Source organism: Rhodobacteraceae bacterium LMO-JJ12 (genome assembly GCA_021555075.1).
GTDB lineage: Bacteria > Pseudomonadota > Alphaproteobacteria > Rhodobacterales > Rhodobacteraceae > JAKGBX01.
Window position 1 is genome coordinate 1,717,853 of record JAKGBX010000001.1, and the last position, 115,343, is coordinate 1,833,195.

The 115,343-nt window shown below is 58.5% G+C and carries 97 protein-coding genes, 2 tRNA genes and 1 riboswitch (2 of these 100 running past the window's edge); of the genes, 66 read left to right on the forward strand and 33 right to left on the reverse strand.

What is annotated here, in order from left to right:
• A protein-coding gene (locus tag LZG00_08235; GenBank protein ID MCF3593986.1) for an AAA family ATPase crosses the window boundary here: on the forward strand, positions 1-1,493 show its final stretch. It extends 1,900 nt beyond the left edge of the window; 1,493 of the gene's 3,393 nt are visible here — the last part of the coding sequence; the start codon falls outside the window, past its left edge; its stop codon occupies positions 1,491-1,493.
• Between the two features lie 353 nt (positions 1,494-1,846).
• On the opposite strand, the gene LZG00_08240 is transcribed toward LZG00_08235, so the two are convergent.
• From LZG00_08240 to LZG00_08250, 3 genes are read right to left on the reverse strand one after another with little or no spacing between them, the layout of a single operon-like run.
• A complete protein-coding gene (locus tag LZG00_08240) occupies positions 1,847-2,914 on the reverse strand; it encodes a TRAP transporter substrate-binding protein (protein MCF3593987.1) in 1,068 nt (355 codons plus the stop codon).
• Between the two features lie 18 nt (positions 2,915-2,932).
• Positions 2,933-4,465, reverse strand: a complete 1,533-nt coding sequence (locus LZG00_08245; protein MCF3593988.1) for a TRAP transporter large permease subunit — start codon at positions 4,463-4,465, stop codon at positions 2,933-2,935.
• Positions 4,452-4,949, reverse strand: a complete 498-nt coding sequence (locus LZG00_08250) for a TRAP transporter small permease subunit (protein ID MCF3593989.1) — start codon at positions 4,947-4,949, stop codon at positions 4,452-4,454. Before LZG00_08250 ends, LZG00_08245 begins: the two co-directional genes overlap by 14 nt.
• Positions 4,950-5,534: 585 nt before the next feature.
• Between LZG00_08250 and LZG00_08255 the strand changes: the two genes are divergently transcribed.
• The 11 genes from LZG00_08255 (at position 5,535) to LZG00_08305 (ending at position 15,973) form a co-directional block, all read left to right on the forward strand.
• Positions 5,535-6,674 carry an ABC transporter substrate-binding protein gene (locus LZG00_08255; protein MCF3593990.1) on the forward strand — a complete coding sequence of 380 codons (1,140 nt, stop codon included), beginning with the start codon at positions 5,535-5,537 and terminating at the stop codon, positions 6,672-6,674.
• A gap of 18 nt (positions 6,675-6,692) precedes the next feature.
• Positions 6,693-7,565 (forward strand): branched-chain amino acid ABC transporter permease, encoded by an 873-nt coding sequence (locus tag LZG00_08260; protein ID MCF3593991.1) that lies wholly within the window; start codon positions 6,693-6,695, stop codon positions 7,563-7,565.
• On the forward strand, positions 7,565-8,518 hold the full coding sequence (locus tag LZG00_08265; protein MCF3593992.1) for a branched-chain amino acid ABC transporter permease: 954 nt from the start codon (positions 7,565-7,567) through the stop codon (positions 8,516-8,518). Before LZG00_08260 ends, LZG00_08265 begins: the two co-directional genes overlap by 1 nt.
• Positions 8,515-9,303, forward strand: coding sequence for an ABC transporter ATP-binding protein (locus tag LZG00_08270; GenBank protein MCF3593993.1), 789 nt, complete (start codon positions 8,515-8,517; stop codon positions 9,301-9,303). Before LZG00_08265 ends, LZG00_08270 begins: the two co-directional genes overlap by 4 nt.
• Positions 9,304-9,313: 10 nt before the next feature.
• Positions 9,314-10,009, forward strand: a complete 696-nt coding sequence (locus LZG00_08275; protein ID MCF3593994.1) for an ABC transporter ATP-binding protein — start codon at positions 9,314-9,316, stop codon at positions 10,007-10,009.
• Between the two features lie 600 nt (positions 10,010-10,609).
• Positions 10,610-11,266: a hypothetical protein gene (locus LZG00_08280; GenBank protein MCF3593995.1), complete on the forward strand. Its 657-nt coding sequence runs from the start codon at positions 10,610-10,612 to the stop codon at positions 11,264-11,266.
• 58 nt (positions 11,267-11,324) lie between these two features.
• Positions 11,325-12,074, forward strand: coding sequence for an ABC transporter ATP-binding protein (locus tag LZG00_08285; protein MCF3593996.1), 750 nt, complete (start codon positions 11,325-11,327; stop codon positions 12,072-12,074).
• Complete coding sequence (locus LZG00_08290; protein MCF3593997.1) at positions 12,067-12,792, forward strand: ABC transporter ATP-binding protein; 726 nt, start codon at positions 12,067-12,069, stop codon at positions 12,790-12,792. The genes LZG00_08285 and LZG00_08290 overlap by 8 nt, the downstream gene beginning before the upstream one ends.
• A gap of 45 nt (positions 12,793-12,837) precedes the next feature.
• Positions 12,838-14,034: an ABC transporter substrate-binding protein gene (locus tag LZG00_08295; protein ID MCF3593998.1), complete on the forward strand. Its 1,197-nt coding sequence runs from the start codon at positions 12,838-12,840 to the stop codon at positions 14,032-14,034.
• A gap of 71 nt (positions 14,035-14,105) precedes the next feature.
• Entirely contained in the window at positions 14,106-14,993 is an 888-nt protein-coding gene (locus tag LZG00_08300) for a branched-chain amino acid ABC transporter permease (GenBank protein MCF3593999.1), read from the forward strand.
• Positions 14,994-15,049: 56 nt separating this feature from the next.
• On the forward strand, positions 15,050-15,973 hold the full coding sequence (locus tag LZG00_08305; protein MCF3594000.1) for a branched-chain amino acid ABC transporter permease: 924 nt from the start codon (positions 15,050-15,052) through the stop codon (positions 15,971-15,973).
• Positions 15,974-16,058: 85 nt separating this feature from the next.
• Here the strand turns inward: LZG00_08305 and hisN are convergent, their stop codons facing one another.
• Positions 16,059-16,850, reverse strand: a complete 792-nt coding sequence (gene hisN / locus LZG00_08310) for a histidinol-phosphatase (protein ID MCF3594001.1) — start codon at positions 16,848-16,850, stop codon at positions 16,059-16,061.
• A 190-nt stretch (positions 16,851-17,040) separates the two neighbouring features.
• On the opposite strand from hisN, the gene LZG00_08315 reads away from it, so the two are divergent.
• The 12 genes from LZG00_08315 to LZG00_08370 all read left to right on the forward strand — a co-directional run bounded on the left by LZG00_08315 (position 17,041) and on the right by LZG00_08370 (position 34,513).
• Complete coding sequence (locus tag LZG00_08315) at positions 17,041-18,048, forward strand: ABC transporter substrate-binding protein (GenBank protein MCF3594002.1); 1,008 nt, start codon at positions 17,041-17,043, stop codon at positions 18,046-18,048.
• 103 nt (positions 18,049-18,151) lie between these two features.
• Entirely contained in the window at positions 18,152-19,168 is a 1,017-nt protein-coding gene (locus LZG00_08320) for an ABC transporter ATP-binding protein (GenBank protein MCF3594003.1), read from the forward strand.
• Positions 19,168-20,853, forward strand: coding sequence for an ABC transporter permease subunit (locus LZG00_08325; GenBank protein MCF3594004.1), 1,686 nt, complete (start codon positions 19,168-19,170; stop codon positions 20,851-20,853). Before LZG00_08320 ends, LZG00_08325 begins: the two co-directional genes overlap by 1 nt.
• A 1-nt stretch (position 20,854) precedes the next feature.
• Complete coding sequence (locus LZG00_08330) at positions 20,855-21,610, forward strand: DeoR/GlpR family DNA-binding transcription regulator (protein ID MCF3594005.1); 756 nt, start codon at positions 20,855-20,857, stop codon at positions 21,608-21,610.
• Between the two features lie 233 nt (positions 21,611-21,843).
• Complete coding sequence (locus tag LZG00_08335; protein ID MCF3594006.1) at positions 21,844-23,349, forward strand: AMP-binding protein; 1,506 nt, start codon at positions 21,844-21,846, stop codon at positions 23,347-23,349.
• A 139-nt stretch (positions 23,350-23,488) separates the two neighbouring features.
• Positions 23,489-24,592, forward strand: a complete 1,104-nt coding sequence (locus LZG00_08340) for a class I SAM-dependent RNA methyltransferase (protein ID MCF3594007.1) — start codon at positions 23,489-23,491, stop codon at positions 24,590-24,592.
• A gap of 273 nt (positions 24,593-24,865) precedes the next feature.
• Positions 24,866-26,674 carry a BamA/TamA family outer membrane protein gene (locus tag LZG00_08345; protein ID MCF3594008.1) on the forward strand — a complete coding sequence of 603 codons (1,809 nt, stop codon included), beginning with the start codon at positions 24,866-24,868 and terminating at the stop codon, positions 26,672-26,674.
• Positions 26,671-30,453: a translocation/assembly module TamB domain-containing protein gene (locus LZG00_08350; GenBank protein ID MCF3594009.1), complete on the forward strand. Its 3,783-nt coding sequence runs from the start codon at positions 26,671-26,673 to the stop codon at positions 30,451-30,453. Before LZG00_08345 ends, LZG00_08350 begins: the two co-directional genes overlap by 4 nt.
• Positions 30,454-30,578: 125 nt before the next feature.
• Positions 30,579-32,003, forward strand: coding sequence for a circularly permuted type 2 ATP-grasp protein (locus LZG00_08355; protein MCF3594010.1), 1,425 nt, complete (start codon positions 30,579-30,581; stop codon positions 32,001-32,003).
• Position 32,004: 1 nt separating this feature from the next.
• Complete coding sequence (locus LZG00_08360; protein ID MCF3594011.1) at positions 32,005-32,946, forward strand: alpha-E domain-containing protein; 942 nt, start codon at positions 32,005-32,007, stop codon at positions 32,944-32,946.
• The gene (locus tag LZG00_08365; GenBank protein ID MCF3594012.1) at positions 32,947-33,744 is read left to right on the forward strand and encodes a transglutaminase family protein; all 798 of its coding nucleotides are present in this window, start codon (positions 32,947-32,949) and stop codon (positions 33,742-33,744) included.
• 37 nt (positions 33,745-33,781) lie between these two features.
• Positions 33,782-34,513: a peptidase gene (locus tag LZG00_08370; GenBank protein ID MCF3594013.1), complete on the forward strand. Its 732-nt coding sequence runs from the start codon at positions 33,782-33,784 to the stop codon at positions 34,511-34,513.
• Positions 34,514-34,534: 21 nt separating this feature from the next.
• On the opposite strand, the gene LZG00_08375 is transcribed toward LZG00_08370, so the two are convergent.
• Positions 34,535-34,984: an Lrp/AsnC family transcriptional regulator gene (locus LZG00_08375; protein ID MCF3594014.1), complete on the reverse strand. Its 450-nt coding sequence runs from the start codon at positions 34,982-34,984 to the stop codon at positions 34,535-34,537.
• 127 nt (positions 34,985-35,111) lie between these two features.
• Here LZG00_08375 and LZG00_08380 point away from each other — a divergent pair, with 127 nt between their 5' ends.
• Entirely contained in the window at positions 35,112-38,534 is a 3,423-nt protein-coding gene (locus LZG00_08380; protein ID MCF3594015.1) for an indolepyruvate ferredoxin oxidoreductase family protein, read from the forward strand.
• Between the two features lie 19 nt (positions 38,535-38,553).
• Here LZG00_08380 and LZG00_08385 read toward each other — a convergent pair whose 3' ends face one another.
• From LZG00_08385 to LZG00_08440, 12 genes are all read right to left on the reverse strand, one after another.
• Positions 38,554-39,966: a 3'-5' exonuclease gene (locus tag LZG00_08385; protein ID MCF3594016.1), complete on the reverse strand. Its 1,413-nt coding sequence runs from the start codon at positions 39,964-39,966 to the stop codon at positions 38,554-38,556.
• Entirely contained in the window at positions 39,966-40,487 is a 522-nt protein-coding gene (locus LZG00_08390; protein MCF3594017.1) for a hypothetical protein, read from the reverse strand. Before LZG00_08390 ends, LZG00_08385 begins: the two co-directional genes overlap by 1 nt.
• Before the next feature lie 63 nt (positions 40,488-40,550).
• On the reverse strand, positions 40,551-42,380 hold the full coding sequence (locus LZG00_08395) for a DUF294 nucleotidyltransferase-like domain-containing protein (protein ID MCF3594018.1): 1,830 nt from the start codon (positions 42,378-42,380) through the stop codon (positions 40,551-40,553).
• A gap of 110 nt (positions 42,381-42,490) precedes the next feature.
• Complete coding sequence (locus LZG00_08400; GenBank protein MCF3594019.1) at positions 42,491-44,278, reverse strand: cation acetate symporter; 1,788 nt, start codon at positions 44,276-44,278, stop codon at positions 42,491-42,493.
• An 18-nt stretch (positions 44,279-44,296) separates the two neighbouring features.
• A complete protein-coding gene (locus LZG00_08405; protein ID MCF3594020.1) occupies positions 44,297-44,557 on the reverse strand; it encodes a DUF4212 domain-containing protein in 261 nt (86 codons plus the stop codon).
• Positions 44,558-44,624: 67 nt separating this feature from the next.
• The gene (locus LZG00_08410; protein MCF3594021.1) at positions 44,625-45,308 is read right to left on the reverse strand and encodes an adenylate kinase; all 684 of its coding nucleotides are present in this window, start codon (positions 45,306-45,308) and stop codon (positions 44,625-44,627) included.
• A 5-nt stretch (positions 45,309-45,313) separates the two neighbouring features.
• The gene (gene acs / locus LZG00_08415) at positions 45,314-47,278 is read right to left on the reverse strand and encodes an acetate--CoA ligase (GenBank protein ID MCF3594022.1); all 1,965 of its coding nucleotides are present in this window, start codon (positions 47,276-47,278) and stop codon (positions 45,314-45,316) included.
• Between the two features lie 519 nt (positions 47,279-47,797).
• Complete coding sequence (locus LZG00_08420) at positions 47,798-48,739, reverse strand: Gfo/Idh/MocA family oxidoreductase (GenBank protein MCF3594023.1); 942 nt, start codon at positions 48,737-48,739, stop codon at positions 47,798-47,800.
• 30 nt (positions 48,740-48,769) lie between these two features.
• Complete coding sequence (locus tag LZG00_08425; protein ID MCF3594024.1) at positions 48,770-49,627, reverse strand: protocatechuate 3,4-dioxygenase; 858 nt, start codon at positions 49,625-49,627, stop codon at positions 48,770-48,772.
• The gene (ligA, locus tag LZG00_08430; protein MCF3594025.1) at positions 49,624-50,016 is read right to left on the reverse strand and encodes a protocatechuate 4,5-dioxygenase subunit alpha; all 393 of its coding nucleotides are present in this window, start codon (positions 50,014-50,016) and stop codon (positions 49,624-49,626) included. Before ligA ends, LZG00_08425 begins: the two co-directional genes overlap by 4 nt.
• The gene (locus LZG00_08435; protein ID MCF3594026.1) at positions 50,013-50,921 is read right to left on the reverse strand and encodes a DUF1932 domain-containing protein; all 909 of its coding nucleotides are present in this window, start codon (positions 50,919-50,921) and stop codon (positions 50,013-50,015) included. The genes ligA and LZG00_08435 overlap by 4 nt, the downstream gene beginning before the upstream one ends.
• A 116-nt stretch (positions 50,922-51,037) precedes the next feature.
• Complete coding sequence (locus LZG00_08440; protein ID MCF3594027.1) at positions 51,038-52,246, reverse strand: LysR family transcriptional regulator; 1,209 nt, start codon at positions 52,244-52,246, stop codon at positions 51,038-51,040.
• Between the two features lie 111 nt (positions 52,247-52,357).
• On the opposite strand from LZG00_08440, the gene LZG00_08445 reads away from it, so the two are divergent.
• From LZG00_08445 to preA, 14 genes are all read left to right on the forward strand, one after another.
• A complete protein-coding gene (locus LZG00_08445; GenBank protein MCF3594028.1) occupies positions 52,358-53,095 on the forward strand; it encodes a PIG-L family deacetylase in 738 nt (245 codons plus the stop codon).
• Complete coding sequence (locus LZG00_08450) at positions 53,092-53,784, forward strand: 4-carboxy-4-hydroxy-2-oxoadipate aldolase/oxaloacetate decarboxylase (GenBank protein MCF3594029.1); 693 nt, start codon at positions 53,092-53,094, stop codon at positions 53,782-53,784. The genes LZG00_08445 and LZG00_08450 overlap by 4 nt, the downstream gene beginning before the upstream one ends.
• A 111-nt stretch (positions 53,785-53,895) precedes the next feature.
• Positions 53,896-54,939 (forward strand): 4-oxalomesaconate tautomerase, encoded by a 1,044-nt coding sequence (locus LZG00_08455; GenBank protein MCF3594030.1) that lies wholly within the window; start codon positions 53,896-53,898, stop codon positions 54,937-54,939.
• A gap of 14 nt (positions 54,940-54,953) precedes the next feature.
• Complete coding sequence (locus LZG00_08460) at positions 54,954-55,829, forward strand: amidohydrolase family protein (protein MCF3594031.1); 876 nt, start codon at positions 54,954-54,956, stop codon at positions 55,827-55,829.
• A 14-nt stretch (positions 55,830-55,843) separates the two neighbouring features.
• On the forward strand, positions 55,844-56,200 hold the full coding sequence (locus LZG00_08465) for a protocatechuate 4,5-dioxygenase subunit alpha (GenBank protein MCF3594032.1): 357 nt from the start codon (positions 55,844-55,846) through the stop codon (positions 56,198-56,200).
• Positions 56,201-56,212: 12 nt separating this feature from the next.
• The gene (locus tag LZG00_08470) at positions 56,213-57,061 is read left to right on the forward strand and encodes a protocatechuate 3,4-dioxygenase (protein MCF3594033.1); all 849 of its coding nucleotides are present in this window, start codon (positions 56,213-56,215) and stop codon (positions 57,059-57,061) included.
• A 58-nt stretch (positions 57,062-57,119) separates the two neighbouring features.
• Positions 57,120-58,292 carry a 4-hydroxybenzoate 3-monooxygenase gene (pobA, locus tag LZG00_08475; protein ID MCF3594034.1) on the forward strand — a complete coding sequence of 391 codons (1,173 nt, stop codon included), beginning with the start codon at positions 57,120-57,122 and terminating at the stop codon, positions 58,290-58,292.
• 300 nt (positions 58,293-58,592) lie between these two features.
• A complete protein-coding gene (locus LZG00_08480) occupies positions 58,593-59,732 on the forward strand; it encodes an ABC transporter substrate-binding protein (GenBank protein ID MCF3594035.1) in 1,140 nt (379 codons plus the stop codon).
• Between the two features lie 185 nt (positions 59,733-59,917).
• A complete protein-coding gene (locus tag LZG00_08485) occupies positions 59,918-60,835 on the forward strand; it encodes a branched-chain amino acid ABC transporter permease (protein MCF3594036.1) in 918 nt (305 codons plus the stop codon).
• Position 60,836: 1 nt separating this feature from the next.
• Positions 60,837-61,823 carry a branched-chain amino acid ABC transporter permease gene (locus LZG00_08490; protein ID MCF3594037.1) on the forward strand — a complete coding sequence of 329 codons (987 nt, stop codon included), beginning with the start codon at positions 60,837-60,839 and terminating at the stop codon, positions 61,821-61,823.
• Positions 61,816-62,586, forward strand: a complete 771-nt coding sequence (locus LZG00_08495) for an ABC transporter ATP-binding protein (GenBank protein ID MCF3594038.1) — start codon at positions 61,816-61,818, stop codon at positions 62,584-62,586. The genes LZG00_08490 and LZG00_08495 overlap by 8 nt, the downstream gene beginning before the upstream one ends.
• A complete protein-coding gene (locus LZG00_08500; GenBank protein ID MCF3594039.1) occupies positions 62,583-63,272 on the forward strand; it encodes an ABC transporter ATP-binding protein in 690 nt (229 codons plus the stop codon). Before LZG00_08495 ends, LZG00_08500 begins: the two co-directional genes overlap by 4 nt.
• A gap of 136 nt (positions 63,273-63,408) precedes the next feature.
• Positions 63,409-64,737 carry an NAD(P)-dependent oxidoreductase gene (locus LZG00_08505; protein MCF3594040.1) on the forward strand — a complete coding sequence of 443 codons (1,329 nt, stop codon included), beginning with the start codon at positions 63,409-63,411 and terminating at the stop codon, positions 64,735-64,737.
• Between the two features lie 14 nt (positions 64,738-64,751).
• The gene (gene preA, locus LZG00_08510) at positions 64,752-66,059 is read left to right on the forward strand and encodes an NAD-dependent dihydropyrimidine dehydrogenase subunit PreA (protein MCF3594041.1); all 1,308 of its coding nucleotides are present in this window, start codon (positions 64,752-64,754) and stop codon (positions 66,057-66,059) included.
• A gap of 85 nt (positions 66,060-66,144) precedes the next feature.
• On the opposite strand, the gene LZG00_08515 is transcribed toward preA, so the two are convergent.
• Positions 66,145-66,777 carry a TetR family transcriptional regulator C-terminal domain-containing protein gene (locus tag LZG00_08515; GenBank protein MCF3594042.1) on the reverse strand — a complete coding sequence of 211 codons (633 nt, stop codon included), beginning with the start codon at positions 66,775-66,777 and terminating at the stop codon, positions 66,145-66,147.
• A 270-nt stretch (positions 66,778-67,047) separates the two neighbouring features.
• Between LZG00_08515 and LZG00_08520 the strand changes: the two genes are divergently transcribed.
• From LZG00_08520 to LZG00_08565, 10 genes are all read left to right on the forward strand, one after another.
• The gene (locus tag LZG00_08520) at positions 67,048-68,298 is read left to right on the forward strand and encodes a Zn-dependent hydrolase (protein MCF3594043.1); all 1,251 of its coding nucleotides are present in this window, start codon (positions 67,048-67,050) and stop codon (positions 68,296-68,298) included.
• Entirely contained in the window at positions 68,295-68,510 is a 216-nt protein-coding gene (locus LZG00_08525; GenBank protein ID MCF3594044.1) for a hypothetical protein, read from the forward strand. Before LZG00_08520 ends, LZG00_08525 begins: the two co-directional genes overlap by 4 nt.
• On the forward strand, positions 68,507-68,857 hold the full coding sequence (locus tag LZG00_08530) for a hypothetical protein (protein MCF3594045.1): 351 nt from the start codon (positions 68,507-68,509) through the stop codon (positions 68,855-68,857). Before LZG00_08525 ends, LZG00_08530 begins: the two co-directional genes overlap by 4 nt.
• 19 nt (positions 68,858-68,876) lie before the next feature.
• A complete protein-coding gene (hydA, locus tag LZG00_08535) occupies positions 68,877-70,334 on the forward strand; it encodes a dihydropyrimidinase (protein MCF3594046.1) in 1,458 nt (485 codons plus the stop codon).
• Positions 70,331-70,759: a VOC family protein gene (locus LZG00_08540; GenBank protein MCF3594047.1), complete on the forward strand. Its 429-nt coding sequence runs from the start codon at positions 70,331-70,333 to the stop codon at positions 70,757-70,759. The genes hydA and LZG00_08540 overlap by 4 nt, the downstream gene beginning before the upstream one ends.
• On the forward strand, positions 70,756-71,544 hold the full coding sequence (locus LZG00_08545) for an ABC transporter ATP-binding protein (GenBank protein MCF3594048.1): 789 nt from the start codon (positions 70,756-70,758) through the stop codon (positions 71,542-71,544). The genes LZG00_08540 and LZG00_08545 overlap by 4 nt, the downstream gene beginning before the upstream one ends.
• A 9-nt stretch (positions 71,545-71,553) precedes the next feature.
• The gene (locus tag LZG00_08550) at positions 71,554-72,483 is read left to right on the forward strand and encodes an ABC transporter permease (protein MCF3594049.1); all 930 of its coding nucleotides are present in this window, start codon (positions 71,554-71,556) and stop codon (positions 72,481-72,483) included.
• On the forward strand, positions 72,480-73,316 hold the full coding sequence (locus tag LZG00_08555) for an ABC transporter permease (protein MCF3594050.1): 837 nt from the start codon (positions 72,480-72,482) through the stop codon (positions 73,314-73,316). The genes LZG00_08550 and LZG00_08555 overlap by 4 nt, the downstream gene beginning before the upstream one ends.
• Before the next feature lie 51 nt (positions 73,317-73,367).
• On the forward strand, positions 73,368-74,357 hold the full coding sequence (locus LZG00_08560; protein ID MCF3594051.1) for an ABC transporter substrate-binding protein: 990 nt from the start codon (positions 73,368-73,370) through the stop codon (positions 74,355-74,357).
• Positions 74,358-74,472: 115 nt separating this feature from the next.
• Positions 74,473-74,549: transfer RNA gene (locus LZG00_08565), tRNA-Pro, on the forward strand.
• A gap of 92 nt (positions 74,550-74,641) precedes the next feature.
• Here LZG00_08565 and LZG00_08570 read toward each other — a convergent pair.
• Positions 74,642-75,154, reverse strand: a complete 513-nt coding sequence (locus LZG00_08570; GenBank protein MCF3594052.1) for a hypothetical protein — start codon at positions 75,152-75,154, stop codon at positions 74,642-74,644.
• Between the two features lie 560 nt (positions 75,155-75,714).
• Between LZG00_08570 and LZG00_08575 the strand changes: the two genes are divergently transcribed.
• Positions 75,715-79,425: a vitamin B12-dependent ribonucleotide reductase gene (locus LZG00_08575; protein ID MCF3594053.1), complete on the forward strand. Its 3,711-nt coding sequence runs from the start codon at positions 75,715-75,717 to the stop codon at positions 79,423-79,425.
• Between the two features lie 501 nt (positions 79,426-79,926).
• Positions 79,927-80,178: a hypothetical protein gene (locus LZG00_08580; protein MCF3594054.1), complete on the forward strand. Its 252-nt coding sequence runs from the start codon at positions 79,927-79,929 to the stop codon at positions 80,176-80,178.
• A 188-nt stretch (positions 80,179-80,366) separates the two neighbouring features.
• On the opposite strand, the gene LZG00_08585 is transcribed toward LZG00_08580, so the two are convergent.
• The gene (locus tag LZG00_08585; GenBank protein MCF3594055.1) at positions 80,367-80,840 is read right to left on the reverse strand and encodes a disulfide bond formation protein B; all 474 of its coding nucleotides are present in this window, start codon (positions 80,838-80,840) and stop codon (positions 80,367-80,369) included.
• Positions 80,837-81,415 (reverse strand): DedA family protein, encoded by a 579-nt coding sequence (locus tag LZG00_08590; GenBank protein ID MCF3594056.1) that lies wholly within the window; start codon positions 81,413-81,415, stop codon positions 80,837-80,839. The genes LZG00_08585 and LZG00_08590 overlap by 4 nt, the downstream gene beginning before the upstream one ends.
• Positions 81,416-81,634: 219 nt before the next feature.
• Between LZG00_08590 and LZG00_08595 the strand changes: the two genes are divergently transcribed.
• Together LZG00_08595 and LZG00_08600 are read left to right on the forward strand one after the other, a co-directional pair.
• Positions 81,635-82,888, forward strand: a complete 1,254-nt coding sequence (locus LZG00_08595; protein MCF3594057.1) for a flavin-dependent oxidoreductase — start codon at positions 81,635-81,637, stop codon at positions 82,886-82,888.
• 546 nt (positions 82,889-83,434) lie between these two features.
• Positions 83,435-83,521 (forward strand) — tRNA-Leu (locus LZG00_08600).
• Between the two features lie 228 nt (positions 83,522-83,749).
• Here LZG00_08600 and LZG00_08605 read toward each other — a convergent pair.
• Together LZG00_08605 and LZG00_08610 are read right to left on the reverse strand one after the other, a co-directional pair.
• On the reverse strand, positions 83,750-83,926 hold the full coding sequence (locus LZG00_08605; protein MCF3594058.1) for a hypothetical protein: 177 nt from the start codon (positions 83,924-83,926) through the stop codon (positions 83,750-83,752).
• 118 nt (positions 83,927-84,044) lie between these two features.
• Positions 84,045-85,154 carry a polyheme membrane-associated cytochrome C gene (locus LZG00_08610; GenBank protein MCF3594059.1) on the reverse strand — a complete coding sequence of 370 codons (1,110 nt, stop codon included), beginning with the start codon at positions 85,152-85,154 and terminating at the stop codon, positions 84,045-84,047.
• A 415-nt stretch (positions 85,155-85,569) separates the two neighbouring features.
• On the opposite strand from LZG00_08610, the gene LZG00_08615 reads away from it, so the two are divergent.
• The 3 genes from LZG00_08615 to LZG00_08625 all read left to right on the forward strand — a co-directional run bounded on the left by LZG00_08615 (position 85,570) and on the right by LZG00_08625 (position 92,272).
• Positions 85,570-87,369, forward strand: a complete 1,800-nt coding sequence (locus LZG00_08615) for an acetate/propionate family kinase (protein ID MCF3594060.1) — start codon at positions 85,570-85,572, stop codon at positions 87,367-87,369.
• A 1,088-nt stretch (positions 87,370-88,457) separates the two neighbouring features.
• Positions 88,458-91,646, forward strand: a complete 3,189-nt coding sequence (locus LZG00_08620) for a Hint domain-containing protein (protein MCF3594061.1) — start codon at positions 88,458-88,460, stop codon at positions 91,644-91,646.
• A gap of 302 nt (positions 91,647-91,948) precedes the next feature.
• Positions 91,949-92,272 carry a hypothetical protein gene (locus tag LZG00_08625; GenBank protein MCF3594062.1) on the forward strand — a complete coding sequence of 108 codons (324 nt, stop codon included), beginning with the start codon at positions 91,949-91,951 and terminating at the stop codon, positions 92,270-92,272.
• Between the two features lie 108 nt (positions 92,273-92,380).
• Here LZG00_08625 and LZG00_08630 read toward each other — a convergent pair whose 3' ends face one another.
• From LZG00_08630 to LZG00_08655, 6 genes are all read right to left on the reverse strand, one after another.
• Complete coding sequence (locus LZG00_08630) at positions 92,381-92,998, reverse strand: nucleotidyltransferase family protein (GenBank protein ID MCF3594063.1); 618 nt, start codon at positions 92,996-92,998, stop codon at positions 92,381-92,383.
• A gap of 148 nt (positions 92,999-93,146) precedes the next feature.
• Positions 93,147-94,124, reverse strand: a complete 978-nt coding sequence (locus tag LZG00_08635; protein ID MCF3594064.1) for an ABC transporter substrate-binding protein — start codon at positions 94,122-94,124, stop codon at positions 93,147-93,149.
• Complete coding sequence (locus LZG00_08640) at positions 94,121-94,864, reverse strand: ABC transporter ATP-binding protein (protein MCF3594065.1); 744 nt, start codon at positions 94,862-94,864, stop codon at positions 94,121-94,123. Before LZG00_08640 ends, LZG00_08635 begins: the two co-directional genes overlap by 4 nt.
• Positions 94,857-95,612 (reverse strand): ABC transporter permease, encoded by a 756-nt coding sequence (locus LZG00_08645; GenBank protein MCF3594066.1) that lies wholly within the window; start codon positions 95,610-95,612, stop codon positions 94,857-94,859. Before LZG00_08645 ends, LZG00_08640 begins: the two co-directional genes overlap by 8 nt.
• Positions 95,613-95,642: 30 nt before the next feature.
• Positions 95,643-96,254 carry a Ykof family thiamine-binding protein gene (locus LZG00_08650; protein MCF3594067.1) on the reverse strand — a complete coding sequence of 204 codons (612 nt, stop codon included), beginning with the start codon at positions 96,252-96,254 and terminating at the stop codon, positions 95,643-95,645.
• Positions 96,245-96,352, reverse strand: a riboswitch (TPP riboswitch). (Overlaps the previous gene by 10 nt.)
• 65 nt (positions 96,353-96,417) lie before the next feature.
• Entirely contained in the window at positions 96,418-98,835 is a 2,418-nt protein-coding gene (locus LZG00_08655) for an FAD-dependent oxidoreductase (protein MCF3594068.1), read from the reverse strand.
• 130 nt (positions 98,836-98,965) lie between these two features.
• Between LZG00_08655 and LZG00_08660 the strand changes: the two genes are divergently transcribed.
• Positions 98,966-100,282, forward strand: coding sequence for a DUF2254 domain-containing protein (locus tag LZG00_08660; protein MCF3594069.1), 1,317 nt, complete (start codon positions 98,966-98,968; stop codon positions 100,280-100,282).
• 108 nt (positions 100,283-100,390) lie between these two features.
• The gene (locus LZG00_08665) at positions 100,391-102,811 is read left to right on the forward strand and encodes an FAD-dependent oxidoreductase (protein MCF3594070.1); all 2,421 of its coding nucleotides are present in this window, start codon (positions 100,391-100,393) and stop codon (positions 102,809-102,811) included.
• Positions 102,812-103,043: 232 nt separating this feature from the next.
• Here LZG00_08665 and aroB read toward each other — a convergent pair whose 3' ends face one another.
• On the reverse strand, positions 103,044-104,159 hold the full coding sequence (aroB, locus tag LZG00_08670) for a 3-dehydroquinate synthase (protein ID MCF3594071.1): 1,116 nt from the start codon (positions 104,157-104,159) through the stop codon (positions 103,044-103,046).
• Positions 104,156-104,707 carry a shikimate kinase gene (locus LZG00_08675; GenBank protein MCF3594072.1) on the reverse strand — a complete coding sequence of 184 codons (552 nt, stop codon included), beginning with the start codon at positions 104,705-104,707 and terminating at the stop codon, positions 104,156-104,158. The genes aroB and LZG00_08675 overlap by 4 nt, the downstream gene beginning before the upstream one ends.
• A 134-nt stretch (positions 104,708-104,841) precedes the next feature.
• Between LZG00_08675 and LZG00_08680 the strand changes: the two genes are divergently transcribed.
• The 4 genes from LZG00_08680 to LZG00_08695 all read left to right on the forward strand — a co-directional run bounded on the left by LZG00_08680 (position 104,842) and on the right by LZG00_08695 (position 108,956).
• Positions 104,842-104,991 (forward strand): hypothetical protein, encoded by a 150-nt coding sequence (locus LZG00_08680; protein ID MCF3594073.1) that lies wholly within the window; start codon positions 104,842-104,844, stop codon positions 104,989-104,991.
• 112 nt (positions 104,992-105,103) lie between these two features.
• Positions 105,104-106,630 carry a hypothetical protein gene (locus LZG00_08685; GenBank protein ID MCF3594074.1) on the forward strand — a complete coding sequence of 509 codons (1,527 nt, stop codon included), beginning with the start codon at positions 105,104-105,106 and terminating at the stop codon, positions 106,628-106,630.
• 2 nt (positions 106,631-106,632) lie between these two features.
• Positions 106,633-107,574, forward strand: a complete 942-nt coding sequence (locus LZG00_08690; GenBank protein MCF3594075.1) for a site-specific tyrosine recombinase XerD — start codon at positions 106,633-106,635, stop codon at positions 107,572-107,574.
• Between the two features lie 74 nt (positions 107,575-107,648).
• Positions 107,649-108,956, forward strand: coding sequence for an HlyC/CorC family transporter (locus tag LZG00_08695; GenBank protein ID MCF3594076.1), 1,308 nt, complete (start codon positions 107,649-107,651; stop codon positions 108,954-108,956).
• Between the two features lie 45 nt (positions 108,957-109,001).
• Here the strand turns inward: LZG00_08695 and tyrS are convergent, their stop codons facing one another.
• Positions 109,002-110,264 carry a tyrosine--tRNA ligase gene (tyrS, locus tag LZG00_08700; GenBank protein MCF3594077.1) on the reverse strand — a complete coding sequence of 421 codons (1,263 nt, stop codon included), beginning with the start codon at positions 110,262-110,264 and terminating at the stop codon, positions 109,002-109,004.
• A gap of 61 nt (positions 110,265-110,325) precedes the next feature.
• On the opposite strand from tyrS, the gene LZG00_08705 reads away from it, so the two are divergent.
• Complete coding sequence (locus tag LZG00_08705; protein MCF3594078.1) at positions 110,326-111,435, forward strand: anhydro-N-acetylmuramic acid kinase; 1,110 nt, start codon at positions 110,326-110,328, stop codon at positions 111,433-111,435.
• Between the two features lie 72 nt (positions 111,436-111,507).
• On the opposite strand, the gene LZG00_08710 is transcribed toward LZG00_08705, so the two are convergent.
• Positions 111,508-112,458 (reverse strand): radical SAM protein, encoded by a 951-nt coding sequence (locus LZG00_08710; GenBank protein ID MCF3594079.1) that lies wholly within the window; start codon positions 112,456-112,458, stop codon positions 111,508-111,510.
• 155 nt (positions 112,459-112,613) lie between these two features.
• On the opposite strand from LZG00_08710, the gene zwf reads away from it, so the two are divergent.
• The 3 genes in view from zwf to pgi are tightly spaced (at most 5 nt apart) and all read left to right on the forward strand, a layout consistent with a single transcriptional unit that may run on beyond the window.
• Positions 112,614-114,074, forward strand: a complete 1,461-nt coding sequence (zwf, locus tag LZG00_08715; GenBank protein MCF3594080.1) for a glucose-6-phosphate dehydrogenase — start codon at positions 112,614-112,616, stop codon at positions 114,072-114,074.
• Entirely contained in the window at positions 114,071-114,742 is a 672-nt protein-coding gene (gene pgl / locus LZG00_08720) for a 6-phosphogluconolactonase (protein ID MCF3594081.1), read from the forward strand. The genes zwf and pgl overlap by 4 nt, the downstream gene beginning before the upstream one ends.
• 5 nt (positions 114,743-114,747) lie before the next feature.
• A protein-coding gene (pgi, locus tag LZG00_08725) for a glucose-6-phosphate isomerase (protein ID MCF3594082.1) crosses the window boundary here: on the forward strand, positions 114,748-115,343 show its beginning. Its footprint extends 1,009 nt past the window's final position; the window shows 596 of its 1,605 coding nt (coding positions 1-596); its start codon is at positions 114,748-114,750; its stop codon lies beyond the right edge, outside the window.

Sequence of the window (115,343 nt, forward strand, 5' to 3'; positions counted from 1 at the left end):
AAAGGCGGGATGCATTGCAGGACGCGCTTGAGGCGGCGCTGGCGGCGGAGACAGCGAAGGAGGAGCTTGCCGCGGCACAGGCGGCAGAGGCTGCGGCGTTGGAAGAGGTGGAGCAAGCTTACACAGACATCACGGGCGAGGAGGTTGGAGCAAGTGGCGTGCTTCCTGCGGCGCAGCGATTGCGCGCCGGGCTTGCCGAACGCCAGTCTCGTATCGCCAGCCGCGCAGAAGTGGAAAAGCTGGTGCGTCGGTTGGAGGCCGAAGTTGCTGTTGGGGAAGCGACGCGGGAGACGGTTCAGGCAACATATGCAGAGCGCGTTGCCGGTCTCTGGTGCGCCGAGCTGAAGGTGGAGGAGATGTTGCGGGTTACCGAGGGACTTGTGGAACTCGCAGAGGAACAACGGGCCGCTGAAAGTCTCGATCACCGCGTTGCGCAATTGAGTGCGGCTCTGAGCGCATTCGGTACTCGTGCGGCACCTCTGCGAAAGGCGTTGGGCCTGGCAGAAGAGTCGCAGGTAGATCACATCATGCGAACCGCCCGTACCCGCGCCGATGCTGCCCGTGAAACGGCACAGCTTGTTGCGCAGGCCGAGAAGGATTTGGCCGAGGCGGAGCGGGAACGCAGCAGGCAGATGAGGGCTATTCAAAACGGCGAGGAAGTCATTGCAGGGCTGTTCAGGGATCAGGACCAAACGCCGGGCGATGCGCCGGTGGCGGCAGTAGAGCGCCTTGTCGCCCGGGACGAACTGCGTGCGGAACTTTCTCGCCTGACAGAGGAATACAGGGTCTTGGGAGAGGGGCTTGAATCCTCTGCGCTTGCCGCTGAAGAGCAGGACGCCGACCCGCTGCGGACTGGCAAGTTGCGCGAGGCGGTGGCGGAGGCAGATGTCGAGCGCGACGCGGCCATCGGGCGGCGAGGAGAGGTCCGAAATGCATTTGACGGTGCGCTGCAAATGACCGGGGGTGCAGAGCAGACGCAAGCGCGCGCTGCGCAACTGGAAACACTGCGTGAAGCGGCGCGTCGCGCAGCCGTGACAAAGATCGGTTTGATGGCAGCTTCGGGCGCGCTTCGCCGCTTGCGGGAGGATCGCCGCGGCCCAATGCTTGACGCGACCGAACGCGCTTTCACCCGCATGACCGGTGGGGAATGGCAACGGCTGGAAGCCCGGGCGACAGGCACAGGCGAGCGACTGGTCGGCATCCGCGACGGTGCCGCCGTCGGAGCCGATGCCATGTCCACGGGAACCCGGGGTCAACTCTATCTTGCGTTGCGCGTCGCGGGGCACGCGGATTTCGTGAACCGATACGGTCCTTTGCCTTTTGTTACGGACGATATTCTTGAAACCTTCGATGATGCGCGGGCCACTGCGGCGCTGGCCCTTACCGGGGAAATGGGCCGAAGTGGGCAGGCGATCATGTTCACACACCATCGCCATCTGGTGACTCTGGCAGCACAGGTTATTCCCGGCGTAAGAGTCGTTGAGCTTGGGTGAGCCAGAGGAGCGTGGCCGCGACCTGTAAAAACTGCCGCGGGGTTCGTGAATGAGATTTGCCAAAAGGTCGGCTTCGGTCACAGCAAATCTGGCGGGGCATTGAGGCAGCAATAACGCGCCCGCATTCAATCGTGTCAACATCGACCAGGTCTATGCTCTGATCTTAATCGAAAGGCTCGCCAATGGCGATTTTGATGGTCCCGGCTACGTGGTTTGAAAAGGCTGCGCAAGCACCTGCATTTTCGCCTACATACGGCGCCGGTAGGCCATGGGCCGCTCTTCTTGTTGCGCGATCGAGATGTCTAGTGGAGGGTCACCCGCACCCATCTATTCGGAGGGTGCGGGCAGGGCCGTCAGCCGCGACCGGCCAGCATCGGCAGGGTCATCGCCGCAGCATAGTCGCGGGCATCGGCCAGATAGGCGTCATAGCTTTCGCGCACGCGGGCTACGTCGGCATTCGCCGCCGTCAGTTCGTCCTGAATCTCGCCCCAGGCGCTGCGCATGGCTGCGACCACCTCATCGGGGAAGTTCAGGAATTCGACGCCTTCGGCCTTGAGCGCGGTCATGGCGCGGGCGTTGAAATAGTCAAACTGCGCGTGACTTTCTAGTGCAGCGGCATGGGCAGCGTTCATGCAGATCGCCTGTAGGTCACTGGGCAACTCGCCGAATGCATCCTTGTTGAACACGATCGCGAGGCCTGCGCCGGGTTCGTTATAGGCGGGGACATAGCAAAGCTTGGAAATCTTTTGTAGGCCGAACGCCTGATCCAGCATTGGCCCGACCCATTCGGCGGCATCAATTGCGCCCGACTGGAAGGCGGTAAAAATTTCCGGCGGTGGCATCAGCACGGCATTGGTGCCGAGCTTGCGGTAGATCTCGCCGCCCAGACCGGCGATGCGCATGTTCAGCCCTTTGAGGCTGTCGACGTTTTCGATCCGGTTCTTGAACCAACCGCCCGACTGCGTGTTGGAATTACCGGAATAGAACGGAACCAGCCCGCGTTGGGCATAAATATCGTCCCACAACTCTTGCCCACCGCCGTATTTCAGCCAGGCGAAATGCTCGTTCGATGTCATGCCAAAGGGCACGGCGGTGAACCAGTGAAGTGCCGCGTTCTTGCCCGCAGCATAATAGGTAGGCCCGTGACCGACCGGTATGTTACCTTGCTGCACAGCATCTTCAACTGCGAAGGGAGGAACCAGTTCACCTCCGCCATAGACGGTCATGTTCAGTCGGCCATCGGACATGGCGGCGACCTTTTCGGCGAAGTTGGTGACATTTGTGCCGACGCCAGGCGCGTTCTTCGGAAAGGCCGTGGCCAAGTTCCATTCGATTTTGCCTTGGGCCACTGCAGGCGTGGCTAGTGCCGCCATGCCTGCGGTTGCGCCTAGACCGGCGCTCAGGAATTTTCTGCGTTTCATTTTTTAAGGTCTCCCCCTCTATCGGAACATTAAGTCGGGCAGCCATGTGGCAAGCTCCGGCACGGCTATCAGAATGCCTAACGCGACAACCTGCAAGCAGACGAATGGTATCACCCCGAAATAAATGTCTGAGGTAGTGATTGACCGTGGCGCCACCGAGCGGAAATAGAACAGGGCAAAACCGAATGGCGGAGTCAGGAACGAGGTTTGCAGGTTCATTGCCAGCAACACTCCGAACCAGACCGGCGATATGTCGGTTCCCAGAATTGGCGGGCCCAGTAGTGGCACGACGATATAGATGATTTCGACCGCCTCCAGCATGAAACCCAGGAAAAACACCAACACCATGACCAGCGCCAGCGCGCCGGTGGTGCCGCCGGGCATGTCAGCCAGCAAGCCTTCAACAGTGTGATCGCCGCCAAAACCGCGAAAAACCAGACTGAGCATAGAGGCGGCGATGACGATACCAAAGACCATGCCCGAGATGCGAACCGTCTCGGTCAGGGCGCTGACCAGAACCCCAGCCCGCCAAACCCGCCAGCTCGCCGAAAGAGTGCCAAGCGCGATCAGAATTGCGGCCAAAGCCCCGATCAAGGTGGCCGCCTGACCGTGACCGGCACCGACAATGCGTAGGGCGACAAATATCAGCGCAGCACCGGCGGCTGCCAGGATCAGCAATCGTCCCGTCCCGGGGCGCCCGGTCATGTAGCCAGCCAGCAACAATGCACCGATCGCACCGAGCCCGGCGGCTTCTGTCGTTGTGGCGACCCCGGCGAGGATCGAACCCAGCACTGCTAGGATAAGGCCGATCGGGGGCAGGAAAGTGGAGAGGATTTCGGACATGGGCACGATTTCACGTGCCCGCACGGGGCGACCGCGCATCGGGCGCAGCGTCAGGGCGATATATCCGGCGTAGAGTAGCACCAAAATCAGGCCGGGCACCATTGCGCCTGCGAACAGATCGCCTACCGAGACCGGTTGAATGGCGAAATTACCGGCCTTCTGCTGCGCCTCCAGATAGGCGTTGCCGATTTGATCCCCTAGCAGGACCAGGAGAATCGATGGCGGGATGATCTGACCCAAAGTGCCGCTGGCGCAGATCACGCCCGAAGCCAGTCTGGGCCTGACTCCGGCTTCGAGCATTGCTGGCAGGCTGATCAGCACCAGCATCACAACGGTCGCACCGATGATACCGGTCGAGGCTGCAATCAGAGTCGAAAATAGCAGCACCGACAGGGTAATTCCGCGCGGGCTGCCTCCAACGATCCGTGACAGCACGCCAAGCATCCGTTCTGCCAGACCCGAGCGTTCGAGCAATACCCCCATCAACACGAATAATGGCACGGCCATCAAAAGAGTGTTGGTCATCACCCCCCAGACTCGCGCGGGGTAGAAGTTGAGGAAAGACAGGTCAAACTGGCCAAACAGGCTGGCGATGACGGCAGTTATCAGCGGCACGCCGGCAATTGCCAGCATCGCCGGAATGCCACTGAGGATGCCAGCGAACAGGCCAAAAATCAGAATCAGCAGAAAGATGTCATGCGGCGTCATCCGGCGCTCCCCTTAATACCGCCGCCAGCCCCTGGGCGATGGTCAACGCCGCTGCCACAGGTAGCGCAGTCTTGATGATGTAAAGCCCTGGCAAGCCACCGGTTTCCAAAGACGCTTCGCGGATCGACCAAGCATAGGCCATCTGTGGCCACCAGGCCCACAATATGACGCCGAACACCGGGATCAGGCAAAAAATCAGGGCGGCGACGTCGGCGGCGCGGCGATAAGTCGGCGAGAGCTTTTCTGAAATCACCTCGACCCGAACATGTCCACCCCGGGCAAGGCAGACCGGAACGCTGAAGATAGCGAGCACCGCGAAGGCATAGGTGGCGCTGTCCTGAAGCTCGATAAACCCCACGCCGAACCCGTAGCGCAGCACCACAACTGTCAGGACGACCAGCGTCAGAATCATCGCCGTGGTCAGACACAAGAACCAGGCCAACAGGTCAAGTGCGCCTGCAAGTGCCAGATAAGACTGTCGCATCTCTGAGTCCTCCTGCCGCCAGTCATGCCATGGCTTTGTGCAGGAGCCAATGGCGGTTTGGGTTTGTGCTAGACATGCGATGGTGTTGGGCGGTCAGCGTTGGGTTTAGTTTTGCAGCAAGCCGCTTTGCGCATTGTGGTGCAGACAGTGGCGCAGACAATTGAGAAATTGCGGCCGACGTTCGACTCCATTGACCAAAATAGCCGAAGAATTCGCGCTCATATGCTTAAGGTACTTGAAAAAAGACGCGACATCAAAGCTGTCCCGTCTGTCGCGAACCGTTGAATAGGTGTTGGAGCATCGCAGTCAGCACGGTGCGACTAAATAACACAGTTTCTAAGGGGCAGCGCGCAGGTCTCCACCGCCCAACATCCTTCTGGACTATATTATCACGAGACAAGTCAACGCGATACATGGCTGCATTGAGCTACTAAAATTGCTGAAAAAGACGCTTTTTGGGTCATAATATTTGCCTGTGCTCGAAGAAAGATGTTGCAAGATGCGTACTTAAAAGCACTAATGTGGTACTGAATTACTGATTTACCACGCATATGGGAGATATGTGTCATGCAGGGAGGAACCACCATGAGATCCACATTGTCCATTATTGCTCTAAGCGCAGCATTGGGAACCGCCACCGCCGCAGTGGCAGAGGTGCGCATTGGCGCCTCGTTGGCAGTAACCGGTCCGGCGTCGTTTCTTGGAGACCCCGAGGCAAAAACGCTTGAGATGCTTGTAGAGCAGATCAACGCAGCCGGAGGCATTCAGGGCGAAGAAATTGCGCTGACGATCTATGACGATGGCGGCGACCCGAGCAAAGCCCGCACCTTCGCCACCCGCCTTGTCGAAGAGGACAATGTTGTGGCAATCATCGGCAGCAGCACCACGGGGGCCACGATGGCCATGGCGCCGATCGTGGGCGATGCCGAAGTGCCGATGATCTCGCTCGCTGGCGGGTTGGTGATCATCGATCCGGTTCAAGACTATGTTTTCAAGACGCCCCATACTGACCGCATGGCATGCCAGAAGGTGTTTGAAGACATCAAGAACCGGGGTATGTCGAAGGTTGGTATCGTTTCCGAGACAGGCGGATTTGGCGCGTCGATGCGCGAACAATGCCTTGATGTGGCAGGGGACTACGGAATCGAGATCGTCGCCGACGAAACCTATGGTGCCGCAGATCCGGATATGACGCCCCAGATGACCAACGTCGCCAATACCGACGGGATCGAAGCGATCCTGGTGGCTGGTGCAGGTCAAGGGCCGGCAGTTGTAACCCGCAACGCCGCTCAACTCGACATCAAGCTGCCGCTCTATCAGTCGCATGGCGTCGCATCCAACAAGTTCATCGAGCTTGCAGGAGACTCCGCAAACGGTATCCGTCTTCCGGCAACTGCGCTTCTGATCCCCAATCAACTGGCGCAGGATGATCCGCAACGCGAAGTCGTGAACAGCTATATCACCGACTATTCGGCCAAATACGGCACACCGCCGTCGACTTTTGGGGGCTATGCTTTTGACGCTCTCAATCTTCTGGTCGAGGCGATGAATGCCGCCGGGACGACGACAGATAGCATCGCCATCAAGGGGGCACTCGAGAATATCCAGAACCATGCCGGGGTCACGGCTGTCTACAACTTCACCCCGGAGAACCACATGGGTCTTGATCCGAGCGCATTCCGAATGCTCGTGATCAAAGACGGTGGTTGGGCTCCGGCCGAATAATACCGGGGTATTTGAAACGTGTCCGAATTGCTTCAATTCGTGCTTTCGGGTCTGACGGTTGGCGCTATCTATGCCGCCGTCGCACTCGGTTTCACGCTGATTTACAACGCTTCTGGTGTCGTCAACTTCGCCCAAGGCGAGTTTGTCGTCATCGGCGGCATGACCGCAGCTGCACTAATCGGTATCGGAGTGCCGCTGCCACTTGCCATTCTCGGTGCGGTGCTGGCCGGCACGGCGAGCGGAGTCCTGCTCTATCAGTTTGCCATCCGACCGGCGCGCAATGCGCCGCTGGTTTCGCTTGTCATCATTACGATCGGTGCCAGCATCTTTATCCGCGGTGCGATGCAGACGATCTTTGACAAGCAAATCCATCGCTACGATGGATTCTCGGGCGATTTGCCGATCCGGTTTGGCGGTGCGGCCATCCTGCCGCAAGCGCTGTGGATCATTGGCGGTGCGATTGCGATTTTCGCTTTTCTCGCCTGGTTCATGCGCCGGACAAGAAGCGGGAGGGCGATCGAAGCGACATCCTCGAACCGGCTTGCCGCGACGCTGATCGGTATCAATACGCGCCATGCGGTCAACCTCAGCTTTGCGCTTTCTGCTTTCATTGGCGCGCTGGCGGGCGTTCTGGCAACGCCGATCACTTTCACTTCCTATGATGCCGGAGTGTTGCTCGCTCTCAAGGGCTTTTCGGCCACCATGCTCGGTGGTGTGGGTTCTCCTCTGGGCGCGTTGATCGGTGGTCTTGCGATCGGTTTGATCGAAGCGTTGACAGCCGGTTACATCAGTTCATCTTACAAAGACGCTGCCGCCTTCGTCATCATCCTGGCCGTTCTGTTCCTGCGTCCACAAGGGCTGCTCGGGCGCCGCATTCAGGAGCGCGTATGATGTCAGCTGGATTTCGCATTTTTGCGGTCATTGCCGTATTGGTGATTGTTGGTGCTCTGATCTCGCCATCGAATTACTACTTCCGCGTCGGAACGCTGGTTTGGATCAACGCGGTGTCGGTCATCGGCATGGTGGTCTTGCTTGGCTATGTCGGACTGGTCAGTCTCGGCCATGCCGGGTTTTTTGCCATTGGCGCATATTCGGTGGTTGTACTGCCCAATTACGGTCTGCCGCCGCTGGCTGCCGCGCCGGTCGGTGTGGCTCTGGCAGGGCTCGTGGCCTATGTCATTGGGCGACCGATCCTCAAGCTTTCGGGATACTATCTGGCGATTGCGACACTGGGCTTTGGCATACTCGTCTGGATGGTGCTGACCAAAGAGGCGTGGTTGACAGGTGGACCGGATGGCGGACCGGTGGCCGGGCCAAACCCGAAATACCTGTTCCGTGCTATTGGCATTGATATGACCACGGCAGAAGCGTGGTACTGGATCTGTGGCCTCGTCGCGGCAATCGGTGGCGGGCTTATCGCCAATCTTGGTCAAAGCCCGACGGGCCGGGCCATGCGCGCTTTGCACGACAGTGATGTCGCCGCACAGTCGCTGGGTGTCGACTCGGCACGCGCCAAGTCGGTCGCATTCATCATCTCTGCCCTTTACGCCGCAACCGCTGGTGTGTTGCTGTCCTTTGCCAACGGCTACATCACACCTGAGGTCGGCGGGTTCATGCATTCCGTCGAGATGGTTACGATGGCGGTGCTGGGTGGTGCCTCCAGTGTGATTGGCGCGCTGGTCGGGGTCTTCCTGCTGACGGTGTTGCCGCAGGTGCTTACCATTTTTGCGGAATACGAACATATGATCCTCGGAGCTATCATGGTTTTGACAATGGTGTTGATGCGCGATGGGTTGATGCCCGCCTTCCTCAACCTCTTCAAACGTCTGGGGCGCAAGTCATGAGTGCGCTGACGGTAAAGGGGCTGAGCATCGCTTTTGGCGGCGTGAAATCCATTGACGATGTCAGCCTGGATGCGCCGGCCGGGGTCGTTACTTCAATCATCGGGCCAAATGGCGCGGGCAAGACTACGTTGTTCAACCTTATCAGCGGCATCTACCGGCCCTTGTCGGGGAGCGTTCATATCGGGGACAACGACGTGACCGGGTTGGCTACCCACGAGCGTGCTCGCCTCGGGATGGCGCGGACGTTCCAGAACCTCAAACTGTTCCCGCATATGACGGTTCTCGATAATGTGATGACCGGCTGTCACATCCGCGAGAAATCGTCTCTGGTTGCTGATCTTCTGGCTCTGCCGCAAAGTCGGAGAGCATCGCGCGAGAGCCGCGAAATCGCCATGACCGAGCTGGTGCGCGTCGGTCTTGATAGCGAAGCAGATCGGCAGGCGTCGGACCTGTCCTACGGTCAACTCAAACGGCTCGAGATCGCCCGGGCGTTGGCGTCGGGTTGCTCGATCCTGTTGCTGGATGAACCGGCGGCGGGATGCAACGCGATCGAGACGCGCGAAATTGACGTGTTGATCGTCCGGTTGGCCGAGGAAGGCCGTGCGGTTGTGTTGATCGAACATGACATGCGTATGGTCATGCGGATTTCCAAACACATCATCGTCCTCGATAGTGGGCGCAAGCTGGTTGAGGGGGATGCCGACACCGTGCGCCATCACCCTGATGTCATCGCGGCCTATCTGGGCGCACATGGCGCACGTGAAGCAGGGGCAGCACATGACTGAAACCGGACCCATTCTGCAAATCGAAGGCCTGGTGTCGAGCTATGGGCCGACGCAGGTTTTGCACGACATAGATCTGCATGTGTCGCGCGGTGAGATTGTGACCGTTCTGGGCGCTAACGGCGCGGGCAAGACAACACTTCTGCGGTGCATTTCGGGCGTTCAGCCGGTGCGCGGCGGAACAATTCGGTTCCTCGGACGAGATTTGAAAGCTGTTGCGGATCACGAGCGCGCCGGGATCGGAATTGCCCACGCTCCAGAAGGTCGCCACATCTTCGAGGAACTGTCTGTCGAGGAAAACCTGCATCTGGGCGCCTTCAGTCGACGAGATGACTCTGCGGGCGATTTGGCCCATGTGTATGAGCTTTTCCCGATCCTGAAGACCAAACGCAGTCAGTTGGCGGGTGGCCTTTCGGGGGGCCAGCAGCAGATGCTGGCGATCGGGCGGGCGATCATGGCCAAGCCGCAACTTATGATTTTTGACGAACCGTCTATGGGGCTCGCGCCGGTGTTGGTCGATCAGGTTCTCGACGTCATCACGACGCTTAGAGATGACGGCGCAACGCTTCTGATCGTTGAGCAAAATGCTTTTGCGGCGCTGTCCATCGCTGATCGGGGGTATGTCATCGAACAGGGCCGCATTGTGCTGTCGGATGACGCACAAAGCCTGCTGGCAAACCCCGAGATGCGTGCCGCCTATCTGGGCTGATACAAGGCGTTTGATTTCTGCCTAACGGCGGTGCGGAATCGGTCGCGCCGAAGGCCGTTTGAGGCAGGCTTATGCTTTTGCGGCTGTCGAGGCATCATTGTGCCTCTTCACCAACCACTCGAACGTCAAACAAACTTTCTTTCTCTAGTAGTGGGAAGTCGACCTTTGTCGAGGCCCAACGCAGTTAGTCGTTCCGGGTGGGCAGATTGAAGCGCCAATATCGCTTCAGGTCTATATCTAACCCAAACCTCGTAGCTTCAGGCGTGAAAGGGTCAGCTTCTGACATCTGATTAGCGGCTTCCGGCGACTGCTGAAGTCGGCACGACATGACATGTTTAAGCGTTCGCCGGTGGCATCCTAGGGATCTGCGGCTCTGATTCTAGAGTTTGGCTTGGTAAAGTGTCTTTTTCCAACGATCTTTTAGCTCGCCAATCCTGTTGGGCCTCTTTGAAAGCATACGTACGAATACGTAAGCGAACACTGTATAACGTTTTGTTTTCATATCTTAAAGAGACCGGCATTTGCGCTCAGCAAAATCGATCTGGACAACGCAAAATCGGTTTACTAGCGTTTGGCGTGAACGTTTAGGGAGGACGGGGCATGGTGGCCGGGTTGATGATGGATCAGCCACTGACTGTTATGGCGATTCTGCGCCATGCGATCCGATGCCATTCGAATGCGCAGATCGTTTCGCGCCAACTTGACGGCTCTATCCATCGCTACAGCTACGACAATTTCGGGCGGCGGGTGCATCGGCTCGCAAATGCCTTGGTGGGTGTGCGCAAGGGCGACCAGATCACCCTGTCCGCCAAAGAGCGCCATGAAATCCAATGCTATCAGGGGCGGCCTCTTATCGGGGGGGATCTGCGCATCACTAACCGGACCAAGGATGTCATAAAGTCGGGCGGCGAATGGATCAGCTCGGTTGAGCTGGAACATATTGCCATGAGTCATCCAGATGTTGCCGAGGCTGCCTGCATCGCAATTGCGCATAGTAAATGGGGCGAACGCCCGATGCTTTGCGTCGTCCCAAGAGAAAAGAAAACGCTGGATGTTACCGGGTTGAAGGCGTTTTACGAAGGACGGGTAGCCAACTGGTGGATACCCGATTATGTCGAAGTGATCGAAGACATGCCGCACACCGCTACCGGAAAGGTTTCGAAACTGACATTGCGCCAGCGCTTTGAGGGGTTTCGTCTGCCGGAGACGAATGAGCAACCGGATCAAAACCGGGTAGGCGGCATTAGAAAGGGATGAAAAGGGGGGTGCTTTTGACACGACTATCAGCGAGCGCGTCGCAGCGCGGAGAGCGTCCATGAGTGTCGTTCTGGAGGCGAAGAATCTCAGCAAGGAATTCAAGGGGTTCTTTGCAGTCAAGGATGTCGACCTGAAGGTCCAGAAGGGCACGATTCATGCCCTGATCGGGCCCAATGGCGCGGGCAAGACGACCTGTTTCAATCTGCTGACCAAGTTTCTTCAACCGACCAGCGGAACGATATCCTATGAGGGGCGCGATATCACCAAGATGAACCCCGCAAGAATTGCCCGGCTTGGTATGGTGCGGTCGTTTCAGATATCGGCGGTTTTCCCGGATCTTACCGTGTTGCAAAACGTGCGCGTCGCAGTGCAACGCAGACGTGGTGAGAGCTTTGATTTCTGGCGCTCGGACAAGCTGTTGAGCCGGTTTGACGACGAAGCGCGTGGCTATGTCAACGAGGTGGGGTTGTCCGAATTCGAACAAACCCGCGCGGGGGAGCTTTCTTACGGGCGCAAGCGTGCGTTGGAGATCGCGGCCACACTGGCTCTGCGCCCGGAAATGTTGTTGCTCGACGAGCCGATGGCCGGAATGGGCCGGGAAGACGTTGTGCGTATTGCGGCCCTAATCCGGCGCGTGGCCGAAAACCGGACCGTTTTGATGGTGGAACACAATCTCTCTGTGGTGGCGGACCTGTCCGACATGATTACCGTTTTGGCGCGGGGCGAGATCTTGGCCGAAGGCGATTATGCCACCGTTTCCAAATCTCCCGAAGTGATCGACGCCTATATCGGAGCTGGCCATGAGTGAATTGAATTCCCTCTCCGCTGACACATTGCTGAAGGTATCAGGTCTACAGGGCTGGTATGGCGAAAGCCACGTGTTGCACGGAATTGACTTTGAGGTAACAAAAGGCGAGGTGGTCACGCTTCTTGGGCGCAACGGTGCGGGCAAGACAACGACGCTCTTGGCGATCATGGGCATTCTTTCCAAGCGCACCGGATCGGTGATCTATGACGGTGCCGAAATCATTGACATGCAACCCCGCCATATCGCCCGGCGCGGAATTGCCATTTGCCCGGAAGAACGCGGCATCTTCTCTTCACTCACGGTTGAGGAAAACCTGATGTTGCCGCCCGTCATAGGCCAAGGAGGTTTAAGCCGCGAGCGTATTTTCGAGTTGTTTCCTAACTTGCAGGAACGGCGGCGCAGCCAAGGCACCAAACTGTCGGGTGGCGAACAACAGATGCTGGCCATCGCCCGGATTCTGCGCACGGGCGCGCGGCTCTTGCTTCTGGACGAGCCGACCGAAGGTCTGGCTCCGGTGATCGTCCAGCAGATCGGCAAAACCATCGCCACGCTCAAAGACGAAGGGTTCACCATCGTGCTGGTCGAGCAGAATTTCCGTTTCGCCGCTTCGGTGGCTGACCGGCACTACGTCGTCGATCAGGGAAAAGTCATCGACATGATCCCCAACACCGAACTCGACGCGAATATCGACAAGCTGCACAGCTATCTCGGGGTGTGACAGTTTCCGGCAAAATGTTTGCCACAACAGAGGAGGAGAACGAAAATGCTGAAAAAACTTACTTTGGGAACCGCATTCGCCGCGCTGGCCGCCGGCGGTGCCTTTGCCGCAGACATCGATGTGAAGCTGGGCGTTCTGAACGACCGCTCGGGGATCTATTCCGACATCGCGGGTGAAGGCTCGGTGATTGCGGCTCGTTTGGCAGTCGAAGATTTCAAAGCCGCGGAAAAAGGCATCAACGTCGAAATCGTTTCGGCTGACCACCAGAACAAGCCTGATGTCGGATCGAACATCGCACGCCAGTGGTATGATCAGGACGGTGTGACTGCCATCGTCGACGTCCCGACCTCATCGGTGGCGCTGGCCGTTGCCGGGATCACCGCCGAAGCGAATGGCGTTTTTCTGGCTTCCGGACCCGGCTCGACGGGCGTGACCCGCGAACAGTGCCGACCAACGACGATCCACTGGACCTATGATACCGCGGCGCTGGCCAACGGCACCGGCAAGGCCGTGACCTTGGCGGGTGGTAAGAAATGGTTCTTCCTGACTGCGGATTATGCCTTTGGCCATTCGCTGCAAAACAACACCGCATCGGTGGTCGAAGCCAATGGCGGCGAAGTGGTGGGCAGCGTCAATGTGCCTTTCCCGGCCAATGATTTCTCGTCCTTCCTGCTTCAGGCACAGGGCAGCGGCGCCGATGTGATCGGGCTGGCCAATGCGGGCGGCGATACCATCAACGCCATCAAACAAGCCGCTGAATTCGGCATCACCCAAGCAGGACAGAAACTCGCCGGTCTGTTGATCTTCATCAACGACGTGCATGCACTCGGAACCCAGACCGCACAGGGCCTGCAGATGACCAGCGCCTTTTACTGGGATCGCGACGACACCACGCGTGCTTTCTCAGAGCGCTTTGAAGCAGAACGCGGCAGCAAGCCCAACATGATCACGGCGGGCGTCTATGGTGCGGTAACGCATTATCTTGCTGCGGTTGAAGCCACCGGCACCACCGAGGGCGAAACCGTCACCGCATGGATGAAAGCCAACCCAGCCGACGATAAGCTGTTTGGCAAGGTGACAATCCGCGGCGATGGTCGGGCAATCCACGACATGTACCTGTTCGAGGTGAAAACCCCGGCGGAATCGACAGGGGAATGGGATCTGCTCAAGACGATTTCTACGATCTCCGGCGAGGAAGCCTTCTTGCCGATGTTGCCGGAATGCGATTTCTCCGCAAAGTAATCCAATGAAACTACAGATGCGCGCCGGGATCTGGCGCGCATCTCTTCAACGATAGCGACGGAAAAACCGGCATGTTCGAACTACTAGGAATCCCGCCGCAGGTTCTCATGGGGCAATTGTTGCTGGGGCTGATCAACGGATCGTTCTATGCTGTCCTGTCGCTGGGACTTGCAGTGATCTTCGGCCTTCTCAATATCATCAACTTCTCCCATGGCGCACTTTACATGATGGGCGCCTTTGCGTCCTGGATGTTGTTGAATTATATCGGTATCGGCTATTGGCCGGCGCTCATCCTCGCGCCGCTGATCGTGGGTGCTTTTGGTGTTGTGCTTGAGAGGCTTCTGCTCAACAAACTCTACCATCTGGATCACCTTTACGGGCTGCTGCTGACCTTTGGTCTGGCGCTTATCCTTCAGGGGGTGTTCCGCAATTATTATGGTATTTCCGGTATGCCCTATCAGATCCCGGAGTCGCTTTCGGGTGGCCAGAATCTGGGCTTCATGTTTCTGCCGAACTACCGCGCATGGGTCATCGTGGCTTCGGTCGTGGTCTGTTTCGGCACTTGGTTCGTGATAGAAAAGACCCGGCTGGGCGCCTATCTGCGCGCCGGCACGGAAAACCCGGTGCTGGTGGGAGCATTCGGCATCAATGTGCCGCTGATGATCACGCTGACCTATGGGTTCGGTGTGGCGCTTGCGGGTTTTGCTGGCGTGCTCGCCGCGCCGATCTATTCGGTCAATCCGAACATGGGGGCGGATCTGATCATTGTGGTTTTCGCCGTTGTCGTAATCGGGGGCATGGGGTCAATCCTGGGCGCGATCATCACCGGGTTCGGCCTTGGCATCGTCGAGGGCCTGACACGGGTGTTCTATCCCGAAGGCTCCGCCGTCGTGATCTTTGTGATCATGGCAATCGTTTTGTTGATAAAGCCCGAAGGGCTGTTCGGGAGGGCCGCGTGATGGCGATGAGTGAAACACAAACCACATCGGCGGGCCCCTCCGAGCAGATCACAGGCATGGCGCCGTTGCACAAGGTAATATTCCTGGTGCTGTTCGCTTTCCTACTGGTGCTGCCTTTCATGGTTTATCCGGTCTTCGCGATGAAACTGATGTGCTTTGCGCTCTTTGCTGCGGCCTTCAACCTGTTGCTGGGGTTTGGTGGGCTGTTGTCCTTCGGACATGCCGCCTATTTTGGCGGGGCGAGTTATGTCGCCGCCCATGCCGCCAAGGTCTGGGGGCTGACGCCGGAGCTTTCGGTCCTTGTGGGGACGGCAGCAGCGGCTTTCCTGGGGTTGATTATCGGCAGCTTGGCGATCAAGCGGCAGGGCATCTATTTCGCCATGGTCACGCTGGCCTTCGCGCAGATGGTGTATTTCATCGCATTGCAAGCCGAGTTCACTGGCGGCGAGGATGGTATCCAGTCTGTACCGCGCGGCGACCTGTTCGGCCTGATTTCGCTGCATGACAACACGGCGCTGTATTTCTTCGTGTTGGCGATCACCTTTGGCGGGGTCTTGGCGCTCTATCGCATCACCCATTCGCCCTTTGGTCAGGTGATCAAGGCAATCCGCGACAACGAAACCCGGGCGGTATCGCTGGGTTATGATGTCAATCGCTACAAGCTGATGGTGTTTGTTCTGTCTGCCACCTTCGCCGGACTTGCCGGCGCAACCAAGAGCCAGGTGTTCCAACTCGCGTCGCTGACCGACGTGCATTGGTCTATGTCGGGCGAGGTCGTGTTGATGACGCTGCTGGGGGGCATGGGCACGGTCTTTGGGCCTCTAGCGGGCGCTGCGGTGATCGTCACAATGCAGAACTATCTGGCCAGTTTCGGGGCTTGGGTGACGATTATCCAGGGTGTGATCTTTGTGCTGGGCGTCATGCTGTTTCGCGAAGGGATTGTGGGGGTTCTGTCGCGCTGGTTGAAACGACCGCTCTGATCCGACCACGTTCTGACGCATCAGCCCAGAATTAAGGGAGGTCCGCGGCGAGCGGTCCTCCTTATTCGTACCGGGGGCCTTATTGCTATCGCGCGATAAGTGTCAGAATTTCGTGGTGCAGTTCGGGTGTCGCAGCGGCTACGACTTCGCCGGTTGAAGAAAGGCTGAGTGCCTTACCCTGCCAATCGGTAATCACGCCTCCTGCGGCCTCAACTACCGGGACGAGTGCCATGAAATCATAGGGATGCAGTTCCATTTCGATCACCGCGTCCACATGCCCTGAGGCGAGCAGCCCATAACTGTAGCAGTCCCCGCCGTACCGGCGCATCGCTGCCCGTGCCGAAATCGTCTCATAGAGCGCCAACCCGTCCTTGTCGAACGCATCCGGCGAGGTGGTATAGAGTCGCGCTTCACCCAGAGCCCTGCATTGGCTGGTGGCACAACTTGCACCTTCGAACATCGTCGATGCTCCGGCCCGCGCACTCCAGCGCTCTTTGGTGGAAGGGATTGATATCACCCCGACTACAGGGCGTGCATTTTCAAGACAGGCAATCAGAGTGCCGAATGTCGGCATTCCCGAAACGAAGCTCTTGGTGCCATCAATCGGGTCAATAACCCAGACGTATTGGCTGGATAGGTTTTCTGCGCCGTGCTCTTCGCCAAAAATTCCATGATCGGGAAACCGCGCGCCGATGGCATCGCGCAGAATGGTTTCGATTTGCCGGTCGGCAATCGTCACCGGCGATGCATCGGCTTTGCGTTCAATATCAAGGGAATGGCGAAAGTATTTCAGACTGGGCGAAATAGCCATATCCGCCAGTTCGTTAGCGAAGGTTTCCAACACCGTACTGTCAATAGCGGCGGTTCCGGTCTGCATGCAGGTATCCCCGATCGATGAAAAAAATGCCTTTGTACGGATTAGGCGCACAAGACTTTCAGAAATATGTAGACAAATTACATAAAAATGCAACTCTACACAAATAACCACATGAAGCACGGCCTAACCGTGCCGTTTTGACGAAGTAGCTCGATCAAAATTGAGACCTGAGACAACTGAGGAGAAGACTATGAAGAACTGGACAAAACTCACTGCGGCATCGCTGATTGCAATGGCGTGCGCAATCCCGGCGCAGGCTGGTGAGATTACCGTCTACACTGCATTGGAAGAAGAAGAGATTGCCGAATACATCGCCGCTGCAAACGCGGCAATGCCCGATCTCGAGATCAACGTGTTGCGTCAGTCAACCGGCAAGTTGGGCGCACGGCTGCTGGCCGAAGCGGGCAATCCGCAGGCTGATGTGATCTGGGGTTGGGCTGTCACCGCGATGATGGACCCGGCAATCCTTGAGATGCTGGAACCCTATGAGGTCAAAGGCGGAGAGGTTCTGGGCGATGCGTTCCATGATGCCGACAATCGCTGGTTCGCACCGATCGGCTATATGGGCGCGTTCTGTGTCAACACGGCACGACTCGAGCAAAAGGGCCTGCCGATGCCCAAAAGCTGGAAGGATCTGGAAAACCCTGGCTTTAAGGGCGAGGTGCTGATGCCAGACCCGAATTCCTCGGGCACCGGATATCTGCATGTCATTTCGCTGCTGCAATCCATGGGTGACGAGGCTGGCTGGGCGCAGCTTGAAGCGGTCGATCCGAACATGGCGCAGTATACCTCGTCAGGCTCCAAACCGTGCAAATCGGCGCGGACGGGCGAATACACTGTCGGTATCTCGCTCGCCTTCACGGCCCTGCAATCCATCGAGGAAGGCTTCCCCCTGGCGATGGTGTTCCCCTCGGAGGGCGCTGGTTATGAACTTGAAGCCTCAGGTCTCATGCAAAGCTCGGACAACAAGGATGATGCCAAGCGGTTCCTTGACTGGACAATGTCTGCCGAGGCGATCTCGCTTTATGGATCGTTCAAGGCGTTGATCACCGTGCCGGGTGTGGATGCAACCGAGGCGGCCGTCAAAGCGGGTCTTCCGGCCGATGTAAGTACCGTGCTGGCCGATATCGACTTCAACGATTCAGCGGCGCGCCAGAACGAGGTCAAAGCCACTTGGAAGGAAAAGTTCGGGCGCTAAGCTACGTCTGGCTGAGAAAACGGCCGGGCAGATAGCCCGCCAAGTCCCATCCGCGCTTTGGCGCGGGTGGGGCGTGTTCCACAATTGATAGCACTGGAATTTCATGTATCTCGAAGTTCGCGACGCCACCAAAACCTTTGGCACCTTTACCGCACTCGACCGGGTTTCCATGTCCGTCGAACAAGATCAATTCGTTTGCCTTCTGGGGCCAAGCGGTTGTGGCAAGACCACGCTTTTGCGGCTGATCGCCGGGCTGACCCAGCTTGATTCCGGGTCGATAACGCTGAAAGGCGCTGATCTGTCGTCGTTGCCGGCGCGCAAGCGCGGCTTTGGTATTGTCTTTCAGTCCTATTCATTGTTTCCCGATATGACCGTGGCGCAAAATGTTGGTTACGGGTTGAAGATCCGCGGCGAAAGCAGTGACCGCATTCGCGCCCGTGTTGGCGACCTTCTTGATCTGATCAAGTTGCCGCAACTGGCCGACAGCTATCCGGGCCAGCTTTCGGGGGGTCAGCAACAGCGCGTGGCGCTCGCGCGTGCGATTGCCGTCGATCCACAGGTTTTACTGCTGGATGAGCCGTTGTCGGCGCTGGACGCAAAGGTACGTGTCGAATTGCGAAGCGAAATCCACAATCTGCAAAAGGCGCTTGGTATCCCGACGCTGATGGTGACCCACGATCAGGAAGAGGCACTGGCGCTTGCCGATACGATCATTTGCATGAATCAGGGCAGGGTGGTCCAATCGGGCACGCCGGAAGACCTTTATTTGCGGCCCAAGACCCGGTTTGTCGCTGAATTCATGGGCATCAGCAATCTCATCGCACCAGACAAGCTGCGAGATCTGATGCCTGAACTTCTTGAAAGCTGCCCGAAAGGTGCATATCGCGCCTGTATCCGCCCTGAACAAATCACTCTTGAGCCTGATCCGAATGGTACAGCACTCATCACTTCGGTTGAGTTTTTGGGCAATCTGCGCCGGATCAAGCTTGACAGCCCCGCTGGGGAGGTGACCGCCGAGGCGTCGGGCCGGGTCGGCCTGCGCACCGGCCAACAGGTGCGGCTGTCGATCCGGCCCGAGGATTGTTCCTGGATTGAAGACGACGGCGAAGGTGCCGCATGATGAGCGACGCCAGCGCTCCTTCCGACACCGCCCATCGCCGCCGGATCGACGGCGATTCACTCTTCATTGCTGCCTGTATCGGGCTGCCATTTCTCGGCTTGTTGTTGTTTTTTGTCTACCCGATGGTAATCGTGTTTCTGCGCTCGATCACACAGAGCGACGGCTCCTTGGGATTGGGCAACTACGTCGAAGTGCTGAAAACTTCCGGGTTTTGGCGCGCAACGCGACATTCTCTGCTGATGAGCGGGCTGACCACGGCAATCTCGGTGCTGGGTGGGTTTATCATCGCCATGGGCCTCTATCGCTGTCGATTTCCCGGTAAGTGGCTGATCCGCGCGGCCATCGTTCTGCCGTTGCTTGCACCATCGCTGGTGCAGGGGCTCGGGCTGATCTTCCTCTTGGGGCGCAATGGTCTGGTCAACCGGTTGTTCGGCATCGAAATGGACATCTACGGCTTTTGGGGGCTGCTGATAGCCAACACGTTTTATGCCTTGCCGCAGGCGGTGATGATCATCGGCGCGGCGCTGGTTCTGCTTGACGCGCGGGTCTATGAGGCTGCCGAAGTTCTGGGCACACGCCCGCTGCGACAATTTCGCGACCTGACCCTGCCAGCCGCCAAGTTCGGAGTTCTTAGTGCCGGGTTCGTGGTCTTTACCATTACTATTACGGATTTTGGCAATGCCGCCGTGATCGGTGGAGACTATTCGGTTCTGGCGACCGAGATTTACAGCCAGGTTGTCGGGCAGCGCAATTTCAACATGGGGGCCGTGGTCGGGATCATGCTGCTGCTGCCGACGGTGCTGTCGTATTACATTGAGCGGCAGGCCTCGCGGCGCATGGGGGGGCAGAAAGCAACCAACGTTCAACCCTTCATACCGGTATTTTCGCCACTGCGCGATATCCCGATTGCGGCAATCTGCTTTCTCATTTCTGCCGGGATAGCGGCGGTGATCGCCATCGTTGTCTATGCCAGTTTCGTCACCCTCTGGCCCTATAATTTCGCGCTTTCAGTCAAGCACTACAATATCACTCTGGCGGGGGGCTATTCGTCACTTTGGATGACGATTGTGATCTCGGTCCTTGCAGCCATCGGCGGAACACTGGCGGTGTTCGCTCTGGGGATCGGTCTGCGCCGCGCGCCGGGCGTTGTTGCGCGTCCGATTCAGGTTCTGGCGGCGATGCCCGCAGCGGTGCCGGGCATGGTACTCGGGCTGGCCTATATCCTGACATTCAACTCCACTTCGACGCCACTCTACCTGCTTTATGGCACGGCGGCGCTGATCGCGATTGTGAACTTCTACCATTACCATACCCAAGCGTTTCTGACGACACAGACCGGCTTTCGCCAGTTCCCCGAGGCATTGGAAGAAGCAGCGGGTAGTCTTGGCGCCGGCATGGGCCGAATCTCGCGTGATGTGATCGCACCCTTCATGGCGCCGATGCTGGTGTCGGTGCTGTTCTTCCTGTTCATGCGCTCGATGGTAACGCTGTCGGCGGTGGTGTTCCTGACCACGCCGGATCTCAGCGTTGCCGCTGTTACCATCATGCGGCTGGATGATGCCGGGCTGACCTCCCAGGCGGCGGCGTTTTCGACCTGTGTAATGCTGGTCGTCGCGGCGGCACTACTGATGATGAAGGCGCTGCTTTACGGGTTTGCGCGCTATGGTGCGCAGGAGCGTCGCTGAGATGTGGTCGCGCGAGCGCCATCGCCGCATCCTCTCGATGCTTGAAAGCAACGGGCAGGTCAGCGCACTTGCCCTGGCCGGAATGCTGGATGTGTCGCGCGAAACCATTCGCCGCGACCTATGCGCGTTGGAACAGGATGGTAAGGTGCTGCGCATTCATGGCGGCGCGGTTATGCCCGGCGAGATGCCCGAGGCGCCGTTCAGCCAGCGTATCACGACCCGGCAACGTGCCAAGCGCGAGATCGCGCGCAAGGCCGCGAGGTTGATTGCGCCCGGCCAATGTATCATGGTGGATGCCGGATCGACCACCGCGAGTTTTGCCCAAGATCTGATCCGCCTGTCGGGCATCACGGTGATCACCAACTCGTTGACCATCGCGGGTGCGGTGCAGGGGGCCGGTTGTGACATTGAATTGCTGTTGCTTGGCGGCCGTTTGCTTACTGACGTTCCCGCCACTTATGGCGAACTGACCCTATCGGAAATACGTCGTTTCAAAGCCGATTTCGCCTTCGTCGCACCAGTCGCGATCAACGGCGAAGGTGCCTATGATTTCGCCTTGCATGAGGCAGAAGTCGGCAGGGCCATGGTTGAGCGCGCAGAACAAACCGTCGTTTTGGCAGATGCAAGCAAGCTGAACATGACAAGCCGGGTGCGCTATTGCGGGCCAGAAAAAATCTCGACGTTGGTCACTGATTCAGCGGCTGATCCCGACACACTGGAATTGCTCGCCAAATCAGGTATCGGCTCCATTATCTGAAATACCTGACGGTTGCGCTTGGCGACAGCCACCCTAGCGGTATCTCAGCATGTGTTCCCCAAACCATGCAGCAGGATGAAATGAAAAAAGTTTCAAGTCGTGCGATTGTGAGCAATCGGAACGGCGTGCCGGGCGAAGTGAGGCGCAATTGCGAAAAGACGTAACGACATTACGTTCGCACCGGGGTGACAGGCACGCAGGGTCGCGTCAGGGTGGAGATAGGGAGGATGCTCATGCGGATACATGATCTCATGGAGGCGGCAGCCGAGGCGCGTGCCGACAAGCTGGCCTTGGTGGATTTCGACGACAAACGCGTGAGTTGGCGTGCGCTGAATAAAGCCGCCAACGCGGCCTGTGAAGTGCTGAAAACGCACGGTGTTCGACCGGGGGACCGGGTGGTGATCGTGTTGGAAAACTCGGCGGTCATGGTGGCGTATCTCTTTGCCGCGTCGATGATTGATGCAATCGCAGTGCCGATCAACGCCCGCCTGACCGAGGCCGAGATAGACCGGATAGTAGGCCACTGTGATGCCGCCGCCGTAGTGTTTACCGTGGAGACCGGCAACGCACCGGCGGCACAGGCCGAGGTCATGAAGGCAGAGCGCATTCCCGGTGCACTGGGCGAGGTTGCGATCAAGGCGCGGGCAGGCGCTACGCCCGAGCCTGTTTGTGCGGATGCTGAGCGGCAAGTGGCGGTAATGCTCTACACCTCGGGCACGACAGGGGCACCGAAGGGCGCCATGCTAAGCCATGCCACGATGCTGGCTGCTGCTGCTGCCTCGGAGGAAATGCGCGGGATCATATCCAGCGACGTCGCCTATCTGGGACTTCCGATGAGCCATATCTTCGGCCTGGTGACAATCCTGGCCGTCACCCGCGCACAGGCCGCTGCACGTCTGGAAGCGCGGTTCGATGTGGCGCGGCTCTATGACGCTTTGGTGCAGGATGTAACGCTTCTACCCGCTGTACCGCAGATGCATGCGCATCTCTTTCACCATGCACGCGCGCGCGGCGAGAGGCACTATCGCGCAGGACTTCTGCGGTTTGCCTCGTCGGGCGGGGCGCCGCTGGATCCGGCGTGGAAGCGGGAGGCCGAAGCGTTTTACGGTATCGCCCTGCAAAACGGCTATGGGCTGACCGAAACCGCTGCCGGAGTATGCGCCACGCGCAACGCCAAGGGCGATCCTGACATTTCGGTGGGGGTGCCGATGCTGGGCAGCAAATTGCGTGTTAACCTCGACGCACCCGGCGCAAACCGCGAAGAGGGGATAGGCGAGGTCGAGATCGGCGGGCCGCAACTGATGCTGGGCTATTTTCGCGATCCCAAGCAGACGGCGGCGGTGTTCACCGAGGATGGCTGGTTCAAATCCGGCGATCTGGGGCGATTTGACGAGGCCGGGCGGTTGCATATCGTTGGCCGCACCAAGGAGCTGATCATCCATTCGGGGTTCAACGTCTATCCTGCCGAGGTCGAGGCTGTGCTGACCGAACATCGGGATGTGATTGTTGCAGCGGTGGTTGGACGCAAGGTGGAAGGCAACGAGGAGGTGGTGGCGTTCGTTACCTGTCGAGAAGGGGCTGGCTTAAGCGAAGCGGCTTTGCAGGCGTTCCTGCGCGACCGGCTGGCGGCCTACAAGGTGCCTGCGCAGATCGTAATTGCACAGGAATTACCCGCGGCGCCGACTGGAAAGATTCTCAAGTCCGGATTGTTGGAGCATTTTGCCGACGCCTTGGGCTGAGCGTGGTTTCGAATTGCTGCGCAATCCGACCGACGGGGGCCAGCCCCCCCCGATCCCCCCAGGATATTTATAGTCAGAGGAAGCGGGATGGGCGAATTTCGGATCGCCACGACAGCGCTTTGCAGGTATCAGCGGCGTTATGAGCGAAGAATTCGGGATATTCATGGCGGTCGCGCCGGGGCTGGAAGATACACTGGCCGAAGAAACGCGCGCGCTAGGCTTTGCGGGGGTAAGGGCCGTTACCGGCGGGGTTGAGACGCGGGGTGGCTGGTCAGAGGTTTGGCGCGCCAATCTCGAGATGCGCGGCGCAGCGAGGGTTCTGGTGCGGCTTGGGGAATTCAGGGCCTTTCACCTTGCACAACTCGACAAGCGAGCGCGCAAGTTCGACTGGGGCAAAGTGCTGCGCACGGACGTGCCGGTGCGCGTGGAGGTCACGTGCCGCAAGTCAAAGATTTATCATGCCGGGGCAGCGCAGGAGCGAATTGAGCGAGCGATTTCCGAAGAACTCGGCACGCCGTTGCACAAAGAGGCGGATTTGGTCATAAAAGTGCGGATCGAGGACGATCTGGTTACCTTGAGTCTCGACAGCTCGGGTGAGGCTTTGCACAAGCGCGGCCACAAACCGGCGGTTGGCAAGGCGCCGATGCGTGAGAATCTTGCGGCGTTGTTTCTGCGGCAAGCGGGGTTTCGCGGCGACGAGACGGTGGTGGATCCGATGTGCGGTTCCGGTACTTTTCCGATCGAGGCGGCAGAAATTGCAGCCGGATTACAACCTGGCCGCAGCCGGGCGTTTGCTTTCGAACGGTTGGCAGGGTTCGATGCGGCCGAATTCGCGGCATTGAAACGACAGAGCAGTGAAACGCCAAAGGCGCGTTTCTATGGGTTCGATCGCGATCAGGGGGCGGTGCGCAATGCTGCCGCCAATGCCGAGCGGGCCGGGGTGGCGAATCTTGTCGAGTTCACCTGTCAGCCGGTCAGTGAGTTACAACCACCAGATGGGCCGCCCGGTCTTGTCATTGCCAATCCGCCTTATGGGGGGCGGATCGGCAACCGCAAGTTGCTTTTTGCGCTCTACGGCAGTTTCGGGCAGGTGCTGAGAACGCGATTTTCCGGCTGGCGCGTGGCGGTTGTCACCTCGGATGCAGGGCTGGCCAAGGCGATGGACCTGCCGTTTGAGGTTGGATCACCGGTATTGCATGGCGGCACGCGCGTGCACCTTTATCAAACCAGCAAGCTGGGCTAACGCACCGAAGACGCTTCTTCCTGCCCGCCAGTCTTTTTCGCGCAAGTTGGAGAATCAAGCAAACGGGAACCATACTGCGCGCCGGACGTTGCTCTTGTGAAATGACCAACCAGACCGGCAGTCGTGACAGACACATCAAAGGGATCATTGCACCACCTCTTGCAAGAACGTGTGCTGTGCAGCACCCAATAACTGTGAATCCGGATGGTGGTTTGCTCGGTGTTTCGCTATGATCAGGGCAAATAGAAAACACCAAACAATGGTGACGCGGTGTTGAAACAGGCAAAGAACAAGGCATTCGCCGGAGCTGCCGCAGCCATTTTTGGCTGGGGGGTGTTGGTTTGGCCGACGACGGCGGCAGAACTGCGCCAGTTTGATGTTGTGGGTAATGATGCCGATCTGCGTAAGGAACTACTCGCAGCCTCGCTTGTGGCAGAAACCGGGGGTGACGCGGCGGCGACATCGCGCGCCGTCGTGGCTGCTGCCCAGGCCGACTATGGGCGTCTCTTGCGGGTGCTCTATGCCAACGGATTTTACGGTGGCACCGTTCATATCCGGCTTGATGGGCGCGAAGCCTCGGAGATGCCGACGTTTGCATTGCCGACAAAGATCAAAGATGTGGCCATTCGGATCGATCCGGGGGCGCCCTTCCGATTTGGTGCCGCCGAGATCGCACCGCTGCCGCCGCAAAGTCGCCCGCCGGAAGGTTTTCGCTCTGGCGCCATCGCGCGCAGTACGGTGCTTCAGGAGACAGTGGACAGCGCCGTCGAAGATTGGCGCGACGCGGGACATGCCAAGGTAACCTTGCGCGACCAACAGCTCAATGCAAACCATGCCTCGCGCACGCTTGCGGCTCGGTTCCGCCTTTCTCCTGGTCCGCTGGTGCGCTTTGGCAACCTGCGTCAGATGACCCCGAGCGCGGTGCGTGCCGAACGCATTCAGCGTATTGCCGGATTGCCTACCGGCCAAGTGTTTTCGCCTGAAGAAAAGACGGCCGCCGCCAAACGTCTGCGCCGCACTGGCGCGTTTTCATCGGTGGCGCTCTCCGAAGCTGATACGCTAGGCCCCGGCGATCGCATGGATATCGAACTCGAATTGGTCGATGAAAAGCCGCGCCGCTTTGGCTTCGGCGCTGAGATTTCTTCGTTCGAGGGACTCGCACTGTCGGGTTTCTGGTTGCACCGTAACCTTCTTGGCGGGGCAGAACGTTTTCGTATCGACGGCGAAGTTGCGGGGATCGGCGGGCAGACCAGTGGAATCGACTACGGTATTGATGCGCGTCTCGATATTCCGGCGGCTTTTCGCAGCGATATCGACGCCTTTGTTTTCGCCAGCACATCCTTTGAGGACGAGCCGACCTATCGTTCGTGGCAATCGAGCGTTGGTGCCGGCGTATTGCGAACCTTTTCCGACACGCTCACCGTCGAGCTCGGGCTTGGTCTGCGCTATTCCGAGACCCGCGACGCCTTCGGCAATCGCCAGTTCTTCCTGGTGACAATGCCGAGCGAGGTGATTTGGGACAAGCGCGATGACAAGTTGAACGCGACTTCGGGCTTCTATCTCAAGGCCCGCACGACTCCATTCGCCGATGTTGACAGGGGCGGGGGGGGGCTGCGTTTTCACGCCGATGGTCGGGCTTACCGCAGTCTCGATGACAATCAGAATTTCGTGCTGGCCGGGCGGTTGCAGGTCGGTTCGGTGTTCGGCGCGGGGCTGGCCGATCTGCCGCCTGATTTCCTGTTTTATTCCGGTGGCGGCGGCACCGTGCGTGGGCAGCCCTATCAGTCTCTGGGTGTTGATCTCGGCGGTGGAAATCGAACCGGCGGCAAGGCGTTCCTTGGCGCCTCGACCGAATTGCGCGCGAAAATCACCGAATCCATCGGTATCGTCGGCTTTGTTGATGCCGGTTTTATCGGCGCCAACGGTTTTTCCGACGGTTCAGGTGATTGGCATGCCGGTGCTGGGCTCGGTTTGCGCTACAACACTGGGATCGGACCGCTCAGGCTCGATGTAGCCGCCCCGATCAGCGGCGCGACCGGCGACGGCATCCAGATCTACATCGGTATAGGACAAGCGTTTTGAAGCGCCTTGCATTCTATATCGTGGCGATTTTCGCATTGGTTTTGCCATTTGTCGACGCCAACGCTCAGAGCGCAGAGGATGATCGCGGCTATCTTCAGGCGTTTCTGGAAGACAACCTGTCGGATGCCGGGCGTCAGGTGCGCATCACCGGTTTTGCCGGTGCACTCAGTAGTCGCGCCACTATTGACGAGTTGACCATCGCGGATGACAAGGGCGTCTGGATCACCCTGCGCAAGCTAACGCTCGATTGGAACCGCGCATCGCTTTTGCGCGGTGATCTCGACATCACCGAATTGTCCGCCGAGGAAATTCTGCTACCACGCGCTCCTGAGATCGGCACTGAAAGCGTCCCGTCACCCGAAGCATCAGGCTTTGCATTGCCCGATCTGCCCGTGTCGGTAAAGATTGGCACACTCAAGGTTGACAAGGTCTCGCTCGGCGAAGCGCTTTTTGGCGCCGCTGCAGTGGTTTCGCTACAAGGGTCGGCGCAACTTGTGGATGGGGCAGGGCAGGCCGCACTTGCCATCAATCGGATCGACGGCACCAAAGGCGATCTTACGCTCAAGGCTAACTACACCAATGCCACGCGCTTTCTCGATCTGGCGTTGTCCCTTTCGGAAACTGAGAACGGCATTGCCTCAAATCTGATCGGACTTCCGGGCAGACCTTCGATCGATCTTGCGATCAAGGGCGCGGGGCCGCTCGATGATTTTGCTGCTGACATAAAGTTGGCGACTGACGAAACGCCACGTCTCAAGGGCAAGGTGACATTGACGGGTGGATCATCCCCGATTGATGACGACACGCTTGACTACCGTGCCTTCACCGCAGATTTGGGCGGTGACATCGCGCCGCTGTTCCTGCCTGATTATCGAGCATTTTTCGGCCCCGATATCCGCCTCAAGCTTTCTGGCACACGCCAGGAAGATGGTCGTCTCGAGCTTGATAACCTGGAACTGAACACCCGCGCGCTTCAGTTGGCTGGCCAACTTGCCCTTGGGGCCGACAGCTGGCCCGAAGCGTTTTCCTTGACCGGGCAGATCGCTGATGACAGCGGCGCGCCCGTTCTTCTGCCTCTGCCGGGGGGGCAAACCCGTGTGACGGGCGCGCAATTGAAGCTCGATTATGATCGTGCCGTGGGCGATTCCTGGCGTGCTGAAATCGCCGTGGACGCGCTTGAACGCTCCGAAATCGATATTGGCGAACTGCGCTTGACCGGCTCTGGAAGCTTGGTTCAAGGCGAAGGTAGCGCCATTGGCCAGCTGCGCGGCAATGCCACATATGCCGCGCTTGAAATCGCGCCGCGCGACCCGGCTCTGGCCGAAGCAATCGGGCCTCGCCTCACGGGGGGATTGCATTTCGTTTGGTCCGAAGACGCTCCGCTTGAGCTCAACGATCTGGTGGTCAGCGGCACAGATTACGGGCTAAACGGTCGCGCCACGCTGAAAGGTCTGAGCGATCAGCTGAACCTCTCGGCAGAAGGCAAGGTGTCGCTCAAGGCCGAGGACCTGTCGCGCTTTGCAAGCCTTAGTGGCATGGATGTCAAAGGTGGCGCGGTGCTCGAGGTTTCGGGTGCGGTCTTCCCGCTTTCCGGGATTTTTGATGTCACGGCCCGTGGCACTGGCACTGAACTGCGCATTGGCCAGCCGCGCATTGATCCGCTTCTGGTCGGGGAAAGCCGACTCGATCTGGCGGTCCGACGTGATGAAGCCGGCACCAGCATCGACCGCTTTAAGATCACGAACGACCAACTCAGTGCCGATGTCTCCGGAACGCTTGCCACCGGGCTAAGCGCACTCACGCTCGACAGCAAAATCACCGACACGGCGCCCATATCGGCTGGGCTTTCCGGCCCTGCAACCCTGTCGGGCAATCTGCGCCAGACGGGAACGGATTGGGCGGTTGACCTGCAAGCCACCGGCCCGGGCGGCGCGCGCGCCACGACCAAGGCAGTTGTCATGCTTGCCAGGGGTGAAGTCACCCGGATTACCGGGCAAGTTGACGGCGCAGTCCAGACGCTGACGCCCTTCTCTGAGCTTGCAGGACGGCGTTTGTCAGGCGGTGCTGAGGCTGTAATCGACGGCTGGTTTGATCCGCGCGACGGCGCGTTCGAAGCGACGTTGGACGCCACGACACAGAGTTTGGGCTTTGGTGTGCAAATGGCTGAACCGCTCTTGCGCGGCAAGGCGACCCTCACCGGCAAAGTGTTGCGTGGGCCCGGCGGCGTCATCACCGCCGACCGTATCGAGATGATCACACCACAAGGCCGCGCTCTGGTCACTGGCACGGTGACAGACAACACCACGGCGCTGCGTTTTGACGCTTCATTGCGCGATCTGGCCCTCATCGCTCCGGGCGTAAGCGGTCCGGCCAGTGCCGAAGGCACAGCCGAGCTGGTCGGGCAGAGCTGGCAGGTTGATATCAACGCCACAGGACCGGGGGGGACAGGCGCGCGCGTATCCGGTCAGGTGGCTGCCAATGCAAGTCGCGCGGATTTGTCGATCACCGGCACGGTTCCGCTTGAACTGGCCAATACCTACATCACCCCCAATCAGGTGGCAGGGCAGGCCAGTTTCAATTTATCGCTCGCTGGCCCGCTGGCCCTGAATTCGCTTTCGGGCCAGGTCACAACCGATGGTGGGCGATTGATCCTGCCAGAGCAAAAGCTGAGTGTTACGCCGATCGTGGCCACGATCAGCCTGTCGGGTGGGCGCGCCAATATTGACGGTCGCGGGACCTTTTCCAGCGGCGGACAGGCCAGCGTCAATGGTTCGGTTATCCTGACGTCGCCGTTCAATGGTGATATCGGCATCGAATTGTCCAGTGTCGGAATCAGCGACGGAGCGGTCTACGACACCAGCGTTAGCGGCCGGATCACCCTGCGTGGTCCGCTGCGTTCAGGCGCGCAGATCACCGCTGATCTGACGCTGGGTGCAACCGAGATCAAGATTACCGAAGCCGGCCCCGCGATACCCGAAGTACTCTCTGGCCTGCAACACATTAACGAACCTGCCGATGTGCGACAGACTCGCGCGCGCGCCGGGTTGCTCGATCAAGGGGGTGGAAATGGTGGTGGCGCCCGCGCGAGTTATCCCATCGATATCCTCTTGCGTGCGCCCTCGCGCATATTCGTGCGCGGGCGTGGGCTTGATGCCGAACTGGGCGGAGAATTGCGGCTGGGTGGAACGACGCGCAATGTGGTGCCGCGCGGCCAATTCGATTTGATCCGCGGACGGCTGGAAATCCTTGGCAAGCGGCTCACGCTCAGCGAAGGCTACGCACGTTTGCAAGGTGGCTTTGACCCCTATCTCTACCTTGTTGCGGGCACCAGCACAGAAGACGCAGAGATCCGTATCATACTTGAGGGGTTGGCGTCGGCCCCTGAGATCACATTTTCGTCCAACCCGGGCCTGCCGGAAGATGAAATTGTGGCTCAGTTGTTGTTTGGCCGCGACCTGACGCAGATTTCGGCCCTACAAGCGGTGCAATTGGCAGCTGCCGTGCAAACGTTGGCGGGCGGTGGCAGCGGATTGCTCGATAAACTGCGCCAGAATTTCGGGCTCGACGATCTTGATATCAGCACCGGCGAGGATGGTCAGACGGAAGCAACGGTCGGAAAATACATCTCCGACAAAATCTACACCGATGTCACGGTCGGCAGCGACGGCAAAAGCGAGATTAATCTCAACATCCAGATATCGCCATCTGTCACCGGACGCGGCAGCGCTAACTCTGACGGCACGACCAGCCTGGGGATTTTCTTTGAACGTGACTATTGAACCGCCCCGTAGGCCCCGCGGCCAAAGCGCCGGTTTTTTGCCCAAAACTGGTGAATAATCCACAGGCGAGGCGGATAGTCGCGCTTACAGGTTGCAAAGTGCTTGCAGTACCCTAGGCTTTGGCCATGAGCGCAAAACAAAAGCATTTCAGCGAAATGACTTCCGAAACCGGGGTTCGCCATCCCTATGGCGAATACGAAACGTGGTTTTCCGCACAAAATACCGATCGGCTGGCACGTAAGTCTCAGGAGGCCGAAGCCTTCTTTCGACGCACCGGGATTACCTTTAACGTTTACGGTCAGGCCGATGCCGAAGAACGATTGATCCCGTTCGATCTGGTGCCGCGCATAATGTCGGACAAGGAATGGACGAAACTGTCCATTGGCATCGACCAGCGGGTGCGCGCGATCAACGCCTTCCTGCACGATATCTACAACCGTCAGGAAATCCTGCGTGCCGGGGTTATTCCGTACGACCTCATTGCGCAAAACGATGCGTTCTTGCCAGAAATGATCGACTTCAGCCCGCCGGGCGATGTCTATACTCATATCGTCGGCACCGATATCGTGCGTACCGGCGAAGATGATTTTTTTGTACTCGAAGACAACGCGCGCACGCCCTCGGGTGTCAGCTACATGCTGGAAAACCGTGAAACCATGCTGCAGATGTTCCCCGAGCTCTTCAGCCGGATCAGGGTGCAGGGCGTCAGCGATTACCCCAAATCCTTGCGTGCCTCGCTTGAGGCCTCTGCGCCCGCAAACTGCGACGGGCGCCCATGTGTCGTGGTTCTGACGCCGGGGATCCACAACTCTGCCTACTATGAGCATAGCTTTCTCGCCGACCAGATGGGCGTCGAGTTGGTTGAAGGCCATGATCTCAGGGTTGTCGATGGTCGAATCGCGATGCGCACGACATGCGGTTACAAGGTGATCGACGTGATCTATCGCCGGGTCGACGATGAGTTTCTTGATCCTCTTACGTTCAATCCGGAATCGATGCTGGGTGTTCCAGGGATCATGGATATCTATCGTGCGGGCCACATCACCATCGCCAATGCACCTGGTACCGGCGTCGCCGATGACAAGGCGGTCTACAGTTACATGCCCGCGATCGTCGAGTTTTACACTGGCGAGAAGGCGATCTTGAAGAACGTTGAAACGCATCGCTGTGCCGAGCCCGAGGCACTCAAATACGTGCTCGACAACCTCGCTGATCTGGTGGTCAAGGAGGTGCATGGCTCGGGCGGCTATGGCATGCTCGTCGGTCCCGCAGCAAGCAAGAGCGAAATCGCCGCTTTCGCCACCAAGCTCAAGGAACGTCCGGGAAACTATATCGCCCAGCCGACCTTGTCGCTCTCGACAGTGCCGATCTTTACCGAAGCCGGCCTTGCACCGCGCCATGTCGATCTGCGCCCCTTCGCGCTGGTTTCGCCCAATGGGGTCGAAATCACACCGGGCGGGCTTACCCGCGTGGCGCTGACCGAAGGCAGCCTCGTGGTCAATTCAAGCCAGGGCGGCGGAACCAAGGACACATGGGTGTTGAAAGGCTGACATGCTGGGAAAAACCGCAGGTGGACTTTACTGGATGTTTCGCTTTCTTGAGCGGGCAGAGAATACCGCGCGCCTTATAGAAGCTGGGTTTCGCATGGCGCTTACCCGTTCGACCGACCCGGAAAGCGAATGGAAATCGGTCATCGTCACCTCGGCGGCGCAATCGGCCTATGAGGCCAAACATTCAAGCTATGACAGTAGCCATGTCACAGATTTCCTGCTGCGCGACGCTAATAATCCAAGTTCGGTCCTGTCGGTCATCAAGGCGGCGCGCGATGATGCACGCCTGGTGCGCACCGCGCTCACGTCAGAAGTCTGGTCGGCGGTGAACGAAACATGGATGCTCCTGAAGGACGTGCTGAGCGCGCCGATCCCGGAAACCGATCTGCCCGAGGTTCTTGCCACCATCCGCCACCAATCCGCGCTGGTGCGCGGTGCGATGCACGGAACGATGCTGCGCACAGACTCGTATGATTTCTGCCGTCTGGGGACATTGATCGAGCGCGCCGATAGTAGCGCCCGGATCATCGACGTAAAATACTATGCGTTGTTGCCGTCGCCCGCACTGGTAGGTAGCCGGATGGACAATATTCAGTGGGAAACGATCCTGCGTTCGGTCTCTGCCTATCGCTCTTATCGCGGGGCGGTTGATGGCGGATATACCCCGACAGGTATCGCCAGTTTCCTGATTCTGGATCGACGCATGCCGCGCTCACTGGCGTTCTGCGCGTCGGGCCTTGTTGAATATCTGACCTACCTTGCGGAAGAATACGACGACAAACGGCCCTGCCTCGCGCAGGCAGAGGCGCTCAATGCGCGGCTTAAGGGGCGCGATATCGGGTCGATCTTCGAAGAAGGTCTGCACGAATTTATCGGCTCGTTACTGCGCGATATAGCGAGCCTCGGTCAACAGATCGAACAGGATTACAGGTTCAACAGATAGATGCAGCTTCGGATCAAACATACGACGCAATATGACTATGACGTGCCCGTCGATTACGCGCTGCAAAAGGTAAGACTGCGCCCTCTGCCGTCCGAGTTGCAAGAGATCGAGGATTGGCAGATCGAAATCGAAGGCGGCAAGATCGAAACCAGCTATCGCGATCATTACGGCAACCACGTTGATCTTGTCAGCGCCGATATCGGCACGAGAAAGCTGATCATCAGGGCGCACGGCACGGTCAACACGCGTGATTCAGCCGGTGTTCTCGGGATGGTCTATGGCCGCGCACCGCTCTGGTATTTCGCACAGCCGACGGCTCTGACCAGACCGGGAAAGCGTATCGAAAAACTGGCCAACACTGTGGCGCGCGCCGACAGCTTACTCAACGGATTGCATGAACTCTCGGCGGCGGTGATCGAGGCGGTACCCTACGGCACAGGCCATACCGACACCAGCATCACAGCCGAGGGCGCGGTCGAGATCGGGCGCGGCGTCTGTCAGGATCACGCCAACATCTTTATTTCTGCGTCCCGTCTCGCAGGGTTGCCCGCGCGCTATGTCAGTGGCTACCTGATGATGAACGACAGGGTTGATCAGGATGCCAGCCATGCCTGGGCCGAGGTGCATGTCGATGGGCTGGGCTGGGTCGGTTTTGATGTATCCAACGGTGTCGCACCTGACGAACGCTATGCGCGCATCGCGATCGGGCGCGATGCCCATGATGCCGCGCCGATCTCGGGACTGCGTCATGGTGTGGCGGTTGAGTCGATGATTGTATCTTTGCAGGTCCAGCAGTAAATCAGTGATAGGGAATACCTCCCTGGGAACGACTCGGATGACCTATTGTGTCGGGATGCGGCTCAACACCGGCCTCGTGTTCATGGCAGACACCCGGACCAATGCCGGTGTCGACAATTTTTCGACAAGCCGCAAGATGTTCAGCTGGTCAGTGCCCGGTGAACGCGCCATCACGATCATGACGGCGGGCAATCTGGCCACGACGCAAGCGATGATCAGCCTGCTTGAGGAACGCTCGCAGGCGGTCGAGGATCGCGACCCCGGCATCCTCAATCAACCGTCGATGTTTCAGGTAGCGCGCCTGGTGGGGGCGACTCTGAAGGAAGTGATCGCCTATTCCAGCCCCACGGGCCAGACCTCGGACGATCAATTCAGCGCGTCTGTCATTGTCGGCGGTCAGATCAAGGGCGGAAAGCCAACCATCTTTCTTGTCTATCCGCAGGGCAACTTCATCGAGATCACAGACGACACGCCGTTTTTTCAGATCGGCGAGACGAAATACGGCAAACCGATCCTCGTGCGCGCCTATGATCCCGATCTGAGCTTTCCCGAAGCCCTGCGGTTGCTGTTGGTCTCGTTTGACTCAACGGTTAAGTCGAACCTTTCGGTCGGCTTGCCATTCGATGTGCATGTGTATGAAAATGATTGCTTTTCTACTGATCGGCAGGGGCGAATCGAAGCTCAAGACGCAGTTTACCATTCTATCGCATCGGGCTGGGGCGATGCGTTGAAAGCGGCCTTGGACAAGCTGCCCACCTATGACATCTAGTCAGGTCGGATAGGGGCGGCGTCAGGCTTCGGACTTGATCGTGCGCAGCACCACGTTGGTCTGAGCGCTGGCCACGGCGGGCATGTCATAGAGAAATCCGTCGAGAAATCTGTTATACGCCGCCAGATCGGCGCATTGCACGAAAAGATGGCAATCTGACTGCCCGGTGGTGGCGTAACATTCGCGCACCTCTGGTTTGGCGCGTACCGCCTTGTAGAAGGCTTCGATTTCGGGGCGCCTGTGCCGGGCCAGGTGGACATGAACGATGGCCTTGAACGCAAGCCCAAGTGCCGCGTCATCGGTCACGATGCTGAACTTGCGGATCACGCCTCGTTTTTCGAGCGCGCTGATCCGCCGCCAACACGTCGAGGTCGAAAGCCCAACCTTTTCGGCAAGAACAGCGACTGACACGCGGCTGTCTTCCTTGAGAAGCGTAATGATCTGAGAATCGACCGCGTCGAGTGCAGGCATGAAATGGTTTCCCGGAATGGCAGCCGTTTTGAAAATATTTGCCAGATTTGCAGATATTCATCCGACATCTGACCGTATTTTTCAAGGCTCTTGATCTATACTGAGCGCTGAATTCAAGGAGCCCGCGATGTCGACCCCAAAACCTGCATTTGAGACCTACAAGCTGACTGATCGGTATGCGCGCACAGATGGGCGAGTGTTTTTGACCGGTACACAGGCCCTTGTCCGCATCATCTTTGATCAGGCGCGCCGTGACCGTGCGGCGGGGCTGAACACTGCCGGTTTTGTTTCAGGTTATCGCGGGTCGCCTCTGGGCGGGGTAGATCTCGAACTCTGGCGCAGCCGCGATCAACTTGAAAAGAACAAGATTGAATTCCTCCCTGCAGTCAATGAAGACCTTGGTGCCACGGTCGTATTGGGGGCGCAACAGGCCGCTCTCGATCCTGCTTGCGAGGTCGAGGGTGTCTTCTCGATGTGGTATGGCAAGGGGCCGGGAGTGGATCGCTCGGGCGATGCCCTGAAACACGGTAATGCCTATGGCTCGTCGCCCAATGGCGGCGTGTTGGTGGTTGCGGGAGATGATCACGGCTGTGTGTCGTCGTCGATGCCGCACCAGAGCGACGTCGCTTTCATGGCGTGGTTCATGCCGACGCTCAACCCGGCGAGCATCGCCGAATATCTCATGTTCGGCGAATACGGGCTGGCGTTGTCGCGCTTCAGCGGCGCTTGGGTAGGGTTCAAGGCAATTTCCGAAACGGTCGAGGCCGGGCAATCGGTCGAATTGCTGCCTTCGCGTGTGTTTGCCACGCCTGACTATACCTATCCCAAGGGTGGTCTGCATGTGCGCCGCGCCGATCTGCCCAGTGTCGAGATCGAAACCCGTATCGGTCACAAGCTCGACGCGGTAGAAGCCTTTGTCGAGGCAAATCCGATTGATCGGCGCATCTATGACATTTCCGACGCCACCTTCGGTATCGTCACCACCGGCAAGGGCCATCTTGATCTGATGGAGGCGCTGCGCCTGCTGGGTCTGAACGAAGCGAAATGCCGGACACTTGGCATCGACATTTACAAGGTCGGCATGGTCTGGCCGCTGGCGCGCCGCGATGCGTTGGCTTTTGTGAGCGGCAAGAAGGAAGTGCTGGTCGTCGAAGAGAAACGCGGCATCATCGAGAGCCAGTTCAAAGAGTATTTCTATGACTGGCCCGGTGCCAAGCCCGAACGGATGGTGGGCAAGCATCGCGCCATTGGCGAGCCGCTGATCCCTTGGACAGGCGAACTCTCTCCCTTGATCTTGGCGCCGATTGTCGCTGATCGGCTCGATGCGTTCTTTCCGGGCGAGAACTTGCCCGAGAAGGCCCGCGCGCTCACCGAAACACCACCCCCAGTTCTCAGCCTGCCCGGCGCTACCCGCACGCCTTATTTCTGCTCGGGGTGCCCGCACAACAGCTCGACCAAACTGCCCGATGGCAGTACGGCGGGTTCGGGCATCGGGTGTCACGTCATGGCAAGCTGGATGGATCGCAACACCGACGGCTATGCCCAGATGGGTGGAGAAGGGGTGCCTTGGGTTGGCGCATCGCGCTTTTGTGGGGGTCATCACAAGTTCCAGAACCTCGGCGAAGGCACTTGGTATCATTCCGGTTCACTCGCCATCCGTCAGGCCGTCGCCGCAAACACCAACATCACCTACAAGATCCTCTACAACGATGCCGTTGCGATGACCGGCGGTCAGCCCGTAGATGGCCCCGTCAGCGTGGCCGGTATCGCCCAGACCTGCCGGGGTGAGGGGGTGCAGCGCATTGCTCTGGTTTCGGATGATCCGGGCAAATTCAACCGCTCCGACTTCCCGGCCGGGACAACCTTCACTCACCGCGATGCGCTCGATACCGTGCAGCGCGAATTGCGCGAAATTCCTGGCGTCACAGTGCTGATCTACGAGCAAACCTGCGCCACCGAAAAGCGACGCCGCCGCAAGCGTGGCACGCTGGAAGACCCGAAGAAATTCGCGGTGATAAATGATCTTGTCTGCGAAGGTTGCGGCGATTGTTCGGTCGAGAGCAATTGCCTGAGCGTCGAGCCGAAAGAGACCGAATTCGGACGCAAACGCAAGATCAACCTCAATACCTGCAACAAGGATTTCACCTGTGTGAATGGTTTCTGTCCCAGCTTTGTGACTATCGAAGGCGCCACCCGGCGCAAGCGTGATATGGCGGATATCGACGTGGCCGGGTTGATCGAAGCGCTGCCATTGCCCGACCTGCCCACACTCGATACGCCCTACGATCTGCTGGTCGCGGGGGTTGGCGGCACCGGCGTGGTGACGTTGGGCGCGCTCGTCACCATGGCGGCGCATCTCGAAGGCAAAGGGTCGAGTGTGCTCGACTTCACCGGGTTCGCGCAGAAATTCGGCACCGTGCTGGGCTATGTCCGGCTCGCCGATACACCCGATGCGATCAACCAGGTGCGGATCGAAGCGCGCGGTGCCGAGGCGGTGATTGCTTGTGATGCGGTGGTGGCTTCGGCCCCCAAGGCCTCACTGCATTACCGCAAGGGAACCCAAGTGGTGCTCAACCGCGCCGAAATGCCCACCGGTGATCTGGTCTTGCATCGCGATGCCGATCTCAGGGTCGACGAACGCGAAGCCCTGATCCGCAAGACCGTTGGCACGAACCATGTCACGGCCTTCGATGCCAACCGGATTTCCGAAACCTTGATGGGCGACAGCGTTTTCGCCAATATCATCCTTTTGGGCGCGGCGTGGCAACGCGGCATGGTCCCGGTAAGCGTATTGGCGATGAAACAGGCGATCTTGCTGAATGGCGTTGCCGTCGAAAAGAACGCCCGTGCGTTTGATCTGGGCCGCGTGCTGGCAGGCAACCCCGAGGCATTGATGACCTACATGCGTGATGAGGCCCCCAAGGCGCAGACGCTTGAGGAATTGATTGATCGGCGCGCCGAATTCCTCACCGGCTATCAGGATTCTGCCTATGCCACGCGCTATCGCGACTCATTGTCGGCTTTCCAAGGAGAATTGCCCGAACCGTTGCAAGAAACTGCCCTGATGCTTGCCGCAAAATCGCTCTTCAAATTGATGGCCATCAAGGATGAATACGAGGTTGCACGCCTCCACAGCGAGATGGGTTTTGGCGAACAGCTGGCACGAGAATTCGAAGGTGACTTCAAGGTGAGGTATCACCTCTCGCCGCCGTTGCTTCCGCTTGGAAAAGACACTCGTGGCCGTCCAAAGAAGCGTGAGTTTGGTCCATGGATGTCCCCTGTTTTGCGCTTCCTTGCACGCAGGAAAGGGCTGCGCGGCACAGCTCTTGACCCGTTTCGCTTCTCCGCTGATCGCAAGCTGGATCGGGAACTGCTGACATGGTTCGAAGGGGTTTTGAGCCGCGTGGTCGAGTGTGCGACGTCACTGTCACCTGAAACCATTCAAGCAATCCTTGCAGCCCCGATGGACATCCGGGGCTATGGTCCGGTGCGCGAAAAGGCGGCGGAGGAGGTGTGCGCCCGCGTTGAAACACTGTTGCAATCCGTCTGAGCCGGGCAAGGGCCTCGGCTCAGTTCAGATCCTGCAACAACCGTCCGTGCTTGCGGGTCTGGCACACCACCTCGCCAAAACTCCCAAATCCGCGCGAACTTAGCATGGGAAGCATTTTGCACAGCACCTCGGCCGTGGCTTGTGCGTCGCCAAGAGCCGTGTGGCGCAGCGCGGGCGGAATACTCACCCCCAGCCTTTCGCAAAGCGCATCAAGCGTATGCGTTTCACTCGCTCCAAACAGCACGGCAGAGAGTAGCACCGTGTCGAGGATAGGATGATCCCAGGTAAGCCCCGATGCTGCCCCGTGTCGGCGCAAGAACGCCATGTCAAAGGGCGCATTATGCGCAACAATAACGGACTCTCGTGCAAAGGCATGAAAACGCCGCCCGGCTGTGTGAATATCTGGCGCATCCGCAACCATCGCGTCGCTCACCCCATGCACCTTGGTCGAAGCGGGGGGGATTTTCATGCCCGGATTGACCAACTGGTCGATCACTTCGCCCCGCACGATCTTGCCATTGACCACGCGCACCGCGCCAATCTGCACGATCTCGTCTCGGTTGGGTTGCAACCCGGTCGTTTCGGTATCAAACACCACAAAGGTCAGCGCCGCGATAGGCCGGTTTTCAAGTTCAGGCTGCACCTCCTGAGCCATCAGATCAAAATCATAGATCAACGGGCGCGCGGCGTCGGGCGGGATCAGCGCGTGCGTATCGTCAATCACGATCATGTAACCCGGCGCATGCCCCAAGGGTTTCAGCCGCGCCTCAAAGCTCAGGTTGCCCTCGGTTCCGCGGGCCTCAAACCGCACTTCGGCGCGGGTTTGCATCAGTTCTGCGTGGGCGCTCAGAAGCTCTTCCTCGCGCAGATAATCAAAAATCGAAGCGTTGAGCCGTGGCACATGCACCTGACCCAGAACAGCCGCTGCCTGACCATCATAGAGCACGATTTGATGGTTCGGGCTGATCACCACCATGGCCACGGGAATCTCGGTGAGAAGCGCCGTCAGACGATCTTTATCCGCTGCCAACTTTGCGGTCTGGCTTGCGACCACTTCTGCGGCCTCCATCGTTGATTGCGACAGCTGCCCACTGACCGCCTCTGCCGCCGGAGCAAGATCGCCGAGGTATCGCGCCTGATGCGCATTCAGCGAAATATTGACCCCAGCATGAGCACGACTGCGCATGCTCGCGGCCAGACGTTCGATTGGCTTGGCGACATTTTCATCAAACAAAAGCCAGACCCCCGCGGACACCGCGATCAGCCCGAAACCCGATAAAATTGCTGCAAAGAGAAACGCCGAAGCTTCCGCGCCGGTCTCCATCCGACGATAACCGACCAACAGCGCAAGGCCGACAATCACAATTCCCGACACGGCGATGAAGAGAAAGAACAGGAAAACACGAAGCCGCAGGCTGAGTCGGGCAAACATCAACCCGCTCCGCAGATTGCGACAAGGATAGGATCGTCCCCGGCGACCGGCACCCATTCGATTCCGGCGATTTGACCATCCGTGCCAAACGCGACGCCATCGGTCAGTGCCGCGCGCCGCGTGCCCTGGCAATCGGCCAATACGGGAAACCTGTGCACCGGCGCCCACCGTCCGAACAGATACACATCGGCGAGTTTCCAACCGGGCTGCGCGGCGTGGGTCTTAAGCGACCCGGCATTGATCGCGGCAAAGCGTTCGACATAGGGGCGCACGTAAGTCCAGGGACGATAGAGCGCCTTGTTCTCCACCGTCTCGGCGATGATGAACCCCTCGGGCAGATTGACCTTGGTGCGTGGAAACCAGCCATATTCGTTGACGATCGTAACAGTGAGCATGGCCCCAGCGGCCGCCACCGGCAAAAACCATTTCGCGATGCGCCCGCCCACAAGCTTGTTGATCAACATCACCACGCCCGCAGCAGCAATCCCGGCCACAATCGTGGCGACCAATTCGAAAAACATGGCATTCCTCCCATTATCGCCCCATCGCCACCCGATCCTCCCGGGGTGCCGGTGGGAACTGGTCTAACTCAACATCCCGCGCCCGTGGCCGATGGCTGATTGCATGGTCTTTACCACCACAAAGGCGTCACGCAGATGGCTGCGCTCAAAATCCGACAGATCGCTGGGATTGAGAAAATTGTCCGGCGCCGCTCCGGCTTTGATCCGTCGCGCCTGGTGCAATAGCCGAGTCTCCGCGATCAGATCATACGCGTCAAGCAGATCGCTTGCTCCCGACTTCGAGAGTTGTCCTTTCTCACGCGCTTCTTCCAGCCGCGCACGCGTGTTGACCGGCACAAGCTGCCCCTGCAAGGCGTAAATCCGGGCCAGATCGACAATCGGGACCACGCCGTTGTGTTTCATGTCTATCGCGCGCCGGTGCTCGCCCGAGCGGATCGTCGCCAGCCCGCGCAACAACCCCAGCGGTGGCGCATGTTTCAAGGAATTGCTCACCATATGGGCGACAAAGATCGAGTTCTCGCTGGCCGCTTTCAGCGTTTCGCTCTGCAGATCCGCAAAAAGCGCCGCATCCCCGCCGATCGGGCGCAAATCAAACATTACCGAAGAGAGCATTTGCGCTTCCGGGTCCGGCTTGCGGATCCAACCTGCGAAATAGCTTTTCCAGACGCGCATTGGCTGACACCAGCGTGGATTGGTCGCCATCATGTCACCCGGGCAATAGACGTAACCGCAGGTATCAAGCCCATCGCTGACGAACTTTGCCAAATCGGCAAAATAGCCCGTCCTTTGGGCGTCGCTCACGCCATCGTCGAGAAACAGGCAATTGTCCTGATCCGACACACCGGTTTGTTCTTGCCGTCCTTGGCTGCCACAAGCGAGCCACAGATAGGGAACTGGTGGTGGTCCCAGCTTGGCCTCGGCCAGTGTCAGAAGGCGCCGCGTGGCGGTATCGGCGATGTCGGTGATCAGACGTGTAACAACTTCGTGGCGGTTGCCGCCTGCCACCAATTGCACCAGAAGCTGCGGAATACGCGCGGTGACCGTTGCCATGGCCTCTGCGGTTTCGGCATGGGCGATCTCGCTGACCAATTCGGCCGAACTGACGGCCTGAAACCGGGTCAGATCTGTCTGCGTGACGATCCCCACCAACCGTCCCGCCTCGACAATCGGTACATGCCCGATGCGACGCTCCATCATCAGATGCAGCACATCCGAGCCGATAGCAGAAGGAGCCAGCGTGATCGGGTCGGCGGTCATCACCTCTGAAACGGGCGTATCCATCGCCATCGCTTCGGCCAAAACCTTACCCGAAAGATCGCGGGTCGTAACGATGCCGATCAGCGTTTTTTTCGGCGCGATCACGCAGAGCGAAGAAACCCGCTTGTCACGCATCTTGCGTGCGGCCTGCTGCACCGTGGTCTCGGGTTTGCAGGTGATCGGATCACCTGCCATCAGGGTCTCAACGCGGCTGGTGGCCAGATCATTGCCGCGCGGACGGGGGCTTCGGGCGCGATCGAAGAAACGTGCAGCCGGTGCCTGAGCGGCGAGCATCGCATGAAACGCATCAGGAGGCAGCACCAGCAGGATCGAGTTCTCATCGGCGCGCGCCGATGTCATCGCAATGCCATCGCGCATCAAGCCACGTTCACCAAATGAATTTCGCAGACCAAGATGACTGACCACTTCATCGTTTTCATCACGGATCTCGACCGCACCTTCATAGATGAGAAACAGCCCCGGTAGTTTTTCCCCGAAATCGTACACCGCAAAGTCCCGCGCGACCTTCCAGACGTCAAACTGCGGCACCAACTCTAACAGCGCGTCAAGCGGCAGCGCGTCATAGGGATGCACGGATTTCAGAAAATTCAGGATCTGCTCGTGGGTCAGCGGCATTTTTTTGGTTCAGCCTTGCATCAAAATGAAAAGTCCTGCCCGATCTCTACCGGACAGGACCAGATTACCAAAGGGCGGGCGGCCACGAAGGGGTCACCCGCCGCATTCCGTCAGTGATCCTGGGCCGCTGCTGCGCCACGTGGAACGCGTACGCTTTGCACCAGATCCTTGATCTCCTGCGGAGTTTCCTTGGTCATTCCCGATACAACATAAGCCACGATAAAGTTTATCGCGGCACCAACCGCACCGAACGATGTCGATTTGATCGTCCCGAGCAGAGGATCGGCATCGGTGAAGCTGTTGGTGTCCGGAATGAACAACCATCCCTTGTGCAGGAAGATATAGACCAGCGTCACGGTAAGACCCGACAGCATACCCGCCACGGCACCGACATTGTTGATCTTGGTCGAGAAGATCCCCATCATCAGGGCTGGGAAGATAGACGCTGCCGCAAGCCCAAAGGCCAAGGCCACTGTCTGTGCTGCAAAGCCCGGTGGGTTCAGACCCAGATAGGTCGCAACAACGATCGCCACGGCCATGGCAATACGCGCTGACAAAAGCTCGCCCTTTTCCGAAATGCGCGGATTGATCGAACCCTTGATAAGATCGTGCGAGACCGCCGAAGAGATTGCCAGCAGCAGGCCCGCCGCAGTCGAGAGCGCGGCCGCAAGACCACCCGCCGCCACCAGACCGATCACCCAGGAGGGCAGGTTGGCAATTTCCGGGTTGGCAAGCACCAGGATATCCGGGTTGAAGTTGGTCAATTCGTTGCCGGACCAGCCTTTCTCTGTCGCCAGCGCCTGCAAATCGGCGTTGTTGTCGTTGTAATACTGGATCGCGCCGTCGCCGTTCTTGTCTTCCCAGTTGAGAAGACCGGTTGTCTGCCACGTTGCCATCCAGTCATACTGCTCATCTTCGTCGATCTGCTGAAGCGTTACGGCGCCGCCTTCGATACCGCCATTTGGCCACATCATCTCGGTGATGTTGAGGCGCGCCATCGCCCCAACCGCAGGTGCGGTCAGATAAAGCAGCGCAATGAAGACCAGCGCCCAACCGGCCGACCAGCGGGCATCCGCCACGCGCGGCACGGTGAAGAAGCGCATGATGACATGCGGCAAACCGGCGGTGCCGATCATCAGCGACAGGGTGAAGAGCACCATGTTGAGCGTGTCGCCATGCTGCGTTGTGTATTCGTTAAAGCCCAACTCCTTGACGATGGCGTCAAGCTTGGCCAGCAACGGCTCGCCGCTGGCGACGTGATCGCCAAACAGGCCCAATGCGGGAACCGGATTGCCGGTCAGTTGCAGCGAGATGAACACCGCCGGAATGGTATAGGCTAGGATCAGCACGACATACTGCGCCACCTGGGTATAGGTCACACCCTTCATGCCGCCGAAAACGGCATAGGCAAACACCACACAAGCGCCGATCAGCAGACCGGTTGTGTTGGAAACTTCAAGAAAACGGCCAAAGGCCACGCCCACGCCGGTCATCTGGCCGATCACATAGGTGGTCGAAGCGATGATCAGACAGAGCACTGCGACAAGCCGCGCGGTCGAGCTGTAAAAACGATCACCAATGAATTCCGACACGGTGTATTTGCCGAACTTGCGCAGGTAAGGCGCCAGCAAGAGCGCCAGTAGCACATAGCCACCGGTCCAACCCATCAGGTAGGTTGAGTTGTCATAGCCGGTAAAGGCGATAAGCCCAGCCATTGAAATGAATGAGGCCGCCGACATCCAGTCCGCCGCCGTGGCCATGCCATTGGTGACAGGATGGACGCCGCGGCCTGCGGCATAGAATTCTGATGTGGAGCCCGCACGGGCCCAGATCGCGATGCCGATGTAGATCGCGAATGACGCGCCCACAAACAGCAGGTTGATTGTAAACTGATCCATTGTCTCTCGTGATCCCTCTTATTCTTCTTCGACGCCGTGTTCCCGGTCGAGCTTGTTCATACGCCATGCGTAGAAAAAGATGATCGCCAGGAAGACAAGGATCGAACCCTGTTGGGCAAACCAGAAGCCCAGGTCGGTTCCGCCGACGGCAATACCGCTCAGCATTGGGCGCAGCAGGATGCCGAACCCGAAAGAGACCAGCGCCCAGATGACGAGGCTGATCAGAATGATGCGCAAATTGGTCGACCAATATGCGTTATTGGATGAGTTGTCGGACATGAAGCGTCCTCCCCTTCGTTCCAGATTTCCTTACAAGAGCGCGGCTCATCCGCGCTCCCGCCGTCCCTTACGCGACTGCCTTGGTGACAATCGCGCTCAACCCTTGGCCAATTGCGGCGATATCGCCCATGGCATCAATCCGTTGCAGCACGCCACGCCCTTCGTAATAGGCAATCAACGGCGCGGTCTGGGCGTGATAGGCCTCAAGCCGCTGCGCCACGGTTTCGGCGTTGTCATCGGCGCGCCGTTTCATGTCGGTGCTGGCGCATTTGTCACATACGCCGTCCTTAACAGTGGGCTTGAACGTATCGTGATAGCCCTCACCACAGTTGCCGCAGGTAAAGCGCCCCGAAATGCGCGTCACCATTTCGGAATCTTCCACCTCAAGGCTGATCGCTGCGTTGATCCGCCCACCGGTTTCGGAGAGCAGCGCATCCAGCGCCTCAGCCTGCGCGCCGGTGCGCGGGAACCCGTCAAGGATCACACCGCGCACACAGTCAGACTCAATCAGACGGTCGCGCAGGATGGCGATGACGATCTCGTCGCTGACCAGATCACCGGCCTCCATTACCGCTTTGGCGGCCTTGCCTGCGTCGGTGCCCGCCGCCACGGCGGCGCGTAGAAGATCACCGGTCGAAAGCTGCACAAGCCCGAATTTTTCTTCCAGTTTACGCGCCTGCGTGCCTTTCCCGGCCCCCGGAGGGCCGAGAAGGATCAAAACGGGCGCAACTGTCGTGGTTGAAGAGGTCATGGCATTTACCCCTTGTTCATACGGTTTTCGATCAGTTCATCCACAACGCCGGGTTCCGCCAGTGTCGAGGTGTCGCCCAACGCGCCGAAATCGTCCTCGGCGATCTTGCGCAGGATGCGGCGCATGATCTTGCCCGAGCGGGTCTTCGGCAGGCCCGGCGCCCATTGGATCAGATCAGGGCTGGCAATCGGGCCGATTTCTTGACGCACCCAAGTGCGCAGTTCCTTGCGCAACTCCTCGCTCGGTTCGACCCCGTTCATCAGGGTGACATAGCAATAGATGCCTTGCCCCTTGATGTCGTGCGGATAGCCGACCACCGCCGCCTCGGCCACCGACGCATGCGCCACCAACGCGCTTTCCACTTCGGCGGTACCCATTCTGTGGCCTGAAACGTTGATCACGTCATCGACACGACCGGTAATCCAGAAATCGCCGTCCTCATCGCGTTTGCAGCCATCACCGGCAAAGTAATAGCCTTTGTAATCGCCGAAATAGGTTTTCTCGAACCGCTCATGATCACCCCATATGGTGCGCATCTGACCCGGCCAGCTGTCTGCGATGCACAGCACCCCATCGGTGGGGTAGTCCAGTATTTCCTCGCCCGATGTCGGCTCCAATACCGCCGGCTTCACGCCAAAGAACGGCTTCATCGCGGCGCCGGGCTTGGTCGCATGCGCGCCGGGCAGGGGAGTCATCATGTGGCCGCCGGTTTCGGTCTGCCACCATGTATCGACAATCGGGCAACGCCCGCCACCAACCACGTCATTATACCAATTCCAAGCTTCGGGGTTGATCGGCTCGCCCACGGTGCCCAGCACCCGCAGGCTGCTTAGATCACAGCTTTCCACGAACGAATTGCCCTGGCCCATCAATGCGCGTAGTGCGGTTGGCGCAGTATAAAACTGCGTAACTTTGTGCTTTTCGCAGACCTGCCAAAAGCGGCTGGCATCCGGGTATGTCGGCACGCCCTCAAACATCACCGTGGTCGCACCATTGGCCAGAGGCCCGTAGACGATATAGCTGTGGCCCGTGACCCAGCCCACATCCGCCGTGCACCAGAAGACATCGCCCTTGTGATAGTCAAAGGTGATTTCCTGCGTCATTGACGCAAACACCAGATAGCCGCCCGAGGTATGCACCACGCCCTTGGGCTGCCCGGTCGAGCCCGAGGTATAGAGGATGAACAACGGGTCTTCGGCGTTCATTTCTTCGGGTGGGCAATCGTCGCCCACGGTTTCCATCTCTTCATGCAGCCAGAAATCCAGCCCCTTGCGCCATGCCACCTGATCTCCGGTGCGCTTGACCACAAGGCATTTCACCTCATCAACATCATGCAGCAGCGCTTGGTTGACGTTGTCTTTCAGCTTGGTCTTGCGTCCGCCGCGCGGTGCGGCGTCGGCGGTGATCACCAACTTGGCATCACAACCGTTCACACGTGCGCCCAGAGCATCAGGTGAGAATCCTGCAAAAACGATGGAGTGAATCGCGCCGACGCGCGCACAGGCCAACATCGCATAGGCCGCTTCGGGGATCATCGGCAGATAGATCACGACCCGGTCGCCCTTGGTCACGCCCAGCTTTTTCAGAACATTGGCCATCCGGCTGACCGAGCGATGCAGATCGCGATAGGTGATATGTTGCGCGTCCTCATTCGGATTGTCGGGTTCAAAAATGATTGCCGTCTGATCGCCGCGGGTCTCCAGATGCCGGTCGATGCAATTGGCCGCCACGTTCAGGGTGCCATCCTCGAACCATTTGATGTCAACCTTGCCGGGTTGAAACGACGTATTCTTCACCTTGGTATAGGGCTTGATCCAGTTAAGGCGCAGGCCATGCTCTCCCCAGAATGCATCAGGATCATTCATCGAGGCCGCATACATTTCATCGTATTTGGCTGCATCAACATGTGCGCGTGCGACCATCTCCGCGGATGGCGCATAGCTTTTGCGTTCTGCTGTATCGCTGGGCATTCTGGTTCCTCCTTGAGCATTAATGAAAGACGCGGCATGTCGCCTGATCAGGCAGCGCGAGCAGCTTTCAATGTCAAAGACACTATAGGGAATTTTGAAAAAATTGTAATAAGAGCGCTAAACCGAACGATTTTTTTGTAAATTTGTTTTCAGCCAAAGGTGTCAATGCAGCAAAATTTTTTGCCACATGGAATTTTTTCCATGAAAAGCAAGTGATTGCGCTGTGTTGTAGATCCACCTTTGTCCACCTCGCAAAGCAGCTTGGGTGACGCCGGGTCAGCCTTACGTGTTTTTCACATGCGACAAATTGAAACGGTATGCGATTGCATGCGGAAAAGGGGGCCGACTCACCCTTGCCGTGTGCTGGCGGTGAAAGTCGCATAGATGTGTATAGGTGCGACAGGGCGAAACGCGCTCATTGGCGCCGCCCTGCCACAGCGTTTCGAATTTCAGAGAACAGTCGATACGCAACCGAAGACTTGCCAAACGGCTGCGCATCGTGGCGGTCGTTTCATCGGCTCAGAAGCATTTCTCGATCCGATCGAGCGTGCGCATCGCATCCAATACATCGACAACCGCTCCGTTGGGCGCGCGCCCTTCCTTGATCGCTGAAATGAATTCGCGGTCGATCAACTCGATCCCGTTGTTCGATACCGCCACGCCCGAAAGGTCGATTTGCTTCTCGTTGCCGTCATAGAGGTCATCATAGCGCGCGATATAGGTGCCATTATCACAGATATAGCGAAAGAACGTGCCCAACGGCCCATCGTTGTTGAAACTCAAGGACAGCGTGCAGAGCGCCCCCGAAGGCGTCTTCATCCCGATGCTCATGTCCATCGCAATGCCCAGATCCGGGTGATGTGGTCCTTCCAGGCCATAAGCCTGTGAAACCGTCTCGCCGGTCTGATACTGAAACAGATCAACGGTGTGGCAGGCATGGTGCCACAACAGATGGTCAGTCCAGCTTCTTGGCTCGCCCTTGGCGTTCATGTTGGAGCGGCGGAAGAAATAGGTCTGCACGTCCATCTGCTGGATTTTCAGCTCCCCAGCCATCACCTTGTTATGAATCCATTGGTGTGACGGATTAAAGCGGCGCACTTGTCCCGCCATCGCCAGCACGCCGGTTTCCTTTTGCACCCGCACGATCTCTTCACTGTCGGCCAGATTGTCAGCCATCGGAATTTCCACCAACACCGGCTTTCCCGCCTTCATGCAGGCAATCGTCTGCTCGGCGTGAAGCCCCGTCGGGGTTGACAAGATCACCGCGTCGACATCATCGCGTGCCAGACATGCCTCCAGCGTCGTCGCCGCATGCCCGATGCCGCGTTCTGCCGCCAAAGCGTTGATCTTGGCCTCGGTCGGCCCCATTACCGATGTCACCTCGACGCCCTCGATGGCCGCCAGTGCATCCAGATGTTTGATCCCGAACGCGCCATAGGCGCCTGCTACACAAATCCTCATGGTGTCTCTCCGTCTTTGCTTAGGTGCGGTTCAATCCGCCTTGTTTTCCAGAATGATGTGACCCACGGCCGTGTTCGAGGCGGGCACATGATAATGCCGGTGCACTTCCGTCACCTCATCATCCAACGCCCCGCGCATCACATGCCACATCACCATTTCCACCCCCTCGCTGCCGGCTTCGCGCATATACTCGACATGCGGCATCTGGCTCAGCCCGACGGGATCACTTGTCAGCCGGTCAAGAAAGCTCTTGTCCCATTCCGGATTGATCAGCCCGGCGCGTTTGTATTGCAGCTGGTGGCTCATCCCGCCGGTTCCAAAGATCACCACGTTGAGATCCTCGTCAAAACTCTCGATCGCGCGGCGCACCGCTTTGCCCAATTGATAGCACCGATTGCCGGTCGGCGCTGGATATTGCACCACATTCACCGCCAAAGGGATCACCAAAGCGGGCCATTCCTCCTCCGGTCCCAGCTCGCCGTACATCACCGAAAGTGGCACGGTCAGCCCATGATCGACTTCCATCTCGTTCATGATGGTCAAATCGAATTCATCCAGGATCAGCGATTGCGCGATGTGACTTGCCAGCTTCTGATGGTTCTTCACCACCGGCACAGGCCGCGGCCCCCAGCCTTCATCGGCAGGTTGAAACTCGGCTGCGCAGCCGAGCGCGAATGTCGGAATGCATGAGGCATCGAACGCTGTGCAATGATCGTTATAGACCAGAAAAATCACATCCGGTTTTTTCTCGGAAATCCATTTGCGCGACTTCTCAAAGCCTTTGAAAACCGGTTGCCAGTAGGGCTGTTCGGTAATCCCCGTGTCCATCGCCACGCCGATCGCGGGCACATGCGAACACCCCACACCTGCGGTAATCCGGGCCATCATTCGCCCTCCCAGTCTGATTTGAAACGGTTGCCTTCAATGGGGCGACCACCATTCAGCATCATGTCGCGGTAGGCCTCGCGTCCCATCCCGGTCATGATCCCGGCCAGTTCCTGAAAATTGATGCCGTCATTGGCCGCCAGCTTCGAGGTGTAATAAATGTTACCACCAAGCTCCAACATACGGTTCCAATCGCGCTTTATAACCGCCTCGCGCTGCTCGGCGCTCATCGGATAGGCATCAAGATACGCCGCTTCATCGGCATTAAACGCATCGCGGTTCTTTTGCAGGCGCATTGATATGCAGAACTGGTTGAGATGATACCCCTCGCGGCTCCGGTCGGCATCGAACACGAAGGTGCCCGGAATATCCTCATAAGGCTTGTCTGTCATTCACCCGTCCTCCCATTTCCGCTCAGGCCCAAGGCTGCCAAAATGGCATCGGCCCTGTGCCCAAGCGTAGGTGTGCCGGGGTCCAACTCCAACGCACCAACTCGTTCCTGCCAACGCACAATGGCGTGCGACATGTCGGCGGGCAGGCCCAGCCCTTCAACGGTTTTCGCCACTTCGCGCATCTCGGCGGCGCGTCGCAACCCATGCGTCGTCACCCGTTCGATATTATACGCCGCACGCGCCTCCCAGCCAAAGCCCGCAAAGTTCGCCTCCAACGAGGTCAGCGTTTCGTGCTCCACCCCCGCCTTGCGCGCCGCCACCAGGCATTCCAGCACCAGCGCCTCCATCCCCTTGATCATGACCGAGCGCAACATCTTGCGCGTCGATGCGGTGCCTACCGGCCCCTCGGCAAGCTCCGCCACCATTCCCATGCCGCTCATCCGCGCCAAGGCCTTTGCGCCATGCGGCCCTGACAAGAGGCACGGTGTCTGATGCAGTTTCGGATAAACCGGAGCCATCACGGCGCAATCGACATAGTGCCCGCCCGCCGCTTCAATCATATCGCTGTTTGAGCGCTTGGTTTCGGGCGCGCATGAATTGCAATCAAGGAAAAGCGTACCTTGCACCATCCCCGGTGCAGCCGCCTGCGCCGCCGCAGCACGCGCCTGATCCGCCGTCACCAGCGAAAAGATCATGCTCGCACGGCCTACATCGCCAGCATTTTGCGCCTCCTCAACGCCTGTCGTGCCGTACTCGGCCCGTTTTGCTGCCGCATGAAGTGGATCATCCGTCTTGATGTCATAGGCCAGCGCCCGCAACCCCGGGTTCGTTTGCCGCAGCCCGCTCAGAAACGCCTGCGCCGCCTCGCCAAATCCGAGAAAGCCGATATCGGGTGTGGAAGTCATCGCGCGCGCTGTCCTCATCGTCACGGAGGTGTCTATCATCCGGGCCTTGGCCCCGCCCAATAGAATCCTCCACTTTGGTATTGGAAAAAGCTATGATGGTCTGCGTGAAACGCGCTTCACCCGACTTCCCGAAGCACAGCGTCGCGCAGAAACTGGATAAACTGTGCCTGGCTTTCCGTCGGTCGCCAACCCGCCCGCGTGGTCAGCCCGATGGCGCGACGATTGCCTTTCAGGGCAACATCCAGAACCGCGATATGCCCGTCACGTTCTTCGACAGAGATTTGATGGCGCGATATGATCGACACGTACGGCCCTTCGGCCAGAATCCCGCGCACCATCACCAACGAAGAAGACACCACACGCACCGGCGTTTGCCTGCGCTGCTCAATGCGCAAACTCTCATAAAGATATTGCCCGGCAGGCGTCGTCTTCGGGGGCGCAACCCAAGGATAGCGCAATGTATCCTCCAGCGTCACACCCTTGCGCGCGGCCAATGGATGTGAAGGATGCGCGACAATCGCCAGCGCGTCGTCAAACAACGGTTCCTGCAGGATATCTTCGGCGGGTGCCGGATCACGCATCGCCCCGATCATGCAATCCAGATCGCCTTCGCGTAGCGACCGCAACAATTCATCATAGCGCCCATCCACTATCCGCACCTGCATGCCGGGCCGCGCGTTGACCATCGCATGTGTGGCTGTCGGCACAATCGCTGTGCGCGCCAATGGCAGGCTTCCCAGAACAAAACGACTGCGTTCCTCTCCCTGCGCCCGACCGATCTCGGCCAATCCCTGCCGGATCTCGGCAAGCGCCAGCTTGGCACCCAAGACAAATGCCTGCGCCGCTGGGGTCAACTCAACTCCCACCGGCGTGGCCTTGAAAAACGTCGTGCCGGCAGCGTCTTCCAAACTCCTTGCGGCCCGATGAACTGTCGGTTGTGACACCCCGAGCTGCTTGGCCGCGACGGTAAAGCTGCCCGTCGCTGCCACAGCGATCAGCGTGCGCAATTGCGCCGCCGTGACCAACCTGTCGAGCGGTGCATGCGCACTGGCATTGCCGCGCTCTGCGGCCTTAGCACCACTGCGCAAATGACCGAGAGCGACCCGCGCGCGTGCTAAGAAAAGCGCGCCGCATTCGGTTGTCACAAATTTGCGGTCCCGGCGCACCAGCAGCGGCGCGTCTAGATCGCCCTCCAGACGTTTGATCGCCTGCGTGGCTGCAGGTTGCGACAGTGCACAGGCATCCGCCGCAACCGATACAGAGCCCGATTTTGCGGTTTCCAGAAATACGCGCATATGTCGGATGTTGGGGAAGTCCGTGATCATGTCAGGCGGGCCCTATAGCAAAAACTTATTTTATTTCCACAATTCGAAATAGGCAAATCATCCGCCTCTGGGGCAGATTGCACAAGGAGACCACAATAGGAAAGCCGCGCCATGTCCAACAATAAGACTGCCCTGGTGATCAGCGCCCATTCCGCCGATTTTGTCTGGCGCGGGGGCGGCGCCATCGCGCTGCATGCTCAGATGGGCTATGACGTGACCGTGGTGTGTCTCAGCTACGGCGAGCGCGGCGAGAGCGCCAAGCTGTGGAAACAGGAAGGCATGACGCTCGAGAAGGTCAAGACCGAGCGCCGCCACGAAGCCGAAAATGCCGCCGCTGCACTCGGTGTCAGCGATATCCGGTTTTTCGATGTCGGGGATTACCCGCTCGACCTTGGTCGCGAGACGCAAGAGCGCATGGTTGACGTGATCCGCGAGGTTCAGCCCAAATGGATGATGAGCCATTCGCGCTGGGATCCCTACAACACTGATCATATGAACACGACGCAATTCGCGCTGGAAACCCGGATGATCGCCCAGGCCTGGGGCCACAATCCCGGTCAGAAGGTGCTGGGCGCGCCGCAACTCTACCTGTTTGAGCCACACCAGACCGAGCAGATGGGCTGGAAGCCTTCGGTGTTTCTCGACATCACGCCCGTCTGGGTCAAGAAATGGGCCGCGATTCAGTGCATGCAGGGCCAAGAGCATCTCTGGGAATACTACAAGAACGTCGCGCAAAACCGCGCCAATCATTTCCGCCGCAATTCCGGCGGCATGGCAGGTGGGCGCAAGGCCGAATATGCCGAGGGTTTCGAGACCATATTCCCGCGCACCGTGGATGAGTTGGAGTGAGCGCGCAGGTGGGACAGACCGGTGTTGTGGTTCGCCAGATCGCGCACGCCGAAGCATCGGTGATTGACGGGCTGGCCGAATGCGGCGTCGCCACGGTGCATGAAGCACAGGGGCGCAAGGGCCTGCTGGCCTCCTATATGCGCCCGATCTATTCTGGCGCACGGGTGGCCGGGTCGGCGGTGACGATCCTTGCGCCACCGGCTGACAACTGGATGCTGCATGTCGCCATCGAACAGTTGCAGGCAGGTGATATCATGGTGCTGGGCACCACATCGCCCTCGGATGCGGGCTATTTTGGCGATCTTCTGGCCAGTTCGGCGATGGCGCGTGGATGTCGCGGGTTGGTGATCGACGCCGGGGTGCGCGATATCCGCGACCTGAGCGAGATGGGCTTTCCGGTCTGGTCAAAGGCAATTTGCGCGCAGGGCACGGTGAAGGAGACGCTGGGCTCGGTCAACGTGCCCGTGGTGTGTGCGACCGAACTGGTCAAACCCGGCGATGTGATCGTGGCCGATGACGATGGAGTTGTCGTGGTGCGCCGAGGCGAAGCGGTGGACGTGCTTGCGAAGGCGCGGGAGCGCGAGGCCAATGAGGCCGACAAGCGCGCACGCTTCGAGGCCGGTGAGTTGGGGCTCGATATCTATGACATGCGCGGGCGGTTGGCCGACAAGGGGTTGAAATATGTCTGAGCGCGGACATGTGTTTCGAAGGACGCCTGCGGCGCCCTCCGACCGGCCGGGGGGCGCTGCCCCCCGAACCCCCCGGGATATTTCCGGTCAGAGGAAGGAGCGGGGCGCGAAATGAGCGGCGTGCGGGTCATGTGGATGCGCGGCGGGACGTCGAAGGGCGGGTATTTCCTGGCCGAAGATCTGCCTAGCGGGCGCGATGCGTTTCTCTTGCGGGTGATGGGGTCGCCCGATCCGCGCCAGATCGACGGGATGGGGGGCGGTGATCCGCTGACCTCGAAGGTGGCGGTGATAAAGCGGTCCCAGAAGCCTGGTGTGGATGTGGACTATCTCTTCTTGCAGGTGGCGGTGGATCGGGCACAGGTTTCGGATGCCCAGAACTGCGGAAACATCCTTGCCGGTGTTGGCCCCTTCGCGATCGAGCGCGGGCTGGTGAGTGCGCAGGACGGCGAAACCATCGTGACGATACATATGGAAAATACCGGCCAGGTGGCCGTGGCGCGGGTGCAGACCCCGGGCGGGCAGGTTTCTTATGATGGCGACGCGCGCATTGATGGCGTACCGGGGAGTGCGGCGCCCGTACCGATCGAGTTTAGCGATACCGCAGGCAGTACCTGTGGCGCACTCTTGCCGACCGGTAAGGTGCTGGATGAAGTTGAAGGCGTCGAGGTCACCATGATCGACAATGGCATGCCTGTGGTGGTTCTGCGCGCCCGAGACATGGGGATTTCCGGGCAGGAAAGCCCAGAGGAGCTGGAAGGTAACGCCGATCTGCGTGCCCGGCTCGAAACTATCCGCCTTGCCTGTGGTCACTTGATGAACCTCGGTGATGTGGTCGACAAGACGGTGCCGAAAATGACAATGATCAGCCCGCCGCGACAGGGCGGGGCGATTTCGACACGCACGTTCATTCCGCATCGCTGTCACAAGGCGATTGGCGTTTTGGGCGCCGTTTCCGTGGCGAGTGCTTGCCTGATCCCGGGCTCGGTCGCCTTTGATATGGCGGCGCGTGGCGCGGGTGATGAGCGCGCCTTGTCGGTACAACATCCCACCGGCGAGATGACGGTGATGGTACGATTGGGGGCTGATGGCAGCCTACAAGGGGCCGCCATCCTGCGCACTGCGCGCAAGCTGATGGATGGGGAGATATTTGCATGACTGAAACGCAAGTAATGGATGCCGATTGGCTGAGCTTTCATCCGAACCCGAAAAAACCCGATTTCAAGCTGCCAGAAGGGGCGGTGGACGCGCATTGCCACGTTTTTGGGCCGAGTCCGGAGTTTCCCTTTGCGCCCGAGCGCAAATACACCCCATGCAACGCGGGCAAGGCGCAACTTTTCGCGCTGCGCGATCACTTGGGCTTTGCCCGTAACGTGATTGTGCAGGCGACATGCCATGGCCGCGACAACCGGGCGATGATGGATGCCTGCCGTGCGTCCAACGGGATGGCGCGCGGGGTGGCGAGCGTTGGGCCGGAGATCACCGGGGCCGAGCTCGACCAGATGCATGCGGCGGGGGTGCGCGGCGTGCGGTTCAACTTTGTGCGCCGTCTGGTTGATGCCACGCCCAAGAGCGTTTTCCTGTCGATCGCCAATAAGATAGCGCCGCTGGGCTGGCATGTCGTGGTCTATTTCGAGGCCGCCGATCTGGAGGATCTGGTGCCGTTCCTTGAAACCCTCCCAACCGAGATCGTGGTTGATCACATGGGGCGACCGGATATCAACAAAGGCGCGCAGCACGCAGATTTCAAACGATTTCTGGATCTGATGGATCGGAATAGTAACATCTGGTCCAAGGTCACATGCCCCGAACGCCTCTCGGTGTCCGGCCCACCTGATTACGCCGATGTCGTGCCTTTCGCGAGAAGTGTGACCGAAGCGTTCCCGAACCGGGTGCTCTGGGGCACCGACTGGCCACATCCCAACATGAAATCGCATATGCCAGACGATGGCAATCTGGTCGACTTCGTCCCGAAAATCGCACCAACACAGGCCTTGCAACAGGGCCTGCTCGTGGACAATCCGATGCGCCTTTACTGGGCGACGTGAGAAGGAATGTAACAATGGATAAGCCCGGTTTCGATGTGCATGCCGACATTCCCGGCACGACCGTTTTCGATGGTCGGATGGCCATGAAAGGCTATGCGCTCAACAAGATGTGTTATTCTTTCAACGATCAGAGCGCGCGTGATGCCTTTGCCGCCGACGAGGAGGGCTACATGACGCATTTTGCCCTCACCGACGAGCAAAAAGCGGCAGTCCGCGCCCGCGATATCCTCGCCATGATCGAAGCGGGGGGCAATATCTACTACCTCGCCAAACTCGCTGGCATCTTCAAGCTTTCGGTTCAGGATGTCGGGGGCATGCAAACGGGCATGACGACAGAAGAATTCAAGTTACACCTGAAGTCACAGGCATAAAGGTTTGATATAATGGCGAATATCATTGGCGGCATTACCACATCCCATATCCCTGCCGTTGGCAATGCCATCGCAAACAATCTGCAGGATGATCCCTATTGGAAGCCGTTTTTCGACGGCTATCCAAGGGTGCACAAGTGGATCGCCGCGCATAAGCCGGATGTCGTGATCAATATCTATAACGATCACGGCCTCGGTTTCTTCCTTGATCAAATGCCCACCTTCGCCATTGGGGCCGCGCATGAATATCGCAACGAAGATGAAGGCTGGGGCATTCCCAAGCTTGATCCGTTCCCCGGCGCGCCCGAGCTGAGTTGGCACATTATTGAATCGATGGTCGCCGATGAATTTGACATCACCTCCTGCCAGGAACTCGCGGTCGATCATGGCTTTACGGTTCCGATGCAGCTTTTCTGGCCCGGCGCGCCGCATCACCCCGATATGCCACGCGCCATTCCGATCAGCGCAAACACGGTGCAGCATCCGATCCCGACACTGAAACGTGCGCTGGCCTTCGGGCGCGCCCTCAGAAAAGCAGTGCTGAGTTATCCGGGAGACTCCAAGGTTCTGGTGCTGGGCACAGGCGGGTTAAGCCATCAGCTTGACGGCGCACGCGCGGGCTTCATCAACAAGGACTTCGATCAGTATTGCATTGAAAACATTGTGCATAACCCTGACGTGCTGACCAAGATCAGCCGCATGGAACTGGTCGAGAAGGCCGGTGCGCAGGGTACTGAGTTTCTGATGTGGATGATGATGCGCGGCGCACTTGGCGATGATGTGAAAGAGATCACGCGCAACTATCATATCCCGATTTCCAACACTGCCGCTGGCACGCTTTTGCTGGAATGCCCGGCCTGAAACACGAAGGACGACCACTGAATTTCTCAGAAAACCGGTGGGCAAGGAGGAGAGACCTATGAAAACCCAAGTCTGCATCATTGGCGGCGGCCCATCGGGGCTGATGCTGAGCCAGCTTTTGCACCTCAAGGGCATCGACACCATTGTGCTTGAAAAACACTCTCGCGAATACGTGTTGGGCCGGATCAGGGCAGGGGTTCTGGAGCATGGCTTTGCCGATCTGATGCGCGAGGCGCAATCTGGCGACCGGATGGACGCTGAAGGCGAGATCCATGAGGGGTTTTATATCGCACATGACGGCGTGCTCGACCGGGTTGATCTACACAAGCACTCAGGCGGCAATTCGGTGATGGTCTATGGCCAAACTGAACTGACCCGCGATCTTTATGAGGCGCGCGACAAGATGGATGGCAAGGTGATCCATAATGTCGACGATGTGAAACTGCACGACATCAATGGCGATAATCCTCATGTGACCTATCGCCACGGCGATGACATCATTCGCATTGATTGCGACTACATCATTGGCGCCGACGGATTTCACGGCCCATCGCGTAAATCCATCCCCAAAGACGTGCTCAGGGAATACGAAAAAGTCTATCCTTTCGGCTGGCTTGGCGTGCTAAGCCGCACCAAACCGGTCAGTCCCGAGTTGATCTATGCCAAGAACGCGCGTGGCTTTGCGCTCTGCTCTCTACGCAGTCAGGTGCTCAGCCGCTATTATATCCAGGTGCCGCTGAGCGACACGGTTGATGACTGGTCGGACGACGCGTTCTGGGCTGAGTTGAAAGCCCGTCTCCCTGAGGAGGTCGCAGACAAGCTCGAAACCGGCCCGTCGATTGAGAAATCCATCGCGCCTTTGCGGAGTTTCGTTGCAGAACCCATGCGTTACGGCAATCTATTCTTGGCTGGGGACGCCGCCCATATCGTACCGCCAACAGGCGCGCGCGGGCTAAATTCGGCGGCGTCTGACATCTATTATCTTTATCACGCGATGGTTGATCACTATGAGAAAGGTGATGATAGCGGGCTCGATAGCTATAGTGAAAAGGCGTTGGCGCGGATCTGGAAAGCCCAGCGGTTTAGCTGGTGGATGACCACGCTCTTGCATACTTTTCCCGATTCCATCGCCTATGACAACAAGTTGCAACAGACCGATTTGGACTACCTCTTTTCATCGGACGCAGCACTTGCCTCGCTGGCCGAGAACTATACCGGGTTGCCGTTCTGATGCCTGCAACCTCTGGTGGCATCCGTCTCGGCGCGGGGCGAAAACTCTGCAGATTAGGGCAAGCTTTAAGCTTGTATAGATTTTTTCGCCTCGTTAAGTTTGAAAATGAAGCGGGGAAGAGACGCAATTTCAAGGTCGGTTGCGTCACGTTTCATGGGGGGATCAAGCAAGCCTGAACGTGCGTTGTAGGAGCGACGTATCGAAATGGCGATGGCCTGTGTGCTGGAATGATCTGGCATTTTTGACAAAAATAGCAGTCCGCGCGGCACGTCGTGTTCCGGACATGACAGGGAGAGAGAAATGACATTTAGAAAAATGGCAGGGGCATTGTGTCTGGCCGCGCTGACAGCGACGGCGGCACAGGCAGACGGAGTAAAAGTCGGCATGATTACCACGCTGTCGGGCGGGGGCGCAGGCCTCGGTATCGACGTGCGCGATGGCTTCATGCTGGCAATTGCCCAATCGGGTCGCGACGACATCGAACTGGTGGTCGAGGACGATCAGCGCAAACCTGATATCGCTGTACAGCTTGCTGACAAGCTGATTCAGCAGGAGAAGGTCGATATCGTAACCGGTCTCATCTGGTCGAACATCGCCATGGCCGTTGTGCCGTCGGTGACCGCACAGGGCAAATTCTACATCTCGCCCAACGCTGGCCCCTCTGCTCTGGCGGGCAAGGGCTGCCACAAGAACTACTTCAATGTCAGCTGGCAGAACGATGTTCTCAACGAAGCCGCGGGCAATTGGGCCAACAACAACGATGTAAAGAAAGTCTTCTTACTGGCACCGAACTATCCGGCTGGCAAAGACATGATCGCCGGCTTCAAACGCTTTTACAAAGGTGAAATTGCAAACGAGGTCTATACCAAGCTCGGTCAGACCGACTACGCAGCCGAGATCGCGCAGATCAAAGCAGCTGATGCTGACACGGTCTATTACTTCCTGCCCGGCGGCATGGGGATCTCCTTCATGAAACAATACGCCGGTTCCGGTGCAGAAAAGCCCGTGATGGGTCCGGCGTTCAGCTTTGATCAGGGCATTCTCGGCGCCATTGGTGATGCGGCACTTGGCGTGAAGAACACCTCGCATTGGTCCAAGGATATCGACAATCCCGTCAACAAAGCCTTCGTTGCAGATTTCCAGGCCGAATATGGTCGTCTGCCGTCGATCTATTCCAGCCAGGGGTTTGACACGGGTCTGCTGTTGGTTGACGCAATGGAAAAAGCCGATGTGAAAGACACGGATGCCTTCCGCACCGCACTGGAAGAAACCCAGTTCGCCTCCACACGTGGCGTTTTCAAATTCGCGCCCAACCATCACCCGATTCAGACGATCTACATGCGCGAAGTGATCAAGGAAGGTGATGTCGTCACCAACAAGATCATCGGCGTTGCATCGGAAGATCATGTCGACGCTTACGGCGTTGATTGCAAAATGTGAGCATAGGCTGATCCTCGGTGGCTCCCGGAGCGTCAAAACTCCGGGCGCTACCAAAGGAAGAGCCTTTGCACTGAATATTCCACTTCCCTAAGCCTTGCGGCCCGTGTTTTCGTTGAAAGAAAACAGAGCGAAATCTACCAAAGGTTTCGCTACCGACCGCGCAGCTTGATTGAGATTGGGGCCGAATGTCTCTCATACTTCTGTTCGAACAGATCCTGAACGGGCTGCAGTCCGGTGTGATGCTGTTCCTGATGTCGGCCGGGCTGACGCTTATTTTTGGTGTCATGGGGTTGATCAACCTCGCACATGGCTCCCTCTACATGGTGGGCGCTTTCGCTGCGGCATCGGTTGCCGCCGCCACCGGTAGCTTCACACTGGCGCTGATTGCTGCGCTGGCGGCGTCGGCCATAGCGGGCGTTCTGGTAGAAGTCATCGTGATCCGTCGCCTCTATGCGCGTGACCACCTTGATCAGGTGTTGGCCACCTTCGCACTGATCCTGATTTTTTCGGAAGGCACGCGTTGGGCCTTCGGCTCATTCCCGCTCTATCTCGACGTGCCTGCCGCGTTGTCCGGCCCGGTGCATCTGCCCGGCGGCATCGCGTATCCGGCCTATCGCCTCGCCATCATCGGCATCGGCTTCGCTGTGGCCGCCGCACTTTTCCTTCTGATCGCCAAAACCCGCATCGGCATGCGCATCCGTGCTGGTGAATCCGATCGCGAGATGATCGGCGCACTTGGCGTCAATATTTCGGTGCTCTACACCGCCGTCTTCGCCCTCGGCGCGGCGCTGGCGGGCTTTGCCGGTGCGTTGGTTGGCGCAATCCAATCGGTACAGGTCGGTATGGGCGAGCCTGTCTTGATCCTGGCATTCGTCACCATCGTGATCGGCGGCATCGGCTCGATCCGCGGCGCCCTGGTTGGTGCGCTATTGGTGGGCCTTACCGACACACTCGGCCGCGTGTTGTTGCCGCTGGCCTTTGGTGTTTTCATGGACCCGTCCTCGGCCACATCCATCGGCGGCGCGCTCAGCTCGATGTCGATCTATATTTTGATGGCGGGGGTGCTTTTGTTCAAACCCACCGGCCTCTATGGGAGCGCATGATATGGGTCGGCGCGAAATCATCCTCAACACGGCACTGGCCCTTGGCCTGCTGGCTGTCCCGCTCTGGGCGCACTTTGCCGATCAACCTTACATCATCACATTAACCACCCGCGTTGCCATTCTGGCGCTCGCCGGGGTGGGGCTGAACCTCGCACTCGGCCTCGGCGGTCTGGTCAGCCTCGGTCACGCGATGTTCTTTGGCATCGGCGGCTACGCGGTTGGTATCCTCGCCAGCCACGCCCAAAGTTATATGCCGCTGATGGAATGGCCCCTCACCATCGAGGGGACCCAGTTCATGCCGCTGACCTGGATCGTCGCCGTGATCGCTTCGGGCATTGTGGCGCTGGTCGCAGGTGCGCTTTCGCTGCGCACCTCAGGCGTTTATTTTATCATGATTACACTCGCCTTTGGTCAGATGTTTTATTATTTCACCATCTCCTGGCCCGCCTATGGTGGCGAAGACGGTCTATCGATCTATGTGCGCGGTCAGTTTCCCGGTCTCAACACGCTCGTACCGATCCAGTTCTTCCTCATTACCTATGCCCTTTTGGGCCTCGCGCTCTTCATGGTGGCGCGCATCACCCGCTCGGGCTTTGGTTTGGCCCTCAATGCGGCGCGCCAAAACGAGACCCGTGTGCGCGCGGTCGGGATCGAACCCTACCGCTTGCGCCTCGCGGCGTTTGCCGTATCCGGGGCCATCACTGGCCTTTCCGGCGCGCTCTTTGCCGACCTCAACCGTTTCGTCAGTCCGGCAATGTTTTCATGGCAGACCTCGGGCGAGATCATGGTGTTCGTCATCCTTGGCGGTGTGGCGCGGCTCTTTGGCCCGGTGGCGGGCGCAGCACTCTTTATCCTGCTCGAAGAGGTGCTCGGCGGGGTCAGCGATTACTGGCACATTTACCTTGGCTTCCTTCTGCTCCTCGTCGTGCTTTTTGCACGCGGCGGGCTGATCGGGCTGCTGGCAGGAGAGGAGAAGTCCGATGGCTGAACCACTCCTGCAAATCCAAGGCATCACCAAAAGCTTCGGCGCGCTAAAAGCTTCCGATGGCGTTACCCTTGATCTTTACCCGGGTGAGATCCACGCCCTGATCGGCCCCAACGGCGCCGGGAAATCCACCCTGATCGCCCAGATCGCCGGAAGCCTCAAACCTGACTCAGGCCGCGTTATTCTCGAAGGCCGCGACGTGACCGCAACCGACACGGTCGCGCGCGCCCGCGCCGGGTTGGGGCGCACATTTCAGATCAGTTCGCTGGCGATGGAAGATACCGTCATGCAAAATGCCGTTCTGGGTGCCTTGGGCGCGCGACAGGGGCGGTTGGGGCTTTTCGCCCGCGTGATGCGCAATCAGTCCCTTCGAGAAACGGCAATGGCCGCCCTGCGCGAAGTTGGCATCGAAGAGTTCGCCAATTTTCGCACCGCAGACCTGTCGCATGGTCAGCGTCGCCAGCTCGAAGTGGCCGTGGCGCTCACCCTCAATCCGCATGTCTTCCTGATGGACGAACCAATGGCAGGCCTCGGCGCCGAAGGCTCGGTCACGCTGGTCAGCTTCCTGCAAAACCTCAAGGCGCGCGCGCCGATCCTGTTGGTTGAACATGATATGGACGCTGTGTTCCAACTTGCCGACCGGATCAGCGTGCTGGTCTATGGTCGCATCATCGCCACCGGAACACCGGATGAAATTCGTGCCAACCCCGAGGTGCGCGAAGCCTACCTTGGTGAAGAAGACGACGAAGAGGAGGGAACGCCATGAGCCTGCTTCGGCTACTGAACATATCGGCTTTCTACGGCCCCTCGCAGGCGCTATTTGATGTCGAATTCCGCGTTGAGCCGGGGCAGGTGGTGGCCTTGATGGGGCGCAATGGCATGGGCAAGACCACCACGATCAAGGTGATTTGCCGCATGCTCAAGCAGCGCGGCGGCTCGGTTGCATTTGATGGCAATGACATTTCTCGCTGGCCGTCGCACCGCGCGGCGCGTGCCGGGTTGGGGCTCGTGCCCGAAGGACGTCGGTGTTTTTCCAATCTCACGGTGCGGGAAAATCTGGTGGCTGCGGCGCGCCCGGGTGAATGGAACCTCAAGAAGGTGGCCGATCTTTTTCCGCGGCTTCAGGAACGTCATAGCCAGATGTCGGCGTCGCTCTCGGGCGGCGAACAGCAGATGCTGGCGATTGGTCGCGCGCTGATGACCAATCCGCGGCTCTTGATCCTGGATGAGGCCACGGAAGGGCTCGCGCCGGTGATCCGCGCCGAGATCTGGGCTGCTATTGCCCAACTCAAACGCGACACTGGTCTCGCGATCCTCGTTGTCGACAAATCCATCAAGGAACTCGCCACAGTGGCTGACCGCGCGGTGATTCTCGAACGCGGCAAAAGCGTCTGGCAGGGGGCGTTTAGCGATCTGGACGGTGAAACCCGCGATCGCTACCTCGGCGTCTGATTGCCTTATTTTTGGGCTTTAACAACGCAGTAGATACTCAATTGGCCGTTTTTTCGCATATTTGAAAAATTTACCAATTGATAAAAAATCAAAATGTGCCAACCTGATCAAAAGAAAAGATCAGGGAGAGAACACCATGGCGCAATCCACGCGCACCCCGGGTATTGTTGCAGGGCGGCTAAGCCCCGACGCATTGGCCGCCAATTTTACCGACCTGCATGCACCGCTTGACGCGCATGAGGCGCAGGTGGCGGCGGATCGCTGCTATTTCTGCCATGATGCCCCCTGTATGGAGGCTTGCCCCACGACCATCGACATCCCGCTCTTCATCCGCCAGATCTCCACCGACACGCCTCTGGCCGCTGCCCAAACCATTTTCGAGCAGAATATCCTCGGCGGCATGTGCGCCCGGGTCTGCCCGGTCGAAACGCTCTGCGAAGAGGCCTGCGTGCGCGAGGCTGCCGAGGGCAAACCGGTCATCATCGGGCGTTTGCAACGCTACGCCACAGACGCGGCGATGGCCCACGGCCAACAGCCATTCACGCGCGCTGCGCCAACAGGCAAGAAGATCGCCGTCGTCGGGGCAGGGCCCTCGGGCCTTGCCTGCGCCCATCGTCTCGCCATGCACGGCCATGACGTGGTGATTTTCGAGGCCCGCGACAAACCCGGCGGGCTCAACGAATATGGCATCGCCTCCTACAAGACGGTGAATGATTTCGCCGCTTCCGAGGTCGAATGGCTTCTTGGCATCGGCGGTATCGACATCCGCTATGGCCAGTCACTGGGCCGCGACGTGACACTCGATCAACTGGCCGAGGATTATGACGCCGTGTTCCTCGGCATCGGCCTCCCCGGCGCCTATGCGCTCGACGGCTTCGACAAGCCCGGCATCGGTTCGGCGATAGATTTCATTGCCACGTTGCGCCAGACTCCTGATCTGGCCTCCCTGCCAGTGGGGCGCAACGTGGTGGTGATTGGCGGCGGCATGACGGCAGTGGATGCGGCTGTGCAGTCCAAGCTTCTTGGCGCTGAAAACGTCACCATCGTTTATCGGCGCGATCGTGCAGCCATGCCCGCCAGCCCCTTTGAACAGGATCTCGCCGCCTCAAAAGGCGTGCGGCTTGTGTTCAACGCCAAACCGGTTGCCGCCCACGGTGCAGACGCGGTCGAGGAGGTTGAGCTTGAATATACCACTCAGGATGGTGCCAATCTCAAAGGCACCGGCGAAACCTTCCGCATTGCCGCCGATCAGGTCCATATGGCTATCGGCCAGTGGCTCGAAAATCCGCCCGACGGACTCGCCCTTGATGGCAGCGCACTTGCTGTCAAAGACGGCCAAATGACCTCTCAGCCCAATGTCTGGGCCGGTGGCGATTGTGCCGCCGGAGCCGAGGATCTGACCGTCACCGCCGTCGCCCAAGGTCGCGATGCGGCCGAGAGCATCCACGCCGCGCTACAACGTTAAGGAGGGCCTCTCAAATGGCTGATCTCACAACCAACTTTCTCGGCATCACTTCGCCCAACCCTTTCTGGCTGGCTTCTGCTCCACCGACCGACAAGGAATACAACGTTCGCCGCGCCTTCGAAGCCGGTTGGGGCGGGGTGGTCTGGAAAACCCTTGGCGAAGAAGGCCCTCCCGTGGTCAACGTCAACGGCCCGCGCTATGGCGTCATCTATGGCGCTGACCGCCGCGTTCTGGGTATCAACAATATCGAACTGATCACCGACCGATCGCTCGAAATCAACCTCGAAGAGATCACCCGCGTGAAGAAGGACTATCCCGACCGCGCTGTCATCGTCTCGATCATGGTGCCCTGCGAAGAGTCGGCGTGGAAAGCCATTCTCCCCAAGGTCGAAGCCACCGGCGCCGACGGGATCGAGCTCAATTTCGGCTGTCCTCATGGCATGGCCGAACGCGGCATGGGAAGCGCCGTAGGGCAGGTACCTGAGTATATCGAAATGGTCACCCGCTGGTGCAAGGAGAACTACTCCAAGCCAGTGATCGTCAAGCTCACCCCCAACATCACCGATATCCGTCAACCTGCGCGCGCAGCGTTTCGCGGCGGTGCCGATGCGGTTAGCCTGATCAACACGATCAATTCGATCACCTCGGTCGATCTCGATGATTTCTGCCCAGAGCCCAGCATTGACCGCAAAGGAACCCATGGCGGCTTTTGCGGCCCTGCGGTCAAGCCGATCGCGCTCAACATGGTGGCTGAAATCGCCCGTGACCCCGAAACCCACATGAAACCGATCAGCGGCATTGGTGGCGTGACCACCTGGCGCGACGCCGCCGAATTCATGACGCTCGGTGCGGGCAATGTTCAGGTCTGTACGGCCGCCATGACCTATGGCTTCAAGGTTGTGCAGGAAATGATCTCGGGTCTCAGCGACTGGATGGACAAGAAGGGATACACTTCGACGGATCAATTCATCGGCAAGGCCGTGCCAAATGTCACCGACTGGCAATATCTCAACCTCAATTTCATCACCAAGGCCAAGATCGATCAGGACGCATGCATCAAATGCGGCCGCTGCTTTGCCGCCTGCGAAGATACCTCGCATCAGGCGATCTGGATGAAAGAGGGGCGCGTGTTTGAAGTGAATGACGCCGAATGCGTTGCCTGCAACCTTTGCGTCAATGTCTGCCCTGTCGAAGATTGCATCACCATGGAGCGCGTCGCTCCGGGCGAGATCGACCTGCGCACCGGCAAAGTGGTTGAGGATGACTATGCCAACTGGACAACCCATCCCAACAATCCGGCCACTACCCAAGCCGCTGAATGATAGCAGGTTTTCCAAAGCGTTCCGCCATTTACCCGAAATAGGGTTGAGGCGGACGCTTTAGAACACGCTGAAATCGCTTCGCACCCTATTTCGGCGTCAGCATTCTCGTGAAAAGCGTTTCAAGAAACCGCCCGGCCTCGGGATAGGGGTCCACATTATCACCCCCCAGAACCGCATGCACCTGCACGTCGAAATCGGCATAATGTTGCGTTAACGCCCAGATCGAGAAAATCAGGTGATGCGGGTTCACCTCGGCGATTTTTCCGCTCTCGATCCAGTGGCTGATGACCACGGCCTTGCGGTCTACCAGTGCCTTCAGCTCGCCTGACAAAACCGGGGCAATGCGCGGCGCACCTTGCACGATTTCGTTGGCGAAAAGCCGGGATTCGCGTGGAAAATCCCGGCTCATTTCCAACTTGCGCCGCACATATCCCAGAATTTCTTCCAACGGGTCGCCATCCTCCCGCATCGCATGTAGCGGGTCGAGCCATGTCTCCAACAGCCCATCCAGAAGCGCGGCATGAATCGCTTCCTTTGACGAGAAGTAATAGAGCAGGTTGGGCTTGGAGAGGCCGGCCGCGCTTGCGATCTGGTCAACCGTCGCGCCCCGAAACCCATGCGCCGAAAATACCTCCAGCGCCGCATCCAGAATGGCCGCCGTGTTCTTGCGCTGAATCCGCGTGGCCCCTTTGGCCGCTTTCGTTGCCTCTTGCTGCATTCCGCCTCTTTGCCTTGGAGCCTGCCAAAGCCAAAATTACTCTTTAGCTGCCTAATGGTTCACAAGCGCCCGCAATTTGCGCATTCGCCCCATCAAACTCCCAGATTTCCCTAGGTTTATGGGTATTCATGATGCGAAGTTCTTGACTGGGTGTAAAGCCGTGTTAGCTTCGCTTTTACCAGTTGGTCAAAATAGTTGCGTCTGGGGGATGTGCGTACGGTCGGACTCCTCCCGACGCGTAAGAATAAGAATACGCAGGAAGGACAGATCATGTCAGCCCCGGGACAGAACCTCAAAATCAACGGCGACCGTTTGTGGGACAGCCTGATGGAAATGGCCAAGATCGGCCCCGGCGTCGCCGGGGGCAATAACCGTCAGACGCTGACCGACGTCGATAGCGAGGGACGCGCCCTGTTTCAGAAATGGTGTGAAGCGGCGGGCTGTTCCATGGGGCTCGACTCCATGGGCAACATGTTCGCACGTCGCGAAGGCACCGACCCGGATGCGTTGCCTGTCTATGTCGGCTCGCATCTCGACACGCAGCCCACTGGGGGCAAATACGACGGCGTTCTCGGTGTGCTCGGCGGCCTTGAAATCGTGCGCACGCTCAACGATCTCGGCATAAAGACCCGCCATCCCATCGTCGTGACAAACTGGACCAACGAAGAGGGCACCCGCTATGCCCCTGCGATGCTTGCGTCTGGCGTTTTCGCCGGTATCCACACCGAAGATTGGGCCAAGGATCGCACCGATGCCGATGGTAAACGCTTTGGAGACGAGCTTAAGCGTATCGGCTGGGAGGGTGACGAACCCGTCGGCGCGCGCAAAATGCACGCCATGTTTGAACTCCACATCGAACAAGGCCCAATACTTGAGGCCGAGGGCAAGGATATCGGCGTCGTCACCCACGGCCAAGGGCTCTCCTGGACCCAGGTAACGATCCATGGCAAGGACAGCCATACCGGTTCCACACCGATGCCGATGCGCAAGAATGCCGGTCTCGGCATGGCGCGCGTTCTTGAAAAGGTTGACGAAATCGCCTGGTCCCACGCCCCTCATGCCGTAGGTGCGGCGGGTCATATCGAAGTTTATCCAAATTCGCGTAACGTGATCCCCGGCAAGGTGATCTTCACCGTCGATTTCCGCTCGCCCGATCTTTCTGTCATCGAAGACATGGAGTCGCGTCTGAAGGTCGAGGGCCAGAAGATCGCCGACGATATGGGCCTGACCATCGAATTTGAAAAAGTCGGCGGGTTTGACCCCGTGGAATTTGACAGGACCTGCGTCAGCGCCGTGCGCAACGCCGCCGAAAGGCTGGGGTATTCCCATATAGACCTGATTTCCGGCGCCGGTCACGACGCCTGCTGGATCAATCAGGTTGCACCAACGGCGATGGTGATGTGTCCCTGTGTCGATGGGTTGAGCCATAACGAGGCCGAGGAGATTTCCAAGGACTGGGCCACCGCCGGAGCGGATGTTCTGATGCACGCGGTTGTTGAGACGGCGGAGATTGTCGAGTGATCCGCACGGCGCTGATAGCCGGGCTGATCGGGCTTTCCACCCCTGCTTTCGCTGAGTCCCTGACGCTCAGAACGGTGGATTTCAAGCTTCCTTTGGGGATTGCCGAAAAGATTCCATCGTCAATCAAGCCGTCCGACATTTTCGTCAGCAGCGATAATTGCTACTATGTGCGCAAAGATTTGTCCTTTGTCTGGATTGACTGCGTCGGATGAATGCACCTGAAACCATAAGCGCGCTCATCGCAGATGAGTTGCACGACTATGACCCCGACGCGGGCAATCTGCGGACGGTCGGGCAGGTTGCTCCGATGTCGCCTGAATGGCACCGCCTGACGCTGAACGAATTTCGCGATGCCCTGATCGCCCCGAAAGAGACCGATGTACTCTTTTGCGGCGGCATGGTTGAAACCTGCTATTCGGTCACGCGGTCAAACGGCAGCTATCGTGTTATCTACATCCCATGGGCAGAGCTTTTCTCGCTCGCGGTTGAATCAAAATACGGACCCGTCGACATAGGCGTGCACGGCGATGCGATGTGCGTTTTCGGGTCGATACACTAATAAAGAGGGAGTTGGACTCATGAGCACCACAGTCATCAAGAACGGCACGGTCGTCACCGCCGATCTGACCTACAAAGCCGACGTCGCCATCGAGGGCGGCGTGATCATCGAAATCGGGCAAGGGCTCAAGGGCGACACCGAACTCGACGCGACCGGTTGCTATGTCATGCCCGGTGGGATCGACCCGCATACCCATCTCGAAATGCCCTTCATGGGTACCTATAGCACCGATGATTTTGAAAGCGGCACCCGCGCCGCCCTTGCAGGCGGCACCACGATGGTGGTCGACTTCGCGCTTCCCAATCAGGGTGAAGGCCTCTTGGATGCCCTGAAACGCTGGGACAATAAATCGACCCGTGCGAACTGTGACTATTCCTTCCACATGGCTGTGACATGGTGGGGCGAACAGGTCTTTGATGACATGAAGACTGTCGTGCAAGAGCGTGGAATTAATACGTTTAAACACTTTCTCGCCTACAAAGGCGCGCTCATGGTTAATGATGATGAGCTATATTCCAGCTTCCTGCGTCTGGCCGAACTCGGCGCGACCCCGATGGTGCATGCCGAAAACGGTGATGTCGTGGCCGAACTAAGCGCGCGTCTTCTGGCCGAGGGCAATACCGGCCCCGAGGCGCACGCCTATTCCCGCCCGCCACAGGTCGAAGGCGAAGCCACCAACCGCGCGATCATGATCGCCGATATGGCCGGCGCACCGCTCTACGTGGTGCACGTGAGCTGCGAAGACAGCCACGAAGCGATCCGACGCGCCAAGATGCAGGGCAAACGGGTCTGGGGCGAGCCGTTGATTCAACACCTCACGCTGGACGAGTCCGAGTATTTCAACAAAGATTGGGACCATGCCGCGCGCCGCGTCATGTCGCCGCCGTTCCGCAACAAGAAGCATCAGGATTCTCTTTGGGCGGGCCTGCAATCAGGTTCGCTCAGCGTGGTGGCCACCGATCATTGCGCCTTCACCACCGACCAGAAACGTTACGGCGTAGGCGATTTCACCAAGATCCCCAACGGCACCGGCGGGCTTGAAGACCGCATGCCGATGCTCTGGACCAATGGTGTTGCGACGGGTCGTTTGACGATGAACGAATTCGTTGCTGTCACATCAACTAACATCGCCAAGATATTGAATTGCTATCCTAAAAAGGGTGCAATCCTTGTCGGTGCCGACGCCGATCTCGTCGTCTGGGATCCCGAGAAAGAGAAGACCATCGCCGCCACCAGCCAGCAATCGGCGATTGATTACAACGTGTTCGAGGGCAAACATGTGAAGGGCCTGCCGCGCTTCACCCTGACACGCGGCCATGTTGCCGTGCATGACGGTGAAATGCGCACTGAGGAAGGTCGCGGCAAATTCGTCGCCCGCGAGCCCAACGCCACGGTGAACCGCGCTCTGAGCCAATGGAAAGACCTCACTGCGCCCCAGCCGGTCAAGCGCACGGGCATCCCGGCGACCGGCGTATGACCATGATGCCCGAACTCGACGGCGTTCTCGAAGCCGCGCTCTACGTCGATGACCTGGACACGGCGGCGGCGTTTTATGGTGATCTCCTTGGTCTCGAAGAGGTGATTTCGCATCCGCCGCGCCACATCTTCTATCGTGCAGGCGATACAATCGTCCTGCTCTTCGTGGCCAGCGAAACCCGCAATCCGCCACCACCGGGTGCCAAGTTGCCGGTGCCGCCCCATGGCGCGACGGGGCCGGGGCATCTCTGCTTCAACTGCCCTGCCACTGCGCTCGACAGTTGGGTAGCCCGGTTGACTGCGGCGGGCATCACCATCGAGGCTGATTTCATCTGGCCCAACGGGGCGCGCTCGGTTTATGTTCGCGATCCGGCGGGCAACAGCGTTGAGTTCGCCGAACCGAAATTGTGGGAGCGCGCAGCGTGAGCGAAACATCACCGGTCATTCAGGCCAAGAATCTCGACCTTACCTTCCAGACCAACGATGGCCCGATCCATGCGCTGAAAGATGTCTCGCTCGACATCAACAAGGGCGATTTCGTCAGCTTCATCGGTCCCTCGGGCTGTGGCAAGACGACCTTTTTGCGTGTTATCGCCGCGCTCGAACAACCCACCGGCGGCACCGTCACGGTGAACGGTATGACCCCCGATGAGGCGCGGCGCGCGCGCGCCTACGGGTATGTGTTTCAGGCCGCCGGCCTCTATCCGTGGCGCACCATTGCGGGCAACATCAAACTGCCGCTGGAAATCATGGGGTTCTCCAGGCAAGAACAGGCCGAACGCGTGAAAAACGTGCTGGAACTTGTTGATCTTGAAGGGTTTGACAGAAAATTCCCGTGGCAGCTTTCTGGCGGCATGCAGCAGCGCGCCAGCATTGCGCGCGCTCTGGCGTTTGATGCTGATCTGCTGTTGATGGACGAACCCTTCGGCGCCCTGGACGAGATTGTGCGCGATCACCTGAACGAACAATTGCTCAAACTCTGGGCCAAGACCGAGAAAACCATCGGTTTCGTGACCCATTCAATTCCCGAGGCGGTCTATCTCTCGACCCGCATCGTCGTCATGTCGCCCCGGCCGGGCCGGATCACCGATGTGATAGAAAGCACCCTGCCGCGCGAACGCCCGCTCGATATTCGCGACACACCGGAGTTTCTGGAAATCGCCCACCGCGTGCGCGATGGGCTCAGGGCAGGGCACGCCTATGACGATTGAGGCGCTGCAATGAAATCTCTGTTCTCCATCCTCACCGTTCTCGCGACGATCCTCGCGATTTGGTATATTGCCTGCATTCCGATGAACATGCACGAGGCAGCAACCCAAGCTGACAGGGCGGGTCAGCAGGTCACGCCTGAAAGTTCGGCAGAGCGACGCAAGATGGGGCGCCTTTCGCTGACGGTGAAAAATCCCGACCTCTGGGGCAGTGTCTATGCACAGGAACGCCCGCAACTGCCAGCGCCGCATCAGGTTGGTGTTGAACTCTGGAACACAACTGTTGGCATGGTCGCCAAGGGACGTGCCCTCTCAAAACGCTCGCTGATCCTGCACGCCTGGATCACCCTCAGCGCGACGCTGGTGGGCTTTGTCTTTGGTACGATCCTCGGCATCGTGCTGGCTGTCTCTATCGTGCATTCCCGCGCTATGGATATGAGCGTGATGCCTTGGGTGATTGCCAGCCAGACAGTACCAATCATTGCCATCGCGCCGATGATCGTGGTGGTGCTGGCCGCACTTCAGGTCGATGATTTGATCGCCAAGGGCGTGATTTCTATGTATCTTAGCTTCTTTCCCGTCGTGGTAGGTATGGTCAAAGGCCTGCGCAGCCCGCGTCGGATGGATCTCGACCAGATGAAAACCTGGAACGCCTCGCGCTCTGAAACCTTCTGGAAACTGCGCCTGCCCAGTTCCGCACCCTATCTATTCGCCTCGCTCAAGGTCGGCGTCGCTGCCTCGCTGATCGGTGCGGTGGTGGCCGAGCTAAGCCTGAGCCAGAACGGTGGACTTGGCGCGCGCCTTCTCGCAGGGAGCTATTACGGGCAAACCGTGCAGATCTGGAGCGCGCTTCTGGCCGCGGCGGCGCTGGCAGCACTTCTGGTATGGGCCATTGGCGCGGTGCAAAACGTCACGCTCAAACGCATGGGGTTCTCGAAATGATCTGGGTCTGGGGCTCACTGGCGTTCTGGCTCGCCGCTTGGGCGTTGAACACACGGCTTTCCAAGCACAAGCAGACCTGGGTAAGATTCTTCGTGCCCACTCTGTTCGGTATCACCCTATTGGTCCTCTGGGAGGGGATGGTGCGCGGATTTCAAATCAACCCGGTGCTCCTTCCCCCACCTTCGGCCATTGGCAAAACCTTTGTCGGCGAGATTTCCGTGCTCTGGGGCGATCTGGTTCAGACCTTCTTCAAGGGCGCGCTTTCGGGCTATGTCATAGGGTGTTCCGCCGCCGTTCTCACGGCCATTGCGGTTGATCGTTCACCCTTCCTGCAACGCGGTCTTCTGCCGGTGGGCAATTTTGTCGCCGCGCTGCCGATTGTCGGCATGGCCCCGATCTTTGTGATGTGGTTCGGCTTTGGCTGGCAATCCAAGGCGGCGATTGTGGTCGTCATGGTGTTTTTTCCTATGTTGGTGAACACCGTGCAGGGCTTGCAATCGTCCGAGGCGATGCAGCGCGACCTGATGCATACATATGGTGCCAGCTATCCCCAACGCCTGTTCAAGCTGCGTCTTCCCGCCGCGATGCCCTTTATCTTCAACGGACTCAAGATCAGCACGACCCTGGCGATGATCGGCGCCATCGTTGCCGAATTTTTCGGCTCGCCAATTCAGGGTATGGGCTTTCGCATTTCCACCGAAGTGGGCAAGCTGGCGCTCGATATGGTCTGGTCCGAAATTGCCGTTGCCGCCATCGTCGGGTCGGCGTTCTACGGGCTGGTGGCGTTGGCGGAAAAGATAATAACCTTCTGGCACCCCTCACAACGAGGTTGAAGAGCAACAATAACAAAACCAAGATAAGCAAACCAACAAGGAGTAAGAAAAATGAAAACACTATTTGGCGCGGCACTTGCCGGTGCTCTGGCTGTCGGCGGCTCAATCGCCCAAGCGGCTGATGATGTGACCCTGCAACTCAAATGGGTGACTCAGGCTCAATTTGGCGGCTACTACGTCGCCCTCGACAAAGGGTTTTACGAAGAAGAAGGCCTCAACGTCACAATCAAGGCCGGTGGCCCCGATGTGGCCCCCGCACAGGTGATCGCCGGTGGCGGCGCGGACGTTGTGATTGACTGGATGCCGTCAGCATTGGCTTCGCGTGAAAAAGGTCTCGATCTCGTCAACATCGCCCAACCGTTCAAAAGCTCGGGCATGATGCTGACCTGCCTCAAGGACAGCGGGATTTCCTCACCCGATGATTTCAAGGGCAAAACGCTTGGCGTCTGGTTTGGCGGCAACGAATATCCCTTCCTCAGCTGGATGAGCAAACTTGGTCTCTCGACCGATGGTGGCGAAGATGGCGTCACGGTTCTGAAACAGGGCTTCAACGTCGATCCGATTCTCAACGGTCAGGCTGACTGCATTTCGACCATGACCTATAATGAATACTGGCAGGTCATCGACGCGGGTCTCACCCCCGAAGAACTGGTCGTGTTCAAATACGAGGATCAGGGCGTCGCAACGCTGGAAGACGGCATGTATGTGCTGGGCGAAAACCTCAAGGACGATGCCTTCAACGACAAGATGGCGCGTTTTGTGCGGGCCTCGATGAAGGGCTGGAAATACGCCGAAACGAATCCTGATGAAGCCGCAATGATCGTTCTCGACAATGATGCGTCAGGTGCGCAAACCGAAAAGCACCAAACCCGGATGATGCGCGAAATTGCCAAGCTGACGGCCGGTTCCAACGGCGCGCTTGACCCTGCGGACTACGAACGCACGGTGGCAACGCTTCTGTCAGCGGGTTCTGACCCGGTCATCACCAAAGAGCCGGAAGGCGCCTGGAGCCATGCAATCTCTGATGTTGCGCTGAAATAAGCCTGACGCAGAGCATGAAAACGAGGCCCCGGCGGAAACGCCGGGGCTTCTTTCGTTTTGGGCTGCTGTTTGTTGTTGCCAAGGGCGGGGGGGCAGACTACACACACCCCCGGTTCGGGGCGTAGCGCAGCCTGGTAGCGCATCTGTTTTGGGAACAGAGGGTCGTAGGTTCGAATCCTATCGCCCCGACCAAATACCTCCGCAAAAGGCGCGGAGACCGACAGAGGGAAAATCTCATTTTCCCGAAGTCGGCGCAGCATCGCCAGCAACCCACACTCGCCGCATCACAACGCGAAACACCGCTCGACGGCTTCGGGCGGCGCATTGCGTAAGGGTTTGCCACCCACCGCAGCAAGCATCCCGCCCAGCTTGGTCGCCACTTCGCGATCATTCTGAACAATGCGCGAGATCGTCCCGTCCTTGCGCGGCACCTTCAGGAACGCACACCCCGTCACAAGATACCCGCTCTGTGCCTGCGTCGTGGTCAGACTGACAACAAGTTGCGGCAGCGCTTCAATGTCGCCGTCGTAATGCAGGATCACCGCCGCCGTGGTCTCGGGACTCAGCAGCATCCGGCATTGCACCGTGCCGGGGCGCGGTTGAACGAACTCCTCGCCGGGTTCAGTGCAGGCGGCCTTCGCCGCCTCGACAAGCCCGGCTGGGCGCTCTGCGAACCACGCGGCCGCCACCTGTGGGCTGCGTGCAACACCAGATGTTGTGGGGGCAGGGGGTGCGCAACCCAAGAGAGCGCCCATCGACGCCAGCCCGAGAAGAGAGATTCGCAAGGCTGAAGACATGCGCGCAGTCCTTTGTTAGCTGTTTGGCCCGATCTGCGTGTCGATCGTCCAGCGGGCAGAAGATTCTTTGCCACACCATGAAAAAGGTGGGCGCACACCCTGATGCGCGCCGGTCTTACAGTTTGTCCACAAGCGTGGGGCAGGTATAACTATGCCGAATACTTACTGTTTCGCAAAGCCTCCACAAGGTCAAACACAGCCTAGTTTTTAGGCACGTTAACTAAGTGAATCAGGCGTCAGGTGAGTAGCCCTTTTGGTCAACCGCAAAATCCAAATATTTTGTAAATAAACCGGTTGACCCAAATGGGGTATACACGTCAGATTGTGCAGGCCGGTTGGTGAGCCACAACATATAGTGGTTCGCGAGGGACAGGCAGGTAGAACATAAAAAACGCCGATGCAGCACGTGAGAAACACGAGCGCAGTCGCTATCCGCTGAAAACGCGGTATGCGGGCGGCAGGTTTTACCCCAACCCCTCGTGTTTCAACGGGTCAAGTAGCGTCGCCCGGTCAGGCGGGCGGTGCGCACAAGGAAAAAATAGCTGAGACATGGGGCAGCAATGAAAATCGAACGAAAATTCACCACGGCAGGTCAGGACGCTTACGCAGATCTGGAATTCGTCACCACCACATCGGAGATTCGCAATCCCGATGGCACGGTGGTGTTCAAACTCGACAATGTCGAAGTTCCCAAAAGCTGGAGTCAGGTCGCCTCGGACGTGATTGCCCAGAAGTATTTTCGCAAAGCCGGTGTTCCCGCGCGCCTCAAGCGCGTCGCAGAAAAAGATGTGCCCGAATTCCTCTGGCGTTCCGTGCCTGATGGCGATGCCGTCGCAGAGGGTGGTGAAATCTCGTCCAAACAGGTGTTTGATCGTCTGGCAGGCGCCTGGGCTTACTGGGGCTGGAAGGGCGGCTACTTCACCACCGAAGAAGATGCCCACGCCTATTTCGACGAAATGCGCCACATGCTGGCCACCCAACGTGCCGCGCCCAACTCACCGCAATGGTTCAACACTGGCCTGCATTGGGCCTATGGCATCGACGGCCCGGCCCAAGGCCACTACTACGTCGATCACAAAACCAAGAAGCTGACCAAGTCGACCTCCTCTTATGAACACCCCCAACCGCACGCCTGCTTCATCCAGGGCGTCAAGGATGATCTGGTTGGCGACGGTGGGATCATGGATCTCTGGGTGCGCGAAGCGCGTCTGTTCAAATACGGCTCCGGCACTGGCACCAATTTCTCCTCCCTGCGCGCTGATGGCGAATCTCTTTCGGGCGGCGGCAAGTCTTCGGGCCTGATGGGCTTTCTCAAGATCGGTGACCGCGCCGCTGGTGCGATCAAATCGGGTGGCACCACGCGCCGCGCCGCCAAGATGGTCATCGTCGATGCCGATCACCCGGATATCGAGGAATACATCAACTGGAAGGTCAAGGAGGAGCAGAAGGTCGCCTCCATCGTGGCCGGCTCCAAGATGCACGAGCAGAAGCTGAACCTGATCTTTGCCGCCATCCGCGGCTGGGACGGTGCGATCGAAGATGCGGTCGATCCAAAGAAAAACGAGCAGCTGAAACAGGCGATCCGCGAAGCCAAGAAGGTCGCGATCCCTGAAACCTACGTGAAACGCGTGCTGGACTACGCCAAGCAAGGCTATGGCAGCATAGAATTTCCGACCTATGACACCGATTGGGACTCTGAGGCCTACGCCTCGGTTTCGGGACAAAACTCCAACAACTCGATCCGCGTCACAGACGCCTTCCTCAAGGCCGTCAAAGACGATGCCGATTGGGAGTTGATCCGCCGCACCGATGGCACCGTCGCCAAGACGATCAAGGCGCGTGACCTCTGGGAACAGGTCGGCCACGCTGCATGGGCCTGCGCCGATCCCGGCATCCAGTACCACGACACCATCAACGCCTGGCACACCTGCCCGGAAGATGGCGCGATACGCGGCTCCAACCCGTGCTCGGAATACATGTTCCTTGATGATACCGCCTGTAACCTTGCATCGATGAACCTGCTGACCTTCCTGCAGGACGGCGAATTTCAGGCCGAAGACTACATGCACGCCACGCGTTTGTGGACGTTGACGCTGGAAATCTCGGTGACCATGGCGCAGTTCCCCTCCAAGGAAATCGCACAGCTCTCCTATGATTTCCGCACGTTGGGTCTGGGCTATGCCAACATTGGCGGCCTGCTGATGAACATGGGCCTTGGATATGACAGCGACGAGGGCCGCGCGCTTTGTGGTTCGCTCTCTGCGATCATGACCGGCGTTGCCTATGCCACATCGGCCGAAATCGCCGCCGAGCTTGGCGCATTCGATGGCTACGAGCGCAACCGCGAACATATGCTGCGCGTCATCCGCAACCACCGCAACGCCGCCTACGGCGCCACCGAAGGCTACGAAGGACTGGCCGTCAAACCGGTGCCGCTTGACCTGACCAACTGCCCCGAACCGCAGCTCGTGGACCTCTCCATGGCGGTCTGGGACGAGGCATTGAAGCTCGGCGAGAAGCACGGCTACCGCAACGCACAGGTTTCGGTTGTTGCCCCTACCGGCACGATCGGGCTGGTGATGGATTGCGACACAACCGGGATCGAGCCTGACTTCGCGCTGGTCAAATTCAAGAAACTCGCCGGTGGCGGTTACTTCAAGATCATCAACCAATCGGTACCTGCCGCTCTGGACAAGCTCGGCTATGGCAGCGCCCAGATCGAAGAAATCATCTCCTATGCTGTCGGTCACGGCACGCTGGGCAACGCGCCGGGCATCAACCACACCTCGCTGATTGGCAACGGCTTTGGCCCGAACGAGATCGAAAAGGTCGAAGCCGCGCTTGAGTCGGCCTTCGATATCCGCTTCGTCTTCAATCAATGGAGCCTGGGTGAAGACTTCTGCACCCGCGTGCTGGGCATCCCGGCGCAGATGCTGAACGATCCCACCTTCGACATGCTGCGTCACCTGGGTTACACGCGCGCCGATATCGACGCCGCCAACGATCACGTCTGTGGCACCATGACCCTTGAAGGCGCTCCGCACCTGAAAGAAGAACACTACTCGGTCTTCGATTGTGCCAATGCCTGCGGCAAGAAGGGCAAGCGCTATCTCGGCGTGGACAGCCACATCACCATGATGGCCGCGGCCCAGTCGTTCATCTCGGGCGCGATCTCCAAGACGATCAACATGCCCAACGACGCCACCATCGAAGACTGCCAGAAAGCCTATGAGCTGTCATGGTCGCTCGGGGTCAAGGCCAACGCGCTCTATCGCGATGGCTCCAAACTTAGCCAGCCTCTGGCGTCGGCCCTCGTCGAAGACGACGAAGAAGCAGCCGAGACGCTGGAATCCGGCTCGCTGCACGAAAAAGCCACCGTTCTGGCCGAGAAGATCGTCGAGAAAGTGATCGTCAAGGAAGTCATCAAGTCGCACCGCGAGAAGATGCCCGAGCGCCGCAAGGGCTATACCCAGAAAGCGATCATCGGCGGTCACAAGGTCTATTTGCGCACCGGCGAATATGAAGATGGCCAGTTGGGCGAAATCTTCATCGACATGCACAAGGAAGGTGCGGGTTTCCGCGCGATGATGAACAACTTCGCCATCGCCGTGTCGGTTGGCCTGCAATATGGCGTGCCGCTGGAAGAATTTGTCGATGCCTTCACCTTCACCAAGTTCGAACCGGCCGGCATGGTGCAGGGCAATGACAGCATCAAGAACGCCACCTCGATCCTCGACTATATCTTCCGCGAACTGGCGGTCTCCTATCTCGACCGCTCGGATCTGGCGCATATCAAACCCCAAGGCACCAGCTTTGATGATCTCGGTCGGGGCTCGGAAGAGGGCGTGTCCAACATTTCGGAAATGTCCGAAAGCGCGGCCACACGTTCGCTCGAAGTCCTCAAACAGATCAGCTCCTCGGGCTACCTGCGCAAACGCATGCCCCAGGAACTGATAGTGCTGCAAGGCGGCCAGGCGGTTGGCGGCACGGCGTTCGGCGGCAATGACCCGGTGCAGGCATTGCAAACGCTGGTGCCCGAAACGGCAAAATCCGCCTCTGCCACCGGCGCGGGCGGGGCCAGCATGAGCTCGTCCACGGCATACGCTGCGGAAGTGATGGTTTCATCACCAACCCAGCTTGACCCGCGCGCCAAGGCCAAAATGCAGGGTTACGAGGGCGAAGCCTGTGGCGATTGCGGCAACTACACACTGGTGCGCAACGGCACCTGCATGAAATGCAACACCTGCGGCGCGACAAGCGGGTGTAGCTAAGAGTTCCGGGGCGGGTGCGCTCGCCCCTGACGACGTTCAGGCCGCAGGCAAAAACCGAGCGGTAAATTAAAGAGTGAGCCTGAACGGCGAAACTCAAAGGGGGTCCTCTCGGTCCCCCTTTTTTTTGTGCGTCACGCAGAGAGCCGGATTCGAGTGCCTGAATCGAGGGCTAACATCGACGCCCAGACCCCCGTTCGCGCCGACTCATCACAACAGAAGGCGCAAACGGCAAAACGCCGCCAATGTTCCCTGCATAGCGGTATTTGCCGCTTTTGCGGCAAGCCTCCGCTGAAATCCCGAGAAACCGGATGCGCCTTTCCGCCCAACACCCTTGGCGGAATTTTGCCCGGCGAGCTCCCGCTTGGGATGAGCACCGTTTTTGGCGGCTTCCGGCGTGAAATCCCCCCTGGCACGCCAACCTCTACCGTCGGCCCCCGCAATGCCCCCAGATAGGTCCTGAAGGCACATGACCTTCCTGACCAAATGATAGGAGACACGACAATGATCAAACATCTCACAAGTGCTGCCGCGATTGCCGCCCTCATCACCCCCGCGCTCGCCATGAGCAGCTCGGCCCAGGAAATCGACGCCAATGGCGACGGCCTTCTGACCATCGAAGAGGTTCAGGCCGTCAACGCCGATGTCACAGCCGAAGGCTTCTCGGCCATGGACATGAACGGCGACGGCGCGCTCGACGCGGACGAAGTGAAAGCTGCAGAAGAAGCGGGCCTGATGGCACCTTCTGACGGCTAACCCAACCTCCCGGGCGGCGGGTCTGTATTCCTGTGTCAGGCATGCAGGCTCGCCGTTTGTTCGGGCGTATTCGGGCACATCACTGATATGCCTCTTTCAGGTTCGAATTGCGCTCAACAAGCGGCTCCCGGCAACCCCAAGTGCCGGGAGCCGTTCTCACGTCAGAGATTGCCAGCCGCGCAGAGGCCTCATACCCGGTTGCGCGCCGCCATAAGCCACAACAGGGCAAGCACAAGCGAAGCCAGCGTGTTCCAGCTTGCCATCGACAGGCCGAACATCTCCCAAGGCACCTGATCGCACATCACCACACCGGTCGGCATATCAACACTCAACAGATCGCTTCCTGACAGGCTGCCAAGCCCGCCGCCGCCGCCCGTACAGCTCTCCGGCCCGGCCCACCAACTCCGCTCGATCCCGGTGTGCCAAAACCCGATTCCGGCGGTGCTCAACGCCGCCAACGCGCCCAGAATGGGTAATCCGCGCCCCGGAATCGCCAGCGCAATCACCCCGATCACAATCGCAGCGACATGCGGATAGCGCTGCCATAGACACAGCTCACAAGGGGCCATCCCCCCGACATGCTGAAACAGCAACGCCCCGATCATCAACAGAGCCGAGCCACTTGCAGCGAGTAGAATAAGTGTAGGCCGAGATAACATCATAGCAGTTTCACCACGTAGAACCCTCCAAGTAGAAACACCAGAAACAGCAGGAACATAAGCCCCAAACGCCGCTCAATAAAGTCACGAATAGGCGCGCCGAATTTCCACAGCAATGCCGCCACGATGAAAAACCGCAGCCCCCGTGCCAGGATCGAGGTCGCGACAAAAGTCAGCAACGGCATTCCGGTCCAGCCAGACATGATGGTGATCACCTTGTAGGGGAAGGGCGTCATCCCCGCGGTCAACACCGCCCAGAATCCCAGATCGTTGAACCGCGTGTTGAAGGTCTCCATCGCCTCGGCCTTGCCCATCGCGGCCAATATGGGTTGGCCGATCTGCTCATAGGCCAGCGCACCAATGGCATATCCCAGCATCCCACCGATCACCGAAGCCACAAGCGCCACCCCGGCAATCGCCCAGGCGCGATGCGGTCGCGCCAGGATCATCGGAATCATGATGACATCCGGCGGGATCGGAAACACCGAACTTTCCACAAACGCCACCACCGCCAGCGCCCACATCGCGCGCGGGTGATCGGCCAGCCGCATCGTCCAATCGTAAAGCCTGCGTATCACTGCTCTGCCTGACTGACGCTATCCGCTCGAAACGATGCGCCATTTGCGTTGACCTCTTTCGCACCAGCTCTTCCAAAGCGTTGCGATTCCACGTTAAATCCCGGTATGTTTTCGATACGCGCGCAGGCAATGCCCATTGCGCATGTCTCGGGTCCAAGTTGTGTTTCAACTTAAACTCGAAACGCACTAAGCTAAACCGAAAAGCGCGAGGAGAGTTCAATGACAGTGTTGATTGCAGGAGCCGGAATAGGTGGGCTGACCCTCGGTCTCAGCCTGCATCAACTCGGAATTCCGTTTCATATCTACGAGGCGGTGCGCGAGATCCGCCCGCTCGGGGTGGGGATTAACGTGCAGCCCCATGCCATCCGCGAGCTTTACGATCTCGACCTCGAAGCCGCGCTTGAAGCGACCGGCCTGCGCACCCGCGAAGTGGCCTATTTTTCGGCCCAGGGCGGGTTGATATGGTCCGAACCGCGCGGCACCTTCGCAGGCTACAACTGGCCGCAATACTCGATCCATCGCGGCGACATGCAGATGTTGCTGCACGACGCCCTTGTGGCGCGCGCCGGTGCAGATGTGATCACCAGCGGCAGCGCGGTGCTCGATTGGGCCAAGATCCCCGAAGGTGTTGAAATCACGCTTGGCGACCGCACTACGGGCCAGGCGTCGGGCACAGCGCGTGGCCGTGTCTTTGTCGCTGCCGATGGCATCAATTCCCGCGCAAGGGCCAAGCTTTTCCCCGACGAAGGTGGTGCGCATTGGGGCGGGATCATGATGTGGCGCGGCGTCACGCGCGGCCCGAAATTCCTCACCGGGCGCAGCATGGCCATGGCGGGCAAGAAGGACTGCAAGTTCGTCTGTTATCCGATCGAGGAATATGACGATGGCACCTGCCTGATCAACTGGATCGCGGATCGCAGGATGCCCAAGGACTACAAATGGCGCGAGCAGGACTGGAACCGCGCAGGCAACACCGCCGATTTCGCCCCGGCGTTTGCTGACTGGCGGTTTGATTGGCTCGATATTCCGTCCGTCATCGCCAAGGCGGATCACATTTTTGAATACCCGATGGTTGATCGCAACCCGCTCCCCGCCTGGACGCACGGTCCGATGACGCTGCTGGGCGACGCCGCGCACGCGATGTATCCGATCGGCTCGAACGGCGCCAGCCAGGCGATTCTTGACGCTCGCATTCTGGCACGTGAATTACGCGATCATCACGAAGGGCGCGCCGCGCTTGAAGCCTATGACGACGCGCGCCGCGAGAAGGTGAATGCGCTGGTGCTGGCAAATCGCGGCGATGGCCCCGACAAGGTGCTCGATGTGGTGGCCGAACGCGCCCCGGACGGATTTGGTGATATTTCCGAAGTAATGAGCCGCGACGAGTTGGAAGAAGTCGCGGGCGGTTACAAGAAACTGGCCGGGATGGATGTCGAGTCTCTGAACGCGCGCGGGCCTCTGGTCCCAATTTAGAAAGAGGGCAGGGCGCGCGGGCCAGCCCTCTACAGAACTGATTGATCAGCTTCGCAAGTTACATGGGCAGGGGTGGGACCGAGGAAAAGCCGTTGCGACAGGGCCGAGTTTCGACTGCGGCTGAGCCTCTACACCCGCCGAACATGGGATCTGCGCCGACGCCCGCTTGTCACGGCTCGACCGAGATGTGGCGCAAGCCTATGCGTCCGCACTTGCCCGAAGCAATCAGAGTGAGAGCGTGCGAGCCTCGCAGCGACGTTGGATCGGCCTCCGCAATGACTGCGGCAAAGACAAACGATGTCTCGACAATGCCATGACTGGCCAGATCTATATTCTAAATAAATATTGACCCGAACCTGGCGTCGCCCCGTTTATGGCGGATGTGGCTGTTCGCTGCGTCCGACGATCTGGTAAGACGGTCTCGGAGTGAAAACTCCGCCTCAAGCATCTGGATCGCTCAGCTGCATCACAAAATCCGCGCGCCCGTCATTTTTGCTCTTTTCCCGACAGTTTCATCGCGTTACATCGGGTGCGACCATGCCAAATGCCCAAGTGGTGGAATTGGTAGACACAGGGGATTCAAAATCCCCCGCCTTAACGGGCTTGCCGGTTCGAGTCCGGCCTTGGGTACCATGGTTTTCCCCTGTCTAGGCGGGGTTTTATGCGATTTTTGTGGCTGGAACGGATTGCGATGTTGGCGCACTCACACAGGCCACGCACAGTTTCCCATTTCGTGTTCGTTCTGTTCCTGAGTGCCGTGATTCTCGGGCTCTGGTTGGCAGTCAGGTGACCTCGATTATTCCTGATGGTGAGAGTTGATCCGCACTCCGCACTATTCGCGCCGCTTCTGTGCCGCGCGGCTCACTGGGCGCGACGGATGGCGTTTGCCTTGTTATAGACCACCATGGCGGCGCTTTGGCCGGTGATGGCCTGAATGTCGGCGTCGCTGCACCCTGCCTCGGCCAACAGATGCGCGCCACGTTTCGGCAGGCTGGCGACGAATGAACAAGGCGATACCCTGATCCAGATCAGGGTCAAGGGTCGTGTTGCTCATATCGCTTGCTCTGGCAAGTTGATGACAATCAGCGAAGACGCGGTGGAATAACAGCCGCAAACCAGTGATAATCCTCTGTTTAGACGGGCACTCGCCACCTGCTCAGGGCCGGACCAACCTGCTGATATCAACGTCCACAACCTCAGCGAGATCCGTCATACTGTCGTGCAGCAACTGGATAACGTAATGTGGGTTGTGCGAGTAGGCGCCCGTGTCCTTGGCCACGAACTGATAGTTGTAGGCCGCCCTCAGCAATCGGGGCGTCCAGCTTTGATAGCGGTTGGGAAAGATTGCCTCGCCCGGGCTCACGGCGCCGTCGCCGTCCGTATCGGCAAAGAAATAAGGGAAGGCGTGCCCATCGTAGACAATCGGGGCATCCACCACCTCGGCGGCGTATTTCTGGATTGCGCCACCCAACATGCCGTGCAGCTTGGTGATCGAATGGGCGATGCCCTGCGTCGTGTCGCCGTCACCGACAACGTCTAACCTGGTGGTGCGGATGTCGGAGTATTTGGTCGCGCCCTCATGGCAGGTAATGCAGGCTTTCAGCGGTGCCGGTTTCAGGCTGTGCTGGCTGTGGCAACTGAGGCAGGTCGATGGCTCTTTCGCAACATGGACGAACGCCCCGGCATAGGCTTTGCCCTTATACTGGTAACCACCGCGCGCCACGCTTCCCATCTGGGTTGCCGCCGCGGCCTTGTAGTGGATGTTGATGAAGGTCAGATCGCCCGCGACCACGTCATCCTCCTTGCCGACGGTGGCCGCCGTCACCTGTTCGCCCGAAGCGCGGCCTTGATGGCATGTGGCACAGATCGCCTCCTTGCCGAGACCGTCGACGCGTTCCCCGGAGGGAAACACCACGCTTTGCAGTGCCATCGACTTTGCATTATGGCAGGTCGCGCAATCCACCGTCGAGCCAAGCGACTGCGGCTTGTCGATCACATTCACTGCGCGCAGGTCGGTGCCGAGATAATCCATGATTCCGCGGCTGGTGTGGCAGGTCGCGCATTCCCCCGGCACAACGCGCTCCTCGTCCTCGTTCCAGTGCTTGAAAGCTTCCGCGCTTCGGTCGCCATGCGGCGAGGCCAGCCAGGCCTCGGTGATCTTTGCCAGATCAGGTTTTTTCTTGTCCTGTGCGGGTGCTGGAATTGCGATAGAAATCACACTGCAATAGACTGCGAAAAGGGTGAGTATTCTGATTGATCTACGCATGCGCCCCCCAAGCGAGACAATGTCTTGCACTTTATGCTGGTAAATAGTGTGGTCGAGCCGGTGACCGATGTCATTGACGCCAATCAATTTAAGCGTACGACATATTGGAAATCGATCAGGTCATGCCGAGCCATGCTTGTCGGATTCGGCAAAGGGGCTGCCTGGCTCGATTATCCTCCTGTCCTTTCCTGGCCTTCTTCGTGGCCAGCCTGGCACTGTTTCGCCGCTCGATGAACCTCGCGCGATAGCTTTCACCGCCGCCACGCGACGGATATTTTGCACGGTTGCGCTAAGAATAACGCGCCGTAAAAGGACAAAGAGGTAGTGACGCCACATTAGTGGCCGTAACAATGTCAAATGGGGAGCTCGGAACCGCTCCCATATTGCTAAGTCAAACTGGATTGGAAGGTACCCTGTGAAGATACTTGTGGTGAACTGCGGCAGCTCAAGCCTGAAAGTCGGCGTTTTTGAATCTTCCAAAAAGACGACCGAGTTATTCAAAGCGGCATATGAAAAATTTGCAGCCGGGTCTTGCTCCTACAAGATTACCAAGGACGGCACGACACAGACCGGGCAAGCGCCGTTCGGCGACATTGCTGCCGCGTTGGCGGCCCTTCCGGATATTCTTGCTGACCATGGGATCACCCAACTGGACGCAGTTGGCCATCGCATTGTCCATGGGGGCGAAGCCTTCCGAACCACGACGGTCCTTGACGAGCCGACAGTCAAGGCGATTGAGGCGCTGACACCGCTGGCGCCGCTCCACAATCCTGCAAATCTGCTGGCTGTGCGCATTGCAACAGAAGTCTGGCCGCACCTGCCTCAGGTCGCTGTTTTTGACACCGCCTTCCATGGCACCAATCCCGCGCGCGCAACGACCTACGCTGTGCCAAAGGCTTGGCGTGACGCAGGTCTGCGACGCTTTGGCTTTCATGGCACGTCGCACAAGTATGTGGCGATGCGTGCCGCCGAGGAGATTGGCGTTCCGCTGCGTGATCTCAAGATAGTCAGCGTGCACCTCGGGAACGGCGCCAGTGTATGTGCAGTAAACCACGGCGAGAGCATGGACACGTCCATGGGCATGACGCCGCTTGAAGGGTTGGTGATGGGAACGCGCTCGGGCGATATCGATCCCGGCCTGTTTGGATTCCTGTCACGCCAACATGGGCTATCGATCACCGAGATAGAGGATGCGCTTTATTCCGAGAGCGGGCTCAAGGCCCTTACCGGTTCGTCCGATATGCGCGATATCGAAGCGCGGGCAGGCGAGGGCGACGCCGATGCTCAACTTGCCATCGAATTATACGCCTATCGTGCGCGAAAATATATCGGAGCCTATGCGGCAGCGATGGGTGGTCTCGATGCTGTGATCTTTACAGGCGGCATCGGCGAGAACTCACCGTCAATGCGTCGGCGCGTCTGCGATGGCCTCGAATTCATGGGCCTGAGGCTCGACCACGACCGCAACCAGTCTGTCGAACTTGCCAACCACGCTGCGCCGCAAATTCAGACTTATGGTGCGAGAGTGAGCGTTCTCGTAACCGAAACCGCCGAGCAATTGATGATCGCCCGCGAGACGGCTGCCGCCCTGGCACCCGAGGCATCCGTGCCCGAACCAATTCCCGTCGCGGTATCGGCCCGTCATGTTCACCTGTCCCGATCAGCGATAGACACCTTGTTTGGCGCCGGATACCAGCTGACGCCCGACATTCCGCTGCGCCAGCCTGGCCAATGGGCCGCGCGCGAGCGTGTGACACTGGAGGGACCCAAAGGCCTTCTGGATCGCGTTGCTATTCTCGGGCCTGAGCGGCCCCGGACGCAAATCGAAATCTCAAGAACCGATGGGTTTGCGCTCGGCATTGATCCGCCGGTTCGCGACAGTGGCAAGCTGGACGATACGCCAATGGTTCGGCTTGTCGGCCCTGCCGGAAGCCTTGATACCGATGGGCTGATCGTGGCGGCGCGCCATATCCATATCAACCCCGAGGAAGCCAAACGCCTGGGCCTCGCTAACGGTATGCTGGTGGACGTTCATATCGGCGACGACGAGCGCGGGTTGGTGTTTGGCAAGACGCTGATCCGCGTTAGCGCCGAGTCCGTAACCGAGATGCATATCGATACCGATGAAGCAAACGCCGCAGATATTCGTATCAACGGCGAGGGATCACTGGTTCCCGGTATTCGCGCCGTAGCCGTGGCAAACAAAGACCCATAGGTACTGTCTTCGTGGCGGTTTCGGGCAACGTTTGAGAACTTTGCCCGAAACAGGTCCTGCAAATTGGGACAGCCAGCCCCGACTCGTCGCGACCTGCCAAGGAGTGGGCTTTTGCCGCCTTGTGCTACTCGAACACCTACATTTTCAGAGTCTCACAGGGCACTGTCGAATAGGCAATTCGTGTGGGAGACAAACCTTGCAGGTGGTTGAAACAACAGACTTTCCATAAAATCCAAAATTCCCCGCCTTAACGGGCTTGCCGGTTCAAGTCCGATCTTGGATACGATGGTCCAACCGCCGCACAACGCTTTTGCGCGTGGCGCGCCGCGCCGCAGAAAGCGACCAATCGTGCGGCTCTGACCTTTCACAACCGCGCCATATTTGCCTTCGACGCGCCGCTTTGCGAATCAGGTTGCGCCTATTTGCGAACGCGATTCGTGGTGCCTTTGTTCGATTTTGTAATCAATTTAACGAAAACCCGGGGATTGGTTCCACACACGTGGTCAATGCTGCGCCGCAGTTTCGCAATCTCGACTTTATTTTGACCAATTCCGGCATTCACTTACTGTTTCTCTTTCGGAAACGGTCCGTTGGGTGCGCGGCGACTTCCCGCCGTGGTGCGACAAGCTGCCGCGCCAGAAAACAAGGCGTTTGACCGGCTTTCTCCGATAGTTCACTTGGAAACAATCGCGCAGATTTCCCGCTCATTTGTGGCAATATCATGGCGCGCACAAGGTCGAGGGGGAGGAGTCGTGCTTTATTCCCGTCAGAATCCGGTTTGAGGTCAGGCTACGGATTGCTATGAATGTAACTGCCTGACTGGGGGGCACGTTTATTGGTCGTGGGGCGACCGCTGAACTGTGATGCATCGATAAGATGCGAAAAGGGGTGCGTCGGTTTGATCCGCTGCTGGATCGATGATTGCACCAAAGCTGCCAGAGGATCGCACCTGCGCTCCACCTTCTGCTCTGCCTTTTCGAGGATTGTCCCCGCATCGCACTTGATGGGATTTTAGCGCGCCAGCGAATTTCTGGCTCGCGGCCGAAAACCGGTTTGTAGCACCGGATAGCTTAGAAGGGTCTAGAGCGATGGCTAATTTGGTACTTGATTGGGGTTTGTTCGGTGCATACGGAACCAACCTGGGCGCAACGCAGTCGGTGGATACCGGTGGTATCCAAGTTACCGTTGGCTTTAATGAGGAAGACGAAGGCGCGCAGGCGTTTACCTTTGACGCCGATGGTTACGTCGGCGACGGTGAACCGTTTGATCCGAACTCCTTCCTCAAGCTGTTTGGTGAGGGCGGCGAAGGCCCCGCCGACGACACCTCGACCACGACGCTTTCGTTCAGCGCAACCGATGATCAATACAGCAACGAAGTGCAGAATGTTTCGTTCCGTATCAACGACATCGACATTGGTCGCGGCGATACCGAAGCAGGTGATGAAAACCACCTCGATATGGTGACGATCCGCGCCTATGACGCTGACGGCAACGAAGTGCCGGTTTCTCTGTCGCTCGGCTCGGATGTCGAGTCTCTGGGTGGCAACGGTGCGCAGGGCGGAGACAACGCATGGTTGCCGACCGATGCCCAGGCCTCTGCACTTGTCGAAATCGCCGGTCCCGTTGCACGGATCGAGATCGACTACGAAAACGATGAGGCCGGCGCACAGCGCATCATGGTTTCCGATGTCCATTTTTCGACACTCGATCACGAACCACAAGAACCCGATGCTGCCGATGACGATGGCGTCACAACCGTCGGTACTGCTGTGGTCATTGACGTTCTGGCGAATGACACCGATCCGCAAGACGATCCGCTGAGCATCGCGTCGTTTACCCCGCCGGCCAACGGCACCGTGGTCGACAATGGCGACGGCACTGTCACTTATACACCCGCCGACGGCTTCATTGGCGACGACAGCTTCACCTACACGGTGACAGATCCTGATGGAAACACCGACACCGCCACAGTGAACGTCACGGTCAACGACGATGGCGGCCCCAACTACATTGTAGAAGGTACGCCGGACGATGATCTGATCGACTACGATTATACCGGCGACCCCGAAGGCGATATGATCGACCACAACGACAACGATCCGAGCAATCCGCCTCAGCAGGACACCGTGCATGCCGGTGACGGGGATGATACGGTCTTTGCCGGCGAAGGCGATGACGACGTCATGGGCGAAGAGGGCGATGACGTTCTCTATGGCGAAGAGGGTGATGACACCCTTGACGGCGGCAATGGCGATGACGTGCTGCGCGGCGGCGAAGGCGATGACGACCTGCGCGGCGGCGACGGCAATGACTCCGCCTATGGCGATGACGGCGACGACGTGATCGACACCTCGGGTTCAGACCCGGCGATCGACGTGCCGACTTTCCCGGGCGTTCCCGTGGATGCTGACCCCGAAGACGACCGTGATCTGGTAGAAGGCGGTGCAGGCAACGATCACATCACCACCGGTGATGACCGCGACACCATCTTCGGCGGTGACGGCGACGACACCATCCTGTCAGGCATCGACGATGACGAAGTCTACGGCGGCGCGGGTGATGACTTCATCAACGACCTTCAAGGCTCCGACTATATCGAAGGCGGTGACGGCGACGACACCATCCTTGCAGGTATCGACACCTTCTCGGATTACGTTGGCGACGATCCAAACCTGCCGATCGGCTCGATCCTCAGCGATCCCAACACCACCGATGGCATGGATACGATCTTTGGCGGCGCAGGCAACGACTGGATCGAAACCGGCGACGACGCCGACTATATCGAAGGTGGCATCGGCAACGACACCATTCTTGCCGGGATAGACGACGACACCGTGATTGGTGGAGAAGGCGACGATTCGATTATCGGCGGCCATGGCTCCGACTATATCGAAGGCAATGACGGCGACGACTATATCAATGCGGGCGACAGCAACTTGCTTTGGGGCCAGGAACCTGATGCCACCGATCCGGTGCCTGAAAACGGCATGGACACGGTGTTTGGCGGAGCCGGCAACGATACCATCTTCGGCGAAGACGACAATGACAGCCTCGATGGCGGCGAAGGCAATGATGTAATTGACGGCGGCATCGACAATGATGTGATCGCAGGCCGCGAGGGCGACGATACGCTCTACGGTCAGCAAGGCGCCGATACGATCACCGGCGGATACGGCGACGATGTCATCTATGGCGATGATACCGACGGCGCGCTGGATATTCCCGACGCCACCGATCCCGACCCAGACGACAACCGCGATCATCTCGGTGGCCGTCAGGGCAACGACACCATCTTTGGTGGCGATGATGATGACACGCTGATCGGCGGTCTTGGCGATGACTACCTCGATGGCGGCATTGATGATGACAGCATCGAAGGCGGCGAAGGCGATGACACCATCATCGGCGGCGAAGGCGCCGACACGATGTATGGCGAAATGGGTCGCGACACCTTCATCGGTGGCAATGTCGGAGATTATGTCGATGGCGGCTCTGCGCCCGACGGCATCAACCCTGAAGACGGCCTGCCGAATGACTACGACACGCTCGATCTGCGCGGCACAGCGCCCGAGGGTGGGACGATCAACATCACCTATACTTCGGCCGACCGTGAAGACGGCTTCGTCGAGTTCTTCGATGCTGATGGCAACAACACCGGCCAGATGGACTTCTACGACATCGAAAATGTCGTGCCTTGCTTCACTCCCGGCACCGCGATTGCGACGCCCAAGGGCGAACGCATGGTGGAGGAGCTCAAAGAGGGTGACAAGATCATCACCCGCGACAACGGCATTCAGGAAATCCGCTGGATTGGTCGTCGTGGCCTCACCGGTCACGAACTGGCTCGCGCGCCGCATCTGCGCCCGATCCTGATCCAGAAGGGCGCGCTTGGCGACAATCTGCCCGAGCACGACATCCTGGTCTCGCCCCAGCACCGCATGCTTCTGACCGGTGACAAGACCCAGCTCTACTTTGAAGAGCGTGAAGTCCTTGCCGCCGCCAAGCACCTGACCGATCTGCCGGGTGTCGATGAAGTTGGCACACTTGGGGTCACCTATGTGCACTTCATGTTCGACCAGCACGAAGTCGTGCTCTCGAACGGCGCCTGGACAGAAAGCTTCCAGCCCGGTGCCAATGTGCTCGACGGCATGGGCACCGAGCAACGCGACGAAATCCTCGAACTGTTCCCCGATCTGAAATCGGTCGAAGGGATCAAGGATTACACCGCCGCGCGGCGCGCCCTGAAGAAACATGAGGCACGGTTGCTGGTCCGCTAAGGGCAGGGCAGTCAAACACCCTCATTCCCAAAAGGACGGGGCGGCACCCATCGCGCGCCCGCCCCGTCCAACCTTTCCTTTCACGGAATATGCAGCTGCCTTGGGTGTCGCTAGACCCTTCGCCCGGGCAACGGGAAGAGGCGCGAGTCTCTTCCCGTTTTTTTATGTGTTTTTAGGGGTTTATTACCCATTTGCCGCAATTTCCCCCCATGTTATCCGCATTCCCGCCACAAGCGGATGGGAACATAACAGGTGAAGGGTCGGAACAACTGACCGTTGATCAGGCAAAGAGGCGCGCAGACATGCACTCAAACTCAAATCACCCGCCCTGCGATTTCGTCCCCTCGATCGTTCAGCTTCCCGACTGTTGTCAGCCTGATGAGGACCATTTCGTCGTGACCCCGCGCTATCTCGGCCTTGGGTGCGACATGATCATCGGCGGGGCCAGCGGCCCGAGCTACCGCGTCATCGACCTCTCGTTGTTGGAGGAACCGGTGGTCATCAACTGGGCCGGAACGCACAGCGGTTCAATCACCGATGGCGCCGACAGTCTGGTGTTTCATGGGGTTGAACAGATCATCCTGCCGCCCTGCATGCAGCCTTTGCCACAACTGCGCGCCTCCTGAGCGGCGCTGCATTCAATCCGGCGCGCGGATTGGAAACAGGGCGCGCTATGCTTCCAGAGGATCAGGGCCTTGTCCGCGCTTTCTGATCTGCAAGCCGATGAAAAGACATCAACGAAACAGACATTGCCATCGCGTCCATTCTTCGGGCGTATCAAGATCGGTGACGGCGCGTTCGCCGCGCAGGGGTATCAGCCGAACCTGCTCGCCCTGAAGCACCTCGCGCGCCCCGGCATCGCCCGTCACCGAGTCCAATTCCTGAAACAGCCGCCGGGGTATGATCACCGGATGCCCCGGCGCACCCACAGCAGTAGCAGCACGCAGCGTCGCTTCCGGTGTTTCTAGATGCGCCGCAATCAACGCCTGCAAATCTTCGGTCTCCAATTCCGGCATATCCGGCAGCATGATCATCAATGCCGTCGCACCGCTCTGCTCGGCGGCGACCCCGCCCGCACGGATCGACACGGCCATGCCTTCGCGCCCATCAATCTCCTGAACGCGCAATCGCTGTTGTGCCAGATCCGCCAACGCCGCGCCGCGCGCCGGGCGATCGTGCGCCATTGTGACCAGCACGCGCGCCCCGGTTTGCAACGCCCGCGCCACTTGGCGCACCAACAACGGCTGTCCGTCCACCAGTTCCAACAGCTTGTCACGCCCACGCATCCGCGATGACGCCCCCGCCGCCGGGATCAGGATCAGAATATCGCTCGTCTCACTGTCATGCGTCATCAGGCACCTCCTGGGCCGGGGCAATTTCGCCAGCCACCGGCAGGGATGTTGGGTGAGGGCACAAGCCTAATACATTGAATTCATGTAAACTCTCATGCCATCATCCCGATGTTTAGCACAGCAATGTCAGGCGCGAAAGAACTGCGCCTTACTTCACCATCCAACTCTGATCATACCAAGCTGAAATATCACCGGGCCATTCCAACACGGCCCCGCCCGCATCCTTCAACACGCCACTGTCAAACAGGAACCGCGCCATCGCCGTAAACCGCTCGGTGTCGATATAGCCCACGGGCGTGTCACCATCGCGCAAGAACCCACCATCGGCAATCATCTGCATCGACCCGCGAACCAGCTCAGTGTTGGGAAAATCGCCCGCCGCGATCAAGATTTCCGCCGCCTCTGCGGGATGATCCGCCGCCCATTCATATCCCGCCTGCGTGGCGCGCATGAATTGCGTGACCAGTTCGGGATCGTCCTTCAACGTGCCCGATCGCGTACCAATATAGCCGGTTGGCTGATCCGGAACGCCATAATCGGCATAGGCAAATGACGACTGCTTGCGGCCCAACAATGTGGCGTTCACGCCTTCCCATGTCGCGACTTCCAAGGTGAAATCAACCGCCCCCGCCGCCAAGGCTTCATAAGCCCCGGTGCCAAGCGTGACAGTGTCCCAGACCGGCTCGCCGCCATCGTTGCTGATCATGGTGGCGATTAATGCTGTTTCCCACGCGCTGCCAAACCCGGCATAGGTCTTGCCCGACAGATCCGCCGGCCGGGTGATCGCCGTATTGTCAGTATTGTAAACCAACCGTCCGGCTTCATGCTGCATGGTCGCCCAGAGCGCGGTCAGATCGGCACCGCCCGCCTTGGCGCTCATGAACCCCAGCGATGTCAGATAGGCAAAATCCGCCACACCCGCCGCCAGAAGCGCCGAGGAACTGGTATCGGAATAGGGCAGAAGATCAACGTCAAGCCCCGCCTCGGCGTAATACCCTTTGTCGCGCGCCACAACCAACCCGATATGGTTGGTGTTCAACGTCCAGTCGAGCGCGATGGTCACATCGTCGGCCTGCGCCGCAAATGGTGCAGCAAGACAGGTGGCCAATAGAAGCAGTTTTTTCATTCTAGTGTCTCCTCAAGAAGTAGGGATTTCAGGGTTTCGCGCAATCCGGCAAGCGTTGCCTCGTTGCGCAGATTTCGCGGGGTAGGGATGGGAATATCGGCGATGATCCGACCCGGTTCGGCCGCCATCACCAGAATGCGGTCGCCAAGGTCCGTGGCTTCCTGCAAATCATGCGTGATCAGCAAAACACCGCGCGGACGCTCTGCCAGCCGCGCCAATAGCCAGTCCTGCATTCTGAGCCGCGTCACCGCATCCAGCGCCGAAAACGGCTCATCCAGCAAGACAAAGCGGCTGTCCTGCACGATCGTGCGCAAAAACGCCGCGCGCTGGCGCATACCGCCGGACAATTGTGACGGAAACAATGACTCGCTGCCGCTCAGCCCGAACGAGGCGAACAGCGGCGCGACCTTCGCTCGTGCCTCGCGCTTTGATAGCCCCGCAACTTCCAACCCAAGGGCCGCGTTTTCCCTGATGGTCAGCCAAGGGAACAACGCATCGCTCTGCGGCTGATAGGACAGCGCTGAATGCGGTGGCGCAATCGGCGTGCCATCCATCAAGAATCGCCCCTCGGCCTGCAAGCCATGAGGCAAAATTCCCGACATCCATTTTAGCACCGATGTCTTGCCGCACCCCGACGCACCGATCAGCACGGTGATGCCATCAGAGGGCAGGGACAGCGACAAGTCCCGCACCAAAACGCGCTCGCCGACGCGGATCGTAAGCCCCTCGATCTCAAGCATCGCGGCGCACCTTTGGCCCCTTGGCCGTAAGCCGGTCAACCAGCGCAATCACCCCTAGAAGCGTCAGGGTCAGCCCCGCTGAAACCACCACCGCAGCCAGAACCAGATCGGCGCGAAAGTTGTTCTTGGCCGACAAGATATAAATGCCTAACCCCTGCCGCGCCCCGGCATATTCGGCAAAGATCGTCGCAACGATGGCGTAGGTGGCCGAAATTCTTAGCCCGGCAAGGAAACTCGCCCGCGCCGATGGCAAGATTGCACGACGAAAGATCGCCCATCGCCCGGCGCCCATCGAGGCAAGAAGATCGACAAAGGCCTCTGGCGTTTGACGATACCCCGACAGAAGGCTCAACAGCATCGGCAGAAAGGTGACGAGGATGACAAGCAACACCTTGGGCAAAAGCCCAAATCCGAACCACAAGATCATCAATGGCGCCAGCGCCACCAGCGGCACCGTCTGGCTGACGATGAACAGAGGCATCAATCCGCGCTCGGCCCATGGCGTGAAATAGAGCGCCGCCGAGGTCGCGCAGGCAAATGCGACAGAAAGCGCAAACCCGATGCTCGCCACCATAAGCGTCGCGACGCCATGCGCCCCGATCGCCGCCCGGTTCAATACCAGCGCCCGGATCACCCCCGAAGGTGGCGGCAAGATAAGCGGTGACGCCCCGGACAGGCGGCAATAGACCTCCCAACCCGCCAAAACCAGCAGGCCAAGGATCAGCGACGGCAATACGCGCGACAGCATTGAAAAGCCCCTTGGCTAAGGATCAGAGGCTTATCGCACGCTCGGGCTGTTGGCCGAGGCGGTCAGATCAATCGTCACATGCCCCTCTGCCGGGCCAAAGCGCAAAAACGCTTGTCTTATCGTCTCAAACACTGCGCCCGCATCGCCGCGCAACCGGGTGCAGAAGTTCTTGGATTTGAGAAAGCAGCCCGAGTCTTTCAGAAAGTCGATACAGCCATAAATCTCGTCCATATGGCGATCTTGCCCCAACACATAGAGCGAGAACTGCACGTCGATCTCAACACCCATAACCGGCGCCGCGCGCACCGCTTCCAGCGCCTGCACCTGCCTCTCGGCCAGCGACGTATCCTGCGCGGTCGCCAGTATTTCACAGCGGCAGTTGGGATCATCCGGCTCGCCCGGACAGCCACGAGATAGGGTAACATGCATGGTGACATGCGCCGGGTCTTGGGCTGCGCGCGCGAAAAAGTCCCGGATCGCATCCAGCAAAGGCTCCGGCGCGCCAACCATCAGGGTCGACATGTCGTCCGTCTCGATCCTTAGCCGGTCGCGATAGGGCGCAAGCGCCTCAAGCCCCGAAAGGATGACCCGGACAAAATCCGAGACCATAGGATACAGTGATACTTGTGCGCCAATGAACATTTTTCCCTCGCTCCGCCGGTATTATCCGGATCAGCTCTGAAGGGTTCGCGCCAAATCGCGCATCTCAGCCCCTAAACGGAGCACCCCTGGTTAACTATGCCGCACCATTCGCCAAATTCCGTGGCCCTGTCAAGCGACAAGGCAGCGCACCCTGGGCATGGGTCTAGCCCCGCATCCGCGTCCCATCGGCGTCAAAAAGTGGCGTGCTGATCAGCCGCGCCTTGCACATCTGCCCCAGAATTTCGATTTCCACCTCCAACCCGTCGCTGGCCGCATCACGCGGCATCAACCCCAATGCGATGGATTTTTCGCCGTGGTGTGAATAACCGCCCGAGGTGCAGAACCCCACAACTTCCCCATCAAGCCAGATCGGCTCATACCCCACCACATCAGCGTCCTGGGCCTCGACCTCAAACGCGCAAAGCTTGCGTTTTGATCCGCTTTCCCGCTCTGCCTCGGCGGGCTTTCTACCAATAAAATCAACATCTTTCTTCCAGGAGATAAAGCGATCCAGCCCCGTCTCCGCCGCCGTGTAATCGGGCGAATACTCAGACAGCCACGAGCCAAAGAAACGATCCAGCCGCAGAGACATCATCGCCCGCATCCCGAACGGCGCCATGCCCAATGGCTCACCCGCTGCCCAAAGCGTATCCCAAAGGCTGCGTTGTGCCATCGGGTCGCAATAGATCTCGTACCCCAGATCGCCGGTGTAAGAGACCCGCTGCACCAGACAATCAACCATTCCCACCGTTAAATGCCGCACATCCATAAAGCGCATCTCCGACACATCTGCACGGCAACAGGCCTGCAAAACCTCGCGCGCCTTTGGTCCGGCAATCTGAAACCCATTCAACCGATCCGAGATGTTTTCGACTCTGACACCTTTGGCTTCATGGCTCTCAAACCAGCGCATATGATAGGCCTGCGCGCCATAACTCGCCGTCAGTTGAAACGCCTCATCACTCAGGCAGGACATCGTGAAATCCCCGATTAAACGCCCTTTGGGCGAGAGCATCGGCGACAGCGAAAGCCGCCCCGGCTTCGGCACCCGCCCGGCCATGATACGGTCCAGCCACTCGCGCGCACCCGGTCCCGTCACCAGATACTTGCCAAAGTTGTGAACCTCATTGATTCCAAAGGCTTCGCGCACGTTCTTAACCTCGCGCTTGGTCGCCTCCCAAGCGTTTGAGCGGCGGAAAGACGGCGTCTCAAAACGTGGCTCGTCACCCGTGGCGAAATAATTGACGACCTCAAGCCCGTATTGCGCGCCCCAAACCGCGCCCATCTTGTCAAATACGTCATACATCGGCGTCTGGCGGAAGGGCCGCGCGGCGGGCAGTTCCTCGTTCGGGTAACTCACGGAAAAGCGCTTTTGGTAATTCTCGATCACCTTCGGGCGCGTATATCCCGGCGTGATCCAGTCGCCAAAGCGCGCACAATCCATTGCCCAGGTATCACGCTCCGGCTCACCCTCAACCATCCATTGCGCCAGCATCAGGCCAACACCACCGCCCTGGCTAAACCCGGCCATCACCGCACAGGCGCTCCAATAATTGCGCATTCCCGGCACCGGTCCGACCAACGGGTTGCCATCGGGCGCGAATGTAAACGGTCCGTGGATCACCGATTTGACCCCGGCCTCTTCCAAGGCAGGAAAGCGCTTATAGGCAAATTCAATCGACGCTTCGATCTTGTCGAAATCATCAGGCAGCAACTCATGCCCGAAGGTCCAAGGCGTGCCATCCACCGCCCAGGGTCGGCAGGGTTGTTCATAAAACCCGATGCACAACCCTTTGCCTTCCTGGCGCAAATAACTTTCACCCGCCGGGTCCATCACATGCGGATGCTCGCCACCGCGTTCAACAATCTCGCGGATCATCGGCACCTCTTCGGTGACAAGATATTGATGTTCCATCGGGTGCAGCGGGAAATATATCCCCGCCATCGCGCCCACTTCGCGCGCCCAAAGCCCTCCGGCATTGACCACATGCTCGGCATGCACCGTGCCCTTGTCCGTCACCACATCCCATGTGCCATCGCTGCGCTGGTTGGTCTCTTTGACCATGCAATGCGTTTCAATCGTCGCGCCGCCCATCCGTGCCGCCTTGGCATAGGCATGGGTGGTGCCGCTTGGGTCGAGATGCCCATCAAGCGGGTCGTAAAGCGCACCGATTACGCCCTCGGTATTGGTCACCGGCGCGATTCTTTTGATCTCCTCCGGCCCGACAATCTCGGTTTCCAGCCCCATATATCGGTGCTTGGCCCGCTCAGCCAAAAGCATGTCCATGCGATCCTGATTGTCGGCCAAGGTGATCCCGCCAACATGGTGCAAGCCACACGACAGCCCGGTAATCTCTTCAAGTTCCTTGTAAAGCCGGATGGTATAGCCCTGAAGCGCAGCCATGTTGGTGTCGCCATTCAGCGTATGAAACCCACCCGCCGCGTGCCAGGTTGACCCGCTGGTCAATTCCGAGCGTTCGAGCAGCATCACATCAGACCAGCCAAGCTTGGTCAGGTGATATAGAACCGAAGCGCCGACAACGCCGCCTCCGATCACGGCAACACGAGTGGTAGACTGCATGTCTCAAGGCCTCTAACGTTGTTTCTGCACCAAAGCTTAAAGGGTGGCCGAACGTCTCCTTGCCTGTCAACGACAGGTTTTGTCGCAAACCCGCGTCTCTCAGATGCAAACCCGCGTGATTTAGCCCGATATGTTCCTCCAGTTCTTCGATCCCTCAACCCTGGTGCGCCGCTTGCGCGAATATAGCCGCAAGCTCTGGGTGCGCGTTGTCATCATGGGTTTGATGTCGCTGGTCGCGCTGGCTGTGGCGCAGGTTGTTGAAGATTTCGTGCCGCGCGAGCTTTCACGCTCTCTCAATGGTGCGGCGGCCGACCGTTTGCTCGACATCATCGCCAACGCCATGCTGGCCGGCACGATCTTCGCGATCACCGTCATGGTTTCGGTCTATCGTTCGTCCTCGACCCAATGGACCCCACGGGTGCATCGTCTGATCATTCAGGACCGCACCACGCAAAACACCCTTGCCGTGTTCATCGGTGCCTATGTCTATGCGCTGGTCGCGATCACCCTGCGCGAACTGGGCGTGTTTGACGATGAAAGCGCCTTTGTGCTCTTCGTGATGACCGTGCTCGTGCTCGGCGTGATCGTGCTCTATCTGATCCGCTGGGTGCTGCATCTGCAAGGCTTCGGAAGCCTGATCGACACCACCCGCCAGATCGAAAAGGTAACCCGTTACCAGTTCCGCGACCGGCTGGATAATCCTTGTCTCGGTGCCTGCGCGTTGCGTGGCGATCCGCCCGAAACCGCCGAAACGATCCGCGCCTCTGAAAGCGGCTACATCCAACAGATCTATCCCGAAGCGCTCAACAACGCCGCCAAATCCCATGGCGTGGCGCTTTACCTGACCCGCAGCATCGGCTCTTTCGTTTTCCTCAATGAACCCCTGCTGAAAGTGGTGAAGACCGGCACCCCCGAAGACGGCGACCATGATCGCGAAAGCCTTGAGAAATCCGTGCGCGCCAATATCCGGTTGGGCGACGTGCGAACCTTTGAGCAAGACCCGCGCTTTGGCCTCATGGTCATGGGCGAGATCGGCAGCCGCGCGCTGTCGCCCGGCGTGAACGATCCCGGCACCGCCATCGACGTGATCACCCGTATTGGCCGCATTCTGAGCGATTACTCAGACGAGACCGCGAGCGAACGTGAAAACCCGCTCGATCATCTCCATGTCGCGCCGCTCGATCCTACCGATCTCTTGCAAGACGGGTTCGGCGCGCTGTCGCGCGATGGCGCGAGCGTGGTCGAAGTGCAACAACGCCTGCAACAGACACTGAACGCGTTGATGCATCACCCAGACCAAGGCCTCAGCGACGCCGCGCGCGACATGGCCGAACGCGAGTTGCGCCGCGCTCTCGACGCTATCAGCTTTGGCCCGGATCGCGCGCGCCTGCTTGATTCCTGCGATGCCCAGGCGCGCGATGCGGTGACGGCCAAACCCGACGGCTGACAGAATGGCTTAGGGTAATGCGCGACAAAACATGTCGGAAACGGACAAATGACTGCCTCGCGTTACAGGCAATCTGAGCCTAACAATCGCAACAAAAGGGCCACGCTCATGCGCTCCCATGCCCAGGCTGTCGTGATCGGTGGCGGCGTCATCGGCTGCTCGATCCTCTATCACCTGGCCAAGCTTGGTTGGCGCGATGTCGTGCTGTTGGAACGTGACGAACTGACCTCGGGCTCCACATGGCACGCGGCAGCCAACATCCACGGGCTGCACGACAACACCAACATCACCCGCCTGCAAAACTATACGATGCAGCTTTATAACGAGCTTGAGGCTGAAACCGGCCAGAGCTGCGGCGTCTTTCAGCCCGGCTCTCTCTATCTCGCCCAGACCGAAGCGCGCGAACACCAGTTGCGCTTGCAGGCCGCCAAGGCCCGACTTTATGGCCTCAACTTTCACGAGGTCAACCGCGACGAAGCCGAGCGCCTGCATCCGCTGGTCGATTTCACCGGTGTCCGCTGTATCATGTTCGAACCCGATGGCGGCAATGTTGACCCGTCAGGCGTCACCAACGCCTATGCTGTCGGCGCGCGCCAGAATGGTGCTGAGATCCACCGCTTCACACCCGTGACAGCGACAGAGCCACAGCCCGATGGCAGCTGGATCATCCGCACTCCCAAGGGCGATATCATCACCGAATGGGTGATCAACGCCGCCGGCCTCTGGGGGCGCGAAGTGGCTGCGATGGCGGGGCTGACCCTGCCGCTGCAACCCACCGAGCATCAGTATTTCGTCACCGAAACTGTCCCCGAGATTGCCGCGTTAAGCCGCCGCCTGCCGTCCGTGGCCGATCGTGACGGCGAATATTACCTGCGCCAGGAGGGGCAGGGGTTGCTCGTCGGCGCATATGAGCGCGACATGCGATTCTGGGCCGAAGACGGCACGCCGCCGGATTTTGGGCATGAATTGTTCGCCGACGATCTGGAACGGATCGAACCCAACATGCTGCGTGCAATCGACCGCGTGCCTGCGGTGGGGCGTGCCGGGATCAAGCGGGTGATCAACGGCCCGATGATCTGGTCACCGGATGCCAACGTGCTCTTTGGCCCGGTGCCCGAGCTTCGGGGGTATTTTGCCTGCAACGGGATCATTCCCGGCTTCTCGCAATCCGGCGGCATGGGTAAGCTTGCCGCAGAATGGATCATAGAAGGCGAACCCAGCATGGATGTCTTCGCCTGGGATATGGCGCGCTTTGGTGCCTGGGCCGACAAGGATTTCACCAAGGCGCGGGTGCAGGACCAATATGCCCATCGCTTTGCGATCCATTTCCCCAATGAGGAACGCAGCGCCGGTCGCCCTGTGCGCACCCGCCCGGTTCATGCCATGCAGCGCGACATGGGCGCGGTCTTTGGCCTCAACTATGGCTGGGAGCATCCTTTGTGGTTTGCCGATACACCAGACACCCGCGACACCAACGGTTTCACGCGGCAAAACTGGTGGGCGCCGGTAGGCGAAGAATGCAAGATGCTGCGCGCGCGCGCCGGAATCATCGACATCTCCAATTTTGCCAAATACCGCGTTACCGGGCCGGGGGCGGAAAACTGGCTCAACGCGCTTTTTGCCAACACCATGCCGCGCGCTGTGGGGCGTTCCTGCCTCGCCCCGCTGATCGGCAAACGCGGCGGCATCGCCGGGGATTTCACAGTGACGCGCTTGGGCGAAGAAGAGTTCTGGATCATCGGCTCGGGCATGGCCGAACGCTATCACCAACGCTTCTTTCGCATGGTCCCACTGCCCGAAGACACGAGATTCGAATCGCTGACAAACGCGGTCTGTGGCTTCAATGTCGCCGGGCCGGATTCGCGTGAGATACTATCGCGACTCACCAATGCTTCGCTGGAAACGGTGGATTTTCCTTTCATGGCCTCGCGCCGTATTGAACTTGGCGGGGTGGATTGCGTGGCGCTGCGGGTGTCCTTCACAGGCGATCTCGGCTGGGAATTGCACTGCGCCCAAGCCGATCAGCTCAGGCTTTACACGGCGCTTCTGGAGGTCGGTCGCGGGTTTGGCGCCGGACCGGTGGGCAGCCGCGCCTTGATGAGTTTGCGGATCGAAAAGGGCTATGGCTCGTGGGGGCGTGAGTATTCACCTGAATACTGGCCGCAAGAGGTTGGGTTGGCGCGGCTGGTCAAGCACGATAAGGACTTCTTGCACCGCGCCGCGGTCGAACTGGTGATGCAGAATGATGCGCGCGAAAGTCTGGTGCTCCTGGCGCTCGATGAGGCGGATGTTTCTGCATCAAACGCCGACGCAACCGGTGGCGAGCCGATTTTCAAGGACGGGCGCGGCATCGGCAAGGTCACCTCGGGCGCCTATGGCTATTCGGTTGGCAAAAGCCTCGCCCTTGGCTTCGTTTCGGGCGCGGCGCCGGGCGATAGGGTCGAGGTGATGGTTCTGGGCCGGGCGCACCCCGCAACGATCTTGGACGCGCCGCCGTTTGACCCAAAGGGCACGCGTTTGCGGGCCTGATCCGAATGGGCGGCTGCGCCGCACAGGTTTTGTTTGTGGGAGCCAGCCCCCAAACGCAGGTGACTTGGGGGCCAGCCCCCAAACAAACCCCCGGGATATTTCTAGCAAGATGAAGGGGCGGGCGATGCGTTAACCTTAATGCGCGGTAATATATTCAGGAATCGGATGTCATACGCTTGGCAGCCAGCCGACAGCCGGGAATCACCCCCGCGATTGGCTGCGTGCGGTGGCGTTAACCTTTGGCTTTGAGGGCGTCATCGAGAACAGTTTTGACGAGATCAAGGTCGACGTCTGCAGTCACGAAAGCCTTGCCAATACCACGCGCGAGGATGAAATGGAGCTGCCCATCGCGCATCTTTTTGTCTTGCATCATCATCTTGACAAGGGTTTCGGCTGATGGGAGTTGTCCTTTTATATCAGATAGATCGGTCTTCATCTTCATGTTGTTGAAGTGGGCACGCACGCGGCTGGGGTCTTCCTGGCTGCACAGGTTCATGCGCGCCGACAGCTCAAACGCCAGCGCGCAGCCGATCGCCACACCCTCGCCATGCAGCAGGCGATCCGAGTAACCGGTCGCTGCCTCAAGGACATGGCAAAACGTATGCCCTAGATTGAGCAAAGCGCGATCACCCTGTTCCGTCTCATCGCGCGCCACAATCTGCGCCTTCATCTCGCAGGAGCGTTTGACGGCTGATATCCGCTTGGCCATATCGCCCGCTGCAAGTTTCGGGCCGTTTGTTTCAAGCCATTGAAAGAACTGATAATCTCCGAGGAGGCCATATTTTGCAACTTCACCGTAACCCGCCAGAAAATCTCTCGGTGTGAGGGTGTTCAATACGTCGGTGTCAGCCAACACGAGGCTGGGTTGATGGAAGGCGCCGACCAGGTTCTTGCCTTGGGGGGTGTTGATACCTGTCTTGCCGCCGACCGAGCTGTCGACCTGGGCGAGAAGTGTGGTCGGGATCTGCACGAAGCTGACACCGCGACGCAGCACCGCCGCGGCAAAGCCGACCAGATCGCCGATCACACCACCGCCGAAGGCGATGACCATACCGTTGCGTTCGACTTTTTGAGAGAGGAGCCATTCGACAGCGCGTGTGAATCCAGGCCAGGATTTGGTGCTTTCTCCAGAAGGGAGGGAGAGAGACGTCATAGAAATCCCTTCTCTTTCCAACCCTTCACGCAGGGTGTCGAGATGCAGGTCTGCGACAGTTTCATCGGTGATGACAGCGACCGAAGGTTGCGACAGAAAAGGTTTGATGTGTTTGCCTGCCTGACCGAGCAATCCGGGGCCGATCTCGATGTCATAGGCGCGATCACCCAGTTCTACATGGACCTTTTCCATCATGGTTTTTTCTCCAAAACATCCGGGCGCGTCTTTAATGCTTCAATCACTTTACCGGCCATGTCCTCAATCGTGTACTCCGCGCGGGCCTCAACGGACAGATCGGCCAACGCATAGATCGGAGCGCGTGCCGCGTATAAGGTTGCGAGGGTTTCGTTAGGATTAGGAGTGCGAAGTAAAGGTCTGGTATTCTTGTGTTTTACCCTGTTCCAAAGCAGCGGTAAATCGGCCTGTAGACACACGGACACGCCTTTTTGTGTGATCAGGGCCCGATTGTTTTCTGCCAGGAATGCCCCCCCACCGGTTGAAAGAATGCCTTTCTTCTCTGTTTCGAGAAGACGCTTGAGAACCTTGCTTTCCTTGTCGCGGAAAAAGGCTTCGCCGTCTCGCTCGAAAATCTCGGCGATGGATCTGTTCGCGGCGTCCTGCAATGCGGCATCAGAATCAAAGAACGGCACGCCAAGACGGGCGGCAAGTGCTTTGCCGACTGCGGTTTTTCCGGCCCCCATCATTCCGACCAGAACAATTGTTTTCTTCACTTTCCAGACCATTTTCGCCGCTCTGTTTCCATTTGAAATCGGCGTTCCCCTGCCAATCTGAAACTCCCGCGTCTGAATGACGTGATCTTGTCAAAAAGGCCAGTTATAAGTTGGATAAAGACAAAGACAAAACGGGCAGGTTGAGCATGAAACGTATTATCAAGTGGCTGTTTATACTGGCGATTCTTGCTATGATTTCGCTTGTGGCCTATGCTTATCTCGGGCCGTTTTTCGGGGCCGATTTTTCGCCGCCGCAGCAGGAGATTCGGGAAACCATTGAGCTGGATGCAAGCTAGAGCGTTTCGAGCACGAGTTGCATTGCAGCTTGAACTCAAAGTGCGCGAAAAAATCAAATGTTGCGTACTGCTCGCTCTGTTTGTGCGATTCGCGGACCGGTCCAGACGTGGTATGCTTTTGGGTGTTGCGCTTGTCTTACCGAACATCGGAGTGGCACAGCAGCCACTTTCCGCCATCGAATGGCTTAACAATCCGGTCCCGGTGACAAGCCGGATCGTGCCGAAATCACCCGCCGGCGCGCCGGAGCCAGCCGTGGTTGAGAGTGCCGTGATCCCCGAAGTAACTGTCACACCTCTGGAGGAGGCTGGACGCGATGCTGTTGGACTGTTGCCTGCTTCGGTGACTGGTTTGCCAGGGTCGATCTGGCAATCCAGCAAGAACCAAGAGTTGGTCGAGGCGCTTCATTCGCAGGACGTGCTGGGGCTGCCGGCGATGCAATCTTTGCTCTACACGCTGCTTCTGGCCGAGGCGGAACCACCAGGGGATGCCGGGCCGGGGCACCGAATGCTCAAAGCCCGCATTGCAAAGTTGCTCGAGCTTGGCGCCGTCGAGCCGGCGTTGGCGTTGATGGAGCGGGCAGGGCCAGAAAACGGTCAGCTTTTCCCGCTCTGGTTTGATCTGACGTTGCTTTCGGGTACCGAAGAAAGCGCCTGTGCCGCTTTGAACAAGAAGCCATATCTGACAGGGGATACCGCCTCGAGAATATTTTGTGCAGCACGCGGCGGTGATTGGAATGCTGCCGCGCTGATGCTCGATTCGGCGCGTGCGCTCAAACTCATGTCGCCGGTGGAAGATCATCTTGTAAGTATGTTTATTGATCCTGAGTTGATTGAGGAAGGTGTTGATATTGCACCACCTTCGCCGGTGTCGCCACTGGTATTCCGTCTTTTCGAAGCGGCCGGAACACCGTTACCGACGGCATCGCTGCCACGGGCTTTTGCAATGGCAGACCTCCGGGATACCTCGGGCTGGAAGGCCGAGTTGCAAGCCGCTGAACGACTCGCGCGTACCGGGGCATTGTCGGAAAACCGACTGATCGACATCTATACCGAGCGACATCCCGCTGCTTCGGGTGGCATCTGGGATCGCGTTGAAGCCGTGCAACGCTTTGATACTGCCATGCAGGCGGGTGATCCGGGGGCCGTTGCCAAAACCCTTCCGGCTGCTTGGGGTGCGATGCAGGCGACCCATCTGGAAGTGCCGTTTGCACGGTTTTATGCCGCCGGTCTCGCGCGATTGCCGCTATCGGAAGAGGCCCATGCCGTGGCCTTTGGCGTGGGTATGCTCTCGCCGGATTACGAAGCGATTGCCAATCGCATGAAAGCGGTCAACGATGAGGAGCGTTTCCTTGCAGCACTTGCGCGCGGGGAACCACAAAGCGGCGTAACGCGTGACCCGCTGGCAATTGCTATCGCTCGCGCCTTTGCCGAAACCGGCCTGCCGTCTGAACTCAAGCCGCTGATCGATGCTGGAAAACTGGGGGAAGCAATACTGCAAACAATGGAGCTTTTTTCCAGTGGGGTAGAAGGCAACCTGCCTGATATCGTGAATGCGCTGCGTGGGTTTCGCGCGCTTGGCCTTGAGGATACTGCCCGCCGTGCCGGTCTTCAGCTGATGCTGCTCAACCAAGGCGATTGAATGTGGGACAGGGTTGGATTTCATCCTTTCTCGAAGCGCAGGCCGCCGAGTTGGGTGCGTCCGAGAACACGCTGCTTGCTTATGGGCGAGACCTGAAAAGCTTTTACGAGTGGCTGAGCGACAATCACCTTGATGCCCAGACTGCCCGTCGCGCCGATGTCGAAGCCTACCTGATTGACTGCGATACGCAGGGCATGGCGCTATCAACGCGGGCACGCAGGTTATCGGCGATCAAGCAACTCTATCGTTTTGCCTTTGAAGAGGGGCTTCGCAGCGATAACCCTGCAATCGAGATCAAGGGGCCGGGTCGCTCCAAGCGCCTGCCCAAAACGTTGAGCCATGACGAGGTTGACCGACTTCTCGATGCGGCCCGAAGCCATGGCCGCAAAGATGACGATAAACTGCGAAACAGTTGCCTTATGCAGTTGCTCTATGCCACAGGCATGCGCGTGAGCGAGCTTGTCTCACTTCCTGTCATGGCGGCGCGGGGGGATCCCCGCATGCTGCTCGTGCAAGGCAAAGGTGGCAAGGAACGCATGGTGCCGCTCTCACCACCGGCGCGTGACGCACTGGCGCAATGGCTTGCCGCGCGCGATGAGGCAGATGAAATAGCGCGCAAATCGGGAAAGCCGTCGTCTCGGTTTCTGTTCCCGTCGCGCGGCAAGACAGGGCATCTTTCACGGCATGGTTTTTTTCTTTTGATCAAGCAGTTTGCCGGAAAGGCTGGTGTCTCGCCATCCAAAGTGACCCCTCACACCCTGCGCCACGCCTTTGCTACCCATCTTTTGGCGGGTGGGGCGGATCTGAGGTCGATCCAAGTCATGTTGGGCCACGCTGATCTGGCGACCACCGAAATTTATACGCATGTGCTGGATGAACGGCTTAAAGACCTCGTGCTCGAACATCATCCGCTGGCCACAAGCAAGGATCGAAGCAGTAGGTAATACATACAGCCCCTTGAATGCTGTGCTTCCCGGACCCATAACCAGTATATCTCGCAAACGGATTTAGATGAAATATGGAACCTTCACCTGCGCTGTTTGACAGCGCGTTCTGGATCACCTCCGGCGCGATCTTCTTGCTTCTGATTCTATCGGGCTTCTTTTCAGGAAGCGAAACCGCATTGACTGCGGCGTCTCGTGGCAAGTTACGTAGTCAGGCCGACAAGGGATCGCGCGGTGCAGCTCGGGCGCTGGAGATCACCGAGGACAACGAACGCCTGATTGGTTCGGTGTTGCTGGGAAATAACTTGGTCAATATTCTTGCGGCTTCCCTGGCCACAGCTTTGTTCACGCGATTGTTCGGTGAAAGCGGTGTGGCGCTGGCCACGTTGGCGATGACGGTGCTTGTTTTGGTTTTCGCCGAGGTGTTGCCGAAGACCTATGCCATCACCAACTCCGAAGCCGCAGCCAGCCTGGTCTCACGCCCGATTCAGATTGTGGTGCTGGTTTTTGCCCCGATCGTCGAAGCGGTGCGCTGGTTTGTTCGCGGTATCTTGGGATTGTTCGGTGTGAAAACCGATCCTGACAGCCACATCCTTGCGGTGCGCGAAGAAATTGCCGGCGCTCTTCAGCTTGGCCATTCGGAAGGAGTGGTCGAAAAAGAAGACAGGGATCGAATCCTTGGCGCGCTTGATCTGGGAGAGCGTGCAGTAGAAGAGATAATGCTGCACCGCTCTGGAATAGAAATGATCGACGCAGACAACGACCCCGAATCGATCCTTTCTCAGTGTCTTGAAAGCAGCCACACCCGGCTTCCGGTCTATCGGGGAGATCCCGACAATATCATTGGTGTGGTTCATGCCAAAGATCTGCTGCGCGGCATGCACAAGCTGATGTTCGGCCCAGAGTCTTCGCCCGCAGGACTATCCGGCTTTCGGGTCGCCGACGTTGCGATGAAGCCTTATTTCGTTCCTGAAACCACAACGCTTGATGACCAAATGCGCCAATTCTTGCGCCGCCGCACCCATTTTGCGCTTGTGGTGGATGAGTATGGCACCTTGCAGGGGCTGATCACCCTAGAAGATATTCTCGAAGAAATCGTGGGTGAAATCACTGACGAATTCGATCTTGATGAAGAGCAAGAGGCACATCGCACGGAAGACGGGCAGCTGTTGGTTGACGGTGCGATGACGATCCGAGATCTGAACCGGGCGACTGATTGGAACCTACCTGACGAACATGCAAATACGGTCGCTGGCCTGGTGATGCACGAGGCCCAGATGATCCCAACTGTCGGGCAGGTTTTCTCGTTTCACGGTTACCGTTTCGAAGTAATCGCGCGAGTAGGAAATCGAATTCAGAGGCTGAAAATTCGACCCTTGTGAAGCGCTATCCCGACGCATTGGCGTCAGGATAGCAGGGGGCTACCGCTATTCCTGGCTTACCAGTTTGACCAAGGCGTGCCGCTTCTTGCCAGCAGAGAGCTTAACTGGTGAGCTAAGAGTGCTTGCGTCTAACATCATCCCGGCATCACTGAGCGGCGCATCATCAATCCGGGCGCCGTTTTCCGCAATCAACCGTTTGGCTTCTTTGCCCGTCTTGGCAAGCCCCGAACGCACAATCAATTGCACTACCGAGATACCGTCGCCGATCTCCTCCGCGCTCAGTTCGAGCGTGGGCAGGTCATCGCCGACGCCACCCTTTTCAAAGACTTCGCGAGCGGTGGCATGAGCCGCATCTGCTGCCTTACGGCCATGCAGAAGTGCGGTTACCTCATTGGCGAGAGTGATCTTGGCTTCATTGATTTCCGACCCACCCAGTGCGGCCAGTCGCGTGCATTCGTCCAACGGCAACTCGGTATAGAGTTTAAGGAACCGGCCGACATCGGCATCGGTCGTATTGCGCCAAAACTGCCAGAATTCATAGGAACTCAACATTTCGTCGTTAAGCCATATGGCACCGTCCTGGCTCTTGCCCATCTTCTTGCCGTCAGAGGTGGTTAGCAGCGGCGTGGTGAGGCCGAAAACCTGCCTGTCGAGTACCCGGCGGGTCAAGTCGATTCCGTTGACGATATTGCCCCATTGATCGCTGCCCCCCATCTGCAATAGACAGCCATAACGGCGGTGCAACTCCATGAAATCATAAGCTTGTAGAATCATGTAGTTGAATTCGAGGAAGGATAGCGATTGCTCGCGATCAATCCGCGATTTGACCGACTCAAACGCAAGCATGCGGTTGACGCTGAAGTGGCGTCCGATATCGCGTAGGAATTCGAGGTAATTAAGGTCGTCGAGCCATTCCGCATTGTTGAGCATCAAGGCCGCGTTTTTGGCACCGCTGTCATAGTCGATATAGGCCGAGAAAACCTTACGGATGCCTGCGATATTGGCGTCGATCTGTTCATTGGTCAGCAGCGGGCGTTCATCGGCGCGAAAGCTCGGATCACCCACCTTTGTGGTGCCACCGCCCATCAAGGTAATCGGCTTGTGGCCGGTCTTTTGCAACCACCTAAGCATCATGATCTGGATAAGCGATCCGACATGCAGCGATTTGGCGGTGGCGTCAAAACCGATATATCCGGGCACAACTCCCTTGCTCAGCGCCTCGTCGAGGCTCTGGTAATCGGTGCAATCGGCGAGAAAGCCGCGCTCCATCATGACGCGCATGAAATCCGATTTGGGGTGGTAGGTCATGTGACTTGTCCCGTATTGTTTGCGCGCCTGTATAGGGGGCGGAAGACGTAAGGAAAAGACCATGTTGAAGCAGGGCAGGGTCAAGGCGTTAGGCGCGATGAGCGGCACCTCGCTGGATGGGGTTGATGCTGCGGTGATTGAAACCGATGGCGTCGAGATATTTGACTTTGGTGACAGTCACTACCGACCTTACTCCGATGCGGAACGCGCCAGTTTGAGGGTCGCACTTGGCCAATGGCCGGGCGGCGAGGGCGTGGCCGAAGCAGCCAAGGTTGTTGTGCAGGCGCACATCGAAGCCTTGAAGGGGTTTACAGACATAGGAGTGATCGGTTTTCACGGTCAAACCCTTGCCCATGATCCGAAAGGGCGTGGAACGCATCAGATTGGAAGTGGTGCGGTTCTGGCGGGCGCGCTTGGGCTTCCGGTGGTTTCGGATTTCCGCTCGGCCGATGTACAATTTGGCGGCGAAGGGGCGCCGCTCGCCCCGTTTTTTCACTTTGCCTGCGCGCGCTGGATTGGAGCTGATGCACCGCTGGCTTTTCTAAACCTCGGCGGCGTTGGCAACATCACATGGATCGATCCAGGCAAAACGCGCCCGGAAGACACAGGCGCGCTTCTGGCCTTTGATACCGGTCCGGCCAACGCACCGATCAACGATTTGGTGAGAGAGCGTCTGGACTTGGATTGTGATCGCGATGGGGCCCTTGCGCGCAAAGGCAGGGTTGAAGATGGAGCGTTGGAGTTATTTCTCGATGATCCTTATTTCTTTCGTATTCCGCCAAAGTCGCTGGATCGCGACGCATTTGCGGACATGATCGGCCTTGTGCGTGAATTGTCAGATGCCGACGCGTCGGCAACGCTTACGGCCATGTCCGCGGCTGCCGTGATGCGCGCGATGGAACATTGTCCTACGCCGCCACAAACGCTGCTTGTAACCGGGGGCGGGCGCAAGAACCCGGTAATGATGCAAATGCTGACGGTAGGCCTTGATTGTGAGGTCATGCCGGTCGAAGACGTCGGCCTTGATGGCGACATGCTGGAAGCGCAGGCTTTCGGTTTTCTTGCGGTTCGTGTTGCACGTGGTATGGCGACATCCTGCCCTTCAACGACGGGCGTTCGTGCCGCGGTCAGCGGAGGCGAGATTAGCTATCCAACAAGCGATCCGATTTAACGGTGATTCAAGGTGAGGTTGGCGCTCGCCGGTCTTGCGAACGGAGCCGTTTTCTTCCGGGTGATACCCGCTTCATATGGAACAGGATGCTCCACCCATCACGCAGAACTTGGAGCAGTGAGGATGATTGAGTGCGACAGGGCCTTCAGCTTCTCTAAGGGTTCTGCCCAACTCGAACTCCGCATCATAGGCCAATAGCGTGCAGGCCAAGACGGTGGGATGTTTTGCGCCTTTGCGTTTCACCACCATACGCGATGAGGCGCACATCACGTCATCGGGTGATTTGTTCAGGATACCCCAACAATCGGTGGTGATTTCGGGGACATCGACCATTTCATCCATTTCCGGAAAGAGCACTGTCTGAGTAGGGTCTACCGCATCGGTCTTGAAACCATTCTCGTGGAAAAGTGCGCTATATCCGGCGCGCGATTGCGTGTCAGTGTCGCCGGAAGTGGTGCGGCCAGCGACGGCCATGGGGATTCCCTCATCGCGCAGCCAGGCCATACTCTGCAGGGTTATCGCAAAGCTTCCGAGCCCACGTTCTGCATCGTGTAGGCGCTCGCTGAAATGATCAACGGAAATGCGCAAGGTGAGCTTTCCAGGGTACTCCCGATTGAGATCTCGCAATCCGCGTCGGTTGGGCTCTCGCATCATCGGTCGCATCGCATTGGTGAGAACGAGAACATCGAACCCGCGTTGCAGTGCATCACGCAACATGGTGATGATGAAAGGGTTCATAAACGGCTCACCACCGGTAAAACCGATTTCACGTATCGGCCATTGAAGCTCATCAATCTGATCGAGATAATCGCACACTTCATCAGCTGTGATGTAAACCAACGCATCGTTCTTGGGCGAGCTTTCAATATAGCAATTCGCACAGGTGATGTTGCAGAGCGTTCCGGTATTGAACCAAAGCGTTTCGGGATGGGTCAGGGCCACGCTGGCGCGCGTGCTACCGTCCGCCGTAATGGTGGGGTCAAGAAACTTGCCCTGGTTCGCATGAGCCGCTTGGTCTTTCATGATATCCTTGCCCTTGTTCGCTAACGCCTTGCTAACGCGCGAAAAGCTTGCACGAAAGCGCACGCAGGCCCACTGACACCATTGTGAACACTCGTCAGCATGGTAGGATATGCGTGAATTCCGGGCCTTTGCCCTGGAGAAGGTAAGAGGCAGAAATGGTTGCGCGTGTCATCCCGGTAGATCCGTTTGACCTTGTCATCTTTGGCGGCACTGGTGATTTGGCTCGCCGAAAAATAATTCCAGCGTTGTTTCGCAGGCATTGTGCCGGGCAGCTCGAGAATGGTGCAAGGATCATCGGCGCGGCCCGAACAGAAATGGATGACGCCGCTTATCGCACCTTTGTCAGGGCATCGATCGATGAGTTCGTCAAAGTTGGTCGATGTGCGCCGGGTACGATCGAAGCCTTTCTGCAAACCGTTTCTTATATGACTCTGGATGCGAAGGGGACTACGGGATGGAAAGAGTTGGCGAAAACCCTGTCGTCAACTTCCAAACGTGTGCAGGCGTTCTATTTTTCGGTCGGACCATCGCTTTTCGGTGACCTTGCAGAGCGCCTTAAAAAGCATGGGATGACGGGGGGAGAAACACGAATTGTTGTCGAGAAGCCTTTTGGCCGCGACTTGCAAACCGCCAAGGAACTCAATCGGACGCTGGCAAAATATTTCGACGAAAGTCAGATTTATCGGATCGACCATTACCTAGGTAAGGAAACGGTTCAGAATCTTATGGCGATTCGCTTTGGTAACATGCTGTTCGAACCCCTTTGGAACAGCCAGTATGTCGATCATATTCAGTTTACTGTGGCTGAAACCGTAGGCGTGGACGGGCGCGAAGAGTATTATGATCGCGCCGGAGCGATGCGTGATATGGTGCAAAACCACATGATGCAACTCTTGTGTCTGATCGCAATGGAGCCGCCGGCCAAGTTTGATCCCGATGCCGTGCGCGATGAAAAACTCAAGGTGATCCGTGCGCTCGACTCCGTTTCGCTCAATGACGTAGTGCGCGGTCAGTATTTGGCGGACGAGGACAGCCCCGGGTATCTCGAACAAGTTGGTAATCCGGATTCAGCCACCGAGAGTTTCGTGGCGCTGAAGGCAAATATCAGCAACTGGCGATGGGCCGGAACACCGTTTTATCTGCGCACAGGCAAACGATTGAAGGCGCGCACCAGTGAAATTGCAGTGGTCTTCAAGGACGCGCCCCATTCGATTTTCGGAGTAGAGGCAGGACGTCACCGCAATATTCTATCGATTGTCTTGCAGCCGAATGAAGGTATCGAGTTGGGCGTGACCATCAAGGAACCGGGGCAGGGCGGCATGAGGCTTCTTGATGTTCCGCTTGATATGTCCTTTGCCGAGGCATTGGGTGAAGAGGCTGAATTCACCCCGGATGCCTATGAACGCCTAATCACGGATGTGATCCGTGGCAATCAGACTCTTTTCATGCGTGGCGACGAAGTTGAAGCGGCCTGGGCTTGGACCGACCCGATTATAGCCGCATGGGAAGAACGCGAAGAGCGACCCCTGCCATACGAGTCGGGCAGCGCCGGACCAACCGAAGCGTTGGCCTTGATGCACCGTGATGGCCGTCGTTGGAGGGAAATACGAAAATGAATCTGATTGAATACGCTGACGCCGACATGCTCGCACTCAATCTGGCGCAGACCTTGGCGGGTGCGCTCGAAAACATGCTGTTTCATGAAGATCGGGTAACGTTGGTTGTGCCGGGCGGGGAGACGCCAGGGCCCGTATTCGATAACCTCTGCGCCGCTGATATTGATTGGTCGCGGGTGGATGTAACGCTTAGCGATGAGCGGTGCCTGCCAGATGTTCATCTGCGTTCTAATGCACGACTGATCAAAAAACGGCTGCTGGTGGGGCGTGCTGGTGCTGCGCGGTTCCATCCACTCTATGTTGGCAGCGAAACGCCCGAGGACAGCCTGGCGGAAATCGAATCCGGGTTGGCGCCTTGCCTGCCGATCTCTGTTCTGCTGCTGGGGATGGGGAGTGACATGCATACTGCGTCGCTATTTGCTGGCAGTGATGGGTTGTTGCATGCGCTCGATCCAAACGCCCCGATCCTCGTGCCAATGCGCGCAGAGGGGGCGCCAGAACCCCGTATCACGTTCTCTGCACGGGTCTTGAATGAGGCGTTGAACAAACATCTGGTCATTACAGGCACGCCGAAACGTAACGCGCTTGAAAAAGCATTGCACAAGACTCCCGAGGAGGCGCCGGTGGTTGCCATTCTAAACGACTGTACGATTCATTGGGCACCATGATGACGATGAAAGACGCATGGAAGGCCGTAAGGGGCGAAGCAGCAAAGGCCAAATCACGGCGGATTCTCGATCTCTTCGACGATCCGAGACGAGCCCAAGAGTTTTCGCTGCGTGCTTGTGATATGCTGTTCGACTACTCCAAAACGGCGATTGATACAGGCGCGTTAGACGCGCTTCTTGGTTTGGTCGAGGCTGCGCAGGTCGAATCTTGGCGCAGTGCGATGTTTTCCGGCGAAAAGATCAACAGTTCCGAAAACCGGGCTGTTTTGCACACTGCGCTGCGCAATCTCGATGGTGAACTATCGGTTGATGGTGAGCCAGTTATGCCCGAGATTCGCCAGACGTTTGCTCGGATGCAGCATTTTGCCGATGACGTTCGAGGGGGGCGTTTCAGAGGGCAAGGAGGGATGATCACTGATATCGTGAACATAGGTATCGGTGGGTCCGATTTGGGGCCTGTCATGGCAGTTCGTGCGCTGGCCACTTACTGCGACGGGCCGCGCTGCCATTTTATTTCGAATATTGACGGGGCTGATGCGGCTGATGCCCTCAAGGGTCTCGATCCAACGACCACGCTGGTAATTGTTGCGTCCAAGAGCTT

Coding starts and splice junctions, on each gene's coding strand:
- LZG00_08650 (MCF3594067.1), bottom strand. CDS start 96,254: ATGTTCATTGGCGCACAAGTATCACTGTATCCTATGGTCTCGGATTTT.
- LZG00_08665 (MCF3594070.1), top strand. CDS start 100,391: ATGCGCTCCCATGCCCAGGCTGTCGTGATCGGTGGCGGCGTCATCGGC.
- LZG00_08695 (MCF3594076.1), top strand. CDS start 107,649: ATGGAACCTTCACCTGCGCTGTTTGACAGCGCGTTCTGGATCACCTCC.
- LZG00_08405 (MCF3594020.1), bottom strand. CDS start 44,557: ATGTCCGACAACTCATCCAATAACGCATATTGGTCGACCAATTTGCGC.
- LZG00_08515 (MCF3594042.1), bottom strand. CDS start 66,777: ATGCAGCAAGAGGCAACGAAAGCGGCCAAAGGGGCCACGCGGATTCAG.
- pobA (MCF3594034.1), top strand. CDS start 57,120: ATGAAAACCCAAGTCTGCATCATTGGCGGCGGCCCATCGGGGCTGATG.
- LZG00_08395 (MCF3594018.1), bottom strand. CDS start 42,380: ATGCCGCTGACCCACGAGCAGATCCTGAATTTTCTGAAATCCGTGCAT.
- LZG00_08440 (MCF3594027.1), bottom strand. CDS start 52,246: ATGATCACGGACTTCCCCAACATCCGACATATGCGCGTATTTCTGGAA.
- LZG00_08680 (MCF3594073.1), top strand. CDS start 104,842: ATGAAACGTATTATCAAGTGGCTGTTTATACTGGCGATTCTTGCTATG.
- LZG00_08315 (MCF3594002.1), top strand. CDS start 17,041: ATGAAGAACTGGACAAAACTCACTGCGGCATCGCTGATTGCAATGGCG.
- zwf (MCF3594080.1), top strand. CDS start 112,614: ATGGTTGCGCGTGTCATCCCGGTAGATCCGTTTGACCTTGTCATCTTT.
- hisN (MCF3594001.1), bottom strand. CDS start 16,850: ATGCAGACCGGAACCGCCGCTATTGACAGTACGGTGTTGGAAACCTTC.
- tyrS (MCF3594077.1), bottom strand. CDS start 110,264: ATGACCTACCACCCCAAATCGGATTTCATGCGCGTCATGATGGAGCGC.
- LZG00_08385 (MCF3594016.1), bottom strand. CDS start 39,966: ATGTTTGCCCGACTCAGCCTGCGGCTTCGTGTTTTCCTGTTCTTTCTC.
- LZG00_08355 (MCF3594010.1), top strand. CDS start 30,579: ATGAGCGCAAAACAAAAGCATTTCAGCGAAATGACTTCCGAAACCGGG.
- LZG00_08555 (MCF3594050.1), top strand. CDS start 72,480: ATGATCTGGGTCTGGGGCTCACTGGCGTTCTGGCTCGCCGCTTGGGCG.
- LZG00_08245 (MCF3593988.1), bottom strand. CDS start 4,465: ATGACGCCGCATGACATCTTTCTGCTGATTCTGATTTTTGGCCTGTTC.
- LZG00_08550 (MCF3594049.1), top strand. CDS start 71,554: ATGAAATCTCTGTTCTCCATCCTCACCGTTCTCGCGACGATCCTCGCG.
- LZG00_08250 (MCF3593989.1), bottom strand. CDS start 4,949: ATGCGACAGTCTTATCTGGCACTTGCAGGCGCACTTGACCTGTTGGCC.
- LZG00_08580 (MCF3594054.1), top strand. CDS start 79,927: ATGATCAAACATCTCACAAGTGCTGCCGCGATTGCCGCCCTCATCACC.
- LZG00_08465 (MCF3594032.1), top strand. CDS start 55,844: ATGGATAAGCCCGGTTTCGATGTGCATGCCGACATTCCCGGCACGACC.
- LZG00_08255 (MCF3593990.1), top strand. CDS start 5,535: ATGAGATCCACATTGTCCATTATTGCTCTAAGCGCAGCATTGGGAACC.
- LZG00_08640 (MCF3594065.1), bottom strand. CDS start 94,864: ATGCTTGAGATCGAGGGGCTTACGATCCGCGTCGGCGAGCGCGTTTTG.
- LZG00_08630 (MCF3594063.1), bottom strand. CDS start 92,998: ATGACGCATGACAGTGAGACGAGCGATATTCTGATCCTGATCCCGGCG.
- LZG00_08300 (MCF3593999.1), top strand. CDS start 14,106: ATGTTCGAACTACTAGGAATCCCGCCGCAGGTTCTCATGGGGCAATTG.
- LZG00_08360 (MCF3594011.1), top strand. CDS start 32,005: ATGCTGGGAAAAACCGCAGGTGGACTTTACTGGATGTTTCGCTTTCTT.
- LZG00_08710 (MCF3594079.1), bottom strand. CDS start 112,458: ATGAAAGACCAAGCGGCTCATGCGAACCAGGGCAAGTTTCTTGACCCC.
- pgl (MCF3594081.1), top strand. CDS start 114,071: ATGAATCTGATTGAATACGCTGACGCCGACATGCTCGCACTCAATCTG.
- LZG00_08610 (MCF3594059.1), bottom strand. CDS start 85,154: ATGCGTAGATCAATCAGAATACTCACCCTTTTCGCAGTCTATTGCAGT.
- LZG00_08390 (MCF3594017.1), bottom strand. CDS start 40,487: ATGTTTTTCGAATTGGTCGCCACGATTGTGGCCGGGATTGCTGCTGCG.
- LZG00_08685 (MCF3594074.1), top strand. CDS start 105,104: ATGCTTTTGGGTGTTGCGCTTGTCTTACCGAACATCGGAGTGGCACAG.
- LZG00_08595 (MCF3594057.1), top strand. CDS start 81,635: ATGACAGTGTTGATTGCAGGAGCCGGAATAGGTGGGCTGACCCTCGGT.
- LZG00_08635 (MCF3594064.1), bottom strand. CDS start 94,124: ATGAAAAAACTGCTTCTATTGGCCACCTGTCTTGCTGCACCATTTGCG.
- LZG00_08470 (MCF3594033.1), top strand. CDS start 56,213: ATGGCGAATATCATTGGCGGCATTACCACATCCCATATCCCTGCCGTT.
- LZG00_08675 (MCF3594072.1), bottom strand. CDS start 104,707: ATGGTCTGGAAAGTGAAGAAAACAATTGTTCTGGTCGGAATGATGGGG.
- LZG00_08285 (MCF3593996.1), top strand. CDS start 11,325: ATGAGTGTCGTTCTGGAGGCGAAGAATCTCAGCAAGGAATTCAAGGGG.
- LZG00_08400 (MCF3594019.1), bottom strand. CDS start 44,278: ATGGATCAGTTTACAATCAACCTGCTGTTTGTGGGCGCGTCATTCGCG.
- LZG00_08645 (MCF3594066.1), bottom strand. CDS start 95,612: ATGCTGTCGCGCGTATTGCCGTCGCTGATCCTTGGCCTGCTGGTTTTG.
- LZG00_08500 (MCF3594039.1), top strand. CDS start 62,583: ATGAGCCTGCTTCGGCTACTGAACATATCGGCTTTCTACGGCCCCTCG.
- LZG00_08625 (MCF3594062.1), top strand. CDS start 91,949: ATGCACTCAAACTCAAATCACCCGCCCTGCGATTTCGTCCCCTCGATC.
- LZG00_08445 (MCF3594028.1), top strand. CDS start 52,358: ATGTCCAACAATAAGACTGCCCTGGTGATCAGCGCCCATTCCGCCGAT.
- aroB (MCF3594071.1), bottom strand. CDS start 104,159: ATGATGGAAAAGGTCCATGTAGAACTGGGTGATCGCGCCTATGACATC.
- LZG00_08325 (MCF3594004.1), top strand. CDS start 19,168: ATGAGCGACGCCAGCGCTCCTTCCGACACCGCCCATCGCCGCCGGATC.
- LZG00_08240 (MCF3593987.1), bottom strand. CDS start 2,914: ATGAAACGCAGAAAATTCCTGAGCGCCGGTCTAGGCGCAACCGCAGGC.
- LZG00_08585 (MCF3594055.1), bottom strand. CDS start 80,840: ATGATGTTATCTCGGCCTACACTTATTCTACTCGCTGCAAGTGGCTCG.
- LZG00_08495 (MCF3594038.1), top strand. CDS start 61,816: ATGGCTGAACCACTCCTGCAAATCCAAGGCATCACCAAAAGCTTCGGC.
- LZG00_08330 (MCF3594005.1), top strand. CDS start 20,855: ATGTGGTCGCGCGAGCGCCATCGCCGCATCCTCTCGATGCTTGAAAGC.
- LZG00_08520 (MCF3594043.1), top strand. CDS start 67,048: ATGTCAGCCCCGGGACAGAACCTCAAAATCAACGGCGACCGTTTGTGG.
- preA (MCF3594041.1), top strand. CDS start 64,752: ATGGCTGATCTCACAACCAACTTTCTCGGCATCACTTCGCCCAACCCT.
- LZG00_08375 (MCF3594014.1), bottom strand. CDS start 34,984: ATGCCTGCACTCGACGCGGTCGATTCTCAGATCATTACGCTTCTCAAG.
- LZG00_08290 (MCF3593997.1), top strand. CDS start 12,067: ATGAGTGAATTGAATTCCCTCTCCGCTGACACATTGCTGAAGGTATCA.
- LZG00_08530 (MCF3594045.1), top strand. CDS start 68,507: ATGAATGCACCTGAAACCATAAGCGCGCTCATCGCAGATGAGTTGCAC.
- LZG00_08335 (MCF3594006.1), top strand. CDS start 21,844: ATGCGGATACATGATCTCATGGAGGCGGCAGCCGAGGCGCGTGCCGAC.
- LZG00_08660 (MCF3594069.1), top strand. CDS start 98,966: ATGTTCCTCCAGTTCTTCGATCCCTCAACCCTGGTGCGCCGCTTGCGC.
- LZG00_08370 (MCF3594013.1), top strand. CDS start 33,782: ATGACCTATTGTGTCGGGATGCGGCTCAACACCGGCCTCGTGTTCATG.
- LZG00_08455 (MCF3594030.1), top strand. CDS start 53,896: ATGAGCGGCGTGCGGGTCATGTGGATGCGCGGCGGGACGTCGAAGGGC.
- LZG00_08340 (MCF3594007.1), top strand. CDS start 23,489: ATGAGCGAAGAATTCGGGATATTCATGGCGGTCGCGCCGGGGCTGGAA.
- LZG00_08485 (MCF3594036.1), top strand. CDS start 59,918: ATGTCTCTCATACTTCTGTTCGAACAGATCCTGAACGGGCTGCAGTCC.
- LZG00_08620 (MCF3594061.1), top strand. CDS start 88,458: ATGGCTAATTTGGTACTTGATTGGGGTTTGTTCGGTGCATACGGAACC.
- LZG00_08280 (MCF3593995.1), top strand. CDS start 10,610: ATGGTGGCCGGGTTGATGATGGATCAGCCACTGACTGTTATGGCGATT.
- LZG00_08365 (MCF3594012.1), top strand. CDS start 32,947: ATGCAGCTTCGGATCAAACATACGACGCAATATGACTATGACGTGCCC.
- LZG00_08295 (MCF3593998.1), top strand. CDS start 12,838: ATGCTGAAAAAACTTACTTTGGGAACCGCATTCGCCGCGCTGGCCGCC.
- LZG00_08320 (MCF3594003.1), top strand. CDS start 18,152: ATGTATCTCGAAGTTCGCGACGCCACCAAAACCTTTGGCACCTTTACC.
- LZG00_08655 (MCF3594068.1), bottom strand. CDS start 98,835: ATGCAGTCTACCACTCGTGTTGCCGTGATCGGAGGCGGCGTTGTCGGC.
- LZG00_08425 (MCF3594024.1), bottom strand. CDS start 49,627: ATGATGGCCCGGATTACCGCAGGTGTGGGGTGTTCGCATGTGCCCGCG.
- LZG00_08435 (MCF3594026.1), bottom strand. CDS start 50,921: ATGACTTCCACACCCGATATCGGCTTTCTCGGATTTGGCGAGGCGGCG.
- LZG00_08505 (MCF3594040.1), top strand. CDS start 63,409: ATGGCGCAATCCACGCGCACCCCGGGTATTGTTGCAGGGCGGCTAAGC.
- LZG00_08570 (MCF3594052.1), bottom strand. CDS start 75,154: ATGTCTTCAGCCTTGCGAATCTCTCTTCTCGGGCTGGCGTCGATGGGC.
- LZG00_08490 (MCF3594037.1), top strand. CDS start 60,837: ATGGGTCGGCGCGAAATCATCCTCAACACGGCACTGGCCCTTGGCCTG.
- LZG00_08265 (MCF3593992.1), top strand. CDS start 7,565: ATGTCAGCTGGATTTCGCATTTTTGCGGTCATTGCCGTATTGGTGATT.
- LZG00_08575 (MCF3594053.1), top strand. CDS start 75,715: ATGAAAATCGAACGAAAATTCACCACGGCAGGTCAGGACGCTTACGCA.
- LZG00_08380 (MCF3594015.1), top strand. CDS start 35,112: ATGTCGACCCCAAAACCTGCATTTGAGACCTACAAGCTGACTGATCGG.
- LZG00_08410 (MCF3594021.1), bottom strand. CDS start 45,308: ATGACCTCTTCAACCACGACAGTTGCGCCCGTTTTGATCCTTCTCGGC.
- ligA (MCF3594025.1), bottom strand. CDS start 50,016: ATGACAGACAAGCCTTATGAGGATATTCCGGGCACCTTCGTGTTCGAT.
- LZG00_08540 (MCF3594047.1), top strand. CDS start 70,331: ATGACCATGATGCCCGAACTCGACGGCGTTCTCGAAGCCGCGCTCTAC.
- LZG00_08305 (MCF3594000.1), top strand. CDS start 15,050: ATGGCGCCGTTGCACAAGGTAATATTCCTGGTGCTGTTCGCTTTCCTA.
- LZG00_08480 (MCF3594035.1), top strand. CDS start 58,593: ATGACATTTAGAAAAATGGCAGGGGCATTGTGTCTGGCCGCGCTGACA.
- LZG00_08420 (MCF3594023.1), bottom strand. CDS start 48,739: ATGAGGATTTGTGTAGCAGGCGCCTATGGCGCGTTCGGGATCAAACAT.
- LZG00_08270 (MCF3593993.1), top strand. CDS start 8,515: ATGAGTGCGCTGACGGTAAAGGGGCTGAGCATCGCTTTTGGCGGCGTG.
- LZG00_08560 (MCF3594051.1), top strand. CDS start 73,368: ATGAAAACACTATTTGGCGCGGCACTTGCCGGTGCTCTGGCTGTCGGC.
- LZG00_08705 (MCF3594078.1), top strand. CDS start 110,326: ATGTTGAAGCAGGGCAGGGTCAAGGCGTTAGGCGCGATGAGCGGCACC.
- acs (MCF3594022.1), bottom strand. CDS start 47,278: ATGCCCAGCGATACAGCAGAACGCAAAAGCTATGCGCCATCCGCGGAG.
- LZG00_08460 (MCF3594031.1), top strand. CDS start 54,954: ATGGATGCCGATTGGCTGAGCTTTCATCCGAACCCGAAAAAACCCGAT.
- hydA (MCF3594046.1), top strand. CDS start 68,877: ATGAGCACCACAGTCATCAAGAACGGCACGGTCGTCACCGCCGATCTG.